Genomic DNA, 113315 nt, shown 5'->3' with positions numbered 1-113315 from the left:
GTCATGTCGGCCGGGCGATCGGCAATGGCATGGTTGATCATGCGCGCGTAGATGTCGGCCAGCTTGGAGGGATCTTCGCCGCGGTCGCTGATCATCTTGCGTTGCTCTTCCGAGCACAGGTAGGCCCAGACGGTATCGTCGAACTGCAGGTAGCGGCAGCCGGCATCGGCGAAGCCCTTGACCACCTGGCGGTACGTTTCGGCCAGGTCGTCGAAAAAGGGCTCCATCTCGGGATAGACCGTCTTGTCGATGGCGCCGCGGCCGCCGCGGAAATGCAACACGCTGGGGCTGGGGATGGTCATCTTGGGCACGCGCTGGGTGGTGGCCTTCAAGAACTTGAAGTGCTCGATCATGGGGTGCGTGCCCGAAAAGCCCAGCTTGCCGGTGACCTTGACGCTGCGCGCCTTCGTTTGCACGCCAGCGAACTGTATACCCTGCGCGGCGTCGTAGCCCTCCACGCCGTCCAGCCCCTCGAGAAAATCAAAGTGCCACCACGAACGGCGGAACTCTCCGTCGGTAATCGCCTGCAAACCGATCTCCTCTTGCTTGGCGACGATCTTGCGTATCTCCTGGTCTTCCACTTCCTTGAGCGCATCGGCGGGAATTTCGCCGCGCTGGAACTTGGCCCGGGCTTCCTTGAGCGGCGCGCTACGTAGCAGGCTGCCCACGGTATCTGCACGAAAAGGCGCAACGGTGTCAGGCATTTTGTCTCCCCTCGTGATGGATGAGCGGCGGGCGAGGCGAGGTCTCGCGCCGTCCGCAGGGTAGTTTACGCATCTGCGGCCCTCTAAAATACCGCCAAACGCCGGGGATTTGTCCCCCCGGCCTCCATCCTGCCCACGGAGAACGCACCCCATGCCCAACCGACCATCCGCCCCTATCCGTCTCTGCATTGCCGGCGAAGGTGCCATGGGTTCGACCCATGCACGGATTTTTTCCGCCATGCCCGGCGTGGAAGTGGCCGCCCTGGCGGTGGGCGATCTGGGCCGCGGGCGCCAGCTCGCCGCGCAATGCGGTATCCCGGACTGCAGCGACGATCTCCCGGCCACGCTCGCCCGCCCGGACATCGACGCCGTGGTGCTGGCCACGCCGTCGGGCTTGCATGCAGAACATGCCGAGCTGGCCGCCCGCCTGGGCAAGCCCATGCTGATCGAGATACCGGCGGCACTGACCCTGGCGGACACCGAACGGCTGATAGGCATCCAAGCCGAAACCGGCGTACCGATGATGGTGGCCCACAGCCGCCGCTTCGCGCCGCCGCATACCTACCTGCGCGAACGTATACAGAGCGGCGATTTCACGCTGCACCACCTGGTGTGCGAAACCTATTTCTTCCGCCGCAACAACCTCAACATGTTCGGCGAACCGCGCACCTGGGTGGACAGTCTGCTCTGGCACCATGCCTGTCATACCGTGGACCTGCTGTGCTGGCTGCTCGACGAATCCGAGTTCGACGTGTGGGGCCAGCGCGGGCCCGACCACCCTCAGCTCGGCATTCCCATGGACCTGACCGTGGCGATGCGGTCGCGCAAGTGCGGCACGCTGCTGACCATGGCCATGTCGTTCAACAACAAAGGGCCGTTCGGCGGCTTCTACCGCTATATCGGCGAAGAAGAAACCTACCGCGCGTTCCGTGACGAATTGACCGACAGCGACGGCAAGACGGTCGAAATGCCCGGCGCGCAACCGGCCTTCGAGGCGCAGGATGCCGAGTTCATCGCATCGGTGCGCGAAGGCCGCCCCAGCCGCTGCGATATCGCCTCCGTCCTGCCCGCCATGCGGGCGCTGGACCGCATCGACCGCATCATGCGGGGCGAGGCCTAGCCGGCCTGAGGCCCCCGCTACGCCGCACCTAGGGTGCCGGGGCGATCTCGGTCACGAGCAGCTCGCCGCCGTGCTCCACGACCCGGAAGGCGACCTGGTCGCCTACCTTCAACCCTTCAAGCAGGCGCTTGTCCTGGACGGCGAACACCATGGTCATCGGCGGCATATCCAGGCCGGCGATCTCGCCGTGCCTGAGCGTGACGCGGCCCCCTTCCAGGTCTACCCGCCGGACTTCGCCCTGGGCCGAACCCCGGGCGCGATCCGCCCCTGCCTCCCCGTGCCCCGGGGCGGACTCGCCGGCCATGGGCCCGTGATGGCCGGCGTGGCCATCGGCCGCCTGGACCGAGGCGAAAATCCACGCGGCGGACAAGCCGGCCAACAGGCGTACGTGCAATGCGTGCATGAGAAATTCCTCCAGATCAGTGTGGGTGTCGGGACGCTGGCTTGCGTACCTGCATGGAAATATCCGGTTTCCCGGCCGCGCCCTCGGGCGGCGGGGCGGCACGCTGCGGCTCGACCTGCGCTCCGGTCCATTCATACGCCACGGTTCCGGGCGGATGCCGATACCAGCCTGGGTCGGTATAGTCGCCGGGCCGCTGATCGCGCCGCACTTTGACGACGCTGAACATGCCGCCCATTTCCAGTGAGCCGAACGGCCCCTTGCCACCCATCATGGGCAGTGTGTTGTCGGGCAGCGGCATGGACATCTCCGCCATGTCGGCCATGCCGCGCTCACCCATGACCATGTAGTCGGGCACGAGCCGGGCGATCTTCTTGGCCACCTCACGGTGGTCCACGCCTATCATGGTCGGCAGGTCGTGGCCCATTGCGTTCATGGTGTGGTGGCTCTTGTGGCAGTGGAAGGCCCAGTCGCCTTCCTCGTCGGCGATGAACTCGATCTGCCGCATCTGTCCGACCGCGATGTCGGCGCTGACCTCGGGCCAGCGCGCCGCGGGCGGCACCGGACCGCCGTCGGTGCCGGTCACCACGAATTCGTGTCCATGCAGATGAATCGGATGGTTGGTCATAGTAAGGTTGCCGATGCGTATGCGCACGCGGTCCCCCTGGCGGACATTGAGCGTATCGATGCCGGGAAACACCCGGCTGTTCCATGACCAGAGGTTGAATTCGGTCATGGTGGAGATGCGCGGCGTATAGCTGCCGGGATCGATGTCGTAGGCGTTGAGCAGGAAGATGAAATCGCGGTCTACTTCCTCGATCAGCGGGTGGCGGCCTTTGGGATGGGTGACCCAGCCGCCCATCATCCCCATCGCCATTTGTGTCATCTCGTCCGCATGCGGGTGGTACATGAAGGTACCGGGACGCCGGGCGGCGAATTCATAGACATAGGTCTTGCCCGGCGGAATGGCCTTCTGCGTCAGCCCCGACACGCCGTCCATGCCGTTGGGCAGACGCTGGCCATGCCAGTGGATGCTCGTGTGTTCGGGCAGGCGATTGGTCACGAAGATGCGTACCCGGTCGCCCTCCACCACTTCGATGGTGGGGCCGGGCGACTGGCCGTTGTAGCCCCACAGGTGGGCCTTCATCCCCGGCGCCATTTCGCGCACTACGGGCTCGGCCACCAAATGGAATTCCTTGACACCGGCGTTCATGCGCCATGGCAGCGTCCAGCCGTTGAGTGTGACCACGGGCCGGTACGGGCGCCCCGTGGGCGGTTCGAGCGGCGGCATGGTAGCGGCCGATGTCTGCTCGACCAGCTCGGGCAGGCGGGCCAGCGATGCCGCGGCCACCGGCGAGGAAGCCATGGCCAGCGCGCTACCCAGAAACGTTCTTCTCGAAAGCATGGGTGTCCTCATTGCGTCAATCGGCGGCGGCGGTAAAGGCCGGCAATGCCGGCCGCCCGAGCATGGCGAGTTCCAGGTCCGACTGCGCAACCCAGAAATCGCGCAAGGCGGCGATGTAGCCTTCCACGCTGGCGATTTGCGCGCGCGCATCGGCCAGCAGCTCGAACACGCCGATCAGCATGCCGTTGTAGCGAAGCAGGTTTTCTTCCGCGATCCGTTGCCGGATCGGCACGACTTCATCGCGAACGTGCCGGGCAATGTCGTAGGCGGCGCGGTAGGCGGCATAGGCATGCCGCACTTCCGAACGGGCGTCGATGGCGACCTGCGCGGCTCGCTCGACCGTCTGCATGTACGTGGACTGCGCGCGCGCGACCCGCGCCTCGCCCCAATCGAACAAAGGCAGCTCGAACCCGATTTCATAGCCGCGCTTGGTCGGTGCTTCGTTGGAAGAATTGCGCAGCGCACCCACCTCCAGCACGTTGATGAAGCGCGTGGCGCGAGTCAGGCCCAGGTCGTCCGCGGTACGGTTCACGGCTAGCCGGGCCGCCTGCACGTCGAGCCGGCCGGCCAGCGCCTGCCGTTCCACGTCGGGCTGCGCCCGGACCTCTGCTGGCAAATCCGGCAGGCGCTCAGGCAGCTGGAAGGCCAGCTGGTCGCCCCAGAGCCCCAGCAGCCTGACCAGACGTTCGCGGCTGGCGGTCTCCGCCTGCCGCGCTTGCGCCATGCCCAGTGCGGCATCCGCATAGAAACCCTGCTCGCGCGCCTCCAGCAGCCGGTTCCAGTTGCCGGTGGCCGCCATGCGGCGCGCCAGTTCCGCCCCGGCCTCGGCAGCATCGAATACCTGCTTGCGATAGCGCACCGTTTCGCGCGCAGCCAGCGCCTCGAAGTAAGCCGCTCGCGTACGTGCGGCCAGGTCCACCACGCGCAGCGCAGCGTCGCGCTGCGCCTCTTGGAACTGGCGCGATGCGACGCGCCGGGCCAGCGGCATAGCAAGCAGCCGCGCGAGGCTGAATTGCGCGCTGCGTTCGATCTCTATCTCGCTGCCTCGGGTGGTACGCCCGAACGAGAACCCCGGGTTGGGCAGGCGTCCGGCCTGTACCAGCTCCGCTTCGCTGATGCCCAGGTCGAAGAATGCCGCCTGCAGATCGCGGTTATTGAGCAAGGCCAGTTGCACCGCATCGTCCACCGACAGCGGCCGGGCCAGCAGCTGGGCCACCCTATCGTCCCGCTGCTGCCGTTCGGCGGGCGTACGCGTCCATACGGCGTCTTGATCCAGGTGCTTGGCAGAAACCTCTTGCACGGCATCGAAGCCGCTGTCCGGGCTGAACTGGGCGCATGCGCCGAGCAGGAGCGTCGCTGCGACCAGAGTGGCGAGTTTTGCCCCCCTTCGGGCGGCCGGGCGGGGTGCGCTCATGGCCGCCCTCCTTCGGACAGGGGGCCGCTGGCGCAGGACGGGGGTGGGGTGTTGTCGCGCTCGGGCGGGCTGTGCTGGGCCGCTTCGCGTGCATAGGTTCGCCATCCGCCTATGCGGCCGACTTCGTCATTGGCCGGCTTCCACGGCTCGATGGTGGTTTGGCCCAGGCGCCGGTACGACGCGAAGGCAGAAACATAGCCGGCGCTGGGCACCGGGACGCTGGCATCGAGGGGGTCGCTGCCGGGCGGCGTGCAGGGGGAGCCAGGATGGCGCTGGGGGGCGTGTCCAGGCGCGGGACCGGCCGCGCCGGCGGCGGCTGTCCACACTACGCCCGCGACAGCGAGCAGCGCCGCGCGCCAGGCGCGCGGCGTATGAAAACACAACATGGGATACACCTCTCGTATCGCGATCAATCGGTCCGCCCACAGGCGGAGCGTGCACCCGCGTCAGCGGGGCGGATCAGGCGAACGATCAGGCGCGCGGAGGTCGCTCCAGGCGGTCGGCGGGAATGCCGGCCCGAAGCGCGTCATGCAGGGGAAGGTAGATGGGATCGATGCGCCCGGGCAGCGGGGCTTGGAGCCCGGGCGGCGCGAACCAGCCGTGACAACAGGCGGCGCACGCGGCACAGGCCCCGGCGGCCGCTTTCCCGTCCGGGGAATGCGGGGAATGAGAAGAATGCGAGACGTGCTGCTTGCCGTGCGCCGTCATCGGGTCGTGGTGCTGCGGAAGAAATGCTGCTTCTTCGTCCGCCACGACGGACTCATGGCCGGCGTGGTCGGCGGCGTGATGCCCTCCCCCGGCCTGGTGCATGGCGTGAGCCATGGCCGGCGGAGCGCTCCGGCCGCCTTCCGCGCGGCCATGGGTGGCCGCGCACAGCGACAGCAGCGCAGCAGCGAACGCCTGCGCCGGCAGGACCAGCACAAGCAGCGCAACAAGAAGGGTCTTCAGCCTACGGCTCATTGCGCCAGTATATCGTCCGCCTTGCCCTTCCAGCGCCGCAGCAGCAATGCGTTCGAGACGACGCTCACGCTGCTCAAAGCCATGGCGGCGCCGGCAATGACCGGACTGAGCAGCCCCACGGCCGCCAGCGGCACCCCCACTACGTTGTAGACGAAGGCCCAGAACAGGTTCTGCCGGATCTTGGCATAGGTGCGCCGGGAAATGTCGATGGCATCGCCTACCAGCGCGGGATTGCCGCGCATCAGCGTCACGCCGGCGGCGTGCATGGCGACGTCGGTGCCGGTGGACATGGCGATGCCTACGTCGGCCGCAGCCAGCGCCGGCGCATCATTGATGCCGTCGCCCACCATCGCCACCACCCGGCCCTGGCTGCGCAGCTGTTCGATCGCCTCGGCCTTGTGTTCTGGCAGTACCTCGGCCCGCACGTCGTCCACCCCCAAGGTGGCTGCGATGGCCTGGGCGGCACCGGCATTGTCGCCCGTCAGCAGGACGGTGCGTATGCCCTGTCCATGCAAATGGCGCAGCGCATCGGCCGACTCCGGCTTGAGCGTATCGCCGAAGGCCAGCAGGCCGATCAACATCGGCTCGCCGCCGACCCGGGCCAGCCAGGATACCGTGCGCCCTTCCGATTGCAGCACGGCGGCACGCCCAGACAGCGGCGAGAGGTCTACGCCCAGTTCCTGCATGAAGCGGCTGCTGCCCAGCCTCAGCTCATGGCCGGCCACGATGGCCGCCATGCCTCGTCCGGCCACCGCGCGCACCTGCGATGCCGGCGGGACGGCGATCTCATCGCGCTGGACAGCCTCCATGACCGCACGCGCCAGCGGATGCTCGCTGCCGGCCTGCAAGGCGGCGCTCAAGGCAAGCAACCGGCCGCGATCGCCGTCGACGGCTTCGGCCGCGGCCAGCTCGGGCCGCCCCTCGGTCAGCGTGCCGGTCTTGTCGAAGGCCACGACCCCGACGCGGTGCGCCGTCTCCAGCGCCTCGGCGTCCTTGATCAGGATGCCGTGCCGGGCCGCCACCCCGGTGCCGGCCATGATGGCGGTGGGCGTCGCCAGCCCCAGCGCGCACGGGCAGGCAATGACCAGCACCGCCACGGCGTTGAGAATCGCCGTTTCCCAATTGCCGGTGAACAGTCCCCAGCCCAGCAGGGTCAACAGCGCCACGCCCACGATGATGGGCACGAAGACCTCGCTTACGCGGTCCACCAGGCGTTGTATGGGTGCCTTCTTGGCTTGGGCCGACTCCACCAGCCGCACGATGCGCGCCAGCACGGACTCGGCGCCTACGGCCGTCGTCCGCACCACCAGCAGGCCCTCGGCGTTCACCGAACCACCGGTCACCCGGTCGCCCTGGCGCTTGGCCACCGGCAGGCTCTCGCCGGTGATCAGCGACTCGTCGACATGGCTGGCCCCCTCCAGCACTTGGCCGTCCACCGGCACGCGCTCGCCAGGACGCACGACCACCTCGTCCCCCGGCCGCACCGAGGCCACCGGGACCTCGGCCTCGCCCGACTCGCTGCGCACCCGTGCCACTTCGGGCCGCAACGCATTGAGCGCGCGTATGGCCTCGGTGGTCTGGCGCTTGGCCCGCGTTTCCAGCCACTTGCCCAGCAGCACCAGCGTGATGACCACGGCCGACGCCTCGAAGTACAGATGCGCCGTGCCGCCCGCACCGTGCCGTAGCAGCTGGAAGAGACTCAACCCATAGGCCGCGCTCGTACCCAGTGCGACCAGCAAATCCATGTTGCCGGTCCGCGCCTTCAGCGCCTTCCAGGCCCCGCGGTAGAAACGCGCGCCCAGCCAGAGCTGCACCGGCGTGGCCAGCGCCCATTGCACCCAGCCATTGGGCATCCAGTGAATGCCGAAAGGCATCAGCAGCATGGGGATGACCAGCGGCAGCGACAACGCGGCCGCCAGGGCGATCGGCCACCATCCCGGCAAGCCAGGCGCAGCGGCCGGCTGTGCCCGCACCGTGGCGGGACTGGCATCGTAGCCGGCCTTCTTTACCGCGGCGACCAGCGCGGCCGGCTCCAGGTCGGCCACCATTTCGACCCGGGCGGTCTCGGTGGCGAGATTGACTTCGGCACGGGTTACGCCCGGCACCCGGGACAGCGCCTTTTCGACACGTGCGACGCACGAAGCGCAAGTCATGCCTTCGATCCGCAGGTCCACCGATTCGGCAGGCACTTCATAGCCGGCTTTTTCGACCGCGGTCCGCAGCGCGCCGGGCTGGACCGAGGCATCGGCCTGTACCTCGGCCGTTTCCGTTGCCAGATTGACACTGGCGCGCCGCACGCCGGGCACGGCGCCCAGCGCGCGTTCCACCCGGCCAACGCAGGACGCGCAGGTCATGCCCTGGACAGGCAGCGTCCAGGTGGCACCGGCGCCGGCGGCCGGGGATGACTGGCTATTCATACTCGCCTCTCGATACGGGAAATCATCATGTTTCCGAGTATCGGGCTTCCCATGATGGGAAAGTCAACCCTCGCGCGCCGGCGCCCCCGGGTCAGTTCAGGTGCCTTCCCCCCGCGCAGAGGTAGGCGCCGGCCCGAGGGGTTTGCCACCCGGGCCCTCCATGAAGCTTTGCCACGGTTCGGGAGGGGTCTGCCCCACGCCCGGCTTGGAGTAGTCGCATACCCCGCCGGGAAAGACGGCCTGCAGCCTGGCCCATTGCTCGCCGCTGAAGGCCACGTCGAAATCGGCGCGGGAAAGCGGTTTCAACTGGCATTTCATGATGTCGCTGGCCAGGCCTTCGCCGGCCGCGACGCGCGTATCGCGGAATACCGGCCACTCATCCACGCCCGGACTGTAGACCGCCGTTTCGCCGCTACCTGACACGGTCGAGGCCGAGGTGGGGTCGGCGCCGGTATTGCAATAGTCCGGGTCCGTGCTCCATTGGCCCACGTCGGCCCGCCAGCACGAGTCCACGGCAACCGCCGGCTTGTTGGCGATGATCTTTTCACGCAAGGGCTTGGCGGACTTATCGGCCTCGACCTTGGTAAGCCATTCGTTCATCGCATCGAACCGCCGCGCGGCGTAGTCGGGCGGCATGGACTTGTAGCGCCAGATGACGTGGTTGCCGTAATCCCCATGCTCGCGAAGGATGCGGTTGCGGATCACGTATCCACGGAAGTCGTAGTGCTCCTCGATCACATTGAACAGAATGGATTGGATGATGGCCACCTCGCCCAGCGGACGGCCGTGCGGGACGCGGCCCGATTGGTGGGCGATCTCCGCCGCGCCAGGGTCGGCCGCCATGCGCGCCGGCTGCCATTGGCCATTGATGTCGTAGCCGCCCACTTGCTCGTTCAGCATCACGAATTGCTCGGGCGATATCCTGCCGCTATTGACCGCATTGAAGCCGTAGAGAATGCCGACGTTATCGATGGGCGTCTTGGCATAGCCGGTCTGGTCGCGCGGGCCGAACACCGCGATGTTGAAATCCTGCAGCGTGCAGCGAATGCCGGTGGGATTGCCCACCGACCAGACATTCCAGTGCGTGCCGCAGCCCGCGCCGCCCACGGTGGGATCGAGATAGAAAGGCGTGCGCGAAGCCATGTTGGTATTGGCCGGCCCTTCGCAAACCTGGTCGTACACATGGCCGTTGATGTGGGCCTTCTCCATGATGGTGAACGGCGCTCCCGCGGCCTTGCGGGCGTCGTAGAAGCGCTTGAGCAGCCCGCAATCGGCGAACTCGCGGCCGGTAGTCCAGGTGTCCTGCCACCCATCCCCGGGAAGCAGCCCCTGCAGCAGGCCGGGATAGTTCGAGGCGTGCAGGTGCTGCTGGTGCGCGCCGCCTGAATTGCCGTCGGCCATGGTGAAGCGTATTTCGCCGTAGTTCTCGGTGATGTGCTCCTTGAGCATCATTACCGTCTCGGCCGACGTCACGTCATTGCAATGGCTGCCGTACTGGGTCATTTCCGACGAGGCCACCATGAAGCCGCGGCTCAGCGCAACATCGTCCAGCACGTTGCCCGGGTTCGCCTGGGTACGCCCGTATTCGCAGCCCGACCCGAACTTCCAGTGCAGCTTGCCGTTCCAGGAAGCCGGCCTTTCATACGGCGTCCACCCGCGCGTCGGGTCCTCCGGATTCGCCAGGTAGGCAATGTCGTACTTGCCGCGATTGACCACGCCGCGCTCGATGCGCACGATATACGGCACCGCCTTGCCCTCGTCGGTCGTGACCGTGGCGATCTGCTCCCGCGGCGGCGGACTGGCCGGATCGTAGACCGCGAACCTGCCGTCGGTCGTGCGGTACTGGTAGCGAAACACCGGGGCGGCAACGTTGCACTTGTCGTCCAGGTGATCGCCGAGGTCCGGATTGGTAGGCGTGGGGTTGGCGACTTTGGTCGTGCATTCCCAGTAGGCCACCTGCGGACCGGAGAAAATCGGCCCGCCTATCGGGTGGTTCTTGATGGACAGATGGGCCGACGGCCCGCCGGCTATCCTCGCGACAAGCTGGTTGTTCCCATCGGCCAGTCCTTCCACCAGGCCCAGGTAGCGGCCATTGGCCCGCTGCGCGAAGGCATCGGTCACGTCCTTGCCGTTGAGCATCACCCTGATTTGATCAAAGCGCGGGGCCGACTCGCCCGGCACCTCGACCTCGACCAGCGCCTGCCCGCCCGACACCAGGTCGGCGCGATTGCCCAGCACCGATATCTGCAGTGCGGATGCATGGGGCGGAGGACCGCCGTCCCCCGGCGACCCGCCGTCCCCGCCGCCGCAACCGGCCATCAACGCGCCGAGGGCTGCGCTGGCCAGTGTGAAAGAAGCCTTCTTCATGGCTGTCTGTCTCCTCATCATGGAACCTCGTTATTCCCGCCACCGCGAGCGGATAGTAAGATTCGCGAGTCATTGAGTGCATCGCTTTTTTTTGATGGAGTAATCGAGAATGCAGATAACTGACCTGAATCTCTCGACGCGCCAGGTCAGAGCATTCATGGCCCTCGCCGAACACAAGAACTTCACGCGAGCCGCGCAGCAGTGCCACTTGTCCCAATCGGCCTTCAGCAGCCTGATCCGCACGCTGGAGGATTCGCTGGGGGTGCGGCTGTTCGACCGCGACACGCGCCGCGTCGAACTGACGCCCGAAGGCCGGCTGTTCCTGGGCGGGGCGACGCGCGTCCTGGTCAGCTTGCGCGATGCCCTGGAGGACCTGGGAGAACACGCGGCCGGCCGGCGCGGACGCGCCAGCGTAGCGGCCCTCCCTTCCCTGGCCGCAGGCTGGATGCCTGGCGTCCTCGCGGAATTCCATGCGGCGTATCCCGGCATCCAGGTCGACGTGGCCGACGTGCTGTCTGAAAGCTGTGTCGAATTCGTCCGCAGCGGCCGCGCCGATTTCGCGCTGGCTTCCATGCGCTCGGTGGGGCCGGAACTCCAGGCCGAACCGTTCTGCCAGGACGGCTTCTATCTGGTCTGCCGCAAGGACCACCCCCTGTCACGCCGGCGCCGGCTCACCCTCGCGGCGCTGAGCGCCGAGCCCTTCATCCATCTCGCGCAGGACAGCAGCGTGCGCCAGCATATCGAGGCCGCCATCCACCCGGCGCAAATGAACGGCGTGATGGAACTGGACCAGTTGAGCACCGTGGCGGGCATGGTCCGCGCGGGACTGGGCATCACCGTCGTGCCGGCGTTGACCCTGTTCCACTTCGACAGCCCGGACCTGACCGCGCAATTGATCGAGACGCCGGGGCTGACGCGCGAAGTGTTCGTTATTCGCCGCCGGGACCGCAGCCTGTCCATCGGCGCCCAAGCCTTGCTCGATTTCATGCTGCGCCGCCGCCCGCAGGTCGACGGCGCGCGCCGTGGCGGGCGACGATCAGTGAAAACCCGGGGCAAATTGACTTATTAATCGGTTTTTTGGATTAGTTATCCCAAACAATCCGTTTCACGGAAGACACACCGCCATCTATCGTGTTGCATATTTGCGGGCCCGGACCCCGGACCCGCATCGGTAACCGACGACAACGAATCTGGTGCGCATGCGTTCTTCTCTCGAGTCTTCCGCGTCGATGTTGCGTATCGGCTCCGGCGCGGGCTTTTCCGGCGATCGCTGGGATGCGGCGATTCCCGTCGTCCGGACGCTGCTGGCACACGATGGTCCCCGCGCGCTGATCTTCGAAACCCTGGCCGAGCGGACCCTGGCGCTGGCGCAGTTGCAGCGCAAGCAGCATCCCGGTGCGGGCTGGGAACCGTCGCTGGAAAGGTTCGTCGCGCCGGTCCTGACCGATTGCGTGCGCGGCGGGATTCCCATCATCGGCAACTTCGGCGCCGCCCATCCCCATGGCGCGGCGAAGCGGCTGCAAGAACTGGCGGCCTCGCTCGGCCTGCCGTCGCTGCGCATCGCGGTCGTCATGGGCGACGACCTCCTGACGACGCTTGATCCGGACCGCATGGAAATACTGCTCGCCCAATCCGCCATCGATCGCCCCCTCGTCAGCGCCAACGCCTATCTGGGTGCGCGCGAAATTGCCGGCGCCCTGCGGGCGGGAGCCCAGATCGTGGTAACCGGACGAGTGGCCGATCCGGCGCTTGCCCTGGGCCCCATGCTCGCCCATTTCGAATGGCGGGAGGACGACTGGAACCGGCTCGCGGCCGGCACCATGGCAGGGCACATCCTCGAATGCGGCGCACAGGTGTGCGGCGGTTACTTCGCCGACCCTGGCGTCAAGGATGTACCGGACCTCGCCCATGTGGGGTTTCCCATCATCGAAATGCACGAGAATGGCCGTTTCATCGTCACCAAGGCCGAGGCCACCGGCGGATGCGTCGATCGCCGTACCGTCATCGAGCAATTGCTGTACGAAATCCATGATCCGGGTGCCTACCTGACGCCCGACGTGGTGGCCGACATCACCGAGGCCGACGTACGCGAGGTCGGGCAGGACCGCGTCGAGATCACCGGCATACGCGGGCACCCGCGGCCGGCCACCGTCAAGGCCACCCTTTGCTACGAGGGGCCATGGCTGGCGGAAGGTGAAATATCCTATGCCGGCCCGAACGCCGCGGCACGCTCTGCCTTGGCGGCCGAGATCGTGCGCGAGCGGCTCAAGACACAGGGATTGGGGCACTTGAAAATACGCGCAGACTTCATCGGCATCAGCAGCGTATTCGCCGACGACCAAGGCCGCTGGACCGGCGCCATCGATGTCCCCGCCTCCACCTCGCAGGATCTGCGACTGCGCATCGCCGCGGCAGCGGCTTCCCGGACCGAGGCCGAACAGGTCACGCGGGAGGTACTGGCTCTCTACACCTGCGGGCCGGCGGGGGGCGGCGGCGTGCGTACCGCCATCACGCCGCGCTTGGCGAGCGGCTCCTGCCTGGTGCCGCGGGAATGGCTGTCGCCTGCCTGGGAGTTCGCCGCATGAACACGCCGCGAAAACTAGCCGCGCGCCGGGCGGATGCCGCGGTGAGCACCCGGACCGTCCCGCTTTACCAACTGGCGCATGCGCGCACCGGGGACAAGGGCGACCGCGCATCCATCAGCGTCATCGCCTACGATCCGGCCAACTGGCCGCTGCTGGTCGATCAGGTCACCGAGGACCGTGTGGCGGCCCTTTTCGTGTCGCGTGCGCCGACGGCCGTCAGGCGGTATCTGCTGCCGCGCCTGGCGGCCATGAACTTCGTGCTGGACGATGTGCTCGACGGCGGCGTCAACGACTCGCTCAACCTCGACACGCACGGGAAGTCGCTTTCCAGCCTGCTATTGACGCTTCCCATTTCCATAAACAACGAGGAGACATCATGACTATCCACCGCCCCCAGTACCTTGCCGCGCTGACAGCCGCACTGCTGGGCCTATCAGCCGGCCATGCCCAGGCCTTTCCGGACAAGCCGATCACCTTCGTCGTGCCCTTCGCCGCGGCCAGCGCAACGGACCAGATCGCGCGCGCGGTAGGCCAAGCCGTATCGGAAGCTACGGGGCAGCCCGTGGTGGTCGAGAACAAGCCCGGCGCGAATTCGTTCATCGGCGCGCAGGCAGTGGCCCGTGCCAAGAACGACGGCTATACGGTCTTGATTACGACCAATACCACGCATGCGGCCAACGAGCATTTGTTCAAGAAACTGCCCTACGACCCGGTCAAGGATTTCGAACCGGTAACGCTGTTGGGCAAGGGCGGCCAGATCATGGTCGTACCGCCCAGCCTGCCGGTGAACAATGTGAAGGAATTCATCGCGCTGGCCAAGTCGCAGCCGGGCAAACTTTCGTTCGGGTTCGGCAGTTCGTCCAGCCGCGTGGCCGGCGAGCTCTTCAAGCAAATGACCAGCACCGAAATCGTGTCGGTGCCCTACCGCAGCAACCCCATGGGCGTCACCGATCTGATGGGCGGCCAAATCCAAGTCATGTGGACCGACATGACGACCGGGCTGCCGCAGGCCAAGAGCGGCAACCTGAAGGCGCTGGGCGTGACGACCTCGTCCCGCAGCCCGCTCGCGCCTGACGTGCCCACCATCGCCGAGTCGGGCGTGCCCAATTACGAGTCGACCTACTGGTTCGCGGCCTATGTACCGGCAGGCACGCCGGCCCCGATAGTGCAGCGTCTGAACGAGCTGCTCACCGCCGCGGCCAAGACGCCTACGGCCGCCAAATTCTACGGGCCCACGGGCACGGAGCTCGTGACCAGCACGCCGGACGAGCTGCGCCGCTTCCAGGCTGCCGAATCGCAGAAGTGGGCGCAGATCATCGCCAAGGCGGGCATCGAGAAAGAATGACGCCGGCCGGCTTCGGGCCGCCGGCTGGCGTCTACAGCGGCGGCAGAAGCTCTTCTTCGCCGGCCCGCGGCGAGCCCTCGGGCAGTTCGTTGAGGGTCGGGGCCGGGGGCAGCCCCGTGACCTCGAGGATCTCTTTCTCGTCCAGCGTTTCCTTCTCCAGCAAGGCCCGCACCAGCGCGTCCAGCTGCGCCCGGTGCTCGCGCAGCAGGCGCAGCGCCTTGGCATGGCAGTCGTGGATGATTTTGTGGACTTCGGCATCCACCGCCCGTGCGGTCTCTTCGCTGTACGGCAGGCTGGCCGGCCCTGCTCCGCCCAGGTAGGGGTTCTGCCGCGGCGCCAGCTGCACCATGCCCAGCTGGTCGCTCATGCCCCACCGCATCACCATATTGCGCGCGAGGTTGGTGACCTGCTCGATATCGCTCTCGGCACCGGTGGTACGCGTGCCGTAGACCACTTCCTCGGCCGCCCGCCCCCCCAGCATGCCAACCATGCGGGCCAGCAGATAGGCTTCGGGATAGTTGTAGCGGTCGGTCTGCGGCCGTTGGTAGGTGACGCCCAGCGCCTGTCCGCGCGGCACGATGGTCACGCGATGCACGGGGTCGGCGCCCGGCACCAGCAACCCCAGGATCGCATGGCCGCCTTCATGGTAGGCGATGCGTTCGCGATCGGCATGGCTCAGGATGAGCGGACGCTCCGGGCCGAGCACGATTTTCTCCAGCGCGTCGTTGAAATCCTTGTGGCGCACGTCGTTCTGGTCGCGCCGGGCCGCCAGCAAGGCGGCCTCGTTGACCAGGTTCTTCAGGTCCGCGCCCGACAGTCCGGGCGTAGTAGAGGCCAGTTCCGCCAGGTTCACGTCGCTGCCCAGCGGCATCTTGCGGGTATGGACCTTGAGGATGGCCTCCCGACCGTTCTTGTCCGGCAGGTTGACGACCACCCGCCGGTCGAAGCGCCCGGGCCGCAGCAGGGCCTTGTCCAGGACGTCGGGCTGGTTCGTCGCCGCCAGCACGATGACGCCTTCGCGGCCGGAGAACCCGTCCATCTCCGTCAGGATCTGGTTCAGGGTCTGCTCCTGCTCGCTCGAGCCGCCCAGGGCGACTTGGCCGCGCGCCCGGCCGATGGAGTCGATCTCGTCGATGAAGATAATGGACGGCGCCTGCTCGCGTGCCTGCTTGAACAGGTCGCGCACCCGGGCCGCCCCCACGCCGACGATCATCTCGACGAACTCGGCGGCGCTCATCGAAAAGAACGGCACGCCGGCTTCGCCGGCCACCGCCTTGGCCAGCAGCGTCTTGCCGGTACCGGGCGCACCGACCAGCAGCACACCCTTGGGCGCCGAGCCTCCCAGCCGCGTGTACTTGGCCGGGTTCTTCAGGAAATCGACTACTTCCACCAGTTCGGTCTCGGCTTCGTCGATGCCGGCCACGTCATCGAAGGTCACCCGCTCTCCCCCTTCGAGGTCGTAGCGCCGCGCCTTGCTCTTGCCCAGGCCGAACATGCTGCCGCCCATGCCGCCCTGCCGCGCGGCCCGCCGATACAGCCATACGTAGAACGCGATGATGGCAATAGCCGGGCCGAAGCCGAAGATGAGCGTGGTGAGCCAACTGCCGCTCTGGATAGGCTGGGCGCTGATCTCCACCTTGTGATCGAGCAGGAATTTTTCGAATCCCGGATCGACGAAGACCGGCAAGGTACTTTCGAAGGTCGTGGACGTCCGTTGCGGCGGCTCCTGCGTGCCCGGTTTGGGAGGCACAGGGGCAGGCGCCTGCTGCGCCTCGCCCGGACTCTGGGGCGCGGGTTGCGCCGCGGTGCGCGGCCAGGTGACCGCCTGCACGAAGCGCCCTTCTATGCGCTCGCCCTGGCTATAGATGGCCGTGACGTTGCCCTTGGCCACCTCCTCCTTGAACACCGTGTAGGGGATGGTAATGGGCTCGTCGGCGCCCGGGGAAAGGAACCTGGCCAGGAAGTAGTTGACCAGCAGCACGATCAGGAAAAGCAGCCATACCCGCCGCGGCGGCATGGAAGCCGGGCCGGAGGTGGGACGGTTGCCAGGCGCTGGGCGCCCGCCAGGAAGATTGGATTTTTTCTGGTCCTGCTGGCTCGGCCACTTCATGGAATCTCCCGATTTGGCAATGTCGCGTTTGCAGAACCCAAGCATACCCTGGCGCCACGGCATGGCGCCGCCCCCCTGGCACCCAGCGCCCAGGCGGGGAAACAGCTCGTCACGATTCGGGCAATTGGGAAGCGACGCGGGCGATGTTATCCCGATGCGACGACAGCATGGCCATCAGCGCATGCTGGGGCCATCGCGCGCGGGCGGGGAAGTATCCGGCTCCTGGTCGGCGGACATGTAGCCTCCTGACTGCGTCGGATTCAAGGCGAGCCCGGTCCGGCATCGCCCGGCTTGCGGATCAGCGTCACCAGCAACGTCGAATCATCGCGCGCCTGGACGGCGTGCGGTACCTGCTCCGGCAGCGCGACCAGCTGGCCCTCCCTGAGAGTGCAGGTACCGTGCGGCGTGGTGACGGCGGCTTCGCCGGCCAGGCACTGGATAGTCACTTCCCCGGGCACATGATGCTGCGGCATTTCGTCGCCGGCAGGAAGCACGATTTGCAAAAGTTGCAAGTGAGCGGTTTTCAACAAACTGCTGCTGCCGTGCGTGCCGCGTTGTTCATCGGTGGCATGCAGGTCGATCACATCCAGCGGATTTGCATGTTTCAGGGCCATGGTCGCTGCCTCATACGATACGCGATGCCGGCCGACAACGCACGCGGCCGGCCAGCGGCACACCAGCAAGAATCCGACCCGGGGACGGCGGGCCCGCGGCCGGGCATCCAGGCGCTCGCGTGCCCTGGCGAGGTTCGCCCCGGCCGGCGATGGGCTACTATGGCGCGCAGCACCGCCATTTTTATCCTCGACAAGTCATAGAACGTGAAGCTCGCCACCTGGAACATCAATTCCCTCAACGTGCGGCTCCCGCAGGTCATCGCCTACCTGCAGGCCAACCCGGTAGATGCCCTGTGCCTGCAGGAACTGAAACTGACGGACGACAAATTCCCCATCGCGGCACTCGAAGAGATCGGCTATCGCGCGGTATTCACTGGCCAGAAGACCTATAACGGCGTCGCCATCCTGACCCGCCAGGCGGTTGGGGATGTGATCAAGAACATTCCGGGATACGACGATGCGCAACAGCGTGTCATCGCCGCGACGCTGGATACGCCGGCCGGCGAATTGCGCGTGGTCAGCGCCTATTGTCCCAACGGACAATCGGTGGGCAGCGACAAGTACGCCTACAAGCTGGCGTGGTTCAGCGCCTTCCGCGACTGGCTGCAGCAGGAACTGGCGCGCTATCCCCGGTTGGCGGTGCTGGGCGACTACAACGTTGCGCCCGACGATCGCGACGTGCACGACCCGGTCAAGTGGGAAGGCAGCGTGCTGGTTTCCGAGCCGGAGCGCGAGGCGTTCCGCTCACTGTTGTCGCTGGGGCTGCACGACGCCTTTCGCCTGTTCGAGCAGCCGCCGAAGTCGTTCAGCTGGTGGGACTACCGGCAATTCGCTTTCCGCCGCAACGCCGGCCTGCGCATCGACCATATCCTGCTTTCCGATACTTTGAAGGCGGTTTGCAGCAGCTGCGTGATCCAGAGGGAGATCCGCAAGAACGAACAGCCTTCCGACCACGCACCGGTGGTGGCCACGCTCGAAATCTGAGTCCTGAAGGCCCGCGTTTTTCCGGCTATGGGCGATCCCGCCCGGTTCCGGCGACGACCTCGTCGAAGCAGGGAATCGCGCGGGCCAGTTGCGCGACCGCTTGCGCATCGACCGCCGGCAGGCGCGGAATCTCCGCCAGCACCCGGACCTTGCCAAAGTGCTCGATGCCATGCCGATTGCCGGCCGATGGCTCGCCGCTCATGACCACTCCCGCGACCGGAATCCCGCGCGCCCGCAAGGCTTCCAGCGACAACAGCGTGTGATTGAGCGTGCCCAGCGTGCTGCGCGCGACCAGCACGACGGGCAGGCCCAGCCGGCCTATCAGGTCGATCATGGTTGAACGGTCATCCACCGGCACCAGCAGTCCGCCTGCACCCTCCACCACCAGCGGCCCCGATGCGGCGGGAAGCTCGATCCGAGACGCATCCAGGCTCACCCCTTCCTCGCGTGCCGCAGCCCAAGGCGACAGCGGTGCCTGGAGCACAGCGTGCGGCGCGTGCACGCGGTCTGGCGCAAGGCCGGCGAGCGCCGCCACCGTGCCGGTGTCGTCGGGTTCGGCCGCCACGCCGGTTTGCAGGGGTTTCCAGTAGTCGGCATTCCAGGCGCGAGCCAGCACGGCGGCAACCAGCGTCTTGCCTATGCCCGTGTCGGTGCCCGTGACGAAGACGCCGCGCGGCGCGGCGGCCTTGGTCCAGGTACCGTAAGCCAGATGGTAGGTCACGTTCGCCCCTTGTCTGTCGAAAGTATCGAGAATCCGTTTGAACACCGCCGGTGGCAGAGGCCGCCTGCCCCGGACGGGAACATCGGCGCCGATGGCCTTGAGGCTGCGCACGAAGGCGATGCCATCGCGATGCGGCTGGACATAGTGCTGCGATGCCATCGTGCGACGCAGGCCGGGCAGCGCCGCGCCAATCGCCTCGGGACGCGGGTAGTCGGGTGCGGCGGCCGACAGCCCATGCGCCGCATGCGCGTCGCGCCACTCCACGAACGTGTCCGCGGCCAACGTGGCCACGGCCATGCAGCCTCCCGGGGCCAGCATTCCGGCCAGGCGGGACAGCCCGGCGTCGAGATCGCCGAACCACTGCATCGCCATGCTGGAACAGATGAGGTCGAACGGGCCCAGGGCGAGGTCGGGAAACTCGCCGTCCATGACGAGGAAACGGCATTCGCCCGGCAAATGGAGGCGGCGTCTGGCCTCGTCCAGCATCTCGGGCGAGATGTCCGTCAGCGTCCAACGCGCAGTGCCCAGACGACGCGCCAGCGCTTCGCTGAGAAAGCCCGTCCCGCAACCGATCTCCAGGATGCGCGGACGCGGCGGCAACGGCAGGCCGGCGATGCGTTCGGCGAGGTGCTCGGCGATCTCGCGCTGCAAACCGGCATGGCCGCCATAGCGGGATGCCGCATGACCGAAGCGCTGGGCAACCAGCCGGCGGTGAACCTTGGACTCGCTCATGCCGGATCGATCGCGTCGGTCGCGGCGCATGTGCCGGCGAAGTCGCGTATGCGCTGCGCGCACCAGGCGGGATGCGTCAACGGGAGCAAATGTCCCCCGTCCGGCTGCCAGGCCACGCTGGTGCCGAACGATGCCCGGGTGAGCGCCGGCGCCACGACGGGATCGGCCTCGCCTGCCAGCACGCAAACCGGTATGCGCCGTTGCGCCCACTCCTTGCGCGCGTCGCCGTTGCGCAGCTGCAGCAAGTCTGCCGCCAGTGCCGCCGCATTGGGGACGCCGGCGGCCGGCGCCGCGCCGCAGCGCCGCCGGAATTCGTTCACGACCGCAGCCGGATCCGTGGCCAGCTTGGAGACCATCCGGTCGATGACTCGCACGGGCACGCCGGCCGGAAAATCGTCGGCAGCGGAAAAGCGCGTGAATCCGTTGATCAATACCCAACCCCGGCAGCCGCGATCCGTCGTCGCCAGGCAGCGCATCGCCCCCAGCGAATGGCCGACCGCCACATAGGCGGGCGGACGGGGCTCGGCGACTGCCTCGCCGAAATAGCCGGCATCCGCAGCATGCAGTGTCCATCCCGGCAAATGCGCGCGCAGCGCGTCCCATACCGATGCGTCGAACCCCCAACCGTGCACGAGCACGAGCGGCAAACGCGCCATCGTCATCCCCGCGCCCCGGCAATGGCGTCGATCAGCCGGCTGACGTCCTCGTCGCGGTGCGCGGCACTCAGCGCGATCCGCAGCCGGCTCGTACCCGTGGGTACCGTGGGTGGACGGATGGCCACGGCGAGCAGGCCGCGGGCGCGCAAGCCATCGCTCACGGCCAGCGCCGCCTCTGCGTCGCCGACGATGGCGGGGACGATCTGGGTGGACGATGCACCCGTGGCTATGCCCAGCCCGGCCAGCGCTGCACGCAGGCGTGTCGCCAAGTGCGCCAGGTGCTGCCGTTCGGCTTCCATGCCGGGCACCAGGTCCAGCGCCGCATCGATGGCGGCCAGCACGGGGGGCGGCAAGGCGGTGGTGTAGATGAATCCGGAACACACGTTCACGAGGTAATCGCATAACTGGCGCGAGCCCGCCACATAGGCCCCGAAGCTGCCCATGGCTTTGCTGAAGGTGCCCATGGCCAGATCGACCCGGCCGCCGCCCAGGCCCGACAGCCCCGCCCCGCTGGGGCCGAGCACGCCGGTGGCGTGCGCCTCGTCCAGGTACACGAACGCGCCATAGCGCTCGGCCAGCTCGCACAGCGCGGGCACGTCGGCGCGATCGCCATCCATGCTGAATACGCTTTCGGTAACGATCAACCGGGCGCCAGGCTGCCCGGCGCGCTCGGCCAGCAAGGACTCGAGGTGGTCCAGGTCATTGTGGCGGAAGCGGATCTGCCGTACTCCGGCAGCCTGGCAGCCATGGTGGAGGCTTGCGTGATTGAGCCGGTCGCAGAACACCATGGGCTCGCCCTGCGCGGCGGCGGCGCGCAGTATCGCGGGCAACACGGCCGCATTGGCCTGCCACCCCGACGCGAACAGCAGCGCCGCTTCCGTGCCTTTGAAACGGGCCAGCTTGGCTTCGACCGCTTCGTGCAGATCGAGGTTGCCCGAAACCAAGCGCGAGGCCCGGGCGCCGGCGCCGTAGCTGCCGGCCCACTGCGCCACGCGCGCGGCCAGTTCAGGCCGGCGGGCCAAGCCGAGATAATCATTGCTCGAAAAATCGACGACTTCCCGGCCCTCGAACACCAAGCGGCCGGCCTCGGCGGCGCCGGCGGCACGCAGGCGCCGGCGCATGCTGCGCTGCGTGGCGCGATCCAACGCTTGGGTAAAGAGACAATCCAGTATCGACATGAGCGCGGCGGTACGCCCGGGGCGCCCGCACCGTAGAATGCGTGGCATTGTAGTGGAATGGCCGGCCGCACTTCCGGCAAGGCCGGTATTGGACGAATGATGGCAGCTTCCCTTCCCTCCTGGATCGACGACGGCACCCGCCACGTATGGCGCCCCTATGCGCAGATGAAAACCGCCGCGCCGCCGCTGCCGGTCGTGCGGACGCACGGCAGCCGCATCGAGCTGGCCGACGGCCGCAGCCTGGTCGATGGCGTCGCATCGTGGTGGACTGCCTGCCATGGCTACAACCACCCGGCCATCGCCGATGCCGTACGGCGGCAGCTGGACACCATGCCGCACGTCATGTTCGGCGGCCTTACCCATGAACCGGCGGCGCGCCTGGCGCAGCGCCTGTGTACCTTGCTCGGCCCAGGCTTCGATCGCGTTTTCTACACCGATTCGGGCTCGGTCGCAGTGGAAGTAGCCATGAAGATGGCCGTCCAGTACTGGCTGAACCAAGGCGACCGCCGGCGAACCCGGTTCCTGGCCTTCCGCGGCGGCTACCACGGCGACACCTTCGGCACCATGGCGGTATGCGACCCGGACGAGGGCATGCACAGCTTGTTCCGGGGACTCCTGACGCAGCACGTCATGGCCCCACTGCCGCGCGACGAACCAACCATGGCGCAGCTGGACGCAATCGTGCAGGAACACGCCGATGAGCTGGCCGGAATACTGGTCGAGCCGTTGGTCCAAGGCGCGGGCGGCATGCTGATGCACCCGCCCGGGGTGCTGCGCCGGCTGCGGGAACTGGCCGATCGCCACGGGCTGCTGCTGATCTACGACGAAATCTTCACCGGCTTCGGGCGCACGGGCACGATGTTCGCTTTTGAGCAGGCCGATGCCCGGCCCGACATCATCACGCTGTCCAAGGCGCTGACGGGCGGCACGCTGCCCTTGGCGGCCACCGTGGCGAGCCAAGGCGTATTCGAGGGCTTCTGGTCCGACGATCCAAGCCACGCCTTGATGCATGGTCCGACCTTCATGGGCAACGCCCTGGCCTGCGCCGCTGCCCACGCGTCACTCGACCTGTTCGAGCAGGAACCGCGGCTGGCGCAGGTCGCCGCGCTGTCGGCGGCGCTGGAGGCCGGCCTGGCCCCCTGCCGTGATCTGCCATGGGTGCGCGACGTGCGGATTCTCGGCGCCATCGGCGTCGTAGAACTGGCTCCGCCGTTCGACCGCGACGCCCTGCGCGCACGGCTGATCGAGGCCGGAGTCTGGGTGCGCCCGTTCGGCAACATCGTGTATCTGACCCCGGCCTTCACCATCAGCGACGAAGACCTCGCACTGCTGCTGGCTGCGGTACGCAACGCCGTATGCGACCTGCACCCGGCGCGCTCTCATGATCGGTAACACATGCATCCGCGGAGTCGCTGCGGCAACATGTCTACTATAGATACATGAAGCCGCGCCGGGCCCGTGCGCAGCAGGCGCTCCCGGCCGGGTCTGAACGAACCACCACGGGCCCGGCTGCGGGCCAAGACGGACGCCGGATGACCACGCATAGCGACCCGACCACGCCTTCTTCTCTGGGCAGCACATTGCGCAAGCTGCTCGGCGCGATCATCGCGCTCGGTGGACTGCTCGTACTGGCGCATGGCCTGACCGCCGCGTTGTGGGACGGCCAGCCTCACCTGCGGGAAGCCCTGATCGGCGGCTCCATGGCAGCGGGCGCGACCGCGCTCGGTACGCTGCCAGTGCTGTTTGCGCAGCGGCTGTCCGATCGGATGCAGGATACCTTGTTCGGCTTCGGAGCTGGCGTCATGTTGGCCGCGAGCGGCTTCTCGCTGGTCGTGCCAGGCCTGGAGGCGGCCAAGGCACAGGGCGCGGGCCCCTGGGCGGCCGGCGCCGTGGTCGGCGCCGCCATTCTGCTTGGGGCGGCCTTGCTGCTCGCCATGGAACGCTACCTGCCCCACGAACATTTCATCAAAGGGGTGGAAGGCTCTCCCAAGTACTCCGCGATGCGCGTGCGCCGGACTTGGCTGTTCGTTTTCGCCATCGCCCTGCACAACCTGCCCGAGGGCCTGGCGATAGGGGTGGCCTACGCAGGCACCGACACACTGCGTGCCTCGGCCCTGGCGACAGGCATCTCGATACAAGACATTCCCGAGGGGCTGGTGGTCGCGGTCGCGCTAGTCAGCATAGGCTACGGCCGCCTGACGGCGGTTGTGCTGGGCATCGCCAGCGGCCTGGTCGAGCCGGTGGCAGCGGTCATCGGCGCGGCTGTCATCGGATTTTCCGCCGTGCTGCTGCCCTGGGGCCTGGGCTTTGCGGCGGGCGCGATGCTATTTGTCGTCAGCCACGAAATCATCCCCGAATCCCATCGCAAGGGGCACGAGGTATTCGCGACCTGCGGGCTGATGGTGGGCTTCGTGCTTATGATGCTGCTCGACACGGCGCTGGGCTGACGGCCCCTGGCCGCAGCAGCGGTACGCCGCGCGCCCCTGCACGGCGTACCTCCCGGTCAATCGTCCTCTTCGAGCCCCAGGTCCTGGATCTTGCGCGTGATGGTATTGCGCCCGATGCCCAGCTTGAGCGCAGCCTCGATCCGGCGCCCGCGGGTGGCCCGCAACGCCGTCGAGATCAAGGTACTTTCGAACTGCCGGGTCAGCGTCTGCATGATGTCGGGCTCGCCGCGTTGCAGGCGTTGCTCGACATCGCTCTGGAGTCCGCCCAGCCATAGACTGGAGCGATCGGCGGGCACGCCTATGGTGCCGGTGCGCGAAGCGACTTCGGCCGCGCCGTACCCCGCCACCGCGCTGCGCTCGCCCGGCGCCGTCGCCAGCGCCTCGCCGGCATTATCGGCAGCCGTATCGCCTGTATCCTGGCGCGCGGTCTTCTCCAGCAGTTCCGGCGGGAGGTCCTGCACGTCCACCGTTTGGGCCGGAGCCATGACGGTCAGCCAATGGCAGATGTTCTCCAGCTGCCGTACGTTGCCCGGGAAGGGGAAACGCGACAACGCGGCCAGCGCGGCTGGCGTAAAGCGCTTGGGCTCGACGCCCAGGTCGCGCGCGCTGCGCGCCAGGAAATGCCGGGCCAGCAACGGAATGTCTTCGGCGCGTTCGCGCAGCGGCGGCAACCGCAGGCGGATGACGTTCAGGCGGTGGAAAAGATCCTCGCGGAACAGGCCCTGCTTGACGCGCTCTTCCAGCGGCTGGTGGGTCGCGGCGATGACACGCACATTGGCGTGCACGGGGCTGTGGCCGCCCACGCGATAGAAACTGCCGTCCGACAGCACCCGCAGCAGGCGCGTCTGCAGCTCGGCCGGCATATCGCCGATTTCGTCGAGGAACAAGGTTCCACCATCGGCCTGCTCGAAGCGGCCCCGCCGCATGCTTTGCGCGCCAGTGAACGCGCCGCGCTCATGGCCGAACAGTTCCGACTCCAGCAGGTCCCGGGGGATGGCCGCGGTATTGATGGCGACAAAGGGGCCGGAGGCGCGGGCGCTGTGACGGTGCAACGCCCGCGCCACCAGTTCCTTGCCGCTGCCGGACTCGCCCGTGATCATGACCGTCACCTGCGACTGCGACAGGCGGCCGATGGCGCGGAACACTTCCTGCATGGCCGGCGCCTGTCCGAGGATCTCGGGCGTGCCGACCAGGGTTTCGTCTGCCGAGGCCTCTTCCCGCAGGCTCTCCTCGACCGCGCGCCGGATCAATTCCGTGGCGGTATCGACATCGAACGGCTTGGGCAAATATTCGAAGGCGCCTCCCTGGAATGCAGAGACCGCGCTTTCCAGGTCGGAGTAGGCCGTCATGACGATGACCGGCAATGCCGGAAAACGCCGCTTGACGGTCTGCAGCAGCTCGATGCCGCCTGCGCCGGGCATGCGGATATCGGTCACCAACACCTGGGGCACGTCGTCGTTCAAGGCATCCAGGGCTTCGCGGGCCGTGCCGAAACTGCGGCTGGGCAGGTTTTCCCGGGCCAATGCCTTCTCGAGCACCCAGCGGATCGAACGGTCATCATCTACGATCCAGATTGGTTTCATTGCTGGTTTCCTAGGAACGCTGGCAAAAGATAATCCATCCAAATTCATCGGTTCATGGTAGGGGCAGCAACAGCCGGAAATCGGTGAACCCTGGCCGGCTGTCGCACTCGATCACACCTTCGTGCTGCTGGACGAAAGTCTGGGCCAGGGTCAGTCCCAACCCGCTGCCGCCTTCGCGTCCGGACACCAGCGGGTGGAAGATCCGGTCCAGCAGTTCCGGGGGAATGCCGGGACCGTTATCCATCACATGCAATTCCAATGCCAGCTTGAAGCGCTGCTTGGCCAAGGTGATCTGGCGAACCACCCGGGTGCGCAGCGTAATCTCCGCATCGCCCGCCTCGATACGTTCAGTCAACGCTTCGGCTGCATTGCGTACGATGTTCAGCACCGCCTGGATCAGTTGCGACTTGTCGCCCCGGAACTCGGGGATGGCCGCATCGTAGTCGCGGATGATCTTCAATCCGCTCGGGTATTCGGCCAGCACCAGCGACCGCACGCGTTCACACACTTCGTGGATATTGACGTCGCCGACGATGCGCGGCGCCCGATGCGGAACCAGCAACCGGTCCACCAAGGTCTGCAGGCGATCGGCTTCCTGGATGATGACCTGGGTGTATTCGATCAGCGACGGCTCGGACAGCTCCGCTTCCAGCAATTGCGCCGCGCCGCGCAGCCCGCCCAGCGGGTTCTTGATTTCGTGCGCGAGATTGCGCAGCAGTTCGCGGTTGGCCTGGGCTTGTTCCAGCAACCGCTCTTCGCGGTCCACTTTCAACTGCTGCTCGATTTCGCGCAGTTCCAACAGCGCGGGCCAAGGCTGCCCATACAGAGTGACCACGGTGGCCGAGACCTGCGTGGGCTCGCGTCCCAGCCGGTCGATCTCGAGTATCTGCCGCTTGTCGGCAAACTGCTGCAGCCCCGCCTCTTCCAGCGACTGGCGCAACTGCTCGCCGTCGCGGAACAGGTCGCACACGCGGACCGCGTAGAGCTGCCGTACCGATACTTCGAACAGGTCCTCGGCCGGCGCATTGGCATAGCGGATCAGGCCATCGTGATCGATGACGAGCACCGCGCTGGACAACAGTTCAAACGCCGCGAACGCGTCGGGGGAAGGATGGGACGTATCGAAAGACGATGGGTTCATGCTAATCCGAACCGGCCCCCTGCTTGCCGCCCTGCGGCGTCGGCCCTCCCCAAGGGGGGCGCTTTTGCCCTGGGGCGGCCCAGCGGCAAAACGGGGCGTCCGAGCGCCCCGTTTTGCCTTGCTTACAACAGATCCGGACCTGGATCAGTAGCCGTAGTACAGGTCGAACTCAAGCGGATGGGTCGTGGCGCGGAAACGCGTCACTTCATCCATCTTCAGCGCGATGTAGGCGTCGATCATGGCGTTGCTGAACACGCCGCCACGGGTCAGGAACTCGCGGTCCTTGTCGAGCGCTTCCAGGGCCTGGTCGAGCGACGAGCACACGGTCGGGATCTGCGCGTCTTCTTCGGGCGGCAGGTCGTACAGGTTCTTGTCGGCCGGGTCGCCGGGGTGGATCTTGTTCATCACGCCGTCCAGGCCGGCCATCATCAGGGCCGAGAAAGCCAGGTACGGATTGGCCAGCGGATCCGGGAAGCGCGTCTCGATGCGGCGGCCCTTGGGGTTGGCCACATACGGGATACGGATCGAGGCCGAACGGTTGCGGGCCGAGTAGGCCAGCTTGACCGGGGCTTCGAAGTGCGGCACCAGGCGCTTGTACGAGTTCGTACCGGGGTTGGTGATCGCGTTCAGGGCACGGGCGTGCTTGATGATGCCGCCGATGTAGTACAGCGCGAACTCGGACAGGCCGGCGTAGCCGTTGCCGGCGAACAGGTTCTGGCCATCCTTCCAGATCGACTGGTGGACGTGCATGCCGGAGCCGTTGTCACCAACGACGGGCTTGGGCATGAAGGTGGCGGTCTTGCCGTAGGCGGCAGCGACGTTCCAGACGGTGTACTTCAGGATCTGGTTCCAGTCGGCACGCTGCACCAGCGTCGAGAACTTGGTGCCGATTTCCATCTGGCCGGCGCCCGCCACTTCGTGGTGGTGCACTTCGACCGGCACGCCCTGCTGCTCCAGCAGCAGGCACATTTCCGAACGCAGGTCCTGGAAGGAGTCGGTAGGGGGAACGGGGAAGTAGCCGCCCTTGACCGCCGGACGATGCGCCAGGTTGCCGCCGTCGTACTCGATGCCGGTGGACCACGAGGCCTCTTCCGACTTGATCTTGACGAAGCAGCCCGACATGTCGACGTTCCAGGTCACGCCGTCGAACACGAAGAACTCGGGCTCCGGACCGAAGAAGGCGGTGTCGCCCAGGCCGGAGGACTTCAGGTACGCTTCCGCGCGCTTGGCCAGCGAGCGGGGATCACGGTCATAGCCCTTCATATCCGAGGGCTCGATCACGTCGCAGGTCAGGATCAGGGTCGATTCCTCGCGGAACGGATCCATGCGCGCCGAGGCGGGATCGGGCATCAACAGCATGTCGGACGCCTCGATGCCCTTCCAGCCAGCGATCGAAGAACCATCGAACGCGTGGCCGCTCTCGAACTTGTCTTCATCGACGGTGCGGGCCGGCACCGACACGTGCTGCTCCTTACCGCGGGTGTCGGTGAAACGGTAGTCAACGAATTTGACCTCGTTATCCCCAATCATCTTGAGGACGTCTTTGGGCGTTGCCATTAGGGCTCCTGATAGTCTCGTAAAGCTCGCCGCCGGTCACTCCGGAGGTTCAAGCGTTCTGGTAGTGCACACAGCGCGACCGGAAGCGATCGGGCTGAACGGTTGCACGCCGAAATAAGCAGTTTCCATGCCAGAGCATGGCCGACAACTCCCGGCCCGCTTATGCCAGACGGCGCGGCATTCTCGCACATGGGCGTGCGAAATGGATTTCGACATACGCACCAGAATAGGTCAAATCTGCATTTGAGTGTCACCATATCGGTGCAAAAAAGAAAACACCGGGAATTTCGCACCATTTCTGTGCCTCCTACCGCGCCATGCCGCAGCACGCCCCGCGCCGCCTCGCCGGAACAGGCGCGGGTGGGCCCCTATGCAGCGTTCATGCGCTAGAGGCGGGCACGAACGACGCCGGCCCGCCCTACCCCGGCGCCTTACAAAAACAGGCCTTGGAGATCGTTCAGAAACCGGCGTCCGAGCTCGGTCGCCCGCAAGCGGGTCGGGTCTTCGTCCAGCAAACCCCGGTCGACGGCCTGGGCCAGCCGCTTGGCGATGACAGCCAGACTCAGGCCGGTCCGCTCCGGGAAGCTGCTCGCCGGCACGCCGTCGGTCAGACGCAGCGCGTTGAGCATGAACTCGAACGGCAGTTCCTCGGGGCCGACGTCGCGCGACTCCGCCAGATGGGAAACACCAGGGACCGGCGCCAGCAAGGCGTCCATCCAGGATTGCGGATTGCGCACACGCGCCTCGCGCACGATGCGGTCGTGGAAAGACAACTTGCCGTGGGCCCCCGGGCCTATGCCCAGGTAGTCGCCGAATTCCCAGTAATTGAGGTTATGGCGGCAACGGCCGCCGGGCCGCGCATAGGCAGAGACTTCGTAGTGCTCGTAGCCGGCCCGTGCCAGGCGGGCCTCGATCCGGTCCTGCATCTCGAACGCCGCATCGTCATCCGGCAGCGGCGGCGGATACTTGGCGAACACCGTGTTCGGCTCGAGCGTCAGGTGGTAGATGGACAGATGCTCCGTGCCGAACGAGAGCGCGGCCTCGACATCCGCCAGGCATCCCGCCACGGTCTGGCCCGGCAGCGCGAACATGAGATCGAGGTTGACCCGCTCGAAATGGCGCTGCGCGATGGCGATGGCTGCACGGGCTGCATGCCCATCGTGGATACGCCCCAGCGCCTGGAGGCTGGCGTCGTCGAAACTCTGGATGCCCAGCGAAATGCGGTTCACGCCGCTGGCGGCGTAATCGGCGAACCGGCCCGCTTCGACGGTACCGGGATTCGCCTCCATCGTGATTTCGGCATCGGGCAGCAGCGGCAACCTGGACCGCAACAATGCCAGCATGGCGTCCAGGGTGGCGGCCGACAACAGGCTGGGCGTACCGCCACCTATGAACACCGATATCACCTTCCTGCCCCATACCTGGGGCAGGCTCTGGTCGAGATCGGCCGTCAGCGCCTGCAGGTAGCGGTCCTCGGGCAGCTCGCCGGGAGCCGTGTGGGAGTTGAAATCGCAATAGGGGCACTTGCGCACGCACCACGGCACGTGCACGTAGACGGACAGGGGTGGCAAGCTCGTCAGGAGGCTGGCCCCGGGCGCGCCCGGCGTCGCCGCCCGGGGAACCTGGGCACCCTGCCCAGCCGGCCGGATCGCGATGGAACGAGGCATCAGAAGCCGTCCAACTTGCCTATGAGCACCGCCAAGGCCTGGGCCCGGTGGCTGACACGGTTCTTCTCGTCGGGCGAGAGCTCGGCCGCGGTCTTGCCCAGTTCGGGCAGGAAGAAATAGGGGTCGTAGCCGAACCCGCCGTCGCCCCGGGGGTGCTCCAGGACTTCGCCCCACCACAGTCCTTCGCCGATGAGAGGCTGCGGATCGTGGGCCGAACGCACGAGCACGAGCGCGGCGTAGTAGTAGGCCCTGCGGTCTGCGACGCCGCGCAGCCGCTCGACCACCAGCGCGTTATTGGCCGCATCCGATTTCTCGCCGCCATTGAGCGCGGCATAACGAGCCGAATAGACACCGGGTTCGCCGCCCAGCGCCGCGACGCATACACCGGAATCGTCGGCCAGTGCCGGCAGGCCGGTCAGCCTGCTGGCGTGCCGCGCCTTGGCCAGCGCATTCTCGATGAAGGTCGGATGCGGCTCCTCGGCCTCGGGCACGCCCAGGCTGCCCTGGGGCACCAGCTCGAAACCGCGAGGTGCCAGCAGGGACGAGAACTCGCGCAGCTTGCCGGCGTTGTTGGACGCCAGGACCAGTTTCCTCATCATCGTCGGTTCCCTCGCATCGACACGGCCATCAGCGGCCCGGGTACGGCTGGGCCAGGGCCTCGCGCTGCAGGCGTACGAGCTCGGCGATGCCGGCTTCCGCCAACCCGAGCAACGCATCCATTTCGCGGCGCGAAAACGGCACGCCCTCGGCCGTGCCCTGTACCTCGACATAGGCGCCGTTGCCCGTCATGACGACGTTCATGTCTGTTTCGCATTGGGAGTCTTCGGCATAGTCCAGATCGAGCACGGGCTGGCCTTGGTAAATACCGACCGACACGGCGGCCACATGGTCGCGGATGGGCGATGCGGCAAGCTCGCCCCGGGCCATCAGGAGCGCCACGGCATCGCTGGCGGCCACGAAGGCTCCCGTGATGCTGGCAGTGCGCGTGCCGCCATCTGCCTGGATGACGTCGCAATCCAGATGCAAAGTGCGTTCCCCCAGCCGTGAAAGATCGAAGACCGCCCGCAGGCTGCGGCCGATCAGCCGCTGGATTTCCTGGGTACGGCCGCTCTGCTTGCCCTTGGCCGCTTCGCGGCTGCCGCGCGTATGCGTGGCCCGGGGCAGCATGCCGTACTCGGCCGTGACCCAGCCCTGCCCCGAGCCTTTCAGGAAGGGCGGGACTTTGTCTTCCACGCTGGCGGTACAGATGACCTGCGTATCGCCGAACGCCACCAGCACCGACCCTTCGGCATGGCGCGTATAGCCGCGTTGCAGCGTCACCGTACGCAGTGCCGCCGGGCCGCGGCCGGACGGCCGGGCAAACGAAGGGGAAACAAGACTCATGGGAACTCCGTCGAAATCGATAGGCGAACCGGCACGAGCGTGCCGGAGGCCGCGCCGTGGCGGCCGGTTGCGGACATTGTACGAGCAAGGCCCCACGAACCGCCGACCGCGATTTATCATGCAGGCTCACGCCGACAGATGCACCGGCCCCGCCGCCACGACCGTCGGCCTACTCCACGTTATTCAAGGCCTCGCCATGATCCGTAGCATGACTGCATTCGGCGCCGCCCGCGCCGATACCGAGCACGGTTCGGTATCCATCGAACTGCGCAGCGTCAACAGCCGTTTCCTCGACCTGCATTTCCGCATGCCGGACGAACTGCGCGCATTGGAAGCCCCGCTGCGCGACATGCTGACCCGCGCCGTCGCGCGCGGCAAGGTGGAAGTCCGTGCCAGCATCCAGCGCCGTCTCAGCACCGACCCCGATTCCATCAATGTCGCCGCACTGGAACAGGCCGCCACCTTGTTCCGCAAGGTCCAGGCCGTCTTCCCCGACGCGCAGCCGCCCCGCTTGGCCGAGCTGCTCAGCTGGCCCGGCGTGCAGGCGGCCGAAGAATCGGAAGACACCTGGCGCGAAGCGGCGCTGCGTGCCGCCGGCGAAGCACTGACCCAGATGCAGGAGGCCCGCGACCGCGAAGGCGAACGCCTGGCCGCGATGATCGCCGACCGTGCCGCCGCGGTCGCCGCCATCGTGGCGGAGGTCGAAACGCGCCTGCCTCAACTGGTACAGGAGTATCGCGACCGGCTGGCGCGCAAACTGCGCGACACAGTGGAAGCGGCCTTCCCCGGCGGCTTCCAGCACATCCGCGGCGAAGAGCTCTCTGAACGCCTCGCGCACGAAGCCACGCTGTTCGGCTTGCGCGTGGACGTGGCCGAAGAGCTGTCGCGGCTGCACTCCCACCTGGACGAGCTCAAGCAGCTCATCGCCAAGGGCGGCGCCGGCAAGAAGGCCGACAAGGGTAGCGCCGGCAAGCGGCTGGACTTCCTTTTCCAGGAAATGAACCGGGAAGCCAACACGCTGGGTTCCAAGGCAGGCGGGCTGGAAGTGACCCGCGCGGCGATGGACCTGAAGCTGCTGATCGAACAGATGCGGGAGCAGGCGCAGAATATCGAGTAGACCGGCGCACCTGCTTGTCTGCCGGCAGGCCCGGACGCCCTAGCCGCCTTTGGCGCCATGGCGATCGACATGGCCGAGGTCCCGCCCCGGATCCAGCCGGTCCCGCACGCGCTGTTTGAGAACCTTGGCGTCCGGAAAACCGCCGTCCGCCTTGCGGTCCCAGATCAGATCGCCGTCGTAGCGTATCTGGAAAATACCGCCCGTGCCCGGTACCAGGGCCACTTGCCCGAGGTCTGTCCCGAACGTGGACAGCAGTTCCTGCGCCATCCAGGCAGCCCGCAACAGCCACTGGCATTGTGTGCAATACGTGATGGAAATTACCGGGGTTTGCATGGCGGCTCCTTGGTCATGGCGCAGGCAGCAGTGCATTCAGGCGAGCCTGCAGCAGCCGCGGAAAATGCGGCCGCCAGCGGGCATTGGCGGGCGAAGGATGCGGCAGCGGATGAAGGTGGACCGTGCGCGCCCGCCCTTCCCTGCGCAACGGCACGGCCAGGCTGGCTTCGTACTTGTCTTCGCGGCGCCAGAACGCGTGCAAGGCTTGCAGTTCGTCCCCCTGCAGTCCCATGGCAAACCATTCGAACGCCTCGTTGCCCAGCGTGACGATGTGGCTTCCTTCCCACTGCCGGCACAGGATGTCCGCGATCAAGGGCTGGAAACGCTGCCTGACGCCCGGCGGCCAGGCCTTGTTGTTGAGCGGCTTGTACGGCACGGTGCTGATCCAGAAAAAGGCCTCGCCCACCCGCAGCCCTTGCTGGAACGAATAGGCCATATCCGGTTCGAGATGCCTGAGCAGCCCGGCACGCAACAACTGGCCCGAGCTGCCGACGAACGGCTGTCCATGCTTGACTTCGTCGCCTCCGGGGTCCCGGCCAAAGAAACACAATGGCGCCTGCACCGGCCCAAGACCTAGAATAGGCGTGAGCGGATCGCGGCCCGCCGCAGCGTAGGCGTCGCGGTCAAGGCGATCCAGCCCGCTGGCGAGCCGGCGGAAATCGGCAAGTTGTTCGGCGTCCAGAAGCATATCGGGCAAGACGAAAACCGGAACGGCATTGTAGGCGTGGCCGGCTCGATGGAGGAAGCGCATGACCCAGGCAAAGGCCCCGTCGCGGGTACGCGTAGGCATAGGCGGATGGGTATTCGAACCCTGGCGCGGCAACTTCTATCCGGCGGGCCTGGCGCAAAGCCGCGAGCTCGACTATGCGAGCCGCCATGTCACTTCCATCGAAATCAACGGGACCTATTACGGCACGCAGAAGCCGGCCAGCTTCGCCCGCTGGCACGACGAGACGCCGGAGGATTTCGTCTTTGCGCTCAAGGGGCCCCGCTTTGCCACCAACCGGCGCGTGCTGGCCGAGGCCGGTCCCTCTATCGAGAAGTTCCTGGCCAGCGGCGTGGTGGAGCTCAAGGACAAGCTGGGGCCGATCAACTGGCAGTTCCCGCCCACCAAGAAATTCGATCCAGACGACTTCGGCGCCTTTCTATCCCTGCTGCCGGCCGAATACGAGGGACGTTCCCTGCGCCATGCGGTCGAGGTGCGCCACGAAAGCTTCGCCACGCCGGACTTCGTCGAACTGCTGCGCACGCATGGCGTCGCGGTGGTCATGGCCGACAAGGAAGGCGTGCCGCACTTGCACGACGTCACCGCGCCCTTCGTCTACGTGCGGCTGCAATCGGCCCGGGAAGACCGCAAGTCGGGCTACTCGCCGGCGGACCTGGACGCGTGGGCGGAACGGGCCCGCGCATGGGCCGCCGGCAAAGAACCTGCGGACTTGCCGCGATTGAGCGGCGCCATGCCCGGCCCGCCCAGAACCCGCGACGTGTTCGTCTACATGATCAACGGCTTCAAGCCCAAGGCGCCCGCCGCTGCGATGGCACTACTCGAGCGGCTGGGCTGAACCCGCCGGGCAGGCGCCGGGCCAGCGGCCGCCACGGGACCTGCTCGCGTATGGCGGGCAGGCCGCGCGACGGCACGCCCAGGTCAGAACACGCCGCCCACGCCCACGAAGGCGCCGACGCCATTGCCGCTGCCGGCCACGCCGCCTTCAACGCTCCATGCGCCGCTCGAGGCCGTATGGCGCAGGCTGATGCCGAGCGCGCTTTGGCCCTTGTAATTGGCCACATTGGCGGCATAGCTGAACTTGCCCGGGACGAACGGCGCCTGCCGCGCTGCCATCGCCGCCGCCGTGCCGGCATAGGCCTGCTTCTCGACGCGGTCCACCCGCTCGTTCAGGCCGCCCATGGACCGGTTGAACGAAGCCATTGCGCCCCGAAGCTGATCGACGTTGACTGCATCGTTGCCGGCACTGCCCGCGGCCACGCCGGTGATCTGACGGTTGCCCACGTTCAGTTCGCCCAACGAGGTTTGCGGTGCATCCAGGCCGTAGGCTTCGTAGCCTGACTGGGCGCCGCGATCGGCGACAGAGCCGGCGCCGAGCGCCACGCTGTTGCCGGCGCCGGCACGGGCATCGGTGCCGATAGCGACGGTGTTGTCGGCCGCCACATCGCGGCCCGCTCCATTGCCCAACGCCACGTTGCCACTGCCTTGGACCTTGAAGCCCGCCCCCATGCCGGTCGCGAGGTTGCCATCCCCCACCACGCCGCGGCCGGCCCCCAGCCCGCTCGCCTGGTTGTTGCTTCCCACCACGTCCGTGCCTGCATAGGCGCCCGTGGCGACGTTGTAGTCGCCCTGGACGTTCTGCCCGGCATTCATGCCACGCGCCTGGTTCGCGTCCCCGCTGACGTACTGGCCGGCGTTCTGCCCGTCCGCCTGGTTGCTGTTGCCGGTGACGTTGCGGCCGGCTTCCTGCCCATAGGCCTGGTTGGAATCGCCCGTGACGTTGCGCCCAGCGTTCGAACCCATGGCCTGGTTCTGGTTGCCGCGGGTGTCGGTGCCGGCCCAGAAACCGATGCCGCTGTTGTAGTCGCCCGTCACGTTCTGGCCCGCGCTGCGGCCGAAAGACTGGTTCCATCCGCCCTGGACGTTGGTCCCGGCGTAATAGCCGATGGCCTGGTTGGCGTTCTTTCCGCCGACGTTGGTGCCAGCCCCTTCGCCGATGGCCAGGTTCCAGTTTGTCGACACGTTATTGCCGGCGCCTTTGCCAAAGGCCTGGTTGACGTTGCCGGTGACATTGCGGCCGGCGTTGGTGCCGTAGGCATTGTTATCGGAACCGGTAACGCCCGTGCCTGCCCAGAATCCCACCGCGTTGTTGTAGTTCCCCGTGACGTTCTGGCCCGCGCTGCGGCCGATGGACTGGTTCCATCCACCCTGCACGTTCTGCCCGGCATTGAAGCCGATCGCCTGGTTGGCATTGCCGCCCGACACATTGGTGCCGGCGGCCTCCCCCACGGCCAGGTTCCAATTGGTGGATACGTTGTTGCCGGCATCCTTGCCTATGGCCTGGTTGTTGCTGCCGGTCACGCCGGTGGTGCCGGCGTTGGTGCCCATGCCGAGGTTATTGGTGGCCGGATCCCAGGCAACCGGCTGCGCTGCGCATACCGCCGAGACGGTACTCAGCGCCAGCGCCGCCACATAGGGCAGGACCACTGCCGACGGCGCCACCGTGCGGCGCGATTGACGATTTTTCATGTGCCGTCTCCCGCTTACGCGCCCAGGTGCAAAGCCATGGCGGGATCGCTCACGCCATGTTTGCCGGTCTCGACGCGCCCGGCGAACCGGCGCTCGAAGTCATCGCCCTTGACCGTGAAGTCGTACCAGCAGCCGCTGTCGGCGAGCTCCCAGTGCTGTTCGGCCTGCCCGCCCGCGGGCGCCTCGAGCGTCCAGGGGCCGTCGCTCCTGTAGGCGTTGGCCACGATGCTGACCTGGGCCGGCGCCGTGCCGCCGTTGTGCACCTTGGCATAGACGTTGCCGTTCTGCGCGTCGTAGCACACTTGCACTTCGGGTTTGGCAGCAGCCGCGGCATGCCGCCCGGCATTGCCCTGGAAGACGCGCACGAAGCCGTTGGTGCTGTAGACCCACAGGTCATAGTCGCCGCCGTCGTCGGCGGTAGCCCAGGTGTCCTCCAGCATCTTGCCCGCTTCGACCGTGTAGCGGCGCGGGATCAGGTCCAGATGGTTCTTGTCGTACACATGGAACACCGCGCCGACCGTGCCGGTGTTGCTGAACAACAGCCGCACTACGCCGCCCGCCTCGATGCGCGCGCTGGTGTGCAGCTCATAAGGCAAGGCACGCGAGTAGCGCACGCCAGTCTCCTGGAACAGCGGCTGCGGCGTGGCGGGTGGCTCGGCCTTGGGCATGGCTTTCTGCTGTGCCTCGAGCTCGGCGAAGTTGCTCATGTCGGGCAGCTCGGGGAAGGACGGATCGTTGGGCGCGGCGAAATCGAAGGCGGCGGTCAGATCGCCGCACACCGCGCGGTGCCAGGGACTGATCGCATCGATCGTAATGTCGAAGCGCTTCTCCAGGAAGCGGCCGACCGAGGTGTGGTCCAGCGCTTCGGAACATACCCATCCGCCGCGGCTCCACGGCGAAATGACATACATGGGCACGCGCGGGCCCAGGCCCCACGGACGGGTGGTGCCGGATATCGTGTCCTCGGCCTTGAGATACTTGCGCGCGGGATCGTAGAAGTATTCGCCGTCCAGCGGCACGGTGGACTTGCCCATCAAATTGCCCTCGGCGTCGTAAGACGGCACGGCGGGCGGAGGCAGATGGTCGAACAGGCCGTCGTTTTCGTCGAAGGTCATGAAAAACACGGTCTTGCTCCACACCTCGGGATTGGCGGTCAGCGCATCCAGAACCTGCGAGATGTAGTCGGCGCCCTGCGCCGTGCTGCCCCCGCCACTGGGATGCTCGGAAACCGCCGGCCACGGCAGTACCCACGAGACCTCGGGCAGCGTGTCGTTGCGGACATCTTCCGCCAGCCGCTCCAGGCTGAAATGCGACATGCCCTTCTCATACAGGGGATCGCCCGGCTTCGACTCGCGGAAGCTCTGGAAGGCAAGCCCGCCATGCATGGCGCCGGTCCAGTTGTTGTTGGGATCCTGGTAGATGCGCCAGCTCACGCCCGCCTCTTCCAGCACGTCGGGGATGGTCTTCCACTTGAAGGACGAACCCTGGTAGGTATATCCCGGTGTAGGCAGTGCACCCGTGATCCAGCAACGCAGGTTGTTGGGCTCGGAGTCGGAATCGGTACAGTTGATGCCGAGGCGGCCGAGCTCGGGATTGAAGTTGGAACCGGACCAGAAAACGATGCGGTTGGGGTCGGTGCCCGTCGTGATGGAGCAGTGGTAGGCGTCGCAAATGGTGAACGCTTCGGCCAGTGCGAACTGGAACGGCAGGTCCTGGCGCTTGTAGTAGCCCATGGAGTAAGGCAGCTTGTGCTTGGCCCATTCGCCGAACTTGCCCTGGTTCCAGGCCGCCTGCGCGTCCGAGAAGCTGTGCGGCGTCCCGGGCACGAAGATGGCGTTCATCGTTTCCTTGTCCAGGTGGTACGGCGGGACTTCCTTCGTGCCGTCGGACTGATACCACACGGACTTACCGCTTTCGAGCGGGATCGGGAACCGGTCGCCGAAGCCGCGCACGCCTTTCATGGTGCCGAAGTAATGATTGAACGCACGGTTTTCCTGCATGAGGATGACGATGTGCTTGACGTCCTTGATGGTGCCGGTTTCCACCGCGGCAGGAACTGCCAGCGCGCGCTGGATGGACAACGGCAAGGCGGCCAGGGCGGAAGCGGCACCCATGGTGCCGGCGGATTTGCGCAGGAAGTCGCGGCGCGACAAAGAAGACGGAGTATTCGACATGGCGGGTCTCGGATGGGAAAAATGAAGAAACGGCGTCTTTACGGCGCGCAGCGCAGCGATACCTTCGGAGGCTCGGGGTCACCCGGCGTGCCAGGCGCGGGAGTGTCCGACGGCCCGTCATCGCCGCCGCCACAGGCGGCCAGGGACAAGCTCAGCAGCAGGCCAACGAGCATCGCGCGGCCATACGGCAGGATTCGTTCTTTCATGAGTTAGCTCCGTGGGGTGACGAAAAGAGTGCGCGTACTGGGTACATGGCATGGATCGCCGGCGTACCGCGCCCGGCGGGAAACGGCGCCAGATTAGAGAGCCGATGTGACAGATAAATGAATATTGCTCATTTTGATTTAGGCTACATATTGAAATAAACTCAAATACCCGCCGCTCTCCCTACATGCCTTTGCGCGCCTTTTTCATGACCGCTCCCCGCTTCCCGACCAGCGTCGGCACCACGCCTGCGCACGACGCCCAGCCCGCCTGGCTGGCCGCACACGACCATTTCCTGCTGGATCTGGACGGCACCCTGGTGCGCGAAAACGAAGTGATGGAGGGCGCGGCCCAGTTGCTGGACCGCCTGGGGAGCCGCTACGTGGTGGTGTCGAACAATTCGACCGATACCGCCCGGGGCCTGGCGCGCCGGCTGTCGCGGCAAGGGCTGCGCATACCGGCCGACAGGCTGGTCCTGGCCGGGCAGCTCACCATCGATTTCCTGGCGTCGACGCGTCCGCACGCACGCCTGCAGTTGCTGGCGTCGCGCGGGCTGCGGGACTATGCCCGGCGGCTGGGCTGCACGCTGGTGGATGAACGCCCGGACCTCGTGGTGCTGGCCCTGGACAAGCACTTCAGTTTTGCCAAGCTGAACGCGGCAGCGAATGCGGTCGCGCGGGGGGCGACGCTGATCGCCGCCAATCCCGACCTGTATCATCCCGGCCCCGGCAACCTGCGGATACCGGAAACCGGCGCGCTGCTGCGCGCGGTCACGGCGTGTTCCGGCGTGCTACCGGAGCTAGTGGTCGGCAAGCCCGAGAAGATGCTGTTCGCCGAAGGGCTGCGCCGCCTGGGCGCTCGGCCCGAAAAAACGCTGGTGATCGGCGACAACCCGGCTACCGATGCGCAAGGCGCGACACGGCTGGGGATGCGTTATCTGCTGCTGGGGAGCGGACCGCTGGCCGATGCGGCCTCGCCGGCAGGCCTGCTGGCCCTGGACCGGCCGGGGCACGCGCAGCTTGCGCAAGGCGCGCAAGCTCTACCCCAACTCAATACCGCTTGATCGACAGTACGCTGGAAGTGTGGCGGAGCGTCTCGACCGCGTTGTCGTAGTCGCTCAATGCCAGGCATGCGATCAGGACGTCGATGATGGCGAGCTGCGCGAGGCGGCTGGTCATGGCTTCGGTCCTGAAGCGCGTTTCGCGCGCCATGGTGAACAGCAGCACGTCGGCAAAGGCCTGCAACGGCGACTTGCCGAAGTTGGTGATGCAGATGGTTCGGGCACCGGATTCCTTGGCCAGCCGCGTAGCCGCGACGGTTTCGTGCGTGCTGCCCGAATGCGAGATCGTCAGCGTCGCCACCGAGGGTCCGGCCAGCGAAGCGCTGATCGCCTGCACATGCGAATCGACCACCGCCTTGACGTTCATGCCGATACGCAGCATGCGGTACTCGGCATCCTCGGCGATCGGCGCGGCGCTTCCTATGCCGTAGATTTCCACGCGCTCGGCTGCGCGCAGGTAAGCCACCGCCTGCTGGATGGCGTCGGCATCCAGGGCCGCGCCGGTGTCGTGCAAGGTCTGGATATTGCTCTGGAAGATCTTGCTCATGACCGTGGCGGTACTATCGCCCGGGTCCAGGTCCTCGTGGATGATTTGCACCGGCTGCACGATTTCCTGCGCCAGCAGGATCTTGAGCTGCTGGAAGCCGGTGGCCCCGAGGCTTTTGCACAGCCCTACCACGCTGCCCTCGCTGGCGCCCGTGCGCTCGGCCACCTCGCTGACCGACATGTGCACCACTTCCTGCGGATACTGCACGATGAAATCCGCTATACGCTGCGCGGCCGGACCCAGCGACGGGCTGATGCTCTTGATACGCGAGAGCACCGCCGAGATGGACGCGCTGGTCTTGGTTCGGCTCACGGCTGCCCTCCTGTTTTGTCCAGGCGCCGCAATTGCACCTGCATTTCCTTGGCTGCCTGTACGCTGCCCTTGGCCGTCGCTGCCTCGATCCCGGCGTGCCAGGCTGCACGAGCCTCGTCCTTGCGGTCCAGCGCGAGCCAGGCCTTGCCGAGCTGTTTCCAGGCCGCGGCATAGCCGCGATCCAGCTCCACCGCCCGCTGCAAGTGCTCCACCGCGGCCGAGGCTTCGCCCTCCTCCAGGTAGAGATTGCCGAGAGTGAGCCGCAACAGCGCGCTGTCCCGGCCGGCGGCGATCATCTTCAAAAAGCTTTCCTTGTCCATGACTGGCCTTCATGCCAAAAAAAGAAGCGCCGGCGCGGCGTGCGCCAGCGTAGGGGCATGAAGCCAGGATAGCGCGAAGCCGGCGGTTTTGCTCAGTACCGCTCGGGCACCATCATGTTCGCCGGCACCGGACGGCGGATGTAGTCCTCATGGCGCACGCGCTGGGGCAGCTCGATGTGGGGATGTTCGATATCGTGATAGGGAATCAGGCCGAGCAGGTGGTGGATGCAATTGAGCCGGGCCTTCTTCTTGTCGACGGCTTGCACGACCCACCAGGGCGCCTCGGGAATATGCGTGCGCTCCAGCATGATTTCCTTGGCGCGCGTGTAATCCTCCCAACGCCGCCGCGACTCCAGGTCCATCGGGCTCAACTTCCACTGCTTGAGTGGATCATGGATGCGTCCCAGGAAGCGCAGGTGTTGTTCCTCGTCGGTAATCGAGAACCAGTACTTGACGACCTGGATGCCGGACCGCACCAGCATGCGCTCGAACTCAGGGACCGAGCGGAAGAATTCTTCGTATTCATCATCGGTACAGAAGCCCATGACCCGCTCGACCCCGGCGCGGTTGTACCAACTGCGATCGAACAACACGATCTCGCCGGCCGCCGGCAGGTGCGACACATAGCGCTGGAAATACCACTGCGTCCGCTCGCGGTCATTGGGCGCGGGCAGCGCCGCCACCCGGCATACGCGCGGATTCAGGCGCTGGGTAATGCGCTTGATGACGCCCCCCTTGCCCGCGGCGTCCCGCCCCTCGAAGATGATGACGATCTTGTGGCGGGTGTGCAGCACCCACTCCTGCAGCTTCACCAGTTCGGTCTGCAGGCGAAACAGTTCGCGGAAGTAAAGTCGGCGCGCATCGCGGTCGTGCCCGATGCGGGACGGCTGCCCCTGCTCGTCACGCTCGTCGTCCTCGATCTCCATCTCCAGCTCTTCATCGTAGCTGTCGATCAGGTCGCGGTAGATGCGCTGTATCAGTTCTTCCTGGTCGGAAATCGGCGGATAGCTCATAGGACGGGAGAAGTGGGGCCAACATCCGCCTTTTTGCTACATCGACATGACATGCTTATGACGCGCGCAGGCGCCCATCAATGCACCCGGCCGAACCACCATAGCGAAAGCAGGCCGGAGCACACCGCCAGCAATGCCCCCAAGGCGGTAAACAAGGCCGTGATCTCGACGACATCGCGCTTGTCGAACGCCAGGCGCGTGCTCAGGGTGCGGTAGACCTGCTTCAACTCGCCGGCATCCTCCGCGCGGAAGTATTGCGCGCCCGTCATGTCCGCCACTTTCTTGAGCACGTCCTCGTCCAGCCGCACCCGCATGGACCAGCCGTCGGCCGACAGCGTCGCGCCTTCCGGCGTGCCTACCCCCACGGTGAATATCCGCACCCCGTATCCGGCCGCGACTTCGGCGGCCTTGATGGCATCGGGACCCGTGTTGTTCTGCCCGTCCGACAGCAGGACGACGGCGCCGGCGGGATAGGATCCGGGCGCTGCCGCTTCCGCCTTGCCCGCCGCCGACAGGTTGGGCGGAGCCGGGGAACGGCCGCCCCCACCTTCCAGAAAACGCTCGACGTCGATGCCGGCGTTGGGCAGCAGCGTCGCCAAGGCGATGATCAGCCCGCTGCCCAGCGCCGTGCCGCGCTGGGGTTCCAGGCGCTCGATGGCGGCAATGATGTCCTCCCGCTTGCGGGTCGGCGACTGCACCACCGCGGCAGCGCCCGCGACGGCAACGACCGATACGCTGACGTTGGCGGGCTGTTCCTCGACGAATTGCTTGGCCGCCTGCTGGGCGGCGTAGATCCGCGTGGGCTTGATGTCGTCGGCCCGCATGCTGCCGGACATGTCCATGGCCAGGACCACGGTTTCCAGGCGGGACGGCAGCATCATCAAGGCCTGCGGCCGGGCCATCGCCGCAATCAGCACGGCCAGTCCGGCCAGCAACAGCATGGGTGGCAAATGGCGGCGCCACCGCGACAGCCGCAAGCCTGCGCCGACGACGTCGAGCGCGGGATAGCGTACGGCCATGCGCTGGCGGCGGCGGTCCAGGCGCCAGTAGAGCAGGCCCAGCAGCGGCACCGCGACGAGGAACCACAGCATCTGGGGCCACAGGAAACTCAAGGCAGGCAGGTTGGCCATGATGGTCGTCCGGTGGTGATGTCAGATATCGCGACGGGCCCACGGCCCGTTCAGCCCGCCGACGAGCTGGCTGCGCCGCCTCCTGAGCCGCATGAAATGCAGCAAGGCTTCGTCCAGCCGCTCGTCGGTCGCCAGTTCCAGACAGTCGACGCCCGCTTCCGCCAGCGCCTGCCGCAAAGCGGCTTCCCGCTGGTCGGCAGCAGCGGCGAAGCGCCGCCGGAATCCCGAGTCATGGGTATCGACGAACAACTGCTCGCCGGTCTCGGCGTCCTGCAGCACCACCAGCCCCAGGTCGGGCAAGGCCTGCTCCAGCGGATCGTACAAGCGGACGGCAATGACTTCATGGCGCTGAGCCAGCACGCCTAGCGGCCGTTCCCAGCCCGGGGCACTGATGAAATCCGACACCACGAACACCACCGACCGCCGCCCTATGGTGGAAAGCGCCCGCTGCAGCAGGTCGGCCAGGCGCGTTTCGCCGGACTTGCCATCCGCGTGCATCGCGCCGATGCGGTCCATGACATGCAGCACGTGCCGGCGGCCGGTGCGCGCGGGGACGGCGCCCTCCTCCTTGCCTCCGTACAGGATCGCGCCCACCCGGTTACCGTAGCGGGTCAACAGCCGAGCCAGCACCGCCACGAAGCTCGTGAGCACGGTACGCTTGCGCACGCCCCCCGAGCCGAAATCGACCGACCCGGAAAGATCCAGCAAGAACCAGGCCGACACCTCGCGGTCTTCCTGGAACTCTCGCACGTGGGGGGCTTGCAGGCGCGCCGTCACGTTCCAGTCGATGTGACGGACATCGTCGCCGGCCTGGTATTCGCGCAAGTCGGCGAGGTCGAGCCCGAATCCCCGGAACAGCGTGCGGTAGTCGCCCTGCAGCGCGCCGTCGAGCCGGCGTATGACCGTCCACTCGAGGCGGGTAAGCAGTTCCTCCGCGTCGATCTTGGCTAGCCCGGGTGGCGGCGCCGCGTCGTTGGCCGGCACCTCCCGTCTATTGAACCGCCGCAACCCGAACATGCGTATCCAATGGCCGCTCAGGGGCCGGCAAGGTTTGAAGGATGCGCCGGATGATCTGGTCCGCGCCCATCCCTTCGGACAAGGCCTCGTACGAAAGCACCAGCCGGTGCCGGAGTACGTCGGGAATCAGGTCGACCACGTCCTCGGGCAAGGCATAGTGACGCCCCCTCAGGAAGGCCAGCGCACGGGCGCCTTCGATGAGGCTGATGGTCGCGCGCGGGCTGGCGCCGAAGGTAAGAAAGCGTGACAGGTCCGAGAGCCCATAGGCCTCGGGACGGCGCGTGGCAGCGACGATCTTGACGGCGAACTGGACCAGCCCGGGGTCCACGTAGACCTTGCGGCATTCCGCCTGCAGCTGCGTCAGGTGCTCGGTGACGGCTACCGGCTGCACTTGCACGGGCGGCCCGGTCACGCGGTCGACGATGACGAATTCTTCTTCCTCGCTCGGATAGCCGACGATGACTTTCATCATGAAACGATCGACCTGCGCTTCGGGCAGCGGGTAGGTGCCTTCGGTTTCGATCGGGTTCTGCGTCGCCATCACCAGGAAAGGCGACGGCACCTTGTGCGTCTCGCCGGCAATGGTCACCTGCCGCTCTTGCATGACCTCGAGCAGCGCGCTCTGCACTTTCGCCGGTGCGCGATTGATCTCGTCGGCCAGCAGCAGGTTGGTAAAGACAGGCCCCAGCACGGTAGAGAAGTCGCCCGTACGCTGGTTGTACATGCGGGTCCCGATCAGGTCGGCCGGCAGCAGGTCGGGCGTGAACTGGATCCGCTTGAAGGAGCCCCGTATGGTCTTGGCCAGCGTATTCACGGTCAAGGTCTTGGCCAGGCCAGGCACGCCCTCTACCAGCAAGTGTCCCTGCGCCAGGATGGCGACCAGCACCCGTTCCAGGAAGTGGTCCTGTCCCACGACCACGCGCTTGACCTCGTATAGCAGCCGCTCCATCAGATTGGCGCTGTCTATGGCACTCATCGGTTTTTCGTTCATGGGAGTCCTGTCCTGGTTCAGAAGGGGGGCATGCCCACCGCGCTGCCGGCGCTTTCGATCGTGGTGGCAAAGCCGATACCGACGAACGTGCCGGCGTCGGTGGGATTCAGGATGGCAGTGACGATGCCGACGACCTCGCCGTTCATGTTCACCAGCGGGCCGCCGGAATTACCGGGATTGGCCGCCGCATCGAATTGGATCAGGCGCGTCAGTACGTGCTTGCCCTCGGCGGACACGAACTCCCGGTTCAGGCCCGAGACCACGCCGGAGGAAACCGAAGGCCCGATGCCAAACGGAAAACCCACCGCGACGACTTCGTCGCCCGGCGCCAGGTCCAGGCTGGATCCGAGCGTGGCAGCGGGCAAGTCGTCCGGTATCGATTTGGCGCGGATGACCGCCAGGTCCTTGTCCGGCTGGATGGCCACGACCTCGGCATCGGCCTCGTAGCCGTCGAAGAAGGTCACCTTCAGGCGCTTTGCGCCGGCGATCACGTGGAAGTTGGTCAGAATCACGCCGTTGTCCACGATGACGACACCGGACCCCACGCTGCCTTCGTGCTGGGGTGCATTACCTTCGTCGTTCTTGGCCTCCGGCTTGTCCTGGCCGCGCGGCTTGCCCGTCTTGGGCTTGGCGCCGTCCTGCGGTGGCGTCTTCTTGGATCCGCCTTCGGTGGAAGCCGCCTCTTCATGATCGAAACCGCGTATCAGCACCACGGATTGACGCACCGCTTCGGCCGCCTTGGCCGGCCGCGAAGGCAAGCTCTTGTGTTCGAGCGTGTGCAGGACGGCGGCATCGATGTCGTCCTGGGTCAATTGAGTTTGTTGGGGTTGCAACAAAACGAAAACGAGGCCCCCGGCGAGCACGAGCAGCGCAAGACCGAAGAAAGCATGCCTGTAGCGGACGGCCCAGTCGCGCATGCGCCTTGCCCTGCCGGGCTGGTCGGTAGCGCCGTGATCCGGCTGCGGTTCGGCCGCGGCAGCGCGCGGCCTGGTAGTCCTGCTGTATAAGGCAACCCGTTTCATCACTACCGTCCAGCTTGGAGTTCGTCACGGAGTGCGGCCACGTGGCCAACGCCCGGGACCGCCGCCGGACGGTCCCCGCAAGATACATGCCCCCCGATTTTATGCAGACAACGGCGGGGGCCCCCGGTTCAACCGCTCCGGGCCTGCGAAAATAAGGTAACACTTAAACGGCGGGGGCGCGCGGATACCTTTACCGCCGGAAGGGTTCATGGGCATACTAAAGCCACCCGTTGCACATCCCGCGCGCCAAGGAGCACTCATGCGGTTTCTCTGGCCCGACCTTCTCTGGCTGCAGCTCCTTCTCCCCCTGCTCGTAGCCCTCTACTTCTACGCCTTGGCGCGTCGGAAGAAGGCCGCCATACGCTACGCCAGCCTGAGCCTGGCCAAGGCCGCCATGGGGCCGGGCCAGCGGTTGCGCCGCCACATCCCGCCCCTGCTGTTCCTGCTTGCCACGGGAGCGGCCCTCCTTGCCTGCGCCCGCCCCACCGCGACGGTGACGTTGCCTACCGATACGCTTACCGTGGTGCTGGCCGTCGATGTCTCGCGCAGCATGCAGGCGGCCGACATTGCGCCCAACCGGCTGGTGGCCGCGCAAATGGCGGCCAAACGCTTCATCTCCGAACTACCGTCGAACGTCCGGCTGGGCATCGTTTCCTTCGCCGGTACGGCGGCCGTGGTGCAGACGCCGACCGACAACCGGCAGGACATGGTCGACGCCATCGACCGTTTCCAGCTCCAGCGAGCCACGGCAACCGGCAGCGGCCTGATCCTGGCGCTGTCCATGCTGTTTCCGAATGACGGCATCGACCTGGAATCCGTCATTTTTGAAACGCCGTCCGCCCGCGCCGGCCGGCGTGCGGTCCCGCTCGACCAGGCCGCCGAGGCCGCGAAGAAGAAGCAGAAGCCGCTCCAGCCCGTGCTGCCGGGGTCGTACACGTCCGGTACCATCATTCTGCTGAGCGACGGGCGGCGCACGACCGGTCCCGATCCGCTGGATGCCGCCCGCATGGCTGCCGAACGGGGCGTGCGCGTCTATACAGTGGGGTTCGGCACACAACAAGGCGCCCCCATCGGCGACGAAGGCTGGTCCTTCTTCGCCCGGCTGGACGAACCTACGCTACGCGCGATCGCGCAGATGACTGGCGGAGAGTACTTCCTGGCCAGCTCCGAAGCGGACCTCAGCTCGGTCTACCGCAATCTGAATGCCAAGTTCTCAATGGAGCGCAAGGAAACGGAGCTGAGCGCTCTGCTGAGCGCGGCCGCCGCCATCCTTCTGACGATGGCTTGCGTGCTGTCCCTGCTGTGGTATCCGCGCACCCGCTAGCGGCCTCCTTCAACCGCTTGTCAGCAGGTTGCAATACCGGCCCGATATAAATCGAGGCCATGAACCTCGCGATCATCGGCGCCGGCTACGTCGGCCTAGTTACCGGAGCCTGCTTGGCGGATGTGGGTAACCGCGTCGTCTGCGTAGAACGCAACAGCGAACGGCTGGATGTCCTGCGCCACGGCGGCGTGCCGTTCTTCGAACCGGGCCTGGCCGAACTGGTCGCGCACAACGCGCAAGCCGGCCGCCTGAGCTTCACCGACGATCTCGCCTCGGCGGTGCATCGCGCCGAGATTGTCTTCATTGCAGTGGGGACTCCAGCCGACGAAGACGGCTCCGCCGACCTGGGCCACGTGCTGGAAGCCAGCGCCGCGCTGGGCCGGACGATCAGCCGGGACATGGTCGTCGTGATCAAGTCCACGGTCCCGGTCGGGACCTGCCATCGCGTACAAGCCGTCATCGACCAGGAGCTTCGTGCCCGCGGCGTCGATTGGCGCATAGCGATCGCTTCCAACCCCGAGTTCCTCAAGGAAGGCAGCGCGGTCGACGATTTCCAGCGTCCGGATCGCATCGTGATCGGCACGGAAGATCCGGAGGCGCTGCGGCTGATGGCCGCCCTCTATGCCCCCTACAACCGCAACCGCGACCGCTTGATCCACACGGACGTGCGCTCGGCCGAATTCACGAAGTACGCCTCCAACGTCATGCTGGCCACCCGCATTTCGTTGATGAATGAACTGGCCCGGATCGCGGAAAAAGTCGGTGCGGACATCGAGGCGGTACGTCATGGCACGGGTGCCGACCCGCGTATCGGCCATCATTTCCTCTATGCCGGCGTGGGCTACGGCGGATCGTGTTTTCCCAAGGATATCCAGGCGCTGGCCCGGCTTGCCGCCGACCATGGCGAATCGACGCCGCTGCTGCACAGCGTTCAGCGCGTCAACGAGGAACAGAAACGCGTGCTGGCCACCAAAATCCGGCAACACCTGGGCACGTCGCTGAAAGGCCGCTGCATCGCCCTATGGGGGCTCGCCTTCAAGCCCAATACGGACGACATACGCGAAGCGCCCAGCATCGCGCTGGTACGCGAGCTACTGGCCGATGGCGCCACCGTACGGGCTTATGACCCGGCGGCGGCCGAGAACGCCCGCCGGGCCATCGACCATCCCGGCCTGACCATCGTCCCCACGGCATGGGACGCGTGCGAAGGCGCCGACGTACTTGCGGTGGTCACCGAATGGCGGGAGTTCAAATCGCCGGACTTCCACGGGCTGGCCGCACTGCTCAAATGCCGTGCCATTTTCGACGGGCGCAATCTATACGATCCCGACTACGTCGAATCCTGCGGACTGGCCTACTACGGCATCGGACGCGGTGGGCGGCGGGTCCGGTCCGGGTCGGCCGAAACGGACGCTTACGCCGTCATGACGGGCTACTGGTGACGGTCTTGGCAGCGCGCCGCACTTCTCGCCCGCCCGCCGCCTGCTCGGCCAGGATCCGATCCAGTTCGACGTCCCACGAGGGCGGATCGGAAAAACGCTGCGCCAGAAAATCGAGCAGCGTGCGCAAGGTCAACGGCATGTGCTTGCGCGACGCGTAGACGCCATACAAGGCCATTTCACGCGGCGGAAACTCAGGCAGCAACACCCGCAAGCGTTCGGCGCCGACCAGGCCCGGTAACGCATAAGTGGGCAGCATCGCGACCCCCGCGCCGCATACCGCGGCCTCTACGAGGGCCGCCACTTCGTTGGAACTGATGTTGCCGCTCACGGCGACGGAAACCGGCTCGCCCGCGCGGACAAAATGCCACAGGCTCTTGCCTGTACAGGAATGCGTAAGACAGTTGTGCAGGGCCAGGTCTTCCAGGCGGCCCGGACCGCCTTGCCGGCGCAGGTAGTCGGGCGAGGCGCACAACACGGAACGGCAGACCGCCAGCCGGCGCGCGATCAAGTTGGGATCGAGCTCATTGGCTACGCGCAGGGCAAGATCGATGCGCTCGTCCACCAGATTCACCGTACGGTCGACCATGACCATGTCGACCGCCACATCGGGATAGGCCCGCGTGTAGTCCACGATGGCCGAAGCCAGATGGGTCTGCCCAAAGGATGTGCGGGCCGTGACCCGCAAGACCCCCCTGGGCGTGTTGTCCGGACTGGCGACAGCGGCCCGCATGTCGCCTTCGAGCTCCAGCATCTGGCGGCAACGCGTCAAGACCTCTGCCCCGGCGGGCGTCAGGCTCAGGCGCCGTGTCGTGCGGTGCAGCAGGCGGGCGCCGACCCATTCTTCCAATTCGGCCAGGTAGCGCGACACGGCGGGGCGCGACAACGCGAGCGCGTCGGCCGCGGCCGACTGGCTGCCCCGGTCTACCACTTGCACGAAGACCCGCATCGCGTTCAACCTATCCATGGTCTGCTCGATCGTGGCAACAAACAATTGCCGATTCTACGGTTTTTATTATCGTTTTTTGAAACTATTCTGGCGTGGTGCAGCAAACCGGGCGCCGCGCGCGCCCCTGGGCGGAACCATGGCACCAACCCGGCTTCATTACATCTACGACCCGCTATGCGGCTGGTGCTACGGCGCCGCGCCGCTGGTGGCGGCGGCACGCGAACGGTTTCCCATCATCGCCCACGCGGGCGGCATGATGGCCGGCCCGAACCGGCAACCCGTCAGCGAGCGGCTACGCCACTATGTCATGCCGCACGACCGGCGTATAGCGGCGCTCACCGGCCAGCCCTTCGGCGAGCCGTATTTCGACGGACTGCTGCGCGACCACGGCGCCGTCTTCGACTCCGAACCGCCCATCACCGCCATCCTGGCGGCCCACGAGATCGCCGGGCCCGGCCGCGATCTCGACATGCTGGCGCGTATCCAGCACGCCCACTATGCCGAAGGCCGCCGCATCGCCGATCCAGAGATACTGGCCGAACTGGCAGCCGGGATCGGGCTGGAAGCGCCGGCTTTCACGGCCACGTATGCCAGGCTCGAAGGGCAACCCACGCGTGCGCACATCGCGGAAAGCCGGGCGCTGCTCGCCCACGTAGGCGGCCAGGGCTTTCCGACCTTTGCGCTGGAGCACGAAGGCCGGCTGCATGTACTGGACACCGGGCGCTTCCTCGGCCGCGTCGATGAATGGCGTGAACGGCTCGCCGACATCTCCAACCTGCCCGCGCGCACGCCGCCTTCCAGCGCCCAGGGCGAGCCGGCCGCCGAAAGGCACTAGCGTCGCCCCTGGGGTTGCGCACGTTGCGCTCCGGCCGCCCGCGCGGCCTGAGCGCATCAACCCGCGCGAAGACTCAGGTGGCGGGCCAGGAACGCCTCCATGGCGGTATAGAACTCGAACTGGTTTTCCTCGTTGTGAAAACCGTGTCCTTCGTTCTCTTTGACCATGTACTCAACCTCTACGCCGCGCCCACGCAGCGCCGCCACGATCTGGTCGCTCTCGTCCTTGTTGACGCGCGGGTCCCGCGCGCCTTGCGCCACGAACAGCGGCGTCTTGATGCGATCCACGAAGAAGACGGGTGAGCCATCATGCAGCAGTTGCTCGTCCCGCTCGGGATCGCCCACCATCTCGTGCATGGAATCGAGGAACGGTTTCCAGTACGGCGGGATGGTGTTCATGAATGTAAAGAGGTTCGATACCCCCACATAGTCCACCGCCGCAGCGTACAGGTCAGGGGTGAAGGCGATGCCCGCCAAGGTGGCATAGCCGCCGTAGCTGCCGCCATAGATCGCGATCCGGGCGGGATCGGCAATGCCTTCGCGCTTGAGCCATGCCACCCCATCGGTGATGTCGTCCTGCATCGCCCGCCCCCACTGCTTGAACGACGCCTCCCAGAACTTGCGCCCGTATCCGGTCGAACCGCGGAAATTCATCTGGAAGACGGCATAGCCCCGGTTGGCGAGGAACTGGACTTCGGGGTTGTAGCCCCATGTATCGCGCGCCCATGGCCCCCCGTGCGGATGCACGATGACCGGCAGGTTGCGCGGCGTGACGCCCACCGGCAGCGTCAGGTAACCGTCGATTTTCATGCCGTCGCGGGCGGTATAACGCACGGGCTTCATGGGCGCCATGTCGCGTTCCAGCAGCCAGGGCTGGATATCCCCGAGCTTGGTCAGCTTGCGCGAGACGCTGTCGTACAAATAGCGCGCGCCTTGCGTCCGGTCGTTGTACGCGGCCACGACGAAGCGGGTTTCGTCGCGTGTCTCGCTCTGCAGCGCCACCTCGTAGCCTCGCAACCGGCTCTCGAGGTCGGCGTAGATCTCGGCTGTCGCCGCATCGAGCACGTGTCGGTGCGGCTTCCAGGTGACGTACCCCACTTCGGTCAGCACCTTGCGGCGATGCGAGTAGGCCAGCCCCGACACGTCGACCTCGGGATGCTCGAATAGCAGCCGGCCCTCGCGCGCGGTGTGCGGATCGAACTCGAACAGCGCGGCCTTGTCGCGTCCGCGATTGGAGCTGACGTAGATCCGCTTGTTGTCGAAGGTGAAGAAAAGCGGCGCCACCGTTTCCTTGAAATCCGTGGTCAGTATCGGACGGAATGCCTCCGCTTCGGTATCGCGATAGAGCAAGGTGTTATTGACGCCATCGGTGGCCACGGCAAGCCGCAGCCGGCCATCGTGATCGGTGGCCCAGCCGGTGATGTTGCCCGGATTCTCGGCGATCAGCTGCGCTTCGCCGGTGGCCACGTTGACCCGGAAAACGTCGAACACTTCCCTATCGCGCTGGTTGTGCGAGAGCAGCACGTGCGCATCATCGTCGACGAGATCGTCCACCACGTGGGCCCGCACGCCCTCGTAAGGGGTCAGGTCGGTGGGCGGCGTCTCGCCATCTATCGGAACGGACAGCAGGTGGAAGTTCTCGTCGCCGCCGAAATCCTTGATGTAGAGGATATGGCCGGGACCTTTCCAGAAGAACCCGCCTACGTCGCGCTCGCTTTCGCGCGTCAGGGTCCGTTGCGGTCCGGTCGGTACCCCGTCATCGTCGAGTGCCTGGACGTGCACGTTCTGGCGGCCCTCGGCCGGCGCCAGAAAAGCCAGGTGCCGGCCATCGGGCGAAATGCGGTAGGACGAGCGTTCCGGTTTCCGGAAGAAGTCGCGCACGTCATAACGCTTGACGAGCGGTATGGCGGAAGATGAGGTGGAAGTCATGGCGCGATCCGCGATCAAGGAGAACGAATGGCGAACATATCACAGGGGTAGCCGGCGCTCCGCCGCCATCTCCGCCACACTTGGCAGCATTATGTTTCAGTCCGGCGGAACGCCTGGGCGGTTCAGCACTCCAATCGGATATCGGCGGCCGTTCCGTAGCGGCCGGGTGCCTCGCCGGCACCCGCGGAGTAGGCGAATGCCGCGCCGGTTGCTAGGATGGCGATCCGAATGCCGTCCGCACAGGGAGAACACATGCACGACTCGCGTCCCGTTTCAACCCTCCGTACGCCGGCCCTGTCCCGGCTCCGCCTGGGCTGGCTGGCCAGCTGGCTCGTCGCGCTCGCCTTGGCGGCATTCGCCGCTACGCAGGCTCGCGCCCAGACGACACCCAGCCCGCAAGACCCGCCGGACGTCATGGTCCAGAAGGCGGCCAACAACGTACTCGAGCGCATACGCAAGGACCAGGAACTCAAGTCCGGTTCGCCCGAGAAGATCAACCAGGCCATCGACGAACTGATCATCCCTTACGTCGATTTCGAGAAAACCACCCGGCTGGCCGTAGGCCGCTACTGGCGCGACGCCACGCCCGACCAGCGCACGGCCCTGGTACGCGAATTCCGCAATATGCTGGTGCGGACCTACGGCGGCTCGGTCTCGGCCATTACGCCGCAGGCCAAGGTAGAAATGCGCCCCTTCCGCGCCGAACCCGACGCCACCGACGTCGTCGTGCGGACCACGGTCACCGACGGCCAACGCGACCCTATTCCCGTCGATTACCGCCTGGAGAAAACCGACCAAGGCTGGAAAATCTACGACTTGAACGTCCTGGGCGTCTGGTTCATCCAGAACTACCGTAACCAGTTCTCGTCCATCGGCTCGCAAGGCGGCGTCGACGCGATCATCAAGGCGCTCGCCACGCGTAACCAAAAGATGGAGACCCCTCCTGCACGCTAAGGGGCTGGCCCGGAACCGGGGCATGCGGATCCGGCTTTGCCGGTCCGCCAGTGCCGCCCGGGAGGCCGGCCGCTTTGGGGGCGGCCGGCGGCGCACCATGCCGGGCGCGCGAAGCGCGTAGGGGGTAGCTTTGGTATCCTAGTATCTTTGCGCCCGACTTTTCATGCCTCCACGCGCCGGTAATGTATTCATGGTCGTCGCTCCCAGCGGCGCCGGCAAGTCCAGCCTTGTCAACGCCCTGCTCCAGGCGCGGCCGGACATCCGCTTGTCCGTTTCCTGCACCACCCGGCCGCCCCGCCCGGGCGAGACCGACGGCAAGGAATACCACTTCGTCTCCGTGGCGGCCTTCGAGAAGATGCAGCACGAAGACGCGCTGCTCGAGTGGGCGGAAGTCCACGGCAACTACTACGGCACCCCGCGTGACTGGATCGAGCGCCAGACGCAGGCAGGCAACGACGTGTTGCTGGAAATCGACTGGCAAGGGGCACGGCAGGTCCGCGCCAAGTTCCCCGATGCGATCGGCATCTTCATCCTGCCGCCCTCCATCGAGGCCCTGGAGGCGCGGCTGAACCAGCGGGGCCAGGACGAACCTCACGTGATCGCGCGCCGGCTGCTGGCGGCGGGGGGAGAGTTCGCGCATGCCCCCGAATTTGAATATGTTATTATTAATCAAGACTTTAGCGCAGCCTTGGCCGATTTGACGACTATCGTTACCGCCGCCAGGCTGCGTTTTCGTTCGCAGGCAGCGCGGCATGCCGACCTGTTCTCGCAACTGGGCATTCCGCAAACGCCCGCGTCGATGTGAATATCGCGTGATGACGCGTTGATTTCAGGGGTATTTATGGCTCGTATCACCGTAGAAGACTGCTTGAAGCAAATTCCCAACCGGTTCAAACTGACTTTGGTGGCGACGTACCGCGCTCGCCAGCTGGCGCAAGGCCACGCCCCCAAGCTCGACACCAAGGACAAGCCGACCGTCACCGCGCTGCGGGAAGTGGCCAGCGGCGTCACCGGACTGGAAATGCTGAAAAAGGTCCCCACCTGATTTTCAAGGCCGCTACGGTCTTGCTGCCGGCAATAACGCCGACGGCGCCTGGAACAGGCCGGTCATCCCCGGCCTGCTCTTTCTGAGGCGAACATGGGATTACCAGTCTCTTCCTCGCGTTCCGCTGCCGGGACACCTCCGGCAGCCGTTGCCACCGCCGGCGCCCAGCCGCTCGCCCTCACCTCTGGTCCGGCGCATCCCCCGGCGGGCGTGTCGTTCGCCCCCTTGGCCGAAACCGTCTCGCAATATCTCACTGCGGAAGACGTCCGCCGCGTGCGCGAGGCCTACCGTTTTTCCGATGAGGCCCACCTGGGCCAGTTCCGCGCCAGCGGCGAACCCTACATTTCCCACCCGATCGCCGTCACCGAAATCTGTGCCGCGTGGAAACTCGATGCTGCAGCGCTGATGGCCGCCCTGCTGCACGACGTCATGGAAGACCAGGGCGTCACCAAGCAGGAATTGATCGAACGCTTCGGCACCGAAGTCGCCGACCTGGTCGACGGGCTGTCCAAACTGGACCGCCTCGAGTTCGCGAGCAAGGCCGAGCAGCAAGCGGAAAGCTTCCGCAAGATGCTGCTGGCAATGGCGCGCGATGTGCGCGTGATCCTGATCAAGCTGGCCGACCGCCTCCACAACATGCGCACGCTGGGCGCGGTCTCGCCCGAAAAGCGCCGCCGGGTGGCCCGCGAAACGCTGGAAATCTATTCGCCCATCGCCCATCGCCTGGGGCTCAATATCATCTACCGCGAACTGCAGGAACTCTGCTTCGAGGCAATGTACCCCCACCGCTACCAGGTACTGCGCAAGGCTGTCCTGGCAGCCCGCGGCAACCGGCGCGAACTCGTCAGCAAGATCCAGGAGGCCGTGCGGGCGGCGCTACCGGCGGCCGGTATCGAAGCCGAGGTCAATGGCCGCGAAAAAAACCTGTACGGCATCTATACCAAGATGCTCGAACAGAAGAAGTCGTTTTCCGAAGTTCTGGATATCTACGGCTTTCGGATCGTGGTCAATTCCCAGCCCGAGTGCTACCTCGCGCTGGGCACGCTGCACCAGCTGTTCCGCCCCGTGCCGGGCAAGTTCAAGGACTATATCGCCATCCCCAAGGTCAACGGCTACCAGTCGCTGCACACGACCTTGGTCGGCCCGTACGGCACCCCGGTCGAATTCCAGATCCGGACCCGCGACATGAACCAGGTGGCCGAAAGCGGCGTGGCGGCCCACTGGCTCTACAAGACCTCCGACGTCAACCTGAACGACCTGCAGAAGCGCACACACCAGTGGCTGCAGTCCCTGCTCGACATCCAGCGGCAGACGGGCGACAGCAGCGAGTTCCTGGAACACGTGAAGGTGGATCTGTTCCCCGACGCGGTCTACGTCTTCACGCCGCGCGGCAAGATCATCTCTCTGCCGCGCGGCGCAACGCCCATCGATTTCGCCTACAGCATCCATACCGACGTCGGCAACCAGACGGTGGCAGCCAAGGTCAACGGTGAATTCGTACCCTTGCGTACCGAATTGAAAAGCGGCGACGCGGTCGAGATCATCACGGCCGAAAGTTCGCGCCCGAATGCCCAGTGGCTCAATTTCGTGCGCACCGGCAAGGCGCGCTCGGAAATCCGTCATTACCTGCGTACGGTCAAATACGAGGAATCGGTCAGCTTCGGGGAAAGGCTGCTCGCCCAGGCGCTCAAGTCCATGAGCATGCCCATGCCCGACAGTACGGACCCCATCTGGGACAAGCTGGCCCGGGGCAGCGGCGCCCGTTCGCGCGACGAAATCCTCGCCGACATCGGGCTCGGCAAGCGGCTGGCGGCTGTCGTCGCACGGCGCTTCATGCCCGACGGCGATCCGATTTCCACTACCGCCGAACAGGTGGAACGCTACACCGACCAGGGCACGGCGACGCCCATACGCATCCAGGGCAACGAAGGCCTCGCGGTGCAGCTGGCGCCCTGCTGCACCCCCATCCCGGGCGATGCGATCGTCGCCTACGTGCGACTGGGCCACGGCCTGGTCGTCCACACCGAAGACTGTCCGAACGCCCGGCGCCAGCGGGCACGCGAGCCGGAACGCTGGCTCGACGTCGCCTGGGACGACCAGACCTCACGCCATTTCAACGTCCGGATCGACGTCGTGCTGCGGCAGGAACGCGGCGTCCTGGGACGGGTGGCAGCCGAAATCTCGGCGGCCGATGCCAATATCACGCACGTCTCGATGCAGGACGAGGCCTCGTCCACGGTGGCGGTGCACTTCACCATCCAGGTGGAAAGCCGCCAGCACCTGGCGCGCGTCATACGGTACCTGCGGCGGGTGCCTCAGGTGCAACGCATCATCCGGGTCAAGGGAGGCTAGCCCGCTGCAGCGCGGGCCGGCAGGCCGGGTTCATTGCGGCCGGGGATCGGGGTAGCGGACTTCCAGGATTTCCAGTTCGTCCACGCCGGCGGGGGTCCGCAGCGTCACCGTGTCTCCCTCGCGCGCCTTGAGCAGCGCCCGGGCCACCGGCGATATCCAGCTGATACGCCCCTGCAGCGGTTCGGCCTCGTCCACGCCCACGATGGTAACGACGTGCTCCTCGCCGGCACGGTCCAGGTAGGTGACCGTCGCACCGAAGAACACCTGGTCCCGATTGGGCTGGGCGGAAGCGTCGACCACCTCGGCGATATCCAGCCGGCGGGTCAGGAAACGCATCCGGCGATCGATCTCGCGCAGGCGCTTCTTGCCGTACAAGTAGTCGCCATTTTCGGAACGGTCGCCATTGGACGCGGCCCACGAGACAACCTGCACGACAGCTGGCCGCTCGACGTTCATCAGGTGGACGAGCTCGCCGCGCAGCCGCTCGTAGCCTTCGGGGGTCATGTAATTGCGCACGCCGGCCGGCAAGGCCAGGTGTTCGGGCAGGTCCTCTTCGTCCTGGCCGTCGGATTCTTTGACAAAAGCCTTGTTCATGGCACTCAAAACCACTCGCCCCAGATGGGCGTCAAATGGGCAGGCAGCGGGGGCAGGCGCCCCAGGTCGATACGGCTTTCCGATGGCGCGTGGAAATCCGAACCGCGGGAAGCGAGAAACCCGTAGCGCTTGGCCACCTCGGCATACTCCCGGTATTGCTCCGGCGTATGGCTGCCTGTCACGACTTCGATGCCGCGCCCGCCCAGTTGGAGAAATTCGTCGTACAGCGCATGGAACTGGAGCGGCGTGTAGTGATAGCGTCCCGGGTGGGCGATGACGGCCACGCCGCCCGCCCCCAGGATCCAGTCCACCGCGTCGGACAGCGCCGCCCAGCGCATGGGCACATAGCCCGGCTTGCCCTCCACCAGGTAGTTCTCGAAGACGTCGCTCACATCCCGGCAGACGCCCTGCTCCACCAGAAAGCGAGCAAAATGAGTGCGGCTGATGAGCTGGGGATTGCCCACGTGCGCCAACGCCCCCTCGAAGGCGCCCGGTATGCCGACGGCTGCCAATTGCTCGGCCATCTCGCGTCCCCGCCGCTCCCGGCCCGAACGCGTCTCGCGCAAGCCCTCTACCAACCGTGCGTCGTCGGGGTCGATGCGCAAACCTACGATGTGCACCGTATCCCCGGCCCAGGTGACCGAAATCTCCACGCCCGGCACGAAGCGCATGCCTAGCGTCCGGGCTGCCTCGGCGGCCTGGACCAGGCCGCCGACTTCATCGTGGTCGGTCAAGGCCAGTACGTCCACGCCATTGCGATGCGCGCGCGCAACCAGCTCGTCCGGAGCAAGCAGCCCGTCCGAGACTTGCGAATGGCAGTGCAGATCGACGTTCATGGGCGATTCCATGGTCACATTGTAGGACGGCCTTCCCCGGCCATTGCAGCGGACGAGAGGAAATCTGCTACGAGTTGCGCCACCTCGGCGGGACGTTCTTGATGCAGCATGTGCCCCACCCCTTCCATGACGACGCGTTGTATGGAAGCAACGCACGCGAGGCGCGTTTCGTACCCGGGTTCGGCCAGCATTCTTGCCCGCGTCGCGCTCTCGGAGGCTTCCACCCACAGTACCGGGGCGGTGATTTCTTGCCAGCACGCCAGCACTTCTTCCAGCCGATAGGCCACGCGGTTGATGATCTTGTGCGCCGGATCCGCGCGCAATCGCCAACGCCCTTGCACCAGCCGGCCGTTATGCGTAGCAAGGAAAGCCGCGCGATCCGGGTCGAGACGAGGATTGTCGCGCACCAGCCGCCGGGCGTAGGCCGCAGCGTCTTCGTAATCGCCCAGCCGCGCCCCGGCGGCGATCTGGTCCAGCCACTGACGGAGCCGGGCGGGCACCGCCTGCGGCGGGACGGCGGGCAGTCCAAGCCCTTCGAGATTGACTACCGCGGCGACCCGCTCCGGCCGCACGCCTGCATACAACATCGCCATATTGCCCCCCATACTGTGGCCTAGCAGCATTACGGGACGGTCCGGAGCAAGATAGCGGCAGAAGGCGTCAAGATCCCCGAGATATTCGCCTACTTCGTAGGAATCGCCGCCGCCCCACGCGGTTCGTCCGAAGCCGCGCCAGTCCGGTGCGACCAAGTGGAACCGTTGGCCGAGATCATCGGCGAGAAACTGGAACGTGGCCGAGGAATCCATCCAGCCATGCAAGGCCAGCAGGAGTGGTGCCCCGGTGTCGCCCCAATGACGAAAATGGTGACGTAAACCCCGTATTTCGACATAGTGCGAGCGGGAGGGCACAATGGGTTCGTACATGGGGACTTGTCCGCAGTTGCTGGAAGTTACGGTAAAGGACCCGCAGCGAAACGCGCCGGGGCATACTGTGCGAGTACCCCTCCCGGCACCAAAGTTATTGCGGTTGTCGGTCAGGTCAGTAATGATTGCTATATCACGCAGCACACCCCGTCCGCCGACCTGGCCGGACCAGATCCTGATTCCAGCGGAGGGTTATGGAAGACCAGTACCAGGCACTCTACACCACGTTCCGGTGGTGGGTCCCGCAACGCCTGAACATTGCCGATGTCTGTTGCCGCCGCTGGACCGTCACCAGCGCCGACGCCCGGCGCATCGCCATCTACGCGGAAGACGCCCAAGGCCGGCGCGAAGTCTGGACATATGGCCGCCTGCATGAATACGCCAACCGCTTCTCCAACGGCCTGCGCCGCATGGGTATCCAACGGGGGGACCGCGTCGCCATCGCCCTGCCCCAGCGGCCGGAAGCCATCGTTGCCCACATCGCCGTCTACCAGCTAGGCGCCATCGTCGTCCCGCTCTCCGTCACGCTGAATGCCCAAACCTACGAGCAGCGGCTGCGCGACAGCGAGGCCCGGATCGCGGTGGTCGACAGCGCGGCAGCGGCCGCCTTGCTGCCGGCAACCGAACACTGCCCGCTATTGCGGCAGACAGTGGGCATAGACCTCGACGACGAGCGGGTTCTTTCCTGGCGCACATTGCTTGCCCGCCAGGAAAGCGCCTTCGACATGCATCCCACCTCGTCTTCCGACCCGGCGCTGCTGCTCTACACGGCCGGGACAGACAGCGTGCCCAAAGGCGTCGTGCTGCCCCACGCCACCCTCATCGGCAACCTGCCCGGCTTCGTTGCGGCCCAGAACTGGTATCCCCAGCCTGCAGACGTGCTTTGGACGGCTTCTGAATGGGGCAGTCCGCACGGCCTGTTCGCCGCCGTCCTGCCCGCCCTGTACTTCGGGCAACCGCTCGTAGGCGTGCGCGAGATGCCGAACGCCGAAGCCACGTTCGCGCTACTCGAACGCTACCGCGTCACCAACCTCGCGCTCACTTCCCGGGATCTGCGCCACCTGCTCAAAGCGGTGCCCCGCCCCGCCGAGCGCTATCGGCTGGCCGTACGGGCAGTCACGGCGACCGATACCTCGTTGGGCGCCGCCCTGTTCGAACAATGCAAAACCGCGCTGGGCGTCGAGCCCAACGAAACGTTCAGCCAGGTCGAAATCGGCACCGTCATCGGACAGAGCAGCCAAAAATGGCCTGCCCGGCCCGGCAGCATGGGCCGCCCCTACCCCGGGCACCAGATTGCCATCGTCGATGCGCTGGGCCGCCCCGTGGCCCCCGGCCAGAACGGCGAAATCGCCGTCAACCGCTATGACATCCACGGCCATCCGGACCCATCCTTCTTCGCCGGCTACTGGCGCGGGGAAGAAACGGGGCGGCCGGTCAGCAGCACATGGCACCGCACGGGCGACCTGGCTCACATGGACGACGACGGCTACCTTTGGTACGTGGGCCGCCTCGACGAAATGTTCCAGCTTGGCGACCGCCTGGTCGCGCCCGGCCCCATCGAAGAAGCTCTCCGGCAACATCCCGAGGTAGCCGAAGCCGTGGCGATCCCGACACCGGACGGTACGGGCATCAAGGCCTATATCGTCCCCCAATGGACCGCCGCGGCGCCACGGAGCGACGAACCTGCGCCGGGGCAAGCGGCCGCCGACCCCCGCATGCAGCGCGAAACTACGCTGCGCGATGCCCTGTTGTCCGAGATGGCCGCGCAGCTGGACCAGGCCTCCGTGCCCAAGGACATCGAATTCGTCGACGCGCTGCCGCTCACCCCGTCCGGCAAGGTCAGGCGACAGGCGCTCAGGCAGATCGAGGACGATCGCGTCCGGAAGTGGCCGTCCCTTCCAGCGAACGCAACTCCGCTTCCGTGAAACCTGCCTCCCGGCGGGCCTCCATGTTGAAGGGGCCGCGCAAGACCGGCGCGGCATAGCCTTCAACCAGCGCGGCATAATGGGCAACGGGGTCCACGCCATCCCGTTCGCAGAGGTAGCGGTACCAGCGGTTGCCGATCGCCACGTGGCCGATTTCGTCGCGCAGGATGATGTCCAGGATGCCCGCGGCGACGGCATCGCCGGCCCCGGCGAGCTTGGCACGTATGGCGGGGCTCGCATCCAGCCCGCGGGCCTCCAGCGTGCGTGGTACCAGTGCCATCCGCGCGACCAGGTCTTGCCGCGTTTTCTCGGCCATCTGCCAGAGCCCGTCGTGGGCCGGGAAGTCGCCGTAGGCAAAGCCGAGCGTCTGCAAATGGCCGGTCAGCAGCGTGTAATGCAGCGCTTCTTCGCTAGCCACCTTCAGCCAGTCCTGGTAATAGGCCTGCGGCATGCCGGCAAAGCGCCAGATGGCATCGAGGGCGAGGTTGATAGCGTTGAATTCGATATGGGCCAGGGCATGCAACAGCGCGGCCCGCGCCTCGACGTTCGCCACGCCCCGTTGCGGCACGTCGCGCGGCGATACCAGCGCGGGGCGCTCGGGACGGCCCGGGATGCCGTCAGGCTCTTGCAAGTCGAGGCTGGCGTCCGCATATACAGACGTAGCGCCCAGATGGCGGGTGCGGGCCGCCTTGTCGGCCGGGTCCCGCAGTGCAAGCAGCAGGCGGGCGGCCTGCCGCAGTTCCAATTCGGCTGTCATGGTCCGATTTTACGGGTAGTCACGGAACGCCCCGGCGACATTGCCGCAGGGAACCCGGGCGCGCCTGTGGCCCGTCAAGGCCGGATCCCCCTGGGCCACGCAGGGATCAGCAGCGATACCCGGCGCGTTGCGGCATTGGCGGTATGCTTGACCCCTGGATGCCCTGGAAGCGGCCGATTCTTTTCTTACGAGGAAGCGTTTTTTGTTTGATCAGCTCAAAAAATACCTGTTCGAGGACCAGACCGTCCGGGCCGAAGTCGTATCCATACGCGACACATGGAAGGAGATCCAGGCGCGCCACGACTACCCGCCAGCGGTCCAGCGGCTGCTGGGAGAGCTGGTAGCGGCCAGCACACTACTCGCCGCGAATATCAAGTTCAAGGGCACGGTCGTCCTGCAACTGCAGGGCGACGGCCCCATCGGCCTGATCGTCGTAGAGTGCCACGCCGACCTCGGGCTGCGGGCCACGGTCAAGCTGCGCGAGGGCCGGGCTGTGCCGGACGACGGCACCTTCCAGAGCCTGCTCAATCCGCACGGCGGCGGCCGTTTCTCGGTGCTGCTCGACCCCCAGGACCGCCTTCCCGGCCAACAGCCCTACCAGGGCATCGTCGCACTGGAAGGCGATTCGGTTGCGCAGGCGCTCGAACACTACATGCTGACCTCGGAACAGCTGCAGACCCGCATCTGGCTGGCGGCCGATTCGGGCTGCGCGGCCGGCGTATTGCTGCAGCAACTGCCCAAGCACGGCGGGAAGGCCTCGCCGGAGACCACCTCGGACACCGACGACACCTGGGAACGCGCGCTCATTCTCGCCGATACGCTCAAAGCGGAGGAATTGCTCTCGCTCGCCCCCGACGCGCTGGTCCGCCGGCTCTATTGGCAGGAAACGCTGCACGCCTTCGACCCGGCCACCATCACCTATCGCTGCACCTGCTCGCGCGAGAAAGTCGCCGACGTACTGCTGCGCCTCGGCAAGGAAGAGGTCGACGACATCCTGGCCGAACAGGGGCGGGTCCAGATCAATTGCGACTACTGCGTCAAGAGTTTCGATTTCGATCCGGTGGACTGCGCCGAGCTGTTCGCCAATGCCTCGGCCTCGATACGGCACGAAAGCCGCTCCCAGCACTGACCCCTGCGGCACGGTAGCCGCGCCGCGTCCAGCTGTTGCCTATCGCGCGGTGCCCGCCGCGCGGTCGCCGGCGCGATCGTGGCAATCGGTCGTGGTTCCCACAATCGACACCATCGCTCCAAGGACGCATGCTGGGTGACCGACTTTTCACCCGCTGCGCATGTCCTCCGTCCATCATCGCCACCGTGGCAGCGCCATGGTCGAATTCGTCGTCGTCGCCATCCCGCTTCTGCTGGCCGGACTGTGCACCTTCGAGACGGGACGCTGGCTGCTGATGCGCCAGGCGGCCGGGTATGCATTGTTTGAAGCCGCGCGAGCCGGAACCGTTTCGGGTGCTGACCCGGCGGCAATGGCGCGGGCCTTCGAACGGGCCTTGGCCCCGGCGCTGGGCGTGGATGCCGCACCCGATCCAGACAGCCTGGCCACTGCAGTGCGCGCACGAATGACGCGCTGGGCGCACCGCCATGGCCTGCATATGGCGCGAATCGAACAACTGAGCCCTCGCCCCGCCAGCTTCGAGGATTTCTCTGCCGGTGACGGGGACAAGGCCGGCACGCGGCAGCTCGATTACGATTACCAGCGACTCCACCACGATGGCCACTATCTCGCGCGCTACCGCCACGGCGTCGGGCCGCGCTCGGGCCAGACGGTGTTCCAGGCCAATACGCTGGTGCTGCGCCTGACCTATCTGCATGCGCCTTACCTGCCGGGCCTGCAGCAGTTGGTACGCCAGCTGGGCAATACCTCGGAACGGGATGGATACGTGCGGCAGGCCAGAGCCGCCGGCCTGCTGGTCATCCGCAGGGAAATCGCCTTGCCCATGCAATCGCCGGCGCGCGAGCACGGCAAGGGAAGCGACCTGCTAGCGCCCTAGCGGCATCAACGCGAAGCGGGTTCCGTGCCCGGACGCACGGCAGCGCCGGCAGGAGGATTGTCGACGATCTGGACGAACGCCTCGTCCTGGCGCAGCATGCCGAGCTCGTAGCGGGCGCGCTCTTCGATGGCCGCCGTGCCGCTCTTGAGATCGCGCACTTCGGCATCGAGCGCCACGTTGCGGGTGCGCAGTTCCTCGTTGGTCTGTCGCTGCGCCTCGAGCTGTCGCTGGAGTTCCCATGTGCGTAGCCACCCGCCCTTGCCCAGCCATAGCGGATACTGGATCAACACCAGCAGCAAGGCGATTATCAGAGTGAGCAGACGCATGCGGTCCCTCCCCTAGCTAGCGGCACCGCGCGCCAGGCGCGGTGCCTGTTTGCATCAACGCAAGTTGTAGAAAGCCTCGCGGCCGGGGTAATGGGCAATCTCGCCCAGGTCTTCCTCGATACGCAGCAGCTGGTTGTACTTGGCGACGCGGTCGGAACGGGACATGGAACCGGTCTTGATCTGCAGCGCATTGGTCGCAACCGCGATGTCGGCGATCGTGGTGTCCTCGGTCTCGCCCGAACGGTGCGACACCACGGCCGTGTAGCCGGCGCGCTTGGCCATTTCGATCGCGGCGAAGGTTTCCGTCAACGTACCGATCTGGTTGATCTTGATCAGGATGGAGTTGGCGATGCCCTCCTCGATGCCGCGCTTGAGGATGCTGGTATTGGTAACGAAGAGATCGTCGCCCACCAGTTGCACCTTCCGGCCCAGTTGCTCGGTCAGGTACTTCCAGCCGTCCCAGTCGTTCTCGGCCATGCCGTCTTCGATGGAGACGATGGGATACTTGTCGCACCAGGTGGCCAGCATGTGGGTCAGCTCCTGGGCGGTCAGCGAGACACCTTCGCCTTCGAGGTGGTACTTGCCGTCGCGGAAGAACTCGGAACTGGCGCAGTCCAGCCCCAGCGCGACCTGGCTGCCGGGTTCGTAGCCGGCCTTCTCGATGGCTTGCAGCACGAGCTGGATCGCCGCTTCGTGGTTGTCCACGTTGGGCGCGAAGCCACCCTCGTCGCCCACGGCGGTCGACATGCCCTTGTCATGGATAAGCTTCTTCAGTGCATGGAACACCTCGGCGCCCATGCGCAGCGCCTCGCGCAGGCTGGAGGCACCGACCGGCAGGATCATGAACTCCTGCATGTCGAGGTTGTTGTTGGCGTGCGCGCCGCCATTGATGACGTTCATCATGGGCACGGGCATGCTCATGGCGCCGCTGCCGCCGAAGTAGCGGTACAGCGGCAGGCTGCACTCCTCGGCCGCGGCCTTGGCGACCGCCATGCTGACGGCCAGCATCGCATTGGCACCGAGCCGCTCCTTGTTCTCGGTGCCATCGAGTTCGATCAACGTACGGTCCAGGAACGCCTGCTCTTGCGCATCCAGGCCCATCAAGGCCTCGGCGATCTCGGTGTTGACGTTCTCGACGGCCTTGAGGACGCCCTTGCCCAGGTAGCGCGACTTGTCGCCGTCGCGCAGTTCGATGGCTTCGCGCGAGCCGGTGGAGGCGCCGGACGGTACCGCGGCACGGCCCATTGCGCCCGACTCGAGCAGTACGTCGCATTCCACGGTGGGGTTGCCCCGGGAATCAATGATTTCGCGCCCGATGATGTCTACGATTGCGCTCATAGGTAGTCAGTCTCAAGAAAGTTATTGGAAATCGTTTTCGAGGAACCCGTGACGTTTGGTCACACGGTCGAGTTCTATCAGCGATGCCAGCAGCTCGCCCATCCGCGCCAGCGGCACGGCATTGGGGCCATCGGACTTCGCGTGGGCCGGATCGGGATGCGTTTCCATGAACAGCCCCGATATCCCGACCGCTACCGCCGCCCGGGCCAGTACCGGCACGAATTCACGCTGCCCGCCCGAGGTCGTGCCCTGGCCACCCGGCAACTGCACCGAGTGTGTGGCATCGAATACCACCGGACAATCCGTCTCGCGCATGATAGCGAGCGAACGCATGTCCGACACGAGATTGTTGTAGCCAAACGATGCACCACGCTCGCACACCAGGATGTTGCCGCCGTCGCCGCCCGCCTCGATGGCGGCTTCCCGAGCCTTGGCCACCACGTTGACCATGTCGTGCGGGGCCAGGAACTGGCCCTTCTTGATGTTGACCGGCTTGAGCGTGGCTGCGCAGGCGCGGATGAAATCGGTCTGGCGGCACAGGAAGGCCGGCGTCTGCAACATATCGACCACGTCGGCCACGGGTTTTGCCTGCTCAGTTTCGTGCACGTCCGTCAGCACCGGCACGCCGAGCTGGGCCCGCACTTCGGACAGCACCTTCAGGCCGGCGTCCATGCCTAGCCCGCGGAAGGATTTGCTCGAGCTGCGGTTGGCCTTGTCGAAAGAACTCTTGTAGATGAACGGGATGCCGAGCTTGCCGGTCAGCTCCTTCAAGGTACCTGCCGTGTCGATCGCCAGTTGCTGCGACTCGATCACGCATGGGCCGGCAATCAGGAAGAACGGCTTTTGCAGGCCGATCTCGAAGCCGCAGACCGAATAGCTGCGGGTAGCGGCGTCTTGCTGTGAACTCATGGTTTCCCTCCTGGCGACGCCAAGCGCGCCGCCTCGCCGCGGGCGCCGCCAGGCGCCTCGTACGGCAGTCGTATGCCTGGGGCGTTGCCGCCCGCCCTTACTGTTGCGCCCGCCGGCCGCTGGCCGGGGTCCGCGCCGGGGAAGGACGCGCGCCCTTCGGGCGGCCGGGCGGGCCCGTTCATGCCTGCTCCGCGGGCGCGCGCTGCACCTTGTGCTTGCAAGCGGCGCGGATGTAGGCCGAGAACAGCGGATGCCCGTCGCGCGGAGTGGAAGTGAACTCCGGGTGGAACTGCACGCCGACGAACCAGGGGTGATTTGGCAGCTCCATCATTTCGGGCAGGTTCTCGGTCGGCGTGCGGGCGCTGATGACCATCCCCGCCTCCTCCAGTCTGGGCGCGTACACGTTGTTCACTTCGTAGCGGTGGCGATGGCGCTCGTTCACTTCGTCGCCATAGATTTGGTGCGCCAGCGTGCCGGGCTTGACCGGGCAGCGCTGCGCGCCCTTGCGCATGGTGCCGCCCAGGTCGGAGGTGTTGGAACGCCGCTCGACGCGTCCCTCGCGATCCATCCACTCGGTGATCAACGCCACCACCGGATGCGGCGTGTCTGGCTCGAACTCGGTACTGTTGGCGTCGGCCAGGCCCGCCACGTGGCGGGCGAACTCGATCACCGCCAACTGCATGCCCAGGCAGATGCCGAGATAAGGCACGCCGTTCTCGCGCGCGTAGCGGATAGCCTGGATCTTGCCCTCGGTCCCGCGCTTGCCGAAGCCGCCGGGCACCAGGATCGCGTCGTATTTGCGCAATTTGCCCACGCCCTCGCTTTCGATCTCCTCGGAGTCGATGTAGTCGACCACCACCTTGCAACGGGTATGGATTCCGGCGTGCACCAGGGCCTCGGTCAGCGACTTGTACGACTCGGTCAGATCGACATACTTGCCGACCATGGCGATGTGCACTTCGCCTTCCGGATTCTCGCGCGCCTCGACGAGCTTGTCCCACATGGCCAGGTCGGCCGGGGGCGCCTGCAGGCCCAGCGTTTCGCACACGAGATCGTCCAGGCCCTGCTTGTGCAGCATGCCGGGGATCTTGTAGATGGAATCGACGTCCCAGACCGAGATGACCGCATCGAGCGGCACGTTCGAGAACATCGATATCTTGGCGCGTTCGTCATCGGGAATGGGGCGGTCGGCACGGCACAGCAAGGCATGCGGATAGATACCGATCTCGCGTAGTTTCTGCACCGAGTGCTGCGTGGGCTTGGTCTTGAGCTCGCCCGCCGAGGCGATGAACGGCACCAGCGTCAGGTGGACGAAGGCGGCGCCGCCGCGCCCCAGGCGCAGGCTCATCTGGCGGGCGGCTTCCAGGAACGGAAGCGACTCGATGTCGCCCACGGTGCCGCCGATCTCGACGATGGCCACGTCGGTCGCGCCGTCCCAGGCGGCCGCCGCGCCCCGCGCGATGAAGTCCTGGATCTCGTTGGTAATGTGCGGGATCACCTGCACGGTCTTGCCGAGGTAGTCCCCGCGGCGCTCTTTGCGCAGCACCGATTCATAGATCTGGCCGGTGGTGAAATTGTTCACCTTGCGCATGCGTGCGGAAATGAAGCGCTCGTAATGGCCCAGATCCAGATCGGTCTCGGCGCCGTCCTCGGTCACGAAGACCTCGCCGTGCTGGAACGGGCTCATCGTGCCGGGATCGACGTTGATGTAGGGGTCGAGCTTGAGGAGAGTGACTTTGAGGCCGCGCGATTCGAGAATTGCGGCCAGAGACGCGGCGGCAATGCCTTTCCCCAGGGAAGACACTACACCGCCGGTAACGAATACGTACTTGGTCATTGCCAATGGCGCCGGTTTTAGCCGAGCGCTTGCGGGAAATTGGAATTATAGCGGGTGTTATTCGAGGCTGCGATCGGCATCGACGTAACCGTTGGCGACAATAGACAGTGGTTATGCCCCCTAAGCGCGTCAGCGCGCAGGGCGGGGACATAACTAATACAGGACCAGCGAATCCAGCGTGGGCGGGTCGCCTTCCAGCTTGCCCGGCTGGACGCTTTCGGCGAAGAAGACCTGGCCGTCGTAGTAGCCCACGGCGTCGCGGGTGTCGCCGGTTTCGTAGTCGATGCGTGATTCCTCGGCTCGGCCGGTCCGCGTGAAGACGGTGAGCTGGCGCAGGGCCTGCAGCCACCAGCGGCGCGATTGGCCGTCGTATTGCAGGATCAGCTGGGCGGAGGTGGAAATGGCGTCGGCCTTGGAGAGGCTGCGGTCGGTCACGATCACCCTCTGCCGGCGGATCTCCAGCTCGAGGTTGCGGTCGGCCGGAAGGTCCAGGCCGCACGTCGCGCAAGGCAGTACGAAGCCCCACCCGGTGGCCTCGAAGCCGCCGGGTCCACGCGTTCCCAGCAATAGTGCACGGCGGCCCCCGGCATTGCGGTAGACCTGCGCAACACCGCGGCCCTGCCCGCCCAGATCGCCTTCGACTTCACGCTCGAGCGAGAACCCTTCGGGCACGAAGGCCTCGGCCCGCGACGCGACGGCCGGAATGGCCAACGCGGCCGGAATGTAGGGCCCTGCCGCCTCCGCTCGGGCCACGCCGGCGGCCAGCGCCAGCATACCGGCCAGGGCGACGCCCAGTGCCGCCCTGGGGGCGTCAAACCGCCGCGGCAACGGCGGACGTATCCAGCTTGGCGCCGGTCTTGTCGAGGACTTCCTGCACCGGCACGCCCGGGGCGAGCTCGATCAGCTTGAGCCCCTGGGGCGTAACATCGATCACGGCCAGATCGGTGATGATGCGATCGACCACGCCGACGCCGGTCAGCGGCAAGGTGCACGCCGGAAGGATCTTGAGATCCACCGTGCCGTCCTTCTTGCGGGCCACGTGCTCCATCAGGACCACGACCCGTCCCACGCCGGCCACCAGGTCCATGGCGCCGCCCATGCCCTTGATCATCTTGCCGGGAATCATCCAGTTGGCGAGGTCGCCCTTCTCGGAAACCTGCATGGCGCCGAGTATGGCCAGGTTGACCTTGCCGCCGCGAATCATGCCGAAGGAATCGGCCGAAGAAAAAATCGACGAACCCGGCAACGTGGTAACGGTCTGCTTGCCGGCGTTGATCAGGTCGGGATCGACCTCGTCCTCGGTGGGAAACGGCCCGATGCCGAGCAGTCCGTTTTCCGATTGCAGCCAGACCTCCAGCCCTTGGGGCACGTGGTTGGCCACCAGCGTGGGCAGCCCGATCCCCAGGTTGACGTAGAAACCGTCCTGCAACTCCCGCGCGGCACGCGCCGCCATTTCATCGCGAGTCCATGCCATCTCATCTCTCCTCAATATCCATAACCGTGCGCCACCGGGCCCTGCCGCATCGCCCGGGGGCGTGTCACTGCCGGGCCTGCCTGACGGTGCGCTGCTCGATGCGCTTTTCCGGGCTGGCGTTCAATACCAGGCGATGCACGTAGATGCCGGGCAAGTGGATATGATCGGGATCGAGTTCGCCGTTCTCGACGATGCGCTCGACCTCGGCCACGGTGATCCTGCCCGCCATCGCGGCGTTGGGATTGAAGTTGCGTGCGGTCTTGTTGAAGATGAGGTTGCCGCTCTTGTCGGCCACCAGCGCCTTGACCAGGGCCACATCGGGCACCAGCGCGCGCTCGAGCACGTACTTCTTGCCGTCGAAATCGCGGATTTCCTTGCCTTCGGCTACCTGCGTGCCGACCCCGGTCGCCGTGAAGAACGCGGGAATGCCTGCCCCGCCGGCCCTGAGCTTCTCAGCCAGCGTCCCCTGGGGCGTGAATTCCACTTCCAGTTCGCCTGCCAGGTACTGGCGCTCGAACTCCTTGTTTTCCCCGACGTACGAGGCGATCATCTTGCGGATCTGGCGCGTTTCGAGCAATTGCCCAAGACCGACGCCGTCGATCCCGGCATTGTTGCTGATGCATGTCAGATTCTTGACACCGATGTCGCGCAGCGCCGCGATCAGGGCTTCCGGGATCCCGCACAATCCGAACCCGCCGACCGCCAGGGTCTGCCCGTCCCGCACGATGTCCGCTAGCGCCTCGCGGGCGCTGGCATAGACCTTGTTCATTGCTGTCTTCCTCGCTAAACGTATTGCCCAACGGCCCTGACTGCTTGAAATACAATCCGGGATGATACTTCGAACTATCCAGAGTTGGCGGTGACGCCGCCGGTTCCCTTACGCCCACCCACCCGGAGGAACCCTGTACATGCAAGGCAACGAACGCGAGTCGATGGAATATGACGTGGTGATCGTCGGCGGCGGCCCCGCCGGACTGGCCACCGCGATCCGCCTCAAGCAGCTTGCGGCGGAGAAAGGCCGCGACATCGGGGTCTGCGTACTGGAGAAGGGAAGCGAGATCGGCGCCCACATCCTGTCCGGCGCCGTCATGGATCCGCGCGCGTTGACCGAGCTGATACCGGACTGGAAAGAAAAAGGCGCCCCGCTGAACACGCCGGTCACCGAGGATCGCTTTCTCTTTCTTTCCCAGACGGGCGCCCGCGCCACCCCCGGCTGGCTTCTGCCCGCCTGTTTCCACAACGAGGGCAACTACGTCGTCAGCCTGGGCAAGGTCGCCCGTTGGCTGGGCGAACAAGCCGAGAGCGCCGGCGTCGACCTGTTTCCCGGATTTGCCGCCGCCGAGGTCCTCTATAACGAGGACGGCTCGGTCAAGGGCGTGGCCACCGGCGACATGGGCGTGGGCCGCGACGGCCAGCCCACCGAGCAATACCAGCCGGGCATGGAACTGCATGCGCGCTACACCATCTTCGCCGAAGGCTCGCGCGGCCACCTGGGACGGCAGCTGAACGAAAAATTCAAGCTCGACGCCGGCAAGGATCCCCAAAGCTACGGCATAGGCATCAAGGAACTCTGGGAGATCGACCCGTCCAGGCACCAGCCCGGCCTCGTCATCCATACCGCCGGCTGGCCGCTGGACGCCGATACCTACGGCGGCTCCTTTCTTTATCACCTCGAAGACAACAAGGTCGCCGTCGGCTTGATCGTCGGCCTGGACTACAGCAATCCGTGGCTGTCCCCCTTCGAGGAATTCCAGCGCTTCAAGACGCACCCGTCCATACGCGGCTTCTTCGAAGGCGGCAAGCGCATCGCATATGGCGCCCGCTCGATCACGGCCGGCGGCCTGCTGTCGCTGCCCAGGCTGGTTTTCCCGGGCGGCGCGCTGGTCGGCTGCGAAGCCGGTTTCCTGAACGCGTCGCGCATCAAGGGCAGCCATGCGGCCATCAAGAGCGGCATGCTGGCCGCCGAAGCCGCCTTCGAAGCCCTGGAAGCCGGCCGCGGCCATGACGAGCTCGCCAGCTATCCGCGCGCCTTCGAAGCCTCCTGGCTGCATGAGGAACTGAACAAGTCCCGCAACTTCAAACAGTGGTTCAAGAAGGGGCGCACGGTCGGCACGCTGATGACCGGCATCGAGCAATGGCTGCTACGCGGCAACATGCCCTGGACCATCCATCGCGACAAGCCGGACCACGCCTACCTGAAGCCGGCGTCCGAATGCCCGCGCATCGAGTATCCCAAGCCCGATGGCCAGCTCACCTTCGACCGGCTCGGTTCGGTATTCATCTCGAACACCAATCACGAAGAAAACGAGCCCATCCACCTGACCTTGAAGGATCCGACGGTCCCGGTCGACATCAATCTCGCGCGCTACGGCGGCCCCGAAAGCCGCTACTGCCCCGCGGGCGTCTACGAGTTCATCAAGGACGACGCCGGCGCCGACCGCTTGCAGATCAACGCGCAGAACTGTGTGCACTGCAAGACCTGCGACATCAAGGACCCCACGCAGAATATCGTCTGGGTGACCCCGCAAGGCGGCGAAGGTCCGGTCTACAACGAGATGTAGAAACAGCCCGGCTGACGGGGGCGCGCGTTTTCAGGCGGCCCCTGCCAGCGGCCGGGTCGCCACCATCAACTGCGCCTCGGCCTCCCAGTACGAGGCATCCACGCCGAAGCACTGGCGCACGAACTCGCGCGTCAGCACTGACCGGGGCGCTCCATCGGCCACCAGCCGCCCCTCACGCAGCGCGACGATACGATCCCCATATTGGGCAGCAAGGTTCATATCGTGCATGGTGGCGATCACGGCTGCGCCCGTCCGATGCGCGAACGCGCGTATCGCCATGCATACGGAATGCTGGTGATGCGGGTCGAGGCTGGCGCAGGGCTCATCCAGCAATAGCAGGCGGCTGCGGTCGGCAGCGCTGTCCTGCGCCGGCCATATCTGCGCCAGCACGCGAGCTAGGTGCACCCGGGCCTGCTCGCCGCCCGACAAGGCCGGCATCGCGCGGTCGCGCAGCGATGCCACGCCGGCGGCATCGAGGGCCGCCTCTACGATGGCGTCGATGCCCTCCCGGCTTTCCATGCGCGCCAGGCAGCCCAGACGCACCACCTCCGCGACAGTGAACGGCAGCGCAAGGCCCGCCCGCTGGGGCAGCACGGCTCGCCGGCGGGCAAGATCGACCGCGCGCCACGCGGACAGCGGCCGGCCTTTGAACGCAACGCCGCCCGAGGCGGGATGGAGATCGCCTGCCATGGTCGCCAGGAGCGTGGACTTGCCGGCGCCATTGGGACCAATAAGCATCAGCACTTCGCCCTCGGACACGGCGCAGTCTATGTCCTCGAGCACCGTCCGCGGCGCCTGGCCCGGCTGGCGCCGGGTGACGCGAAGATGGGTGACCTGCAACACGGGCATCATCCTTCGGCCATCCTGTTCTTGGCGCGCAGCAGCAGGAAAAGAAAGAACGGCGCGCCAATGAGCGCAGTCAGCACGCCTATCGGCATTTCGGCAGGTGCCACCGCCGTGCGGGCGGCCAGGTCGGCCGCCACGGTCAAGGTCGCGCCGAGCAAGGCAGCGCCCGGCAGCACGACCCGGGCATCCGGTCCCGCCACCAGGCGGATGCAATGCGGTGCCACCAGCCCCAGGAAACCGATGATGCCGCAGAAGGCGACCGCCATGCCCACGGCCAACGCACTGGACAGCACGGCCCATGCCTTCAGGCGCTCGACGGCCACGCCCAGGTGCCTGGCCTCTGCCTCGCCCAGCGCCAGCGCATTGAGTCCCGAACGCAGGCGCCACATGCCGGCGGCCGCAACGGCGCCGACGGCGGCGACCACGCCGACTACCGGCCAGCTCGCCTGGGCCAGGCTGCCAAGATTCCAGAACATGATATTGCGCAGCTGTTCGTCAGTCGCCATGTAGCTGGCAAGACCGATCAACGCCAGTGCGATCGCATTGAGGGCGATGCCGGCCAGCAACATCGCCGCCACCGAAACCCCCAGCGAAGTACGGCCTATGCGATAGACCAGCATGGTCGTCAACACGCCGCCGCTGAATGCCGCCACGGGCAGCAGCGCCAGGCCTAAAGCCCGGGCAAGCCCCGGCCACCAGAGGTTGCCGAACACTACCGTCAGCGCCACGGCCAGCGCCGCGCCGCTGGAGACGCCGATTAGGCTGGGATCAGCCAAGGGGTTGCGGAACAACCCCTGCAAGGTCGCGCCCGCCATGCCCAACAGTGCCCCCACCGCAACGCCCAGCAGCACGCGCGGCAAGCGCAGTGTCCACAGCACGCCCATCTCTTGGGGTTCGTAGCCGCCCTGGGTCCAGCCCATCTTTGCGAGCAGGATGGCGACGATCCGGCCGGGCGAAATCGGATAGGCACCGCTTCCGGCAGCCACGGCCAACAGCACGACCAGCATCAAGGCCAGCAGCGCGAACAACAGGCCCGGCGGCATGCGCCCCGCGCGCATCCGCTCCCACACCGACGGGCGGGTCCCGCTCACAGGTATGCCCTGCTGTCGCTGCGCGACTTCCTTCCCGAGGGAGGACGCGCGCCCTTCGGCCGTGCCCCCGCTCATACCCGCAGCGCCTCATACAGCGCTTCGGCGGCCTGGGGAAGGCGTGGGCCGAAGCCGAGCAGCAGGACGATATCGAAGGGAATGGCCCGGGCATGGCGGCCGGCGGGCGTCAGGGCGAGCCCGGGGGTGGCGAGCAGCGCGGCACGAGCCGAGGCGTCGGGCGCGCCGTCGACCGTCCCGATCACGGCATCGGGCGCCGCATGGACCAGCGCCTCGGCCGATAGCGGCCGGTACTGGGCAAAAGATTCGCCGAACACATTGACCGCCCCGACCAGTCCCAGCATGGCGTCCGCACCTGTGTCGCGGCCGGCGATCAAGCTCGTCGAACCATGGCGCATCAGGCAAGCCACCCGCAATGGCCCCCCTTGCGCGCCGCGCAGCGGCTGTTCGTCCATGCGCTGTCGCAAGGCGGCCCACCGCGCCGACAGCGAAGATATCAGTGCCCTGCCCCCGTCCTCGCGGCCCAGGGCCGCGGCGGCCGTCGCGATCCGCTCGGCCACGCCTTCGAAGGTGTAGGCGCCATCCACCCGCACCACCTTTATACCGGCCGCTTCGAGTTGCCGCAGCACCGCCGGCGGGCCGGCTTCGCGCCCGGCGAGCACGACCTGGGGCGCGAGCGCGATCACGCCTTCGGCCGCCAGGGTGCGCTGGTACCCGACCTTGGGCAGTGCCAAGGCCTGGGCGGGATACAAGCTGCTGGTGTCCACGCCCACCAGTTGGGACGCCGCCCCCAGGGCATAGACGATTTCCGTGACTCCGCCGCCCACCGAAACGACACGGGGCATGTGAGTGGCGGCGTGTGCCGCGGGACCGGCCGCCGCCAGCAGCAGGCACGCGGGTAGCCCGCCAAGCAACGCCCGCCGGCGCGCCAGGACCGGTGCCGCCTCCCCGGGCGCGTTCGAACTCGACATAGGACTCCTCATGCAAGCGGCGATTCGTAGGCCAGATCATAGCTGCGGCCCAGCAGCACCGCGAAACGCTCGAACGCCGCGCGTGCGCCCTCGACCGCCCGCCCTTCCTCCACCGGCGAGAGTCCGCTGTGATCCAGCGCATGGACGAAACGCTTCCAGGCCGCGCCACGCCCTTCGGCGGGAGCCGCCAGGTTGCGCGCCCCGAAGGACTCGCTCAAGCCCAGGCGCTGCGCGGCTTCCTTGAACAGGAATGCGGCGCCCAGCTTGGACCCTTCCGAAACATACAGCCATCCCAGCCCTTCCGGCAGCGCCAGGCCCGCCGCCTGCGGTTCATCCAGGGGCCGGGGTTCGGCCATGCCGAGGTCACGCAGGTCGGCAAGCGCTGCTGCCAGCCGCGGGCGCTCGCCCAGATCGGGCACGCGGGCGAGAAATACCGGATCGTCATACAAGGATTCGATATCGCGCTGGAACAGGTACTGGACCACGACGAACCGGGCATAGTTCTCGCGACTATCGAAAGGCCGGGCCGACAGGACCAGCTTATCGAGCTTGTCGTGCAGCGAGGCGGTCTCGGACTTCAACTTGAGGGCCAGCGAGGCCGGGGAAGCATGGGGCGAGGACGACATGGCGGGGTTCCAGACAATTTCTATAAACGAAAAGAAGAATCAGTCTCAATTAGATATACATTATGCCTTGTCCCGTCGCGCCTGTCTCTCCCCTGCGGGCTTGGCTACCCGGCCGAACGCCGGCTGAGGCCACTGCACCGGGGTATTTATCGCCCTGGACGCAAAAGAGTATTGACTATGGGAGACAGTATTCCAGCCGCTTGCGCGCCGACGAGCGTATATCATCGAAGCACGACGAATACAGGCCGGCGGCGCCGTACCGTACGCCGCCCGCAACGGACCAGACCAGGAGTTGATTCCATGACCGACCGCATCCATCGCCACGGCTTGCAGGTAGCCCCCCTGCTCGATCGCTTCATCGAGGAAGAAGTCCTTCCGGCCACCGGCGTCGCCAGCGACCGCTTCTGGCAAGGCTTCGCACAGATCGTGCACGACCTCGCGCCCAGGAACCGCGAGCTGCTTGCCGAGCGAGACCGCCTGCAGGCCGAAATCGACGCCTGGCACCGTGCGCATCCGGGTCCGGTCCATGACCAGGCTGCCTACCGCGCCTTCCTGGAAGGTATCGGCTACCTGCAGCCGCAGCCGTCGCAGGTCCGCGTCACGACCGCCGACGTCGATACCGAGATTGCGGAGCAGGCCGGCCCGCAGCTGGTGGTCCCGGTATCCAACCAGCGCTATGCACTGAATGCCGCCAATGCCCGTTGGGGCAGCCTGTACGACGCGCTCTACGGCACCGACGCCCTGCCCGAGACCGACGGCGCCGAACGTGGCAGCGGCTACAACCCGGTACGCGGCAAGTCCGTGATCGCCCGCGCCCGAGCCTTCCTCGACCAGGCCGCGCCGCTGGCCCAAGGCTCGCATGCCGACGCCACCGCCTACCTGGTCCGCAACGGTCAATTGATCGTCGTCCTGGAACGCGGCGAGACCGGGCTGCGCCAGCCGGCCCAATTCATAGGCTATCAGGGTGAACCGCAAACGCCCTCGGCCGTCCTGCTCAAGAACAACGGATTGCACTTCGAGATCCAGATCGATCGCGCCAGCCAGATCGGCGCGACCGATGCGGCCGGCGTGAAGGACGTGCTGCTGGAAGCCGCAATCACCACCATCATGGATTGCGAAGACTCGGTGGCGGCGGTCGATACCGACGACAAGGTCAAGATCTACCGCAACTGGTTCGGCTTGAACAAAGGCGACCTGACCGAGGAGGTCACCAAGAACGGCAAGACCTTCACGCGTCGCCTGAACGCGGACCGCGAATACATCGCGGCCGACGGGTCGCCGCTGACGCTGCATGGCCGCTCGCTGATGTTCGTGCGCCACGTCGGCCACCTGATGACCAACCCCGCGGTGCTGGACAAGGACGGCAACGAGATCCCCGAAGGCATCCTCGATGCCGTGGTCGCTACCCTGGTGTCGCTACCCGACCTGAAACTCAAGCGCAACTCACGCAAAGGCTCGTTCTACGTCGTCAAGCCCAAGATGCACGGCCCGACCGAAGTCGCCTTCGCCAACGAACTGTTCGACCGTGTGGAAGACCTGCTCGGCCTGCCGCGGCACGCGATCAAGATGGGCATCATGGACGAGGAACGGCGCACCAGCGTCAACCTCAAGGCATGCATCGCCGCGGCCAGCGCCCGCGTGGCCTTCATCAACACCGGCTTCCTCGACCGCACCGGCGACGAAATCCATACCGCCATGGAGGCCGGTCCCATGCTGCGCAAGGGCGACATGAAGTCCTCCGCCTGGATCGCCGCCTACGAACGCAGCAACGTCCTGGTCGGTCTTGACGCCGGACTGCGCGGCCGCGCACAGATCGGTAAAGGCATGTGGGCCATGCCCGATATGATGGCCGCCATGCTCGAACAGAAAATCGCCCATCCCAAGGCCGGCGCCAACACCGCCTGGGTCCCCTCGCCCACCGCTGCCACCCTGCATGCCATGCACTACCACCAGGTCGACGTGCAGGCCGTCCAGCAGGAACTGGAAAAGACCCGGCTCGATACCGTCAGCGAAGAATTGCTCCAAGGCCTGCTGACCGTCCCCGTGGGCGACCCCTCGGCCTGGTCCCCGGCCGACATCCAGCAAGAGCTGGAAAACAACGTCCAAGGCATCCTCGGCTATGTCGTGCGCTGGATAGACCAAGGCGTCGGCTGCTCCAAGGTCCCCGACATCCACAACGTCGGCCTGATGGAAGACCGCGCCACGCTGCGCATCTCCAGCCAGCACATTGCCAACTGGCTGCGCCATGGCATCACCAACGAAGCCCAGGTACGCGAAGTGCTCAAACGCATGGCCAAGGTCGTGGACCAGCAGAACGCCGGGGATCCGCATTACCTGCCGATGGCTGGCAACGAGGAAAAGTCGCTCGCCTTCCAGGCTGCCTCCGCCCTCATCTTCGAAGGCCGCAGCCAGCCCAACGGCTACACCGAACCGCTGCTGCACGCCTACCGGGCCAAGTTCAAGGCCAGGCACTGACGTCCTTGCTGCGCGGCGCCGGCCCTCCTCGCCGGGCCGCGCGCCAACTCCTGAGCCAGCCCTGCCGCGAGGTCGAGCCCGGGGCGCGATGTGGACCGCGCCCCTCGTCCTGCTTTGACTCGACGATGCGCCGCCACTATTCTTGACGGGCAATTAAAACTCGAATCAGGAGAGAGACCATGTCCACACGCCCGGTACGCCGCGCTCCCGCCCTGCTTCCGCGCCGCCATTTCGTCAAGCGTCTTGCGGTCGCGGCAGCCCTGTCCAGCGCCGCTGTCCACCCCTCGCTCCAGGCGGCCGACCGCTACCCCGACAAGCCCGTCACCCTGGTCACGTCGTTTTCCGTAGGCAGCGGCCCGGACACCGTCCTGCGGTTGGTCGCCGACCGCCTGGGCAAAGCGTGGGGGCAGCGCGTGGTAGTCGAGAACCGGCCCGGCGGCGCAGGCTTCGTGGCAATCGACGCCTTCAGGCGCGCCGCACCCGACGGCTACTCGCTGCTACAACTCGATAGCGAACAGCTGGCCGCGCTGCCGCACTTGTACAAGAGCCGCAACTATGATCCGGACAAGGTGTTCGATCCGGTCGCCACGCTGTTCATTACCCCGTTCCTGGTGTCGGTGTCCGCCAACTCCCCGTGGAAATCGGTATCGGACCTCCTGGCGGCGGCCAAGGCCAAGCCCGGCCAGGTGACCTACGGCTCCTGGGGCATAGGCAGCCCCGGCCACCTGGGAGGCATCGCGCTCGAAAGCGAAGGCGGCGTCACCATGCAGCACGTCCCGTACAAGGAAGTAGGCCAGCTGTACGCGGCCGTGAGCAACCGGGAAGTGGACTGGAGCATGGCCACCATCGCTTCCAGCCAGGGCCCCTACCAGGCCGGCAAGCTACGCTATATTGCCGTCGCGGCGCCCAAGCGCATCCCCCAGATGCCCGAGGTGCCGACGGTCGCGGAAAGCGGCGGCCCGGCCAGCCTGGACGTCAACTCCTTCGTCGTCCTGCTCGCGCCCAAGGGGCTCCCCACCGCCATTCGCGACAAGATCAACGCCGACGTGGCGAAGATTATCGCGGACCCGGAAATCAGGAAGCGCCTCGATACGTTCGCCTTCCAGACCATCAGTTGGTCGCCGGACGAAATCCGCCGACAGACGGCGGCCAAGTCCAGGACCTACCAGGGCCTGATCAAGAAAGCCAACGTGACGCTCGAATGACGGGAACCGCCGGGGACCTGATGCAGGCAGGCCCCGGCGGGCGAAGGCAGCTCGGGCCGCCCGCGCTGACGGGACGGCGCCTCAGCGGACGCCTAGTTCCTTGACGAAAAAAGCGCCGATCACCGTCTTGACGTCGGTGACCTCGCCGCGGGCGATCCAATCCATCAAATCAGCCAACGGCGCGGTGAACACTTCCACGAACTCGTTGTCGTCGAGTTGCTGCTCGCCACGTTCCAGCCCTTCGGCCAGGAACAGGACGATGCGCTCGTTCGCATAGCCTATGGCGTTGTGGATCGTGGTGAGCTCCGTCCATTTGCCGGCCCGGTAGCCGGTTTCCTCGGTCAGTTCGCGCTGGGCGGTCGCCAGCGGAGACTCGCCCGCGTCGATCTTGCCAGCGGGGAACTCGATGAAGGCCTTATGCATGGGATAGCGGTACTGGCGCAGCAACACCACCTGCCCGTCGGGCAGCATCGGCACGATCATCGACGCGCCGGGGTGCATGATGTATTCGCGCGTGGCGGTCCCGCCGCCGGGCAGCCTGACGGTATCGCGGCGCACGTCAAGCAGCTTGCCCTTGAACACGGATTCGCTCGTCAGCGGTTCTTCGCGCAGGCGCTCGGAGCTACGCGCCAGTTCTTCCAGGGCTCGGTCGGCACTCATCGCGCACTCCGCTTGAACAGGTAACGGTAGACGAAACCGGGATAGGCCAGCACGAGATACAGCGTCAGCGTAATGGCGTAGAACTGCCATCCCTGGGGAAAGACATTCCCCAGGCTGGCCTCGAAGGCCACGCCGATGGCGCCGACCACCAGATACCACACCAGCACTTCAAGCAGCCTCAGCCAGAACGGCTTGATGGCCGGCGCCCCATTCCGGCGAAAGCCTGCTACGCCGAAGATGCGTTCCGACAGGAACGGCAGGTTGGCAGTGACCAGTGCCAGCAGAATCAGGACGTAGATCGCGAGGGTCTGTTTCAAGGCGGTATTCCTGGCGCTGCAAAGCCGGTCCGGAGGCGGCACCGGCGCCTGCCGGACCGCAACCGCGGGGGGACGTTAGAGAGCGAGCGAGCTGGAGATGGCCTGGGCGCAAAGGGCGACCAGCGGCGCGGGGAACACGCCCAGGACCAGCAGCAGGACGCCGTTGACGGACAGCACGGTACGGAAGCCGGCAGAGCCTTGCAGCGGCGCCTGATCGACCGGTTCGTCGAAATAGACGACCTTGACCACGCGCAGGTAGTAGTACGCCCCGATCAGCGAGAACAGTACCGCCACGACGGCCAGGATGATGTGATTGGCCTGCACCAGCGCCTGCAGCACCGCCAGCTTGGAATAGAAGCCGACCGTGGGCGGAATGCCGGTGAGCGAAAACATCTGCACCAACATCACGCCGGCAAACCACGGATTGCGCCGGTTCAGCCCCTTCAGGTCATCGATGTTCTCGCACTCGAAGCCCTCGCGCGACAACAGCATCAGCACGCCGAAGGAACTGAGGGTCGTCAGCACATAGACGATCACGTAGAACAGGGCCGAAGTGTAGGCGTTCTGCGCATTGAAGGCGCTGCCCTCGACCACGCCCGACATCAGGCCCAGCAGGACGAAGCCCATGTGGGAGATCGTCGAATAGGCCAGCATGCGCTTGATGTTGGTCTGCATGATGGCGGCGAGGTTGCCGATGGCCAGCGACGCCACGGCCATGATGGCCAGCATCGGCTGCCAGTCGGCAGCCAGGCTCGACAAGCCGTCCACCAGCAGCCGGAGCACGATGGCGAAGGCGGCCAGCTTGGGCGCGCCGCCCAGCAGCAGCGTCACGGCCGTAGGCGCGCCTTGGTACACATCCGGAACCCACATATGGAAAGGCACGACGCCCAGCTTGAACGCCAGTCCTGCGACCAGGAACACGAGCCCGAAGACCAGCACCATACGGTTGCCGCTGGCCTCGGCGGTGGAGCGGGCGATGCCGTCCAGGTTCAGGGTGCCGGTGGCGCCATAAATCATCGACATGCCGTACAGCAGCAGGCCGGAAGCCAGCGCACCCAGAACGAAATACTTCATCGCCGCTTCGGTCGAGACGGTATGGTCGCGGCGCACCGCCACCAGCGCATAGAAGGACAGCGACATCAGCTCGAGGCCGAGGTAGATGGTCAGCATGTTGCCGGCGGAAATCATGACCATCTGGCCCAGCAGCGCCAGCAAGGACAGCACGTAGAACTCGCCGCCGCGCAGCATGCCGCGGTCCTTGGCGTAGGCCTTGCCGTAGATCAGCGTCACGCCGACCGCAATGTACGAGCAGACCTTGAGAACGTGCCCCAGGCCATCGGCCACGTACAGGCCGTCGAAGGCGGTGCCCTGCACACCGGCGGCCAGGTCTGAGAGGCTCATCCAGGTAAGCACGACCAGCGAGAGCAGCGACAGGATGTGCGTCAGCGCCCGGCCTTCGTCCTTGACGAAGAGATCGATCAGCAAGATGGCGGACGCCAGCACCAGTAAGGTGATCTCCGGTGCAGCGAGAGACAGGTTCAGATTGGCAAATTCCATTGCGTAACGTCCGGCGTCTTACAGTTTCGAAATGGCGACGTGCTTGAGCAGCGCGTCGACCGACACGTGCATCACGTCGGTAAAGGGCGCGGGATAAACGCCCATGTACAGTACGGCGAGTGCCATCACGCCCAGGATGAAGAACTCCCGGCGGTTGACGTCCGCCAGCTCGCGCACGTGCTGGTGGACGATGTCACCGAACACCACGCGCTTGACCATCCACAGCGAATAGGCCGCCCCCAGGATCAGGGCGGTGGCGGCCAACAGGCCGATCCAGAAGTTGTACTCCACCGAGCCCATGATGACGAAGAACTCGCCCACGAAGCCGCTGGTGGCAGGCAGGCCGCTGTTGGCCATCGAGAACAGCACGAAGAAGGTGGCGAACTTCGGCATGGTGTTGACCACCCCGCCGTAGTCGGCGATGCGGCGGGAGTGCACGCGGTCGTAGAGCACGCCTATGCAGAGGAACATGGCGCCGGAGACGAAGCCGTGGGAGATCATCTGCACGATGGCGCCTTCCACGCCGGCCGTATTGAAGATGAAGAAGCCCAGGGTGACGAAGCCCATGTGGGCGACGGACGAATACGCCACCAGCTTCTTCATGTCTTCCTGCACCAGCGCGACCAGGCCGATGTAGATCACGGCGATCAGCGACAGCGCGATCATCATGCCCGACAGGCTATGCGCAGCATCCGGCACGATGGGCAGCGAGAATCGCAGGAAACCGTAGGCCCCCAGCTTCAGCATGATCGCGGCCAGGACCACCGAGCCGCCGGTGGGGGCCTCGACGTGGGCGTCGGGCAGCCAGGTATGTACCGGCCACATCGGCACTTTGACCGCGAAGGCCATCAGGAAGGCCAGGAAGATCAGAATCTGCTCGGTATGGCCCAGCGGCAGCTTGTGCCAGGTCAGGATGTCGAAGGTGCCACCCGCCGAGTACCAGAGGTAGATGAAGGCGACCAGCGTCAGCAGCGAACCCAGCAGCGTGTAGAGGAAGAACTTGAACGCCGCATAGACGCGGTTCGGACCGCCCCAGACGCCGATGATGATGTACATCGGGATCAGCGTGGCTTCGAAGAATACATAGAACAGCAAGCCGTCGAGCGCGGCGAACACGCCTATCATGAGGCCCGACAGGATCAGGAAGGCGCCCATGTACTGCGCGACCCGGCTGGTGATGACTTCCCAGCCGGCCAGCACCACGATGATGGTGATGAACGCCGTCAACAACACGAACCAGAGCGAGATGCCGTCCACGCCCAGGTAGTACGACACGCCGTACTGGGCGATCCAGGTGGCTTTCTCGACGAACTGCATTTGCGCCGTCGAGGCGTCGAAGCCGGTGTACAGAGGCAGCGTGACCAGGAAGCCAGCGATCGCGCCGATCAGGGACAACACCCGGGCGGCGGCGGGATTGCTGTCTCGGCCCACGGCCAGCACCAGGAGGCCGAACACGATCGGAGTGAAGATCGCAAGCGAGAGCCACGGAAAAGAAGTTTGAGCCATATCGCTTGCCATCAATTGTTCAGCAGGACGAAGAAGGAGACCAGGGCCATGATGCCGATGATCATGGCGAACGCGTAGTGATAGATGTAGCCCGACTGCAGGCGGCGGACCACCGAGGCGAACCACCCCACCAGGCGGGCGCTGCCGTTGACGACGATGCCGTCGATCAGCGACCTGTCGCCCATGCGCCAGAGGCCGCCGCCCAGGACGCGGGCTCCGCGCGCAAAGACGGCTTCGTTGATCTTGTCCATGTAGTACTTGTTCTCGAGCAGGTTATACAGCCAGCCTGCTCGCGCCTTGATGGCGGCGGGGATGGCCGGATTGACCATGTAGAAGTACCAGGCGAGCGCCACGCCGGCCAGCATCAGCCAGAACGGCGCAGTGCTGAAGGCGTGCAGGCCGTAGGCTACCCAGCCGTGGAAATGCTCGGCCAGGTGCTCCATCACGGGATGCTCGGGGGAGTTGAAGATCACCCCCTTGAAGAAATCGCCGAACAGCATGGGGCCGATGGCGATCGCGCCGATGATGACAGAGGGAATGGCCAGCAGCATCAGCGGCACGGTGACGACTCCGGGCGACTCGTGCGGCACGCCGCCGTGGTGACCGTGGTCGTCATGGCCGTGGTCATCATGGCCATGCGCGTGATCATCGTGCCCATGCCCGCCCGACGTGTCGAACCGTTCCTTGCCGTGAAACACCAGGAAGTACAGGCGGAACGAGTAGAACGCCGTCACGAACACGCCGGCGAGCGTCGCGAAATACGCGAAGCCCGAGCCCCAGACGTGCGAGAGCTTGGCGGCCTCGATGATGTTTTCCTTCGAGTAGAAACCGGCGAAGAACGGCGTGCCGATCAGCGCCAGCGAACCCAGGAGGAACGTGAGCCAGGTAATGGGCATGTACTTGCGCAGGCCGCCCATGTTGCGGATGTCCTGGTCGTGGTGCATGCCGATGATGACCGAGCCTGCGGCCAGGAACAGCAGCGCCTTGAAAAACGCGTGCGTCATCAAGTGGAAGATCGCGACCGAGTAGGCCGAGGCGCCCAGCGCCACGGTCATGTAGCCCAGCTGGGAAAGCGTCGAATACGCCACCACACGCTTGATGTCGTTCTGGATGATGCCCAGGAAGCCCATGAACAGCGCGGTGATCGCGCCGATGACGATGATGAACGACAGCGCCGTGTCCGACAGCTCGTACAGCGGCGAGAAGCGCGCCACCATGAAGATGCCGGCCGTCACCATGGTGGCGGCGTGGATCAGCGCCGAGATCGGGGTCGGGCCTTCCATCGAGTCAGGCAGCCAGACGTGCAGCGGAAACTGGGCCGACTTGCCCATCGCGCCCACGAACAGCGCGATGCAGGCCACCGTCAGCAGCATCCAGTCGGTGCCCGGGAACGTCATGCCGGCGAGCTTGTCCGACTGCGAGAATACGTCGGTGTAATTCATCGAGCCCGCATAGGCGAACAGCAGGCCGATGCCGAGCACGAAGCCGAAGTCCCCTACCCGGTTCACCAGGAAGGCCTTCATGTTGGCGAAGATGGCGGTGGGACGGGTGTACCAGAAGCCGATCAGCAGGTAGGACACCAGGCCCACGGCTTCCCAGCCGAAGAAGAGCTGGAGCATGTTGTTGGACATGACCAGCATCAGCATCGAGAACGTGAACAGCGAGATATAGGCGAAGAAGCGCTGGTAGCCGGGATCGTCCTTCATGTAGCCGATGGTGTAGATGTGCACCATCAGCGATACCGAGGTGACCACCACCATCATCATGGCCGACAAGGTGTCGATCATGAAGCCGATTTCCAGCTTGATGCCGCCGATCGCGCTCCAGGTGTAGAGCGCGCCGTTGAAGGTGTTGCCGGCGAGGACGTCCTGAAGGACGATGACCGAGCCGATCGCCGAGACCAGGACGCCCAGGATGGTGACCCAGTGTGCGCCGGCGCGGCCGACCCACCGACCGAGGAAACCGGTACCGAACAACCCTGCGATGATGGACCCGACGAGCGGGGCGAAAGCGATGAGGAGATAGAGCTTAGGTACAGACATGTCTTGATTTTCTCGTAGCCCGGACCGTCAGCCCTTCAGCCGGTCAAGTTCATCAACGTTGATCGTGTCCAGGTTGCGGAACAGTACAACCAGGATGGCCAGGCCGATGGCGGACTCGGCGGCCGCCACGGTCAGGATGAAGAACACGAACACCTGCCCGCTCAAGTCGCCCATCCAGCTCGAGAAGGCGACGAAATTCATGTTCACCGCAAGCAGCATCAGCTCGATTGCCATCAGCAGCACGATGATGTTCTTGCGATTGAGGAATATGCCCACGACGCTGATCGCGAACAGGATCGCGCCCAGCACGAGGAAATGGCCAAGAGTCAGGGTCATGGTTGGCTTCCCTTAGAACCGGAAGCTGCAGGCGCCGGGGCGCCCTCGCCTTCCTGGGAATTTTCGGATTGCGACGGAATCGAGACCAGGCGCACGCGGTCCTGGCGACGCACCCGGATTTGTTCGGACGGCCTGGTGATCTTGACGTCGCTGCGGCGGCGCAAGGTCAGCGCAATCGCTGCCACCATGCCCACCAGCAGGATCACCGCCGCGATCTCGACGGCATAGATGTACTCGGTGTACATCGCCACCCCGATGGCGCGCGTGTTGTTGAAATCGGCCGGCGCCGGGGGCACGCTGGGATCCCAATAGGCATTGGCCAGCACGAAGGCCATCTCGGCCACCATGATCGCGCCCACCACGATCCCCATGGGCAGGTAGCTGCGGAACCCTTCGCGCAGTTTGGCGCTGTCGATGTCCAGCATCATGACCACGAACAGGAACAGCACCATGACGGCGCCGACATAGACGAGCACGAGCAGGATGGCGAGGAATTCCGCCTTCAGCAGCATCCAGATCATGGAGGCGGTGAAGAACGACAGCACCAGGTGCATGACGGCGGTGACGGGACTGCGCGCGACGATGACCCGGCAAGCGGCCACTACGAGGATCGCGGCAAAGATATAGAACAGTATGGCGGTCATAGTGTGGGTTTCGGTTACCGGTACTTCGCATCCTGCGCACGGTTCTGCGCGATCTCGGCTTCATAGCGGTCGCCGACCGCCAGCAGCATTTCCTTGGTGAAATACAGGTCGCCCCGCTGTTCCCCGTGGTATTCGTGGATATGCGTCTCGACGATGGAATCGACCGGACAGCTTTCCTCGCAGAACCCGCAGAAAATGCATTTGGTCAGATCGATGTCGTAGCGATTGGTCCTGCGGGTACCGTCCTCGCGAACCTCGGATTCGATCGTGATGGCGACCGCCGGGCAAACCGCTTCACACAGCTTGCAAGCGATGCAGCGCTCTTCCCCATTGGGATAGCGGCGCAAGGCGTGCAGACCGCGGAAGCGCGGGGACATCGGCGTCTTTTCCTCGGGATACTGCACCGTGATCTTGCGGGCGAACACATACCGCCCCGTCAGGCGCAATCCCTTGAGGAGTTCGGTCAGCATCAGGCTGCCGAAGAATTCCTTGATCGCTTGCATGATTCAATCCTGCCTATTCTGTTGCTCGCACGCTGCGGGCGTTACTTCCAGATGTTCCACGGCGTCTGCATCCAGACCGCCACCACCAGCAGCCAGACAAGCGTGAGCGGAATGAAGATCTTCCAGCCCAGACGCATGATCTGGTCATAGCGGTAGCGCGGGAAAGACGCGCGGAACCAGACGAACAGCGACACCACGAAAAACGTCTTGAGCGCCAGCCAGATCCAGCCCGGCACCCAGGTAAACGGGGCGACATCGACCGGCGGGAGCCAGCCTCCCAGGAACATGATCGACGCCAGCGCGGACAACAGGATCATGTTGGCGTATTCGCCCAGGAAGAACAGGGCGAACGCCATGCCCGAATACTCGACCATGTGGCCCGCCACGATTTCGGACTCGCCTTCCACCACGTCGAACGGATGGCGGTTGGTTTCCGCCACGGCCGAAATGACATAGATCACGAACAGCGGCAGCAGCGGCAGCCAGTTCCAGGACAGGAAGGTCAGGCCCATGCCGGCGAACTGCCCCTCGGACTGTTTCCAGACGATCTCGCTCATGTTCAGGCTGCCGGACACCAGCAGCACCGTCACCAGCACGAAGCCGATGGCCAGCTCATAGGAGACCATCTGGGCCGAGGCACGCAGCGCGCCCAGGAACGCGTACTTCGAGTTCGAGGCCCATCCGGCGATGATCACCCCATACACGCCCAGCGACGTGATCGCCATGATGTAGAGCAGGCCGGCGTTGACGTTGGCCAGCACCACCTCGGGGCCGAAAGGCACGACCGCCCAGGCCGCCAGCGCCGGCATCAGCACCACCGCCGGCGCCACGACGTACAGGACGCGGTTGGCGTTGCTGGGGACGATGACTTCCTTGGTAAGGAGCTTGAGCACGTCGGCGAAGGGCTGCAGCAAACCCCGAGGCCCGACGCGGTTGGGACCCACCCGGATGTGCATCCAGCCGATCAGCTTGCGTTCCCAGTACGTGAGATAGGCCACGCACAAGATGATGGGTATCGCGATGCAGAGGATCTTGACGATATTCCACACCACCGACCAGGCCACCGGGCCGATCAGCTCGGTTCCATGAGCCTGAAGGACGTCGATCCACTGCATCAGGCACGCTCCACGCTGAGTTGTTCGAACGCGCTGCCCAGCCCGAAGGTCGCGGCATGGGCGGCGGCAATACGCACGGCGCCGGCGGGCACCGTGTCATCCAGGGAAAGAAAGAGCTCGACCGAGCCGGTGGCCGATTTCACCCGCACGCGGTCGCCGTCGGCCAGGCCCAGACTCGCCGCGGTGGCCGAGTTGGCGCGTGCCTCGGGGACATCGGCCGCGGGCGTGGCCTGCAGGGACTCGGCGCGGCGCACGATTGCATCGCTGAAATACACCGGCACATCGGCCACGCGCTGCAGGCCCTGTACCGGCTGGCCCATGCCGGGCTTGGCGCCGATGGCATTGGACAGGCGCGGCGCGATCTCGCCAGCCAGCACTGCGTCCCGCACCGACTCCGAGGTCTCGTCGTCGAAGCCGGGCAACTCCAGGGCATTGCCCAGGACGCGCAGCACCTTCCAGCCGGGACGCGTCTGACCCAGGGGCCGCACCGTGCCTTTGAAGCTCTGCACCCTGCCCTCGGCGTTGACGAAAGTGCCCGACGTCTCGGTAAACGGCGAGACGGGCAGCATGACGTGGGCCCAGTCCTGGGCGGCCGAACGGTAAGACGTCAAGGCCACGTTGAACTGGGCGGACTGGAGCGCCCGCAGGGCGGCTACGCCATTGTCGGTGTCCAGCGCCGGCTCGGCGTGCATCACGATGTAGGCCTTGAGCGGATCGGCCAGCATTTGCGAAACGGTCTTGCCGCCGCGCACAGGCACCGCTTCGGCCAGATAGCCGCCCACGGCGTTACCGCCTTCGACCGTGAAGCCCAGGCGCGCGCCGGCGGTCTGCGCGATCGATTGCGCATTGGCTGCCAGCACCGACGCCTGCGGGTGCTGCACGGCCAGGTTGCCCAACAGCACCGCGGCATTCTCGCCGGAGGCCAGCACCGCGGCAATGCGCTGGGCAGCCTCGCCCGGCTGCACGCCGGCAAGCTCGGGGGCGACGGCGGTCTGCTTGGCCTGGGCCAGTGCGACGGCGATTTCGGCCAGCACCGTGGGCAGCGCGGACGGCGCAACGGTAATGCGCCCGGCCAACGGCATCAGCGGATCGTCGGCCGCGACGTCGACCAGCACCACCTGTGTTCCGGCCTTGGCGGCCTGGCGCAGGCGCTGGGCCAGGAGCGGGTGGTCCTTGCGCAGGAACGAGCCCACCACCAGCACCCGATCGAGCGTGGCGATGTCGGCCAGCGACATGCCGAGCCAGGGCACGCCGTTTCGGACCGCGTCGAAGCCGGCATCGGTCTGGCGCAAGCGGAAATCGATATTGTCCGAGCCCAGGGCGCGCATCAGGCGCGCCAGCAGCGCAAACTCTTCGGTAGTCGCGTACTGCGCGGCCAGGGCGCCGATCTGTCCGGCGCCATAGTTGCTCTTGACCGATTGCAGCCCGGCCGCCACCGCGTCCAGCGCCTCGGCCCACTCGACTTCCTTCCACTGGCCGTCGGCGCCGCGCACCATGGGCGCGGCCAGGCGGTCGTCGCTATTGAGGCCTTCGTACGAGAAACGGTCGCGGTCGCTGATCCAGCATTCGTTGACGGCCTCGTTCTCGAACGGCACCACGCGCATCACGCGGTCGTTCTTGACCTGGATGATCAGGTTGGCGCCGATGCTGTCGTGCGGGCTGATCGACTTGCGGCGCGCCAGCTCCCAGGTACGGGCGCTATAGCGGAACGGCTTGGACGTCAGCGCACCCACCGGGCACAGATCGATCATGTTGCCGGAAAGCTCCGACTCGACGGCGCGCCCGACGAACGTGGTGATCTCGGAATGCTCGCCGCGGTTGAGCATGCCCAGCTCCATCACCCCGGCGATTTCCTGGCCGAAGCGCACGCAACGGGTGCAATGGATGCAGCGGGCCATTTCCTCGGCCGACACCAGGGGCCCCAGGTTCTTGTGGAAGACGACGCGCTTTTCCTCGCTGTAGCGAGAGGACGAGCCGCCATAGCCCACTGCCAGATCCTGCAGCTGGCACTCGCCACCCTGGTCGCAGATGGGGCAGTCCAGCGGGTGGTTGATCAGCAGGAACTCCATCACGCCCTTCTGGGCGTCGATGGCCTTCTCGGAAGCGGTATGCACCACCATGCCGTTGCTCACGGGCGTGGCACAGGCAGGCAGCGGCTTGGGGGCCTTTTCTACGTCGACCAGACACATGCGGCAATTGGCCGCGATCGACAGCTTCTTGTGATAGCAGAAATGCGGCACGTAGAGGCCGACCTTCTGGGCAGCATGCATGATCATGCTCCCCTCGGCCACCTCCACCTTCTTGCCGTCGATCGTAATTTCAACCATCTTATTTCCGTTTGCCCCGCCGTCGGGCCGGGCGTGTGCGTTTCGTTAAGTCTTTCGTTGCGCCACCTGGCCGCCTACACGTACTCGGGCACCAGGCAGTGCTTGTGTTCGATGTGGTAGAGGAACTCGTCGCGATAGTGCTTCAGGAATCCCCGTACCGGCATGGCGGCCGCATCACCCAGCGCGCAAATGGTGCGCCCCATGATGTTGCCCGCCACCGAGTCGAGCAGCTCGAGGTCTTCCGGACGCCCTTTGCCGCTCTCGATGCGCTGGACGACCCGGTAGAGCCAGCCTGTGCCTTCGCGGCAGGGCGTGCACTGGCCGCAACTTTCCTCGAAGTAGAAATAGGAAAGGCGCATCAGCGACTTGACCATGCAGCGCGTCTCGTCCATGACGATGACTGCGCCCGACCCCAGCATGGACCCGGCCTTGGCGATCGAGTCGTAGTCCATGGTGCAGTCCAAGATGATGTCCGCCGGCAGCACCGGCGCGCTCGAGCCGCCCGGGATCACGGCCTTGAGCTTCCGGCCGCCGCGTACGCCGCCGGCCAGTTCCAGCAGCTTGGAGAACGGGGTGCCCAGCGGGATCTCGAAATTGCCCGGATATTCCACGTCGCCCGAGACCGAGAACAGCTTGGTGCCGCCGTTGTTGGGCTTGCCTACCTGCAGATAGGCATCGCCGCCGTTGCGGATGATCCACGGCACCGCGGCAAAGGTCTCGGTATTGTTGATGGTGGTGGGCTTACCGTACAAGCCATAGCTGGCGGGGAACGGCGGCTTGAACCGCGGCTGGCCCTTCTTGCCTTCCAGCGACTCCAGCAGCGCGGTTTCCTCGCCGCAGATGTAGGCCCCATAGCCGTGGTGCGCGTGCAGCTGGAAGCTGAAGTTCGAGCCCAGGATGTTGTCGCCCAGGAAGCCGGCCGCGCGGGCCTCTTCCAGCGCTTCCTCGAAACGCTCGTATACCTCGAAGATCTCGCCGTGGATGTAGTTGTAGCCCACGGTGATACCCATCGCGTAGGCGGCGATGGCCATGCCTTCGATCACGATGTGCGGGTTATAGCGCAGGATGTCGCGGTCCTTGAACGTCCCGGGCTCGCCCTCGTCGGAGTTGCAGACCAGGTATTTCTGGCCCGGGAAGGTGCGCGGCATGAAGCTCCACTTCAGGCCCGTGGGGAAGCCGGCGCCGCCCCGTCCGCGCAAGCCCGAGGCCTTGACCTCGGCGATGACCTGCTCGGGCGTCATGCCGGTGGACAGGATCTTGCGCAGCGCCTCGTAGCCACCGCGCGCGACATAGTCGTTCAGGCGCCAGTTGCTGCCGTCCAGGCCCGCCATGATCTGCGGGTCGATGTGGCGATTGTGGAACGCCGTGCTGATGACCGGTTCGGCCACGCTCATTTTGCACCTCCGGCATTCGCCTCGGCCTGGAGTTCATCGACGAGCGCGTCGAGCCTGGCCTCGGACATCTGAATGCACATACGCTTGTTGTTCACCAGCAGAACCGGCGCGTCGCCGCAGGCCCCCATGCACTCGCCCTCGACCAGCGTGAACAGGCCATCGGCGGAGGTTTCCTTGTAGTCGACGCCCAGCTTCTGCTTCAGATAATGCGCGGCTTTCTCGCCGTCGCGCAGCGCACAGGGCAGGTTGGTGCAGACCGAGATCTTGTACTTCCCCATGGGCTTGAGGTTGTACATGTTGTAGAAGGTGGCGACCTCTTGCGCCGCGATGGGCGGCATCTCGAGATAGTGCGCGACCTCTTCGATGAGCTCGGTGGACAGCCAGCCCTTCTCGTCCTGTGCGATGGCCAGCGCCGCCATGACGGCGGACTGTTTCTGGTCGGCCGGGTACTTGGAGACTTCGCGGTCGATCTTCTTGAGGGCCTGTTCGGAAAGCTGCATGGTGGTATCCGGTTGGGACGCGGTCATGGGTTCAGCGGTCGATCTCGCCGAACACGATGTCCTGCGTGCCGATGATCGTGACGGCGTCGGCGATCATGTGACCGCGCGCCATCTCGTCCAGTGATTGCAGGTGGGCAAAGCCCGGGGCGCGGATCTTCAGGCGGTACGGCTTGTTGGCCCCGTCAGACACCAGGTAGATGCCGAATTCGCCCTTGGGATGCTCGACTGCGGCATAGACCTCGCCCGGCGGCACGTGGAATCCTTCGGTGAAGAGCTTGAAATGGTGGATCAGCTCTTCCATGCTGGTCTTCATCTCGGCGCGGCTGGGCGGAGCGACCTTGTGGTTGCTCGTCATGACGGGGCCGGGATTGTTCCGCAGCCATTCCACGCACTGCTTGATGATGCGGTTGCTCTGGCGCATTTCCTCGATGCGGACCAGGTAGCGGTCGTAGCAGTCGCCGTTGACGCCCACGGGCACGTCGAAATCGACCAGGTCGTAGACCTCGTACGGCTGCATCTTGCGCAAGTCCCAGGCAATGCCGGATCCGCGCAGCATGGGCCCGGTGAAACCCAGCGCCTTGGCGCGCTCCGGCGTGACGATGCCCACGTCGACCAGGCGTTGCTTCCAGATCCGGTTGTCCGTCAGCAGCGTCTCGTATTCGTCGATGTAGCCGGGGAAGCGATTGGTGAAGGACTCGATGAAATCCAGCAGCGAGCCGGAGCGGTCTTCGTTCAGCGCCTTCAGTTCCTTCTCGCTGCGCAGCTTGCTGGGGCGATACTGCGGCATGCGGTCGGGCAGGTCGCGATAGACACCGCCGGGCCGGTAGTAGGCCGCGTGCATGCGCGCCCCGGAGACCGCCTCGTAGCAGTCCATCAGGTCCTCGCGCTCGCGGAACGCGTATAGGAACACGGCCATCGCACCCACGTCGAGCGCGTGCGAGCCCAGCGACATCAGGTGGTTCAGGATGCGGGTGATCTCGTCGAACATCACGCGGATGTACTGCGCCCGCAGCGGCACCTCGATGCCCATCAGCTTCTCGATGGCCATGACGTAGGCGTGCTCGTTGCACATCATGGACACATAGTCGAGACGGTCCATGTACGGCAAGGCTTGCAGGAAGGTCTTGTGCTCGGCCAGCTTCTCGGTGGCGCGATGCAGCAGGCCGATATGCGGATCGGCGCGCTGGATGACTTCGCCGTCCAGTTCCAGCACCAGGCGCAGCACGCCGTGCGCGGCCGGGTGCTGCGGGCCGAAGTTGAGGGTGTAGTTCTTGATCTCTGCCATGATTTAGCGCCCTGCCCCGTAACCGTCCTCGCGAATGACGCGCGGAATGATCTCGCGCGGCTCGATCGTCACGGGCTGGTAGATGACCCGCTTCTGCTCGGGGTCGAAACGCATCTCGACATTGCCCGAGAGCGGGAAGTCCTTGCGGAACGGATGGCCGATGAAGCCGTAGTCCGTCAGGATGCGACGCAGGTCCGGGTGCCCTTCGAACAGGATGCCGAAGAAGTCGAAGGCCTCGCGCTCGTACCAATTGACACCGGGCCAGATCTCGACCAGCGACGGCACGACCGGCATGTCGTCGTCGGGTGCGTAGGTCCGCACCCGCAGGCGCCAGTTGTGTGTGATCGACGTCAGGTGCAGCACCACTGCGAAGCGCTCGGTTTCCTGGACTTCGTTGCCGTAGGTCGAGTAATCCACGCCGCACAGGTCGATGCAGGTCTCGAAGCGCAGCCCGTCATCGTCGCGCAGGGTCCGGCACACGTTCACGTACTGGTCGACCGGAACCTCGAGCGTCAGCTCGCCCAGGGCGAGCGTCAGGCGGATATCCTCGCCCAAGGCACGAAGCAGATTCTGGCGCAGGGTTTCAAGCTTGGTCATGAGCGCTCGGACTAAAAAAAGACGGCACCGGGCGGACCAACGGCCATCCGGGCGAAACGGGAAAGATGGGCAGTGCGGGCACCGGCATCGACATCAACGCGCGATGGTGTTGGTGCGGCGGATCTTGTTCTGCAACTGCAACAAGCCGTACACCAGTGCTTCGGCCGTGGGCGGGCATCCCGGCACATACACGTCGACCGGTACGATGCGGTCGCAACCCCGAACCACCGAATACGAATAGTGGTAGTAGCCCCCGCCGTTCGCGCACGAGCCCATGGAGACCACCCAGCGCGGTTCGGGCATCTGGTCGTACACCTTGCGCAGCGCCGGCGCCATCTTGTTGCACAGCGTGCCCGCGACGATCATCAGATCGGACTGGCGCGGGCTGGGCCGGAAAATGATGCCGAAGCGGTCGAGGTCGTACCGCGCCGCGCCGGCGTGCATCATCTCGACCGCGCAACAGGCCAGGCCGAACGTCATGGGCCACAGCGACCCGGTCTTCGCCCAGTTGATGACCTTGTCCGCGGTCGTGGTGATGAAGCCTTCGTTGAGAATTCCGTCGATAGCCATGGATGAAACCCGGTGTCCTTCGGCATGCCGCTGGGATCATTCCCAGTCGAGCGCGCCCTTTTTCCACTCGTAAATGAACCCGACCACGAGAACGGCCAGAAATACCGCCACGGTGCCGAAACCCAGCAGGCCTACCTGCTCGTTGGCCATGGCCCATGGAAACAGAAATGCGATCTCGAGGTCGAACAGGATGAACAGGATCGCGACCAGGTAGTAGCGCACGTCAAACTTCATGCGCGCATCTTCGAACGCTTCGAAGCCGCACTCGTACGGCGAGAGCTTCTCGCTGTCCGGCCGGCGCGGACCGATCACCGAACCCAGGAACATCAACGCGAAACCGAGGACGCTGCCCACGATGATGAAGAGCAGGACAGGAAGGTAACTCTCGATATTCATCAGGTAACCTGTTCGAGTCACGCCACGGGCACGAGGTAGCCCGAAGCGTCATTTGCAAAATTGGCAGGATGCTGGCCAGACTTCCTTGCGGCGGGCGCGCCAGGGATGTCGCCTGCTGTGGCCCCGGACCGGGGCCGGCGCCATTCTAAAACGCCAGCGTGCATTTACATGCAAGGATGTATGTTTTTGCGCGAACCGCGGCGTCTGGAACCATGCGAATCGGAGCAAAACAAAACTGTCTTACCGGTAACTGTCGGACACGCATGTTTCATACCCATGCTGGTCCGACAGAAAGTATAGCGCAAACCCTGAGCCCGCTGAAACGCTTGCGACGCTTTCTCCCGAGGAAAAAGCCGCATACTCAAAGGCTTACGACACCCTGAACGAGTTGACGGTCTCGTCGACGCGGCGCACCGTTTCCCGCAGTTGCGCGGCGCGGGCCGCCATGGCCGTGGCGGCTTCGCGGTACTCCTCGGCCATGCCTGCCACTTCGGCAACATGGCGGACCACGCCGTCGTTGAGGGACGACTGCTCGTCCAGCGCCTGGCCAATGGCGGCGACCACGCCGGCCGCCCGCTCCGATCCGGCATGCAACTCGCCCATGAAGCGCCCGGCCTCGCCGGCACTGGACTGGCCGACCGCCACGGCCTCGACCACTTCCCGCATCAACTCCGCGGCCACCATCGTTTCGTCGGCAATGCGCTCGACCGTCATGCCGATCTGGTGACTGGAGGCCGAGCTCTTCTCGGCCAGCGCCCGGACTTGTTCGGCCACCACCGCGAACCCCCTTCCCTCGTCGCCCGCGCGCGCGGCTTCGATGGCGGCATTGAGCGACAGCAGCTTGGTTTGCGACGCGATATCCGAGATCAGGCGGGCAACTTCGCGGATCGAAGCGCCATGCCGGCCGAGCGCTTCCAGCGCGCGCGATGCCTCGCCCATGCGGCCGGCGATCGCATCCATCCGGCCGCCGGCGGTATCGATCAACTCGCCGCCGCGTGCCGCCAGCCGGCAAGCGGTGCGCGACAAGCCGACCGCCTCCTCGACCGAGGCCGCCACACGTCCCATGCTGGCGGCAACCGCCTGCATGGCCTCGGCCATGCGGCGCGCCGCCTCGCTTTGGCGCTCCGCGCCGCCGGTTACGCCGGCCGCCCTGGCGGTCACCTCGTCACCGGCCGCATTCATCGCCGCCGACAGGTCCTGCACCGTGGCGAGCGAAGTACGCACCCGTGCTACCAATTGGTCGAGGGCCCGCGCCATGTCGGCCACCTCGTCTCTTCCGCGGACCGCTTCGCGCGGCCGGAAGTCCAGATCGCCCGCAATAGACACCAACCGGTTTCGCATGCGGTCCAGGGCGCCCACGATAGTACTGCCCGCCCGCCACGCCCCGAGCAGCATGGCCGCGACCGCGGCCATGCCTATACCCGCGATGAGCCAGGCCAGGCTGCGGCTGGCCTGGCGCAGTTCGGCGGCACGGGCCGCGGCCTCCCCGGCGCCCTCCTCCGCCAGGGCCTGCATGGCCTGCTGCGCCTGTACGTAGTAGGACTCCTGGGCTGAATAGGTCGCCAGATATTTGAGGAACAAGAAACGCTGGCGCTCCTCGGAGTCCACCTCTACGAGCTGCTTGAGCAGATCCGTGAGCGGCTTTTCCTTTTCTGCCCATGCGTGGAAGGCAGCGTCGAAAGCTTGCAGCGCGCCGGTTTCGCCTGGCGCCGCCTCATCCGCTGCCAAGGCCGCCCGGGCTTGTTCCAACGCCGCCCAGGTCCGGGCCTTGGACTGCAGCATCCGCTCCCATTCATTGCGCGCTTCGATGGAGTATTCGCCGGCCCATTGCAGCGGCTCGAGGTTATGACGGGCAATCTGTACCTGCCCTTCGCGCAAGGCACCCAGCGCCACCAGCGCCGGCACGCGGTGCCGGGCGAAACCATCGACAGCGGCGCTCAGGCGCAAGAGCCCCGCTACCGCACCACCGGCCACCACCAGCAGCGCTACGATGCCAGCAATCCCCAGCGCAAACAATTTACTGCGTATCTTCATGACGTCCTGATGAAAACCCGAGCCCACAAAATGGCAACGGCGGGATTCCGGAGAATCCCGCCGTTGCCTGTCAGATCGGTTATCGGAGTGGCCGCGCGCCGCTTGAGCGCTGTTACATCGATGAAGAAACCGTGAATGGGGCGGGGGGTCAGCCGTACCGCTGCACGAGGGCCGAGACGTCTCTATCGAACAGCGCCGGGTCCTGTTCCCGGATGCGCGCATACAGTTGGGAACAGAAAGCGGATACTGGCGTGTCGGCCTGCAACGCGGCCGCCATGTCCTGCGAGATTCCGATGTCCTTGGCCATCAGCTCGACCGCTGTGCGGGTCGGCTGGAACTGCCGGGAAGCCATGGCAGGGCCGAAGATCTGCAACGGCTGCGAGTCGGCGAAACCGCCGGCCAGCGCCTGCGCCAGGCTGCCGACGTTCACGCCCGCGCGCCGGGCCAGCCCATAGGTCTCGGCGATGGTGAGCACGTTGACGGCGACGATCATCTGATTGCAGATCTTGGTGGTTTGGCCTGCGCCGGCCGGCCCCATGTGAGTCACCCGCGACGTCAGTGCCGCGAGAAACGGACGCGCCCGCTCCAGATCCACTGCCTCGCCGCCGACAAAGCAGATCAAGCTACCCTGCTCCGCACCCGGCACGCCCCCCGACACTGGAGCATCCAGCCACGCGGCGCCGGTTCTTTCCTCCAGGCGGCGCCCGATGTCGCGGGCATGGGCCGGCGCGATGGTCGAGAAGTCCACCACGACCCGGGGCGATGCCGCACGGCCCGCGCTTGCCAGCCCGCCGGGCCCGAACACCACTGCCTCCACCGCAGCGCCATCCTTGACGCAGATGCCGACGATCTCGGCGGCCTGCAGCACCTCCGCGGGATTTGCCGCAACATGGGCGCCGGCACGGCCCAGTTCCGCCGAGCGGGCCGGGCTCCGGTTCCATACCGTGAGCGGATAACCGGCGGCGAGAAGGCGGCGCGCCATGGGCAAGCCCATGTTGCCGAGGCCGATAAATCCGAAATGCTGGGGCGGGCGCATAGCAAACTCCTGATGAATGGCCGTCCGCGCATGATAGCGCCAGCCGTCTCGGCTTTCCGGGCACGTTACCTGCGCAAGCGTCCCCCTGCCCCTTAGACAGGAGAGCCGACATGAAATACCGCTTGAAAAGACTTGCCGACCAGGTTGTGGTCATTACCGGCGCCAGCAGCGGCATCGGCCTGGCCACCGCGCGCGAAGCTGCCCTCCACGGGGCGCGGCTGGTACTCGCCTGCCGCGACAAAGAACAACTGGACAAACTCGTGGAGGAACTGCGCACGGCGGGCGGGGATGCCGTAGCGGTCCAGATGGACGTAGGCCGCCGCGAAGACCATGAGCGGCTGCTGCAGACAGCAATCGATACCTACGGCCAGGTGGATACCTGGATCAACAATGCAGGCGTATCGATCTTCGGCAGGATCGAGGATGTCCCGCTCGACGATCAACGCAAGCTTTTCGACACGAACTACTGGGGTGTCGTCTACGGTTCAGTGATTGCGACCGCACACCTGCGCAGGCATGGCGGCGCCCTCATCAACGTCGGCAGCGAGGTCTCGGACCGCGCCGTGCCGCTGCAGGGCGCCTACTCGGCCTCCAAGCACGCGGTCAAAGGATTCACCGACGCCCTGCGCATGGAGCTGGAAGCAGAAGGCGTACCGGTGTCGGTCACGCTGGTCAAACCCGCTTCGATCGCCACGCGCTTTACCGTCAACGCCCGCAACTACATGGATGTCGAACCGAGGCTGCCACCGCCGGTGTATGCGCCCGAGGTCGCCGCCCGCGCCATCCTCTACGCCGCGGAACATCCCCGGCGCGACATCTACGTCGGCGGCGCCGCCAAGGCGATCGGCCAGCTGGGGCAGCGCATGCCGCGTCTGGCCGACAAGATGACGCATTGGCTCATCGACCACCAGCGCACCACCATCCCGGCCCGCGCTCGCCAGGATGGGCTGGAAGCGCCCGGCAACGGGGCCGAGCCGGTGCAGCCGGGACGCGTGCTTCGCCACAGCGCCTACACGCATATGGCTACCCGCGGCCGGGGTCCGCTGCTGGCAGCCGCCTGCGCGGCATTGCTGGTCGGCGCGGCGATCGGCGCGGCGCACTCGCGGCGCCCGTAAAGCCGTGCACCCATCCGGGCCCGGCCGCGCGGCCTGCCCAGGCATGAAATCTGCAGAGGAAGTGGCGGCAGGCCATCGCACATGGCCGACGCCCTTTCGATACACAACGGAGAGCGAAAATGGACCCTCGTACCGATGACGTCGCCGTCGAGCATTTCATGGATTGGCTGCGCGATGCCCACGCCATGGAACAACAGGCCGAAACCATGTTGACGTCCATGGCGCGCCGCCTGGAAAACTATCCCGACCTGAAGCTGCGGATCGAACAGCATCTGGAGGAAACGAGACAGCAGGCCCGCTTGCTCGCCACCTGCATAGAACGGCGCGGTGGAGATACCTCGTCCCTGAAGGATCTGGTAGGCAAGGCCGTAGCCATGGGGCAAGGCCTCTCTGGCATGTTCGCCACCGACGAAGTGGTCAAAGGCGCCATGTTCAGCTACGCGTTCGAGCACCTCGAGATCGCGGCCTACCGCAACCTGATCGGCGCCGCACGCACCGTCGGCGATACGGAAACGCAGCAGGTCTGCGAACGCATCCTTGCAGAAGAAGAAGCCATGGCCGATTGGCTGGAACGACACCAGGACTCGATCGCCGCGCGCTACCTGGAACTGTCCCGCGTCCCGGGGGCCCAGGCCAAGCGCTGAAGTCCGGTACTACCGGCGGTCGTGCTGGCGTACCAGCCGGCCAGCGTGCCGAAGCGCGTCCACGATAGTGCCGTAGGCCTCGTGCCGCGACGCTTCGTCGGGCGCGCGTAGAGCATAAGAGGGATGGTAGGTCGGCACGACCAGCCGCCCCTCGCAGGACAAGACTTTTCCCAAGTTCATCCGCAGTCCGGCCCGGTAATCGTGCAAGACGGATTTCAGCGCCGTCGCGCCCAGCGCCACCACGACCCGCGGATCAACGGCGGCATACTCCTTCTCCAACCAGTACCGGCAAGCCTCGATCTCTCGCTGCCCGGGGGTCTTGTGCATGCGGCGCTTGCCGCGCAGCGACCACTTGAAATGCTTGACCGCGTTGGTGACAAAGACATCGTCGCGGTCCACGCCGGCATCGGCCAGTGCGGCATCGAGCAACGCACCCGCCGGCCCGACGAAAGGCTTGCCGGCCAGGTCCTCCTTATCGCCCGGCTGCTCCCCCACCATCATGATGGGGGCCTGCCGCGGCCCTTCTCCCGCTACCCCTTGCGTGGCGTCGTGCCATAACCGGCAGCGCCTGCACGCCTCCAGGCTGGCGGGCTGCTGGTCGGGGATCACCGTTACGTCGGCCACGGTATCGCTATGCGCCGCCATCGTTGACTCCTATGCGTTGCCGGGGCCGCAGGCAAGGCGCATGCCCGGACGCTGCCACCGCACACGCGCCGCCCGGCGCAGCCCAATAAAAATCCTCATGCCTGCCATAAGGACATTTCATTTGGCTCGACCGGACGAGGTCGGCACAATTTGCCCGACCTACAGACCGGATGACCGATCCGGCGCATCTTGGCGGAGACCCCAGTGAAAACACCGAGAACACTTGCTTGCGCGCTCCTGACGATCACCGCGAGCGCTGTCCACGCGCAGGATTACCCCAATCGGCCGATACGCATGGTCGTACCGTTCGCAGCCGGCGGCGTGGTGGATGTGACGGCACGCCTGCTGGCGCAAAAGCTGACCGAGCGACTGGGCTGGAACGTGATCGTCGAGAACAAGCCCGGGGGCAATGGATTCATTGCCGTGAACTACGTCGCGCAAGCCCCGGCCGACGGCTATACGCTGCTCATGGCCCACACCGGCGAGTTCTCGGTCAATCCGGCGCTGTTCAAGAACGTTCCCTACGACCTGGAACGCGATTTCAAGCCCATTACCTTGGTCAGCGACACGCCGCTGTTGCTGGTCGCCAATGCCGCCACGCCCTACAAGACATTCGACGACGTCATCAAGGCGGGGAAGGCCAAACCGGAGGCGCTGGCGTTCTCGTCACCCGGCGCCGGCAGCTATAACCACCTCGCCGGCGAATGGTTCGCGCTGGAAGCCGGGGTCAAGCTCATGCACGTGCCCTATAAGGGGGGCGCGCCGGCGGTCGCTGCCATCGCGGCCGGCGAAGTGCCCCTGGGCGTGGTGGCGGTGCCCGCGGTACTGCCCCACGTCAAGACCGGGCGGGTTGCCGTCGTCGGTTTGCTGACCCAACGCACCATGGCCGATCACCCTGAATGGAAAACCGCCCAGAGTGCCGGCGTGCCACGGGTCGACGCATCCAACTGGGTCGGCATGTTCGCTCCCAAGAACACGCCCGATGCGATCGTCGAGAAACTGCATCGGGAAGTCGCCGGCACGCTGGCGGACAAGGAAGTGCGGCAGCGCTTTGCCGATGCCGGTGCGACCGTCGGCGGCATGCCGCCGGCCGAATTCAAGCAGCGCATCGAGTTCGACCTGAAAAACGTCCGCGACGTCATCGAGCGCGCGCGGATCGAGCCCTGACACGCGTTCGCGGCCACCACCAGGAACAGGAATGACGACTGTGCGCAACGCAAACGGCCTGGATCTGCGGCGCTGGCTCGACCAAGTCGGCGCGATGAAGCAACTCAAGCATGTCTCCGGTGCGGACTGGCGGCTGGAACTGGGCGCCATCGCCGAGCTGAACGTCAAGAAAGCGGATCCCAAAGCCTTGCTGTTCGACGACATCCCGGGCTATGCCCCCGGATACCGCGTGCTCACCTGCACCACGTCGAACGCGGTGCGGTTGGCGCACATACTGCGCCTGGGCGAGGTCGGCAGCCATGGCGACCTGGTCGCCCGGCTGCGCGGCAAACCGCAAGCGTGGAAAAGCCGCGCCAGCGAATACCCCCCCGTCGAGGTGGCCGAGGGCAAGGTATTCGAAAACGTGATGGCCGCAGACGCCCTCGACGTGGCGGCTTTTCCCGCGCCGCTCTGGCACGAAAAGGACGGTGGCCGCTACATCGGCACGGGCTGCATGGTGGTGACGCGCGACCTCGATTCCGACTGGGTCAACGTAGGCACTTATCGCGTCATGGTCCACGACCGCAACCACGTGGGCCTGGACATGATTCCCGGCAAGCACGGCGCCATCCAGTACGACAAGCACGTCGCCGCGGGCAAGCCATTCCCGGTGGCGATCGTGCTGGGTTGCGACCCGCTGGGCTACACCATCTCGGGCATCGAAGTTCCCTATGGCATGTGCGAATACAACTACATCGGCGCCATCCTGGGACAGCCGGTGGAAGTCGTGCGCGGCCAGGTTACCGGCCTGCCCTTCCCCTCGTGCGCCGAGATCGTGCTGGAGGGCTGGGCCCAGCCGGGCGATATGAAAGAGGAAGGCCCGTTCGGCGAGTTCCATGGCTACTACCCCGGCAAGCAGGGCGTCTCGCCCGTCGTCACGATCGAGCGCATCTACTACCGTTCCGCTCCCATTCTGCTGGGCAGTCCGCCGGCCAAGCCGCCCAACGACTATTCCTACTCGAAAGCGGTCATGCGGTCCGCGCTGTTGATGGACGCCCTGCAGGCCGGCGGCGTTCCGGACGTGCAGTCGGTGTGGGCGCACGAAATCGGCGGTGCGCGCATGTTCAACGTCGTGTCGATCAGGCAGCGCTACCCGGGGCACGCGCGCCAGGCGGGACATCTGCTGCTCAATTGCGGCGTCGGTGCCTACATGTCGCGATGGGCAGTGGTCGTGGACGAGGACATCGACCCGGCCAATCTGCAGGAGGTCATGTGGGCGGTGGCCACGCGTGCCGATCCCGAGCGCGACATCGATGTCGTGAAACGCGGCATGGGATCGAAGAACGACCCCATGTTCGTCACTTTCGGCACGGACACCCCCTTCAACTCGAAGGCCGTCATCGATGCCTGCCGGCCCTACGACTACCTCGGCCGCTTTCCAGAGGTGGCCGAAGCGAGCAAGGCACTGCAGGCTGCCACTCGCCAGAAGTGGGGACACCTGCTCGAAGAATGAATCCAACCGGAGGAGCAACATGAACAAGCATCTGTTGGCAGTGGCCCTGGCCACCGCGGCTGCCACCGGGCCGGCCCATGCCGCCGAGTGGCCCAGCCGGGCCATTACGATGGTCGTGCCCTTCGCGCCCGGCGGCGTGGCCGATACCGTCGCCCGGCCCGTGGCCGAAGCGATGTCGCGCAAACTGGGCCAGCCCGTGGTCGTCGAGAACAAGCCCGGCTCGGGTGGCGCGGTCGGCATCGCCCACGTTGCCCGCGCCACCCCCAATGGCTACACCATTCTGATCAGCCTGCCCTCGATTTCCAGCATGCCAACGGCGGACAAGCTGATCGGACGCCAGCCGATGTACCAACTCGATCAGTTGACGCCGATCGCGCGCATCACGGCCGACCCCACGGTGCTCGCGGTCCGCGCCGACAGTCCATGGAAGACCATCAAGGATTTCATCGAGTACGGCCGCAAGGAACAGATCAGCTATGGCTCCTCGGGCGTATATGGCACGCTGCACATGTACATGGCGTCGCTGGCCAATGCAGCGGGCCTGAAGACACTCCACGTTCCCTACGGCGGCGCCGGGCCCGCCCTGCTGGGCTTGCTGGGCAACCAGATCCAGGCCGTGGCGGCCTCCCCGGCCTCAGTCAAGCAGCACGTCGACAGCGGCGCGGTGCGCGTACTGGCGCATTGGGGCGACGAGCCGATCGAGGCGTTTCCCGACCTGCCCAGCCTCAAGTCACTGGGCTACGACCTCGAGTTCTACCAATGGAGCGGCTTGTTCGCGCCCTCCGGTACGCCGCGGGACGCGCTCGAAAAGCTGGGGGATGCAGCCCGGTTCGCGGTGGAAGACGCGCGAGTCAAGAAGACGATCGAAGGCGCCGGACTGCCGATCAAATACCTCGATACCACCGACTTCACCAAGTATTGGCAGCAAGACGCCAGCGGACTGATCCAGACCGTGCAACGCATCGGCAAGGTCGATTGACAACGAGCAAAGAGCCATGACTTCCGAATCGCCTCTGCAGTACACCCACGCCGCCGACGGCAGCCGCATCGCCTATGCGGTCCACGGCAAGCCTCGAGCCCCGCGGCGCATCGCGCTGGTCCATTCGCTGGCCATGGACCACAGCTTCTGGGATCCCGTTGCGGCCCGCTTGAACGACCACGCGGCCGTCGTCGCGATCGACGCTCGCGGACACGGAAAGTCCGCCAAGCCTGCCGGTCCCTACCGCGTCGAAACCTTCGCCGACGACCTCGCCGCGGTACTCGATGCCCTGGGCTGGGACGCCGCCGTAGTAGGCGGCGCCTCCATGGGCGGCAGCGTCGCCCTTGCCTTTGGCATCCACCACCCCGCCCGCACGGCGGCGTTGGGGCTATTCGACACGACAGCCTGGTATGGCGCGAATGCGCCGGCCGATTGGGAGGCGCGCGGGCAAAAAGCGGTGCAGGAAGGGCTGGGCAGCCTGATCGCCTTCCAGGAAACGCGCTGGTTCACCGACGACTTCCGCCGCGACCATCCCGATATCGTGGCGCACTGCAAGCAAGTCTTTCTTGCCAATGACGTGCCGGCCTATCGCGAAACCTGCCGCATGCTCGGCAGCATGGACTTACGCGCCGGGCTTGCCGGCATTTCGGCGCCGACCCATATCCTGGTCGGCGAAGAGGACTACGCGACGCCGGTCGCCATGGCCCGGCAGCTGGCCGACGCGATCCCGGCTTCCCGCATGCGCGTACTCCCCCATGCGCGTCATTTGTCCCCGCTCGAGTGTCCGGACGATGTCGCGGCCAGCCTGCTTGAACTGGCGCGGACCTAGCCGGAGGAATCACCCATGTCTTCTTTCGAATTGCTTCAACCGGCTTCCCTCGACGAAGCGCTGCAGATGCTCTCGGCGCCCGGTTTCGCCGGGCGTCCCGCAAGCGGCTCGACGGCGCTTTCCCTGATGCGACGCGCCGGCATACTGAACGTCGATTCCCTGGTCAGCCTGGAAGGCCTGCGCCAGTCGCTTGCGCAGATCCGGCTGAGCCCGGAAGGCGAGGCGCAGATCGACGGATTCGTCACCCTCGGGGAAATGGAGCACCACGCCGGCCTGCTGGCCTCGCATCCCGTGCTGGCCCGGGTCTTCACCACGCTGGCAAACCCGCGGGTCCGCAACGTCGCCATGATAGGCGGCTATCTCTCGCACGGCGATCCGCACATGGACCTGCCGCCGCTGCTCAGCGCCCTCGATGCGCGTGTGACCGTGCGCAGCCTGCGAGGCAGCCGCGACATTCCGGTCGAACAGCTTTACCGCGGCTATTACGAGACCGCGCTGCAAGCCGACGAGCTGATCGTCGGCCTGGTCCTTCCGGCCCAGCCCACCTGTGCCAGCTACAAGAAAATCACTACCCGCGCGCGCCATGACTGGCCCACGCTGGGCATTGCCGCGGCCTTCGAGGCCGCCGGCAGCCGGCTCGACCGGGTACGCCTGTTCATTGGCGCCGCGACCGATCGTCCCACCCGGCTCGCCCGAACGGAAGCGCTGCTCGCGGGCCAGGCGTGGTCGGCCGAGCTGGGACGCCGCGCGGCCGACACCGCGGTTTCCGAGGCGCAGCTGATTCCCGATAGCCACGGTTCCACCGAGTACAAACAGGCGCTGCTACGCGCCTTTCTTCCCGATGTGTTCGAAGAAGCCCTGCAAACCGCCAAACCGGCAACGAGGCTCGCATGACCACAATGCACCCCCGCTCTTCCCTGAACCGGCTCGGCAAGGGCCTTCGCCGGCTCGAGGCCGTCGACAAGGTGACCGGCCGCGCCGACTACACCCACCACGTCGCACTGCCCGGCATGTTGTACGCCAAGATCGTGCGCAGCCACGTTGCGCACGGGCGGCTGCGCGGCGTCCACGTCGACGATGCCCTGGCCGTACCCGGTGTGCACGGCGTCTATACCGGCGCGGACATCCTGAAGATCATTCCCGAGCCCTACTACGGTCCGGCTTTCCACGACCAGCCCATCCTCGCCATAGACAAAGTGCGCTACGTGGGCGAGCCGGTGGCGGTGGTCGTTGCGGAATCCCCCCACGTGGCCGAGGAAGCTGCCGGCCTGGTGGTCGCCGACATCGACGAACTGCCCGCCGTGCTCGACGAAGTCCAAGCCATGACGTCGGACATCTACGTCCACGATTCGCTGCGGCCCGCGGGCACTTTCGCCGACCTCAAACACCTGGACGGGATCCGCGACACCAACGTCGCCCTGACCTTCGGCGTCAAGAAAGGCAACGTGGACCAGGCGTTCCGGCAGGCCCACCGGGTGTTCAAGCACACCTTCAAGACGCAGCAGGTCATGCACACCCCGCTCGAACCCATGGTCTCGGTCGCGGACGTACGCCATGCCCATGCCGTCATCTATACCGCCAGCCAGACGCCGTCCTTCGCGCGCACCGAGATCGCGCGGCTGCTCGGCTGGCGCGAGAACCAGGTCACCATCAAGACCGCCTTCCTGGGTGGGGGCTTCGGTTGCAAGCTGTACGTAAAGCTCGAGCCGCTGGCCGTCGCGCTCAGCATGCTGTGCCGGCGGCCGGTTCGCGTCGCGCTCACCATGGCGGAGCAGTTCTATACGATCACGCGCCACGCCACCACGTTCAACATCGAAACCGCGGTAACCCAGGAAGGCCGCATCGTGGCCCGCCGCTGCGAGGTCATCTGGAATGGCGGCGCCTACGCCGATATCGGCCCGCGCGTTACCCAGAAGTCGGGTTTCACCGCACCGGGTCCCTACAATATCGAGCACGTGGACGTTACCTCGGTGGCGGTCTACACCAACCGCCCGCCGGCCGGCGCATTCCGCGGATTCGGCATTCCCCAGCTGGTATGGGCCTATGAAAGCCAGGCCGATATCATCGCGCGGGAAATGGGCCTGGACCCGATCGAATTCCGGCTGCGCAACGTGCTGTCCGACGGCAAGCGGCATGCGACCGGCACCGTCATGAAAGACGCCGCCATCCCGGCCGTACTGACACGCCTGGCCGAACGCTTCGGCTGGGAAAAAGGCATCGAACGCGGAACGGGCCGCATGCGGCGCGGCCGCGGCATAGGCATAGGCATCAAGGCCTGCGTGTCTCCCACCACTTCGGTCGCGGCGATATCGGTCGCGGCCGATGGCAGCTGCAGCGTCCAGTGCAACACCGTCGACATGGGCCAGGGATCGAACACGCTGATGGCCATGATCGTCTCCGAAGTCATCGGCGTGCCGGCCGAGTCGGTATCGGTCATCGCGGCCGACACCGATGCCTCTCCCTACGACATGGCGACGCTGGGCTCGCGCTCGACCTTCCACATGGGCCACGCGGTGCGCCTGGCGGCCGAGGACGCGCTGTCCAGGCTGCAAGCCATGGCGCGCGAGGTCGGCGTCGAGCAGATCGATCCGGCCGACCTGGGCACGCTTTTTGTCCGGAAGTTCGGCATGCAAGCGGGCACGGTCATCGGCACGGGGGTCTACAAACCCACCTACCAATCTCCCGACAAACGCACCGGCCAATCCGAAGACATCACGCCGAACTGGATGATAGGCGGCTGCGCCATCGAGGTGGAGGTCGATACCGAAACCGGCATGTACACCATCCTGCGCATGGAGAACGTCGTCGATTGCGGGACTGCGCTGAACCCCTTGGTGGTCCAGACCCAGATCAGCGGCGCCGCCATCATGCAGCTGGGCACGGTCACGCTGGAGGAAATGGAATTCGACGAACAAGGTCAGCTACGCAATGCCGGGCTCTCGGAATACAAGATCGCCGGCATCCAGGACATTCCGCGTTCCATCGGCCGCGAAGCGGTGGATGCCTGGCAGGCGAACGGCCCGTTCGGCGGCAAGGGGGTGGGCGAAAGCGGCGCATTCGGCGTGGCACCCGCCCTGGCGTCCGCCATCGAGGATGCCGTCGGCGTACGTATTACTGAATTGCCCATCCGCCCCGAGAAAATTTGGGAAGGACTGCGCGCCCAACAGGAGCAGCACGCATGAGCACGCATCACATCGACATCGAATTCGCACTCAACGGGCGCCCCGAGCGCCACCACGTGGACGTCCGCGACAACGCCGTCGATCTCCTGACCCGCTGCGGGCTGAAAGGCGCCCGGGAAAGCTGCGGCCAGGGATTGTGTGGTTGTTGCACCATCTACGTAGACGGCGCGCCGGCCTCCGGCTGCCTCTACCCGGCATGGAAGTTGCAGGGCAAGCAGGTCGAGACGATCGAAGCGGCGGTGGCCGGCGATGAACCCGTCGATCCTGTCCAGCAGGCCTTCATCGAGACCGGCGCCTTTCAATGCGGCTTCTGCACCCCGGGCTTCGTGATGATGACCCGCAAGCTGCTCGAGCTGCATCCCTCGCCGACCGACGCCCAGATCGAGCACTACCTGTCCGGCAACCTGTGCCGGTGCGGCACGTACCCCGAGATCATCGCCGCCGTGCGCCTGGCCGCCGAGCGGCTGGCCGGCCGGAACTGAGGAGGCATTGCATGGAGATGGTTGCCGAGCGGCTGATTGCCGCTCCCCGCACGGAAGTCTGGAACAGCCTGAATGATCCGGAAGTCCTCAAGGCTTGCATCCCGGGCTGCGAGTCGATCGAGACGACCGGCCCCGACAGTTACAAGATCGCGATGGTGGCCGCCGTCGGATTCATCAAGGCCCGTTTCGTCGGGGACCTTAGCTTGCACAACAAAGTCGACAATACGTCCTACGACCTGACCTTCAACGGGTCGGGCGGACCGGCCGGCTTTGGCAAAGGCACGGCCAGCGTCACCCTTGGCGACGCGCCGGGCGGCACCTTGCTCGGCTACAAGGTGCGCGCCCAGGTCGGCGGCAAGCTGGCGCAAGTCGGCGCGCGGGTGATCGACGGGGTTGCCAAGAAGATGGCCGATGAGTTCTTCCAACGCCTGGACGAACGCATGACCCGTGAACGCCCTGCGCAAGCCGAGGCCCCGCCCATTGCCGCGCCCAGCCCGCGCCCTGCTCGAATCTCCTCGCGCACTTGGCTATATCTGGCCGTAGCCGTGGCCCTCGCCGCCGTCGTGCTGATTGGATTCAACATGGGCCCCCGTCCATGAAGGCCTGGTCCGTTCCCGGCCTGGGCGAGCCCGCCGGGCACTATGTCTACGCCATGCAGGCGGGGAGCATGGTGTACCTCTCAGGCGTCCTGCCCGACCTGCCGCGCGGCCAGGATTTCGCCTCGCAATTCGATACTTGCTTCACGCGCGTCGAGGCGATACTGGCATCCGGCGGGCTGGGATTGCCGCACCTCGTGCAATGCACGGTCTACCTTGCCGACATCGGCCTCTGGGACGAATTCAATCAGCTCTATCGACGGCGCCTTGGCTCGCACCGCTGCGCCCGCACGGTCGTGCCGGTGGGATCGCTTCATTTCGGCGCGCTGATCGAGGTGCAAGCGGTGGCGGAAGCGACTCGGTCAGCCGCTGCCTGAGCTGTCGGCGCGAGATCTTCCCGTTGGCCCCCAGCGGGATGCTATCGAGCTTCCACCAGTACACCGGCTGCCACGCGGCCGGCAGCCTCGTCGCGAGCTGGATGGCGATGTCGTCGGCCTGCAGGCCGGGCACGCCGGTAAAGGCGCAGCCCACCACCGCCCCGTACATGGCATCGTCCACCGCGAATACCACGGCCTCCCTGACGCCGGGCACGCTCTCCACATGCTTTTCGACCTCGCCGGGATGAATGTTCACGCCGCCGCGAAGAATCATGTCGTCAGCACGCCCGGTCAATGCCAGCCGGCAGCTCGCATCCAAGCAGCCCAGGTCCTGAGTGTCCGCCGGGATCGCGAAGGCGTGCAATGCACCATCGTGCACGGTGCGGGTGGCCAAGGCCGCGTATGGGCTCGACACCAGGATGCGGCCTGGCTCGGCAGCACGCGCGCCGGCTTCGCGCCGCACCTCGACCTGGACACCTTCGACCGGGAACCCTACTCGCCCGATGCGCCGGGCAGCCGCGTCGGATCCGCAGATCCACCCGAGTTCGGAGCTGCCGTAGAGGTTGACCAGGGGAATGCCCCAGGCATCTTCGGCGCGCTGCCAGACAGCCGCAGCGAGCTCCGACGAACTACAGGAAAACCGGGTGAGCGTTGCCGGCAGCGCTGGCGATACGCCGAGCATGATGCGAACCATGGTGGGCACCATGGGCATGAAACGTATGCGATGGCCTGCCAGCCACCCATGCAGCCGTGAAGCGGAAAAAGCCGGGGCCACATGCAGCCGCGTGCCCACCAGCAGGAAAGGCATGAGACTGAGGATCTGCGCCGAAAACCAGTTCATGGACCGCACTTCGAGGCAGGGCTCCCCCTCCTCCAGCGCCATCAATCGCGCCGAGACCCGGCCGTTGTGCACCAGGGCCGCGGAGGAGTGATAGACCAGCTTGGGTAGGCCGGTCGTGCCGGATGTGCAGTTGACCAGGACGGTCCGCGCCGGCATCGGACGCCCTCCGTGATCCGCATGCAGGGGCCGGCAGGCCGGCCCCTGCGACGACAGCGACAGCACACCCGTGGGCCGGGCCGCCGCGATCAACGACCGCACCCTCTCGGCCGGCAGGAACTCGGTGTCCACATTGAGCACCGCCGCCCCTGCCACCCAGGCGCCCAGCCACAGCACCAGCTTTTCCACACCGTTGCTACTGGGAAGCAGATATAGCGCCGGCGGGGAGGCATCCGGCCTTCGCAGGGTTTTCGCCAGCTCGCAAACCCGTACGTACAGAGTCCGGCAATCCAGCACCGTGCCGGCCGCGACGTCCACCACTGCGGGCCGATCGGGATGGCGGCGCGCCTGCCTTTCGAGACAAGCGCGAACGAATTGGGCGAAGTCACTCGCCATGGCAGGTCAACGCTTCGGGCTGCACGCGAAAATGCACGGCCGCCTGCTCCAGCAGCCAGTGCCGGAAACACGCCACCTTCTGGTGTTCGTAGCGGCTTTCCGGCGTGGCCAGGTAATAGGCGGACTTCGACTTCAGGCGCGGACCGAACGGCGACACCACGGCGCCGCTGCGCAGCGCGCGATTCACCAGAGGCGTGCGGGCAATCACCACCCCGAGGCCTTGAACTGCACCGGCCAAGGTGGTCAGCTGCATGTGCATGCCCAGCTCCATTCGCGGCTGCACGTCCTCCAGCTCCGCCGCCACCAGCCACTCCGGCCAGTCGTCCTCGTACAGCGAAGTGAAATACGTGCGCAGCCACGTCGTATCCGCGAGGATGGCCCGGGCCCCGAGGTCTTCCCTCCCCTCCAGCAGGCAGGGCGCCATGGCGGGGAAAAAATACTCGTCGCACAACCAGTCGCATTTCACGCCATCCCACTTGCCGGACCCATAGCGGATCGCAACGTCGTAGGCATTGATCTGGAAAGCGTCGAACACCGACGTGGTCGACAGCTGGATGCGCAGATGCGGATAGGCTGCCCGGAACCCGGGCAACAGCGGGATCAGGCACTCGGTAGCGAAGGTGGGAAGGCAGCTGATGGAAAGCGTGTGTTCATTGCCGCCCTGGCTGACCCGGTCCGTTGCCGTGGAAAGCTCGACCAACAGCCGGCTGACAGTCTCGAGGTATTCCGCCCCTGCCGTGGTCAGCGCGATCTTGCCCCGCGCCCGCACGAACAACGTGGTTCCCAGGCGATCCTCCAGCGACCGGATCTGGTGGCTGATCGCCGCCTGGGTCAAATGCAGTTCATTGGCCGCCTTGGTGAAGCTCAGGTGACGCGCGGTCGCCTCGAAAGCGAGCAATGCGTTGAGCGGCGGAATGAAGGGGGGCATTCGCGGGCTTCCGTCGGTGGGCTCGGGGGCGATTATAACCTCGGGCCCCACGGCGAAAGCGCCCGTCTGCCGGTAGAGATAGCCGGCTTGCTGCCCCGGGTACCGGGCTTCACTCGCCTGTCATCTGGCATACCTAGACTGCCCTCGCCCCGGCTGGTTGTATAGGCCGCGACACGCCCCTCCTTCAAAACACACCTCATACCAACAATGAATCTTGTGCGAACCCTATCGGCCACACTGGCCATGGCCTTCCTGCTAGCGGCCTGCGGCGGCGGCGACGACTCCCCCTCCGCTCCCGGCGCCGAACCGCCGGCGCAAGCCAAACCCGACCTGCGCTGCGCGCCCTGACGCCTGCCCCGCCCTACCCTCATGCCGCGAGTCCTCATGAATTCACGTCGCAAATTTCTTCAGACCACTGCCGGCGCCGGCTTTGCCGCCGCCGCGCTGGCAGCGTTTCCGCCCAGCATCCGCAAAGCCCTGGCCATTCCGGCCAATAACAAGACCGGTACCATCCAGGATGTCGAACACGTCGTCATCCTCATGCAGGAGAACCGTTCCTTCGACCATTACTTCGGCACGCTCAAGGGTGTACGCGGTTTCGGCGACCGCTTCACCATCCCCTTGGCCAACGGACGAAACGTGTGGCAGCAACAGCGCTCCAACGGCGCCGTACTCACACCCTATCACCTCGACGGCACCGCCAACAATGCCCAGCGGGCCAGCGGCACCCCTCATTCCTGGTCCGATAGCCAGAAAGCGTGGGACCATGGCCGCATGAACCAGTGGGCGGCCCACAAGACCGACACGTCCATGGGCTACTTCAAGGAACAAGAGATTCCGTTCCAGTTCGCGCTGGCCAACGCATTCACGATCTGCGATGCGTATCACTGCTCGATGCACACGGGCACCGACGCCAACCGCCTATTCCACCTCACGGGCACCAATGGCCCGACGGCGCAGGACGTCGCGGTCGTCAACAATGAATGGGACTGGATCAGCGGCCTGCCGGATTCCGACAAGGTCGGCTACACCTGGAAGACTTACGCCGAGCGGCTGGAAGCGGCTGTAATGACCCAGTGAAATCCTGCTCACGTCATAATCAAGGAAACGACGTTGAGCACGAAGATGGAAGAAGACATCAAACGC

At 65.9% G+C, this 113315-nt stretch carries 104 protein-coding genes and 2 pseudogenes (1 of these 106 running past the window's edge); 37 read left to right on the top strand and 69 right to left on the bottom strand.

Annotation, left to right across the window (positions count from 1 at the left end; all coding sequences use genetic code 11):
• Nucleotides 1-704, bottom strand: the 5' portion of a protein-coding gene (locus tag QHC78_RS05320) for a cobalamin-independent methionine synthase II family protein (RefSeq protein WP_319742848.1). Its footprint begins 406 nt before the window's first position; only the first 704 of its 1110 coding nucleotides appear in the window; the start codon lies at nt 702-704; the stop codon falls past the left edge of the window.
• A gap of 151 nt (nt 705-855) precedes the next feature.
• On the opposite strand from QHC78_RS05320, the gene QHC78_RS05315 reads away from it, so the two are divergent.
• Nucleotides 856-1824 (top strand): Gfo/Idh/MocA family oxidoreductase, encoded by a 969-nt coding sequence (locus QHC78_RS05315; protein ID WP_319742847.1) that lies wholly within the window; start codon nt 856-858, stop codon nt 1822-1824.
• 28 nt (nt 1825-1852) lie between these two features.
• Here the strand turns inward: QHC78_RS05315 and QHC78_RS05310 are convergent, their stop codons facing one another.
• From QHC78_RS05310 to QHC78_RS05280, 7 genes are all read right to left on the bottom strand, one after another.
• Nucleotides 1853-2227 carry a copper-binding protein gene (locus tag QHC78_RS05310; protein ID WP_319742846.1) on the bottom strand — a complete coding sequence of 125 codons (375 nt, stop codon included), beginning with the start codon at nt 2225-2227 and terminating at the stop codon, nt 1853-1855.
• 16 nt (nt 2228-2243) lie between these two features.
• The gene (locus QHC78_RS05305) at nt 2244-3629 is read right to left on the bottom strand and encodes a multicopper oxidase family protein (RefSeq protein ID WP_319742845.1); all 1386 of its coding nucleotides are present in this window, start codon (nt 3627-3629) and stop codon (nt 2244-2246) included.
• Nucleotides 3630-3645: 16 nt separating this feature from the next.
• Complete coding sequence (locus QHC78_RS05300; RefSeq protein WP_319742844.1) at nt 3646-5043, bottom strand: TolC family protein; 1398 nt, start codon at nt 5041-5043, stop codon at nt 3646-3648.
• Nucleotides 5040-5429, bottom strand: a complete 390-nt coding sequence (locus QHC78_RS05295) for a hypothetical protein (protein WP_319742843.1) — start codon at nt 5427-5429, stop codon at nt 5040-5042. The genes QHC78_RS05300 and QHC78_RS05295 overlap by 4 nt, the downstream gene beginning before the upstream one ends.
• 85 nt (nt 5430-5514) lie before the next feature.
• Nucleotides 5515-6003, bottom strand: a complete 489-nt coding sequence (locus QHC78_RS05290) for a hypothetical protein (RefSeq protein WP_319742842.1) — start codon at nt 6001-6003, stop codon at nt 5515-5517.
• On the bottom strand, nt 6000-8420 hold the full coding sequence (locus tag QHC78_RS05285; RefSeq protein ID WP_319742841.1) for a heavy metal translocating P-type ATPase: 2421 nt from the start codon (nt 8418-8420) through the stop codon (nt 6000-6002). The genes QHC78_RS05290 and QHC78_RS05285 overlap by 4 nt, the downstream gene beginning before the upstream one ends.
• A gap of 96 nt (nt 8421-8516) precedes the next feature.
• Nucleotides 8517-10787, bottom strand: coding sequence for a DUF6351 family protein (locus QHC78_RS05280; protein WP_319742840.1), 2271 nt, complete (start codon nt 10785-10787; stop codon nt 8517-8519).
• Between the two features lie 109 nt (nt 10788-10896).
• Between QHC78_RS05280 and QHC78_RS05275 the strand changes: the two genes are divergently transcribed.
• The 4 genes from QHC78_RS05275 to QHC78_RS05260 all read left to right on the top strand — a co-directional run bounded on the left by QHC78_RS05275 (nt 10897) and on the right by QHC78_RS05260 (nt 14717).
• Nucleotides 10897-11856, top strand: coding sequence for a LysR family transcriptional regulator (locus QHC78_RS05275; RefSeq protein WP_319742839.1), 960 nt, complete (start codon nt 10897-10899; stop codon nt 11854-11856).
• A gap of 130 nt (nt 11857-11986) precedes the next feature.
• Nucleotides 11987-13372, top strand: a complete 1386-nt coding sequence (locus tag QHC78_RS05270) for an acyclic terpene utilization AtuA family protein (RefSeq protein ID WP_319742838.1) — start codon at nt 11987-11989, stop codon at nt 13370-13372.
• Nucleotides 13369-13752: an AtuA-related protein gene (locus tag QHC78_RS05265; RefSeq protein WP_319742837.1), complete on the top strand. Its 384-nt coding sequence runs from the start codon at nt 13369-13371 to the stop codon at nt 13750-13752. The genes QHC78_RS05270 and QHC78_RS05265 overlap by 4 nt, the downstream gene beginning before the upstream one ends.
• The gene (locus QHC78_RS05260; RefSeq protein ID WP_319742836.1) at nt 13749-14717 is read left to right on the top strand and encodes a Bug family tripartite tricarboxylate transporter substrate binding protein; all 969 of its coding nucleotides are present in this window, start codon (nt 13749-13751) and stop codon (nt 14715-14717) included. Before QHC78_RS05265 ends, QHC78_RS05260 begins: the two co-directional genes overlap by 4 nt.
• Nucleotides 14718-14748: 31 nt before the next feature.
• On the opposite strand, the gene ftsH is transcribed toward QHC78_RS05260, so the two are convergent.
• Both ftsH and QHC78_RS05250 read right to left on the bottom strand, forming a co-directional pair.
• Nucleotides 14749-16827, bottom strand: coding sequence for an ATP-dependent zinc metalloprotease FtsH (gene ftsH, locus QHC78_RS05255; RefSeq protein WP_319742835.1), 2079 nt, complete (start codon nt 16825-16827; stop codon nt 14749-14751).
• A 260-nt stretch (nt 16828-17087) separates the two neighbouring features.
• Entirely contained in the window at nt 17088-17441 is a 354-nt protein-coding gene (locus tag QHC78_RS05250; protein WP_319742834.1) for a cupin domain-containing protein, read from the bottom strand.
• A 204-nt stretch (nt 17442-17645) separates the two neighbouring features.
• On the opposite strand from QHC78_RS05250, the gene xth reads away from it, so the two are divergent.
• The gene (gene xth, locus QHC78_RS05245; protein WP_319742833.1) at nt 17646-18425 is read left to right on the top strand and encodes an exodeoxyribonuclease III; all 780 of its coding nucleotides are present in this window, start codon (nt 17646-17648) and stop codon (nt 18423-18425) included.
• 25 nt (nt 18426-18450) lie between these two features.
• Here the strand turns inward: xth and bioD are convergent, their stop codons facing one another.
• Genes bioD through bioF form a run of 3 tightly spaced genes read right to left on the bottom strand, consistent with a single transcriptional unit; the run spans nt 18451 to nt 21712 of the window.
• Entirely contained in the window at nt 18451-19878 is a 1428-nt protein-coding gene (bioD, locus tag QHC78_RS05240; protein WP_319742832.1) for a dethiobiotin synthase, read from the bottom strand.
• Nucleotides 19875-20534 carry an alpha/beta fold hydrolase gene (locus QHC78_RS05235; RefSeq protein ID WP_319742831.1) on the bottom strand — a complete coding sequence of 220 codons (660 nt, stop codon included), beginning with the start codon at nt 20532-20534 and terminating at the stop codon, nt 19875-19877. The genes bioD and QHC78_RS05235 overlap by 4 nt, the downstream gene beginning before the upstream one ends.
• Nucleotides 20535-20536: 2 nt before the next feature.
• Nucleotides 20537-21712 carry an 8-amino-7-oxononanoate synthase gene (gene bioF, locus QHC78_RS05230; RefSeq protein WP_319742830.1) on the bottom strand — a complete coding sequence of 392 codons (1176 nt, stop codon included), beginning with the start codon at nt 21710-21712 and terminating at the stop codon, nt 20537-20539.
• 99 nt (nt 21713-21811) lie between these two features.
• Between bioF and QHC78_RS05225 the strand changes: the two genes are divergently transcribed.
• Nucleotides 21812-23104, top strand: a complete 1293-nt coding sequence (locus QHC78_RS05225; protein ID WP_319743457.1) for an adenosylmethionine--8-amino-7-oxononanoate transaminase — start codon at nt 21812-21814, stop codon at nt 23102-23104.
• A gap of 140 nt (nt 23105-23244) precedes the next feature.
• The gene (locus tag QHC78_RS05220; RefSeq protein WP_319742829.1) at nt 23245-24159 is read left to right on the top strand and encodes a ZIP family metal transporter; all 915 of its coding nucleotides are present in this window, start codon (nt 23245-23247) and stop codon (nt 24157-24159) included.
• 56 nt (nt 24160-24215) lie between these two features.
• On the opposite strand, the gene ntrC is transcribed toward QHC78_RS05220, so the two are convergent.
• The 6 genes from ntrC to rph form a co-directional block, all read right to left on the bottom strand.
• On the bottom strand, nt 24216-25742 hold the full coding sequence (ntrC, locus tag QHC78_RS05215) for a nitrogen regulation protein NR(I) (protein WP_319742828.1): 1527 nt from the start codon (nt 25740-25742) through the stop codon (nt 24216-24218).
• A 52-nt stretch (nt 25743-25794) separates the two neighbouring features.
• On the bottom strand, nt 25795-26883 hold the full coding sequence (gene glnL / locus QHC78_RS05210; protein WP_319742827.1) for a nitrogen regulation protein NR(II): 1089 nt from the start codon (nt 26881-26883) through the stop codon (nt 25795-25797).
• Nucleotides 26884-27027: 144 nt separating this feature from the next.
• Nucleotides 27028-28440 (bottom strand): type I glutamate--ammonia ligase, encoded by a 1413-nt coding sequence (glnA, locus tag QHC78_RS05205; RefSeq protein WP_319742826.1) that lies wholly within the window; start codon nt 28438-28440, stop codon nt 27028-27030.
• Nucleotides 28441-28871: 431 nt separating this feature from the next.
• The gene (gene hemW, locus QHC78_RS05200) at nt 28872-30107 is read right to left on the bottom strand and encodes a radical SAM family heme chaperone HemW (protein ID WP_319742825.1); all 1236 of its coding nucleotides are present in this window, start codon (nt 30105-30107) and stop codon (nt 28872-28874) included.
• On the bottom strand, nt 30107-30703 hold the full coding sequence (rdgB, locus tag QHC78_RS05195; protein ID WP_319743456.1) for an RdgB/HAM1 family non-canonical purine NTP pyrophosphatase: 597 nt from the start codon (nt 30701-30703) through the stop codon (nt 30107-30109). Before rdgB ends, hemW begins: the two co-directional genes overlap by 1 nt.
• Before the next feature lie 31 nt (nt 30704-30734).
• On the bottom strand, nt 30735-31490 hold the full coding sequence (gene rph, locus QHC78_RS05190; RefSeq protein WP_319742824.1) for a ribonuclease PH: 756 nt from the start codon (nt 31488-31490) through the stop codon (nt 30735-30737).
• 196 nt (nt 31491-31686) lie between these two features.
• Here rph and QHC78_RS05185 point away from each other — a divergent pair, with 196 nt between their 5' ends.
• Nucleotides 31687-32607, top strand: a complete 921-nt coding sequence (locus QHC78_RS05185) for a YicC/YloC family endoribonuclease (protein ID WP_319742823.1) — start codon at nt 31687-31689, stop codon at nt 32605-32607.
• Nucleotides 32608-32646: 39 nt separating this feature from the next.
• Here QHC78_RS05185 and QHC78_RS05180 read toward each other — a convergent pair whose 3' ends face one another.
• Both QHC78_RS05180 and QHC78_RS05175 read right to left on the bottom strand, forming a co-directional pair.
• Nucleotides 32647-32940: an Rdx family protein gene (locus QHC78_RS05180; RefSeq protein WP_319742822.1), complete on the bottom strand. Its 294-nt coding sequence runs from the start codon at nt 32938-32940 to the stop codon at nt 32647-32649.
• 13 nt (nt 32941-32953) lie between these two features.
• The gene (locus QHC78_RS05175; protein WP_319743455.1) at nt 32954-33628 is read right to left on the bottom strand and encodes a uracil-DNA glycosylase family protein; all 675 of its coding nucleotides are present in this window, start codon (nt 33626-33628) and stop codon (nt 32954-32956) included.
• Nucleotides 33629-33689: 61 nt separating this feature from the next.
• Here QHC78_RS05175 and QHC78_RS05170 point away from each other — a divergent pair, with 61 nt between their 5' ends.
• Nucleotides 33690-34502, top strand: a complete 813-nt coding sequence (locus QHC78_RS05170) for a DUF72 domain-containing protein (RefSeq protein ID WP_319742821.1) — start codon at nt 33690-33692, stop codon at nt 34500-34502.
• 83 nt (nt 34503-34585) lie between these two features.
• On the opposite strand, the gene QHC78_RS05165 is transcribed toward QHC78_RS05170, so the two are convergent.
• Genes QHC78_RS05165 through QHC78_RS05155 form a run of 3 tightly spaced genes read right to left on the bottom strand, consistent with a single transcriptional unit; the run spans nt 34586 to nt 38573 of the window.
• Nucleotides 34586-36193 carry a YadA family autotransporter adhesin gene (locus tag QHC78_RS05165; RefSeq protein WP_319742820.1) on the bottom strand — a complete coding sequence of 536 codons (1608 nt, stop codon included), beginning with the start codon at nt 36191-36193 and terminating at the stop codon, nt 34586-34588.
• Between the two features lie 14 nt (nt 36194-36207).
• Nucleotides 36208-38367, bottom strand: coding sequence for a phosphocholine-specific phospholipase C (locus QHC78_RS05160; RefSeq protein ID WP_319742819.1), 2160 nt, complete (start codon nt 38365-38367; stop codon nt 36208-36210).
• A gap of 38 nt (nt 38368-38405) precedes the next feature.
• Nucleotides 38406-38573, bottom strand: a complete 168-nt coding sequence (locus QHC78_RS05155) for a hypothetical protein (RefSeq protein WP_319742818.1) — start codon at nt 38571-38573, stop codon at nt 38406-38408.
• A gap of 206 nt (nt 38574-38779) precedes the next feature.
• Here QHC78_RS05155 and QHC78_RS05150 point away from each other — a divergent pair, with 206 nt between their 5' ends.
• Complete coding sequence (locus QHC78_RS05150; RefSeq protein WP_319742817.1) at nt 38780-39634, top strand: HAD-IIA family hydrolase; 855 nt, start codon at nt 38780-38782, stop codon at nt 39632-39634.
• On the opposite strand, the gene QHC78_RS05145 is transcribed toward QHC78_RS05150, so the two are convergent.
• The 7 genes from QHC78_RS05145 to QHC78_RS05115 form a co-directional block, all read right to left on the bottom strand.
• Nucleotides 39621-40490: a MurR/RpiR family transcriptional regulator gene (locus QHC78_RS05145; RefSeq protein ID WP_413816416.1), complete on the bottom strand. Its 870-nt coding sequence runs from the start codon at nt 40488-40490 to the stop codon at nt 39621-39623. The genes QHC78_RS05150 and QHC78_RS05145 overlap by 14 nt on opposite strands.
• The gene (locus QHC78_RS05140; RefSeq protein ID WP_319743453.1) at nt 40487-40786 is read right to left on the bottom strand and encodes a tetratricopeptide repeat protein; all 300 of its coding nucleotides are present in this window, start codon (nt 40784-40786) and stop codon (nt 40487-40489) included. Before QHC78_RS05140 ends, QHC78_RS05145 begins: the two co-directional genes overlap by 4 nt.
• A gap of 116 nt (nt 40787-40902) precedes the next feature.
• Nucleotides 40903-41823: a polyphosphate kinase 2 gene (gene ppk2, locus QHC78_RS05135; RefSeq protein WP_319742816.1), complete on the bottom strand. Its 921-nt coding sequence runs from the start codon at nt 41821-41823 to the stop codon at nt 40903-40905.
• A 77-nt stretch (nt 41824-41900) separates the two neighbouring features.
• Nucleotides 41901-42953: a VWA domain-containing protein gene (locus QHC78_RS05130; RefSeq protein WP_319742815.1), complete on the bottom strand. Its 1053-nt coding sequence runs from the start codon at nt 42951-42953 to the stop codon at nt 41901-41903.
• Between the two features lie 21 nt (nt 42954-42974).
• The gene (locus QHC78_RS05125; protein WP_319742814.1) at nt 42975-43970 is read right to left on the bottom strand and encodes a DUF58 domain-containing protein; all 996 of its coding nucleotides are present in this window, start codon (nt 43968-43970) and stop codon (nt 42975-42977) included.
• Nucleotides 43945-44961, bottom strand: a complete 1017-nt coding sequence (locus tag QHC78_RS05120; protein WP_319742813.1) for an AAA family ATPase — start codon at nt 44959-44961, stop codon at nt 43945-43947. Before QHC78_RS05120 ends, QHC78_RS05125 begins: the two co-directional genes overlap by 26 nt.
• 17 nt (nt 44962-44978) lie before the next feature.
• Nucleotides 44979-45983 carry a S1C family serine protease gene (locus tag QHC78_RS05115; protein WP_319742812.1) on the bottom strand — a complete coding sequence of 335 codons (1005 nt, stop codon included), beginning with the start codon at nt 45981-45983 and terminating at the stop codon, nt 44979-44981.
• 259 nt (nt 45984-46242) lie between these two features.
• On the opposite strand from QHC78_RS05115, the gene QHC78_RS05110 reads away from it, so the two are divergent.
• On the top strand, nt 46243-47307 hold the full coding sequence (locus tag QHC78_RS05110) for a VWA domain-containing protein (protein WP_319742811.1): 1065 nt from the start codon (nt 46243-46245) through the stop codon (nt 47305-47307).
• Between the two features lie 59 nt (nt 47308-47366).
• On the top strand, nt 47367-48749 hold the full coding sequence (locus QHC78_RS05105) for a UDP-glucose dehydrogenase family protein (protein WP_319742810.1): 1383 nt from the start codon (nt 47367-47369) through the stop codon (nt 48747-48749).
• Here QHC78_RS05105 and QHC78_RS05100 read toward each other — a convergent pair.
• Nucleotides 48730-49713: a LysR family transcriptional regulator gene (locus tag QHC78_RS05100; RefSeq protein ID WP_319742809.1), complete on the bottom strand. Its 984-nt coding sequence runs from the start codon at nt 49711-49713 to the stop codon at nt 48730-48732. The two genes, QHC78_RS05105 and QHC78_RS05100, sit on opposite strands and share 20 nt — an antisense overlap.
• 118 nt (nt 49714-49831) lie before the next feature.
• On the opposite strand from QHC78_RS05100, the gene QHC78_RS05095 reads away from it, so the two are divergent.
• Nucleotides 49832-50530 (top strand): DsbA family protein, encoded by a 699-nt coding sequence (locus tag QHC78_RS05095; RefSeq protein ID WP_319742808.1) that lies wholly within the window; start codon nt 49832-49834, stop codon nt 50528-50530.
• Between the two features lie 56 nt (nt 50531-50586).
• On the opposite strand, the gene QHC78_RS05090 is transcribed toward QHC78_RS05095, so the two are convergent.
• Nucleotides 50587-52458, bottom strand: coding sequence for a S9 family peptidase (locus QHC78_RS05090; RefSeq protein ID WP_319742807.1), 1872 nt, complete (start codon nt 52456-52458; stop codon nt 50587-50589).
• 252 nt (nt 52459-52710) lie between these two features.
• On the opposite strand from QHC78_RS05090, the gene QHC78_RS05085 reads away from it, so the two are divergent.
• From QHC78_RS05085 to QHC78_RS05070, 4 genes are all read left to right on the top strand, one after another.
• On the top strand, nt 52711-53412 hold the full coding sequence (locus QHC78_RS05085; RefSeq protein ID WP_319742806.1) for an MlaC/ttg2D family ABC transporter substrate-binding protein: 702 nt from the start codon (nt 52711-52713) through the stop codon (nt 53410-53412).
• A 163-nt stretch (nt 53413-53575) separates the two neighbouring features.
• On the top strand, nt 53576-54217 hold the full coding sequence (gene gmk, locus QHC78_RS05080) for a guanylate kinase (protein ID WP_319742805.1): 642 nt from the start codon (nt 53576-53578) through the stop codon (nt 54215-54217).
• 36 nt (nt 54218-54253) lie between these two features.
• Nucleotides 54254-54457 carry a DNA-directed RNA polymerase subunit omega gene (gene rpoZ / locus QHC78_RS05075; RefSeq protein ID WP_319742804.1) on the top strand — a complete coding sequence of 68 codons (204 nt, stop codon included), beginning with the start codon at nt 54254-54256 and terminating at the stop codon, nt 54455-54457.
• Nucleotides 54458-54550: 93 nt separating this feature from the next.
• Nucleotides 54551-56809, top strand: coding sequence for a RelA/SpoT family protein (locus QHC78_RS05070; RefSeq protein ID WP_319742803.1), 2259 nt, complete (start codon nt 54551-54553; stop codon nt 56807-56809).
• Between the two features lie 30 nt (nt 56810-56839).
• On the opposite strand, the gene greB is transcribed toward QHC78_RS05070, so the two are convergent.
• From greB to QHC78_RS05055, 3 genes are read right to left on the bottom strand one after another with little or no spacing between them, the layout of a single operon-like run.
• Complete coding sequence (greB, locus tag QHC78_RS05065) at nt 56840-57403, bottom strand: transcription elongation factor GreB (protein ID WP_319742802.1); 564 nt, start codon at nt 57401-57403, stop codon at nt 56840-56842.
• A gap of 5 nt (nt 57404-57408) precedes the next feature.
• Nucleotides 57409-58257: a 3',5'-nucleoside bisphosphate phosphatase gene (locus QHC78_RS05060; protein ID WP_319742801.1), complete on the bottom strand. Its 849-nt coding sequence runs from the start codon at nt 58255-58257 to the stop codon at nt 57409-57411.
• Nucleotides 58254-59162, bottom strand: coding sequence for an alpha/beta fold hydrolase (locus QHC78_RS05055; protein ID WP_319742800.1), 909 nt, complete (start codon nt 59160-59162; stop codon nt 58254-58256). The genes QHC78_RS05060 and QHC78_RS05055 overlap by 4 nt, the downstream gene beginning before the upstream one ends.
• Nucleotides 59163-59356: 194 nt before the next feature.
• On the opposite strand from QHC78_RS05055, the gene QHC78_RS05050 reads away from it, so the two are divergent.
• Entirely contained in the window at nt 59357-61087 is a 1731-nt protein-coding gene (locus QHC78_RS05050) for an acetate--CoA ligase (RefSeq protein WP_319742799.1), read from the top strand.
• Here the strand turns inward: QHC78_RS05050 and QHC78_RS05045 are convergent.
• On the bottom strand, nt 61017-61844 hold the full coding sequence (locus QHC78_RS05045) for a ferritin-like domain-containing protein (RefSeq protein ID WP_319742798.1): 828 nt from the start codon (nt 61842-61844) through the stop codon (nt 61017-61019). The genes QHC78_RS05050 and QHC78_RS05045 overlap by 71 nt on opposite strands.
• Before the next feature lie 202 nt (nt 61845-62046).
• Here QHC78_RS05045 and hslO point away from each other — a divergent pair, with 202 nt between their 5' ends.
• Together hslO and QHC78_RS05035 are read left to right on the top strand one after the other, a co-directional pair.
• Nucleotides 62047-62973 (top strand): Hsp33 family molecular chaperone HslO, encoded by a 927-nt coding sequence (hslO, locus tag QHC78_RS05040; protein WP_319742797.1) that lies wholly within the window; start codon nt 62047-62049, stop codon nt 62971-62973.
• A gap of 160 nt (nt 62974-63133) precedes the next feature.
• Complete coding sequence (locus tag QHC78_RS05035) at nt 63134-63847, top strand: TadE/TadG family type IV pilus assembly protein (protein ID WP_319742796.1); 714 nt, start codon at nt 63134-63136, stop codon at nt 63845-63847.
• A gap of 5 nt (nt 63848-63852) precedes the next feature.
• Here the strand turns inward: QHC78_RS05035 and ftsB are convergent, their stop codons facing one another.
• From ftsB to QHC78_RS05000, 7 genes are all read right to left on the bottom strand, one after another.
• Nucleotides 63853-64173: a cell division protein FtsB gene (gene ftsB / locus QHC78_RS05030; protein ID WP_319742795.1), complete on the bottom strand. Its 321-nt coding sequence runs from the start codon at nt 64171-64173 to the stop codon at nt 63853-63855.
• Nucleotides 64174-64227: 54 nt separating this feature from the next.
• Entirely contained in the window at nt 64228-65511 is a 1284-nt protein-coding gene (gene eno, locus QHC78_RS05025) for a phosphopyruvate hydratase (RefSeq protein WP_319742794.1), read from the bottom strand.
• A 21-nt stretch (nt 65512-65532) separates the two neighbouring features.
• Nucleotides 65533-66420: a 3-deoxy-8-phosphooctulonate synthase gene (gene kdsA, locus QHC78_RS05020; protein ID WP_319742793.1), complete on the bottom strand. Its 888-nt coding sequence runs from the start codon at nt 66418-66420 to the stop codon at nt 65533-65535.
• A 178-nt stretch (nt 66421-66598) separates the two neighbouring features.
• Nucleotides 66599-68257: a CTP synthase gene (gene pyrG, locus QHC78_RS05015; RefSeq protein ID WP_319742792.1), complete on the bottom strand. Its 1659-nt coding sequence runs from the start codon at nt 68255-68257 to the stop codon at nt 66599-66601.
• A 153-nt stretch (nt 68258-68410) separates the two neighbouring features.
• Nucleotides 68411-69085, bottom strand: coding sequence for a hypothetical protein (locus tag QHC78_RS05010; RefSeq protein ID WP_319742791.1), 675 nt, complete (start codon nt 69083-69085; stop codon nt 68411-68413).
• Nucleotides 69069-69731, bottom strand: a complete 663-nt coding sequence (locus QHC78_RS05005; RefSeq protein ID WP_319742790.1) for a CoA transferase subunit B — start codon at nt 69729-69731, stop codon at nt 69069-69071. The genes QHC78_RS05010 and QHC78_RS05005 overlap by 17 nt, the downstream gene beginning before the upstream one ends.
• A 64-nt stretch (nt 69732-69795) precedes the next feature.
• Nucleotides 69796-70500: a CoA transferase subunit A gene (locus QHC78_RS05000; protein ID WP_319742789.1), complete on the bottom strand. Its 705-nt coding sequence runs from the start codon at nt 70498-70500 to the stop codon at nt 69796-69798.
• Between the two features lie 163 nt (nt 70501-70663).
• Between QHC78_RS05000 and QHC78_RS04995 the strand changes: the two genes are divergently transcribed.
• Nucleotides 70664-72292 (top strand): electron transfer flavoprotein-ubiquinone oxidoreductase, encoded by a 1629-nt coding sequence (locus QHC78_RS04995; RefSeq protein WP_319743452.1) that lies wholly within the window; start codon nt 70664-70666, stop codon nt 72290-72292.
• Nucleotides 72293-72322: 30 nt separating this feature from the next.
• Here QHC78_RS04995 and QHC78_RS04990 read toward each other — a convergent pair whose 3' ends face one another.
• Genes QHC78_RS04990 through QHC78_RS04975 form a run of 4 tightly spaced genes read right to left on the bottom strand, consistent with a single transcriptional unit; the run spans nt 72323 to nt 75841 of the window.
• The gene (locus QHC78_RS04990; protein WP_319742788.1) at nt 72323-73144 is read right to left on the bottom strand and encodes a heme ABC transporter ATP-binding protein; all 822 of its coding nucleotides are present in this window, start codon (nt 73142-73144) and stop codon (nt 72323-72325) included.
• On the bottom strand, nt 73141-74304 hold the full coding sequence (locus QHC78_RS04985; RefSeq protein WP_319742787.1) for a FecCD family ABC transporter permease: 1164 nt from the start codon (nt 74302-74304) through the stop codon (nt 73141-73143). The genes QHC78_RS04990 and QHC78_RS04985 overlap by 4 nt, the downstream gene beginning before the upstream one ends.
• Nucleotides 74301-75215 carry a heme/hemin ABC transporter substrate-binding protein gene (locus tag QHC78_RS04980; RefSeq protein WP_319742786.1) on the bottom strand — a complete coding sequence of 305 codons (915 nt, stop codon included), beginning with the start codon at nt 75213-75215 and terminating at the stop codon, nt 74301-74303. The genes QHC78_RS04985 and QHC78_RS04980 overlap by 4 nt, the downstream gene beginning before the upstream one ends.
• 8 nt (nt 75216-75223) lie before the next feature.
• Nucleotides 75224-75841: a biliverdin-producing heme oxygenase gene (locus tag QHC78_RS04975; RefSeq protein WP_319742785.1), complete on the bottom strand. Its 618-nt coding sequence runs from the start codon at nt 75839-75841 to the stop codon at nt 75224-75226.
• 300 nt (nt 75842-76141) lie between these two features.
• Here QHC78_RS04975 and QHC78_RS04970 point away from each other — a divergent pair, with 300 nt between their 5' ends.
• Together QHC78_RS04970 and QHC78_RS04965 are read left to right on the top strand one after the other, a co-directional pair.
• The gene (locus tag QHC78_RS04970) at nt 76142-78316 is read left to right on the top strand and encodes a malate synthase G (protein ID WP_319742784.1); all 2175 of its coding nucleotides are present in this window, start codon (nt 76142-76144) and stop codon (nt 78314-78316) included.
• 179 nt (nt 78317-78495) lie between these two features.
• Nucleotides 78496-79521, top strand: a complete 1026-nt coding sequence (locus QHC78_RS04965) for a Bug family tripartite tricarboxylate transporter substrate binding protein (protein ID WP_319742783.1) — start codon at nt 78496-78498, stop codon at nt 79519-79521.
• Nucleotides 79522-79602: 81 nt separating this feature from the next.
• Here QHC78_RS04965 and QHC78_RS04960 read toward each other — a convergent pair whose 3' ends face one another.
• From QHC78_RS04960 to QHC78_RS04875, 18 genes are all read right to left on the bottom strand, one after another.
• Complete coding sequence (locus QHC78_RS04960; RefSeq protein WP_319742782.1) at nt 79603-80181, bottom strand: NUDIX hydrolase; 579 nt, start codon at nt 80179-80181, stop codon at nt 79603-79605.
• A complete protein-coding gene (locus QHC78_RS04955; RefSeq protein WP_319742781.1) occupies nt 80178-80498 on the bottom strand; it encodes a DUF2818 family protein in 321 nt (106 codons plus the stop codon). The genes QHC78_RS04960 and QHC78_RS04955 overlap by 4 nt, the downstream gene beginning before the upstream one ends.
• A 75-nt stretch (nt 80499-80573) precedes the next feature.
• On the bottom strand, nt 80574-82055 hold the full coding sequence (gene nuoN, locus QHC78_RS04950; protein WP_319742780.1) for an NADH-quinone oxidoreductase subunit NuoN: 1482 nt from the start codon (nt 82053-82055) through the stop codon (nt 80574-80576).
• 18 nt (nt 82056-82073) lie between these two features.
• A complete protein-coding gene (locus QHC78_RS04945; protein WP_319742779.1) occupies nt 82074-83561 on the bottom strand; it encodes an NADH-quinone oxidoreductase subunit M in 1488 nt (495 codons plus the stop codon).
• 11 nt (nt 83562-83572) lie between these two features.
• Nucleotides 83573-85603, bottom strand: coding sequence for an NADH-quinone oxidoreductase subunit L (gene nuoL / locus QHC78_RS04940; RefSeq protein WP_319742778.1), 2031 nt, complete (start codon nt 85601-85603; stop codon nt 83573-83575).
• A 27-nt stretch (nt 85604-85630) separates the two neighbouring features.
• A complete protein-coding gene (gene nuoK / locus QHC78_RS04935; protein WP_319742777.1) occupies nt 85631-85939 on the bottom strand; it encodes an NADH-quinone oxidoreductase subunit NuoK in 309 nt (102 codons plus the stop codon).
• Nucleotides 85936-86583: an NADH-quinone oxidoreductase subunit J gene (locus tag QHC78_RS04930; protein WP_319742776.1), complete on the bottom strand. Its 648-nt coding sequence runs from the start codon at nt 86581-86583 to the stop codon at nt 85936-85938. The genes nuoK and QHC78_RS04930 overlap by 4 nt, the downstream gene beginning before the upstream one ends.
• A 14-nt stretch (nt 86584-86597) precedes the next feature.
• Nucleotides 86598-87086, bottom strand: coding sequence for an NADH-quinone oxidoreductase subunit NuoI (nuoI, locus tag QHC78_RS04925; RefSeq protein ID WP_319742775.1), 489 nt, complete (start codon nt 87084-87086; stop codon nt 86598-86600).
• A gap of 41 nt (nt 87087-87127) precedes the next feature.
• Nucleotides 87128-88201, bottom strand: coding sequence for an NADH-quinone oxidoreductase subunit NuoH (gene nuoH / locus QHC78_RS04920; protein WP_319742774.1), 1074 nt, complete (start codon nt 88199-88201; stop codon nt 87128-87130).
• Complete coding sequence (nuoG, locus tag QHC78_RS04915; protein ID WP_319742773.1) at nt 88201-90528, bottom strand: NADH-quinone oxidoreductase subunit NuoG; 2328 nt, start codon at nt 90526-90528, stop codon at nt 88201-88203. Before nuoG ends, nuoH begins: the two co-directional genes overlap by 1 nt.
• 74 nt (nt 90529-90602) lie before the next feature.
• Nucleotides 90603-91922: an NADH-quinone oxidoreductase subunit NuoF gene (nuoF, locus tag QHC78_RS04910; protein WP_319742772.1), complete on the bottom strand. Its 1320-nt coding sequence runs from the start codon at nt 91920-91922 to the stop codon at nt 90603-90605.
• Entirely contained in the window at nt 91919-92422 is a 504-nt protein-coding gene (nuoE, locus tag QHC78_RS04905; protein ID WP_319742771.1) for an NADH-quinone oxidoreductase subunit NuoE, read from the bottom strand. Before nuoE ends, nuoF begins: the two co-directional genes overlap by 4 nt.
• Nucleotides 92423-92453: 31 nt before the next feature.
• Complete coding sequence (locus QHC78_RS04900) at nt 92454-93707, bottom strand: NADH-quinone oxidoreductase subunit D (RefSeq protein ID WP_319742770.1); 1254 nt, start codon at nt 93705-93707, stop codon at nt 92454-92456.
• Between the two features lie 3 nt (nt 93708-93710).
• Complete coding sequence (locus tag QHC78_RS04895; RefSeq protein WP_319742769.1) at nt 93711-94304, bottom strand: NADH-quinone oxidoreductase subunit C; 594 nt, start codon at nt 94302-94304, stop codon at nt 93711-93713.
• A 93-nt stretch (nt 94305-94397) separates the two neighbouring features.
• A complete protein-coding gene (locus QHC78_RS04890; RefSeq protein ID WP_087779235.1) occupies nt 94398-94874 on the bottom strand; it encodes a NuoB/complex I 20 kDa subunit family protein in 477 nt (158 codons plus the stop codon).
• Between the two features lie 36 nt (nt 94875-94910).
• Nucleotides 94911-95270, bottom strand: coding sequence for an NADH-quinone oxidoreductase subunit A (locus tag QHC78_RS04885; protein WP_319742768.1), 360 nt, complete (start codon nt 95268-95270; stop codon nt 94911-94913).
• Between the two features lie 369 nt (nt 95271-95639).
• The gene (locus QHC78_RS04880; protein WP_319742767.1) at nt 95640-97304 is read right to left on the bottom strand and encodes a methyl-accepting chemotaxis protein; all 1665 of its coding nucleotides are present in this window, start codon (nt 97302-97304) and stop codon (nt 95640-95642) included.
• A 148-nt stretch (nt 97305-97452) separates the two neighbouring features.
• Nucleotides 97453-98340: an NAD(P)-dependent oxidoreductase gene (locus QHC78_RS04875; RefSeq protein ID WP_319742766.1), complete on the bottom strand. Its 888-nt coding sequence runs from the start codon at nt 98338-98340 to the stop codon at nt 97453-97455.
• A gap of 110 nt (nt 98341-98450) precedes the next feature.
• On the opposite strand from QHC78_RS04875, the gene QHC78_RS04870 reads away from it, so the two are divergent.
• Nucleotides 98451-99455 carry an SDR family oxidoreductase gene (locus tag QHC78_RS04870; RefSeq protein WP_319742765.1) on the top strand — a complete coding sequence of 335 codons (1005 nt, stop codon included), beginning with the start codon at nt 98451-98453 and terminating at the stop codon, nt 99453-99455.
• 119 nt (nt 99456-99574) lie between these two features.
• The gene (locus QHC78_RS04865; protein ID WP_319742764.1) at nt 99575-100099 is read left to right on the top strand and encodes a ferritin-like domain-containing protein; all 525 of its coding nucleotides are present in this window, start codon (nt 99575-99577) and stop codon (nt 100097-100099) included.
• 9 nt (nt 100100-100108) lie between these two features.
• Here the strand turns inward: QHC78_RS04865 and QHC78_RS04860 are convergent, their stop codons facing one another.
• Nucleotides 100109-100744: a UdgX family uracil-DNA binding protein gene (locus QHC78_RS04860; protein ID WP_319742763.1), complete on the bottom strand. Its 636-nt coding sequence runs from the start codon at nt 100742-100744 to the stop codon at nt 100109-100111.
• Nucleotides 100745-100948: 204 nt separating this feature from the next.
• Here QHC78_RS04860 and QHC78_RS04855 point away from each other — a divergent pair, with 204 nt between their 5' ends.
• Genes QHC78_RS04855 through QHC78_RS04815 form a run of 9 tightly spaced genes read left to right on the top strand, consistent with a single transcriptional unit; the run spans nt 100949 to nt 109848 of the window.
• On the top strand, nt 100949-101911 hold the full coding sequence (locus tag QHC78_RS04855; RefSeq protein WP_319742762.1) for a Bug family tripartite tricarboxylate transporter substrate binding protein: 963 nt from the start codon (nt 100949-100951) through the stop codon (nt 101909-101911).
• A gap of 31 nt (nt 101912-101942) precedes the next feature.
• Complete coding sequence (locus tag QHC78_RS04850; protein ID WP_319742761.1) at nt 101943-103403, top strand: UbiD family decarboxylase; 1461 nt, start codon at nt 101943-101945, stop codon at nt 103401-103403.
• A 19-nt stretch (nt 103404-103422) separates the two neighbouring features.
• On the top strand, nt 103423-104382 hold the full coding sequence (locus tag QHC78_RS04845; RefSeq protein WP_319742760.1) for a tripartite tricarboxylate transporter substrate binding protein: 960 nt from the start codon (nt 103423-103425) through the stop codon (nt 104380-104382).
• Between the two features lie 16 nt (nt 104383-104398).
• Nucleotides 104399-105211, top strand: coding sequence for an alpha/beta fold hydrolase (locus QHC78_RS04840; RefSeq protein WP_319742759.1), 813 nt, complete (start codon nt 104399-104401; stop codon nt 105209-105211).
• Nucleotides 105212-105226: 15 nt separating this feature from the next.
• On the top strand, nt 105227-106105 hold the full coding sequence (locus QHC78_RS04835; protein WP_319742758.1) for an FAD binding domain-containing protein: 879 nt from the start codon (nt 105227-105229) through the stop codon (nt 106103-106105).
• Nucleotides 106102-108393 (top strand): xanthine dehydrogenase family protein molybdopterin-binding subunit, encoded by a 2292-nt coding sequence (locus QHC78_RS04830; protein WP_319742757.1) that lies wholly within the window; start codon nt 106102-106104, stop codon nt 108391-108393. The genes QHC78_RS04835 and QHC78_RS04830 overlap by 4 nt, the downstream gene beginning before the upstream one ends.
• Nucleotides 108390-108875: a (2Fe-2S)-binding protein gene (locus QHC78_RS04825; protein ID WP_319742756.1), complete on the top strand. Its 486-nt coding sequence runs from the start codon at nt 108390-108392 to the stop codon at nt 108873-108875. The genes QHC78_RS04830 and QHC78_RS04825 overlap by 4 nt, the downstream gene beginning before the upstream one ends.
• Before the next feature lie 11 nt (nt 108876-108886).
• A complete protein-coding gene (locus tag QHC78_RS04820; RefSeq protein WP_319742755.1) occupies nt 108887-109474 on the top strand; it encodes an SRPBCC family protein in 588 nt (195 codons plus the stop codon).
• Entirely contained in the window at nt 109471-109848 is a 378-nt protein-coding gene (locus QHC78_RS04815) for a RidA family protein (protein WP_319742754.1), read from the top strand. Before QHC78_RS04820 ends, QHC78_RS04815 begins: the two co-directional genes overlap by 4 nt.
• Nucleotides 109849-110257: 409 nt before the next feature.
• Here QHC78_RS04815 and QHC78_RS04810 read toward each other — a convergent pair.
• Nucleotides 110258-111241 (bottom strand): annotated as a pseudogene (locus tag QHC78_RS04810) (class I adenylate-forming enzyme family protein); the annotation flags it as partial.
• Complete coding sequence (locus QHC78_RS04805; RefSeq protein ID WP_319742753.1) at nt 111231-112169, bottom strand: LysR substrate-binding domain-containing protein; 939 nt, start codon at nt 112167-112169, stop codon at nt 111231-111233. The gene QHC78_RS04805 and the pseudogene QHC78_RS04810, both read right to left, overlap by 11 nt.
• Before the next feature lie 207 nt (nt 112170-112376).
• Here QHC78_RS04805 and QHC78_RS04800 point away from each other — a divergent pair, with 207 nt between their 5' ends.
• Both QHC78_RS04800 and QHC78_RS04795 read left to right on the top strand, forming a co-directional pair.
• Nucleotides 112377-112517 (top strand): hypothetical protein, encoded by a 141-nt coding sequence (locus QHC78_RS04800; RefSeq protein WP_319742752.1) that lies wholly within the window; start codon nt 112377-112379, stop codon nt 112515-112517.
• A 36-nt stretch (nt 112518-112553) separates the two neighbouring features.
• Nucleotides 112554-113234: pseudogene (locus tag QHC78_RS04795) on the top strand (alkaline phosphatase family protein); the annotation flags it as partial.
• Nucleotides 113235-113315 lie beyond the last annotated feature (81 nt).

This window comes from Pigmentiphaga sp., from assembly GCF_033795525.1.
Classification (GTDB): Bacteria; Pseudomonadota; Gammaproteobacteria; order Burkholderiales; family Burkholderiaceae_B; genus Pigmentiphaga.
Note: the sequence above shows the minus strand (reverse complement) of the source record. Positions and strands in the feature narration are given on the sequence as shown.

Bases quoted from the DNA above. Each gene is read 5' to 3' on its own strand.
- nuoG (WP_319742773.1), bottom strand. From the start codon at position 90,528: ATGGTTGAAATTACGATCGACGGCAAGAAGGTGGAGGTGGCCGAGGGG.
- rdgB (WP_319743456.1), bottom strand. From the start codon at position 30,703: ATGAGGAAACTGGTCCTGGCGTCCAACAACGCCGGCAAGCTGCGCGAG.
- QHC78_RS05130 (WP_319742815.1), bottom strand. From the start codon at position 42,953: ATGGCCAACCTGCCTGCCTTGAGTTTCCTGTGGCCCCAGATGCTGTGG.
- QHC78_RS05180 (WP_319742822.1), bottom strand. From the start codon at position 32,940: ATGCAAACCCCGGTAATTTCCATCACGTATTGCACACAATGCCAGTGG.
- QHC78_RS05070 (WP_319742803.1), top strand. From the start codon at position 54,551: ATGGGATTACCAGTCTCTTCCTCGCGTTCCGCTGCCGGGACACCTCCG.
- QHC78_RS04820 (WP_319742755.1), top strand. From the start codon at position 108,887: ATGGAGATGGTTGCCGAGCGGCTGATTGCCGCTCCCCGCACGGAAGTC.
- QHC78_RS04805 (WP_319742753.1), bottom strand. From the start codon at position 112,169: ATGCCCCCCTTCATTCCGCCGCTCAACGCATTGCTCGCTTTCGAGGCG.
- kdsA (WP_319742793.1), bottom strand. From the start codon at position 66,420: ATGAGTTCACAGCAAGACGCCGCTACCCGCAGCTATTCGGTCTGCGGC.
- bioD (WP_319742832.1), bottom strand. From the start codon at position 19,878: ATGAGCGAGTCCAAGGTTCACCGCCGGCTGGTTGCCCAGCGCTTCGGT.
- nuoE (WP_319742771.1), bottom strand. From the start codon at position 92,422: ATGCAGCTTTCCGAACAGGCCCTCAAGAAGATCGACCGCGAAGTCTCC.
- QHC78_RS04885 (WP_319742768.1), bottom strand. From the start codon at position 95,270: ATGAATATCGAGAGTTACCTTCCTGTCCTGCTCTTCATCATCGTGGGC.
- QHC78_RS04930 (WP_319742776.1), bottom strand. From the start codon at position 86,583: ATGACCGCCATACTGTTCTATATCTTTGCCGCGATCCTCGTAGTGGCC.
- QHC78_RS05290 (WP_319742842.1), bottom strand. From the start codon at position 6,003: ATGAGCCGTAGGCTGAAGACCCTTCTTGTTGCGCTGCTTGTGCTGGTC.
- QHC78_RS05275 (WP_319742839.1), top strand. From the start codon at position 10,897: ATGCAGATAACTGACCTGAATCTCTCGACGCGCCAGGTCAGAGCATTC.
- QHC78_RS04985 (WP_319742787.1), bottom strand. From the start codon at position 74,304: ATGAGCGGGGGCACGGCCGAAGGGCGCGCGTCCTCCCTCGGGAAGGAA.
- nuoL (WP_319742778.1), bottom strand. From the start codon at position 85,603: ATGTCTGTACCTAAGCTCTATCTCCTCATCGCTTTCGCCCCGCTCGTC.
- QHC78_RS05095 (WP_319742808.1), top strand. From the start codon at position 49,832: ATGGCACCAACCCGGCTTCATTACATCTACGACCCGCTATGCGGCTGG.
- QHC78_RS05295 (WP_319742843.1), bottom strand. From the start codon at position 5,429: ATGTTGTGTTTTCATACGCCGCGCGCCTGGCGCGCGGCGCTGCTCGCT.
- QHC78_RS04900 (WP_319742770.1), bottom strand. From the start codon at position 93,707: ATGGCAGAGATCAAGAACTACACCCTCAACTTCGGCCCGCAGCACCCG.
- QHC78_RS05260 (WP_319742836.1), top strand. From the start codon at position 13,749: ATGACTATCCACCGCCCCCAGTACCTTGCCGCGCTGACAGCCGCACTG.
- ppk2 (WP_319742816.1), bottom strand. From the start codon at position 41,823: ATGAGCTATCCGCCGATTTCCGACCAGGAAGAACTGATACAGCGCATC.
- ftsH (WP_319742835.1), bottom strand. From the start codon at position 16,827: ATGAAGTGGCCGAGCCAGCAGGACCAGAAAAAATCCAATCTTCCTGGC.
- ntrC (WP_319742828.1), bottom strand. From the start codon at position 25,742: ATGAAACCAATCTGGATCGTAGATGATGACCGTTCGATCCGCTGGGTG.
- QHC78_RS05125 (WP_319742814.1), bottom strand. From the start codon at position 43,970: ATGTTCGGGTTGCGGCGGTTCAATAGACGGGAGGTGCCGGCCAACGAC.
- QHC78_RS04840 (WP_319742759.1), top strand. From the start codon at position 104,399: ATGACTTCCGAATCGCCTCTGCAGTACACCCACGCCGCCGACGGCAGC.
- QHC78_RS04875 (WP_319742766.1), bottom strand. From the start codon at position 98,340: ATGCGCCCGCCCCAGCATTTCGGATTTATCGGCCTCGGCAACATGGGC.
- QHC78_RS04895 (WP_319742769.1), bottom strand. From the start codon at position 94,304: ATGACCAAGCTTGAAACCCTGCGCCAGAATCTGCTTCGTGCCTTGGGC.
- QHC78_RS05090 (WP_319742807.1), bottom strand. From the start codon at position 52,458: ATGACTTCCACCTCATCTTCCGCCATACCGCTCGTCAAGCGTTATGAC.
- QHC78_RS04835 (WP_319742758.1), top strand. From the start codon at position 105,227: ATGTCTTCTTTCGAATTGCTTCAACCGGCTTCCCTCGACGAAGCGCTG.
- QHC78_RS05175 (WP_319743455.1), bottom strand. From the start codon at position 33,628: ATGCTTCTGGACGCCGAACAACTTGCCGATTTCCGCCGGCTCGCCAGC.
- QHC78_RS04960 (WP_319742782.1), bottom strand. From the start codon at position 80,181: ATGAGTGCCGACCGAGCCCTGGAAGAACTGGCGCGTAGCTCCGAGCGC.
- QHC78_RS05055 (WP_319742800.1), bottom strand. From the start codon at position 59,162: ATGTACGAACCCATTGTGCCCTCCCGCTCGCACTATGTCGAAATACGG.
- QHC78_RS05165 (WP_319742820.1), bottom strand. From the start codon at position 36,193: ATGAAAAATCGTCAATCGCGCCGCACGGTGGCGCCGTCGGCAGTGGTC.
- QHC78_RS04990 (WP_319742788.1), bottom strand. From the start codon at position 73,144: ATGATGCCCGTGTTGCAGGTCACCCATCTTCGCGTCACCCGGCGCCAG.
- pyrG (WP_319742792.1), bottom strand. From the start codon at position 68,257: ATGACCAAGTACGTATTCGTTACCGGCGGTGTAGTGTCTTCCCTGGGG.
- QHC78_RS05050 (WP_319742799.1), top strand. From the start codon at position 59,357: ATGGAAGACCAGTACCAGGCACTCTACACCACGTTCCGGTGGTGGGTC.
- hemW (WP_319742825.1), bottom strand. From the start codon at position 30,107: ATGCCTCGTTCCATCGCGATCCGGCCGGCTGGGCAGGGTGCCCAGGTT.
- QHC78_RS04850 (WP_319742761.1), top strand. From the start codon at position 101,943: ATGACGACTGTGCGCAACGCAAACGGCCTGGATCTGCGGCGCTGGCTC.
- nuoI (WP_319742775.1), bottom strand. From the start codon at position 87,086: ATGCAAGCGATCAAGGAATTCTTCGGCAGCCTGATGCTGACCGAACTC.
- QHC78_RS04870 (WP_319742765.1), top strand. From the start codon at position 98,451: ATGAAATACCGCTTGAAAAGACTTGCCGACCAGGTTGTGGTCATTACC.
- QHC78_RS04815 (WP_319742754.1), top strand. From the start codon at position 109,471: ATGAAGGCCTGGTCCGTTCCCGGCCTGGGCGAGCCCGCCGGGCACTAT.
- QHC78_RS05305 (WP_319742845.1), bottom strand. From the start codon at position 3,629: ATGCTTTCGAGAAGAACGTTTCTGGGTAGCGCGCTGGCCATGGCTTCC.
- QHC78_RS05225 (WP_319743457.1), top strand. From the start codon at position 21,812: ATGGCAGCTTCCCTTCCCTCCTGGATCGACGACGGCACCCGCCACGTA.
- nuoF (WP_319742772.1), bottom strand. From the start codon at position 91,922: ATGAGCGTGGCCGAACCGGTCATCAGCACGGCGTTCCACAATCGCCAC.
- glnA (WP_319742826.1), bottom strand. From the start codon at position 28,440: ATGGCAACGCCCAAAGACGTCCTCAAGATGATTGGGGATAACGAGGTC.
- QHC78_RS04830 (WP_319742757.1), top strand. From the start codon at position 106,102: ATGACCACAATGCACCCCCGCTCTTCCCTGAACCGGCTCGGCAAGGGC.
- QHC78_RS05005 (WP_319742790.1), bottom strand. From the start codon at position 69,731: ATGGCATGGACTCGCGATGAAATGGCGGCGCGTGCCGCGCGGGAGTTG.
- QHC78_RS05280 (WP_319742840.1), bottom strand. From the start codon at position 10,787: ATGAAGAAGGCTTCTTTCACACTGGCCAGCGCAGCCCTCGGCGCGTTG.
- nuoN (WP_319742780.1), bottom strand. From the start codon at position 82,055: ATGGAATTTGCCAATCTGAACCTGTCTCTCGCTGCACCGGAGATCACC.
- QHC78_RS05265 (WP_319742837.1), top strand. From the start codon at position 13,369: ATGAACACGCCGCGAAAACTAGCCGCGCGCCGGGCGGATGCCGCGGTG.
- eno (WP_319742794.1), bottom strand. From the start codon at position 65,511: ATGAGCGCAATCGTAGACATCATCGGGCGCGAAATCATTGATTCCCGG.
- QHC78_RS05085 (WP_319742806.1), top strand. From the start codon at position 52,711: ATGCACGACTCGCGTCCCGTTTCAACCCTCCGTACGCCGGCCCTGTCC.
- ftsB (WP_319742795.1), bottom strand. From the start codon at position 64,173: ATGCGTCTGCTCACTCTGATAATCGCCTTGCTGCTGGTGTTGATCCAG.
- QHC78_RS05045 (WP_319742798.1), bottom strand. From the start codon at position 61,844: ATGACAGCCGAATTGGAACTGCGGCAGGCCGCCCGCCTGCTGCTTGCA.
- QHC78_RS04965 (WP_319742783.1), top strand. From the start codon at position 78,496: ATGTCCACACGCCCGGTACGCCGCGCTCCCGCCCTGCTTCCGCGCCGC.
- QHC78_RS04975 (WP_319742785.1), bottom strand. From the start codon at position 75,841: ATGTCGTCCTCGCCCCATGCTTCCCCGGCCTCGCTGGCCCTCAAGTTG.
- QHC78_RS05000 (WP_319742789.1), bottom strand. From the start codon at position 70,500: ATGAACAAGGTCTATGCCAGCGCCCGCGAGGCGCTAGCGGACATCGTG.
- greB (WP_319742802.1), bottom strand. From the start codon at position 57,403: ATGAACAAGGCTTTTGTCAAAGAATCCGACGGCCAGGACGAAGAGGAC.
- QHC78_RS05150 (WP_319742817.1), top strand. From the start codon at position 38,780: ATGACCGCTCCCCGCTTCCCGACCAGCGTCGGCACCACGCCTGCGCAC.
- glnL (WP_319742827.1), bottom strand. From the start codon at position 26,883: ATGAACCCATCGTCTTTCGATACGTCCCATCCTTCCCCCGACGCGTTC.
- QHC78_RS05105 (WP_319742810.1), top strand. From the start codon at position 47,367: ATGAACCTCGCGATCATCGGCGCCGGCTACGTCGGCCTAGTTACCGGA.
- rpoZ (WP_319742804.1), top strand. From the start codon at position 54,254: ATGGCTCGTATCACCGTAGAAGACTGCTTGAAGCAAATTCCCAACCGG.
- QHC78_RS05270 (WP_319742838.1), top strand. From the start codon at position 11,987: ATGCGTTCTTCTCTCGAGTCTTCCGCGTCGATGTTGCGTATCGGCTCC.
- bioF (WP_319742830.1), bottom strand. From the start codon at position 21,712: ATGTCGATACTGGATTGTCTCTTTACCCAAGCGTTGGATCGCGCCACG.
- QHC78_RS05310 (WP_319742846.1), bottom strand. From the start codon at position 2,227: ATGCACGCATTGCACGTACGCCTGTTGGCCGGCTTGTCCGCCGCGTGG.
- QHC78_RS05035 (WP_319742796.1), top strand. From the start codon at position 63,134: ATGTCCTCCGTCCATCATCGCCACCGTGGCAGCGCCATGGTCGAATTC.
- QHC78_RS04865 (WP_319742764.1), top strand. From the start codon at position 99,575: ATGGACCCTCGTACCGATGACGTCGCCGTCGAGCATTTCATGGATTGG.
- QHC78_RS05185 (WP_319742823.1), top strand. From the start codon at position 31,687: ATGATCCGTAGCATGACTGCATTCGGCGCCGCCCGCGCCGATACCGAG.
- nuoK (WP_319742777.1), bottom strand. From the start codon at position 85,939: ATGACCCTGACTCTTGGCCATTTCCTCGTGCTGGGCGCGATCCTGTTC.
- QHC78_RS04945 (WP_319742779.1), bottom strand. From the start codon at position 83,561: ATGGCTCAAACTTCTTTTCCGTGGCTCTCGCTTGCGATCTTCACTCCG.
- QHC78_RS04980 (WP_319742786.1), bottom strand. From the start codon at position 75,215: ATGTCGAGTTCGAACGCGCCCGGGGAGGCGGCACCGGTCCTGGCGCGC.
- QHC78_RS04825 (WP_319742756.1), top strand. From the start codon at position 108,390: ATGAGCACGCATCACATCGACATCGAATTCGCACTCAACGGGCGCCCC.
- QHC78_RS05315 (WP_319742847.1), top strand. From the start codon at position 856: ATGCCCAACCGACCATCCGCCCCTATCCGTCTCTGCATTGCCGGCGAA.
- QHC78_RS05140 (WP_319743453.1), bottom strand. From the start codon at position 40,786: ATGATCGCCGCCGGCCGGGACAGCGCGCTGTTGCGGCTCACTCTCGGC.
- QHC78_RS05120 (WP_319742813.1), bottom strand. From the start codon at position 44,961: ATGAACGAAAAACCGATGAGTGCCATAGACAGCGCCAATCTGATGGAG.
- QHC78_RS04845 (WP_319742760.1), top strand. From the start codon at position 103,423: ATGAACAAGCATCTGTTGGCAGTGGCCCTGGCCACCGCGGCTGCCACC.
- gmk (WP_319742805.1), top strand. From the start codon at position 53,576: ATGCCTCCACGCGCCGGTAATGTATTCATGGTCGTCGCTCCCAGCGGC.
- QHC78_RS05250 (WP_319742834.1), bottom strand. From the start codon at position 17,441: ATGGCCCTGAAACATGCAAATCCGCTGGATGTGATCGACCTGCATGCC.
- QHC78_RS05160 (WP_319742819.1), bottom strand. From the start codon at position 38,367: ATGTCGAATACTCCGTCTTCTTTGTCGCGCCGCGACTTCCTGCGCAAA.
- QHC78_RS05100 (WP_319742809.1), bottom strand. From the start codon at position 49,713: ATGGATAGGTTGAACGCGATGCGGGTCTTCGTGCAAGTGGTAGACCGG.
- QHC78_RS05115 (WP_319742812.1), bottom strand. From the start codon at position 45,983: ATGAAACGGGTTGCCTTATACAGCAGGACTACCAGGCCGCGCGCTGCC.
- QHC78_RS04890 (WP_087779235.1), bottom strand. From the start codon at position 94,874: ATGGCTATCGACGGAATTCTCAACGAAGGCTTCATCACCACGACCGCG.
- rph (WP_319742824.1), bottom strand. From the start codon at position 31,490: ATGAGTCTTGTTTCCCCTTCGTTTGCCCGGCCGTCCGGCCGCGGCCCG.
- QHC78_RS05285 (WP_319742841.1), bottom strand. From the start codon at position 8,420: ATGAATAGCCAGTCATCCCCGGCCGCCGGCGCCGGTGCCACCTGGACG.
- QHC78_RS05300 (WP_319742844.1), bottom strand. From the start codon at position 5,043: ATGAGCGCACCCCGCCCGGCCGCCCGAAGGGGGGCAAAACTCGCCACT.
- QHC78_RS04880 (WP_319742767.1), bottom strand. From the start codon at position 97,304: ATGAAGATACGCAGTAAATTGTTTGCGCTGGGGATTGCTGGCATCGTA.
- QHC78_RS05110 (WP_319742811.1), top strand. From the start codon at position 46,243: ATGCGGTTTCTCTGGCCCGACCTTCTCTGGCTGCAGCTCCTTCTCCCC.
- QHC78_RS05170 (WP_319742821.1), top strand. From the start codon at position 33,690: ATGACCCAGGCAAAGGCCCCGTCGCGGGTACGCGTAGGCATAGGCGGA.
- QHC78_RS05155 (WP_319742818.1), bottom strand. From the start codon at position 38,573: ATGAAAGAACGAATCCTGCCGTATGGCCGCGCGATGCTCGTTGGCCTG.
- QHC78_RS04995 (WP_319743452.1), top strand. From the start codon at position 70,664: ATGGAATATGACGTGGTGATCGTCGGCGGCGGCCCCGCCGGACTGGCC.
- nuoH (WP_319742774.1), bottom strand. From the start codon at position 88,201: ATGCAGTGGATCGACGTCCTTCAGGCTCATGGAACCGAGCTGATCGGC.
- QHC78_RS05220 (WP_319742829.1), top strand. From the start codon at position 23,245: ATGACCACGCATAGCGACCCGACCACGCCTTCTTCTCTGGGCAGCACA.
- QHC78_RS04860 (WP_319742763.1), bottom strand. From the start codon at position 100,744: ATGGCGGCGCATAGCGATACCGTGGCCGACGTAACGGTGATCCCCGAC.
- QHC78_RS04970 (WP_319742784.1), top strand. From the start codon at position 76,142: ATGACCGACCGCATCCATCGCCACGGCTTGCAGGTAGCCCCCCTGCTC.
- QHC78_RS04800 (WP_319742752.1), top strand. From the start codon at position 112,377: ATGAATCTTGTGCGAACCCTATCGGCCACACTGGCCATGGCCTTCCTG.
- QHC78_RS05235 (WP_319742831.1), bottom strand. From the start codon at position 20,534: ATGGCGCGTTTGCCGCTCGTGCTCGTGCACGGTTGGGGGTTCGACGCA.